Annotated in this window: 103 protein-coding genes, 3 tRNA genes and 3 pseudogenes (2 of these 109 running past the window's edge); 56 read left to right on the top strand and 53 right to left on the bottom strand. The window is 68.9% G+C overall.

Annotated elements, in window-relative coordinates; translation table 11 throughout:
* Positions 1-192 carry the end of a response regulator gene (locus AC3WSN_RS17610; protein ID WP_192708018.1) on the top strand. 201 nt of this gene lie to the left of the window's left edge, so 192 of the gene's 393 nt are visible here — the last part of the coding sequence; its start codon lies off the left edge, out of view; the stop codon is at positions 190-192.
* Between the two features lie 222 nt (positions 193-414).
* On the opposite strand, the gene rpsU is transcribed toward AC3WSN_RS17610, so the two are convergent.
* Entirely contained in the window at positions 415-750 is a 336-nt protein-coding gene (gene rpsU, locus AC3WSN_RS17605) for a 30S ribosomal protein S21 (RefSeq protein ID WP_192708019.1), read from the bottom strand.
* A gap of 222 nt (positions 751-972) precedes the next feature.
* Between rpsU and AC3WSN_RS17600 the strand changes: the two genes are divergently transcribed.
* Positions 973-2,019: a threonine aldolase family protein gene (locus tag AC3WSN_RS17600; protein ID WP_492539656.1), complete on the top strand. Its 1,047-nt coding sequence runs from the start codon at positions 973-975 to the stop codon at positions 2,017-2,019.
* A 260-nt stretch (positions 2,020-2,279) separates the two neighbouring features.
* On the opposite strand, the gene AC3WSN_RS17595 is transcribed toward AC3WSN_RS17600, so the two are convergent.
* Both AC3WSN_RS17595 and AC3WSN_RS17590 read right to left on the bottom strand, forming a co-directional pair.
* Positions 2,280-3,467, bottom strand: a complete 1,188-nt coding sequence (locus AC3WSN_RS17595; RefSeq protein WP_492539654.1) for a DUF1501 domain-containing protein — start codon at positions 3,465-3,467, stop codon at positions 2,280-2,282.
* On the bottom strand, positions 3,464-3,598 hold the full coding sequence (locus AC3WSN_RS17590) for a hypothetical protein (protein ID WP_492539653.1): 135 nt from the start codon (positions 3,596-3,598) through the stop codon (positions 3,464-3,466). Before AC3WSN_RS17590 ends, AC3WSN_RS17595 begins: the two co-directional genes overlap by 4 nt.
* Before the next feature lie 543 nt (positions 3,599-4,141).
* On the opposite strand from AC3WSN_RS17590, the gene AC3WSN_RS17585 reads away from it, so the two are divergent.
* Positions 4,142-5,755, top strand: coding sequence for a peptide chain release factor 3 (locus AC3WSN_RS17585; protein ID WP_492539652.1), 1,614 nt, complete (start codon positions 4,142-4,144; stop codon positions 5,753-5,755).
* Positions 5,756-5,889: 134 nt separating this feature from the next.
* Here the strand turns inward: AC3WSN_RS17585 and AC3WSN_RS17580 are convergent, their stop codons facing one another.
* On the bottom strand, positions 5,890-6,348 hold the full coding sequence (locus AC3WSN_RS17580) for a response regulator (RefSeq protein ID WP_192708024.1): 459 nt from the start codon (positions 6,346-6,348) through the stop codon (positions 5,890-5,892).
* Between the two features lie 8 nt (positions 6,349-6,356).
* Positions 6,357-6,824 (bottom strand): BLUF domain-containing protein, encoded by a 468-nt coding sequence (locus tag AC3WSN_RS17575; protein WP_192708025.1) that lies wholly within the window; start codon positions 6,822-6,824, stop codon positions 6,357-6,359.
* Between the two features lie 301 nt (positions 6,825-7,125).
* Here AC3WSN_RS17575 and AC3WSN_RS17570 point away from each other — a divergent pair, with 301 nt between their 5' ends.
* The 5 genes from AC3WSN_RS17570 (at position 7,126) to AC3WSN_RS17550 (ending at position 12,639) form a co-directional block, all read left to right on the top strand.
* Positions 7,126-8,409 carry a flagellar hook protein FlgE gene (locus AC3WSN_RS17570; protein ID WP_492539651.1) on the top strand — a complete coding sequence of 428 codons (1,284 nt, stop codon included), beginning with the start codon at positions 7,126-7,128 and terminating at the stop codon, positions 8,407-8,409.
* Positions 8,410-8,443: 34 nt separating this feature from the next.
* Positions 8,444-10,336 carry a flagellar hook-associated protein FlgK gene (gene flgK / locus AC3WSN_RS17565; protein ID WP_492539650.1) on the top strand — a complete coding sequence of 631 codons (1,893 nt, stop codon included), beginning with the start codon at positions 8,444-8,446 and terminating at the stop codon, positions 10,334-10,336.
* Between the two features lie 2 nt (positions 10,337-10,338).
* Entirely contained in the window at positions 10,339-11,865 is a 1,527-nt protein-coding gene (locus AC3WSN_RS17560; RefSeq protein WP_492539649.1) for a flagellin, read from the top strand.
* A gap of 191 nt (positions 11,866-12,056) precedes the next feature.
* Entirely contained in the window at positions 12,057-12,317 is a 261-nt protein-coding gene (locus AC3WSN_RS17555; RefSeq protein ID WP_492539648.1) for a hypothetical protein, read from the top strand.
* Position 12,318: 1 nt separating this feature from the next.
* Complete coding sequence (locus tag AC3WSN_RS17550; RefSeq protein ID WP_492539647.1) at positions 12,319-12,639, top strand: hypothetical protein; 321 nt, start codon at positions 12,319-12,321, stop codon at positions 12,637-12,639.
* An 8-nt stretch (positions 12,640-12,647) separates the two neighbouring features.
* On the opposite strand, the gene AC3WSN_RS17545 is transcribed toward AC3WSN_RS17550, so the two are convergent.
* The 3 genes from AC3WSN_RS17545 to AC3WSN_RS17535 are packed head-to-tail and all read right to left on the bottom strand — an operon-like array spanning position 12,648 to position 14,629.
* On the bottom strand, positions 12,648-13,121 hold the full coding sequence (locus AC3WSN_RS17545; RefSeq protein ID WP_192708031.1) for a hypothetical protein: 474 nt from the start codon (positions 13,119-13,121) through the stop codon (positions 12,648-12,650).
* Positions 13,108-13,467, bottom strand: coding sequence for a rod-binding protein (locus tag AC3WSN_RS17540; RefSeq protein WP_238196089.1), 360 nt, complete (start codon positions 13,465-13,467; stop codon positions 13,108-13,110). The genes AC3WSN_RS17545 and AC3WSN_RS17540 overlap by 14 nt, the downstream gene beginning before the upstream one ends.
* A 25-nt stretch (positions 13,468-13,492) precedes the next feature.
* On the bottom strand, positions 13,493-14,629 hold the full coding sequence (locus AC3WSN_RS17535; RefSeq protein ID WP_192708033.1) for a flagellar basal body P-ring protein FlgI: 1,137 nt from the start codon (positions 14,627-14,629) through the stop codon (positions 13,493-13,495).
* Positions 14,630-14,871: 242 nt separating this feature from the next.
* Here AC3WSN_RS17535 and AC3WSN_RS17530 point away from each other — a divergent pair, with 242 nt between their 5' ends.
* A complete protein-coding gene (locus AC3WSN_RS17530) occupies positions 14,872-15,300 on the top strand; it encodes a flagellar assembly protein FliX (RefSeq protein WP_192708034.1) in 429 nt (142 codons plus the stop codon).
* A 40-nt stretch (positions 15,301-15,340) separates the two neighbouring features.
* On the opposite strand, the gene AC3WSN_RS17525 is transcribed toward AC3WSN_RS17530, so the two are convergent.
* Positions 15,341-16,837: a helicase HerA domain-containing protein gene (locus AC3WSN_RS17525; RefSeq protein ID WP_192708035.1), complete on the bottom strand. Its 1,497-nt coding sequence runs from the start codon at positions 16,835-16,837 to the stop codon at positions 15,341-15,343.
* 155 nt (positions 16,838-16,992) lie between these two features.
* On the opposite strand from AC3WSN_RS17525, the gene AC3WSN_RS17520 reads away from it, so the two are divergent.
* From AC3WSN_RS17520 to AC3WSN_RS17490, 7 genes are all read left to right on the top strand, one after another.
* A complete protein-coding gene (locus tag AC3WSN_RS17520; protein WP_492539646.1) occupies positions 16,993-18,240 on the top strand; it encodes an Hsp70 family protein in 1,248 nt (415 codons plus the stop codon).
* A gap of 233 nt (positions 18,241-18,473) precedes the next feature.
* Entirely contained in the window at positions 18,474-18,884 is a 411-nt protein-coding gene (locus tag AC3WSN_RS17515) for a cupin domain-containing protein (RefSeq protein ID WP_492539645.1), read from the top strand.
* A gap of 194 nt (positions 18,885-19,078) precedes the next feature.
* Positions 19,079-20,452 carry an MBOAT family O-acyltransferase gene (locus AC3WSN_RS17510; protein WP_492539643.1) on the top strand — a complete coding sequence of 458 codons (1,374 nt, stop codon included), beginning with the start codon at positions 19,079-19,081 and terminating at the stop codon, positions 20,450-20,452.
* Positions 20,453-20,454: 2 nt separating this feature from the next.
* Positions 20,455-21,471 (top strand): hypothetical protein, encoded by a 1,017-nt coding sequence (locus AC3WSN_RS17505; RefSeq protein WP_492539641.1) that lies wholly within the window; start codon positions 20,455-20,457, stop codon positions 21,469-21,471.
* A 173-nt stretch (positions 21,472-21,644) separates the two neighbouring features.
* On the top strand, positions 21,645-22,064 hold the full coding sequence (dksA, locus tag AC3WSN_RS17500) for an RNA polymerase-binding protein DksA (protein ID WP_192708040.1): 420 nt from the start codon (positions 21,645-21,647) through the stop codon (positions 22,062-22,064).
* Positions 22,065-22,304: 240 nt separating this feature from the next.
* Positions 22,305-22,718 carry a hypothetical protein gene (locus AC3WSN_RS17495; RefSeq protein WP_192708041.1) on the top strand — a complete coding sequence of 138 codons (414 nt, stop codon included), beginning with the start codon at positions 22,305-22,307 and terminating at the stop codon, positions 22,716-22,718.
* A complete protein-coding gene (locus AC3WSN_RS17490) occupies positions 22,715-23,185 on the top strand; it encodes a hypothetical protein (RefSeq protein ID WP_492539639.1) in 471 nt (156 codons plus the stop codon). Before AC3WSN_RS17495 ends, AC3WSN_RS17490 begins: the two co-directional genes overlap by 4 nt.
* Before the next feature lie 3 nt (positions 23,186-23,188).
* Here AC3WSN_RS17490 and AC3WSN_RS17485 read toward each other — a convergent pair whose 3' ends face one another.
* Positions 23,189-24,466 (bottom strand): NAD(P)/FAD-dependent oxidoreductase, encoded by a 1,278-nt coding sequence (locus tag AC3WSN_RS17485; protein ID WP_492539637.1) that lies wholly within the window; start codon positions 24,464-24,466, stop codon positions 23,189-23,191.
* 134 nt (positions 24,467-24,600) lie between these two features.
* Between AC3WSN_RS17485 and gltX the strand changes: the two genes are divergently transcribed.
* The gene (gltX, locus tag AC3WSN_RS17480; RefSeq protein WP_492539635.1) at positions 24,601-25,941 is read left to right on the top strand and encodes a glutamate--tRNA ligase; all 1,341 of its coding nucleotides are present in this window, start codon (positions 24,601-24,603) and stop codon (positions 25,939-25,941) included.
* A 1-nt stretch (position 25,942) separates the two neighbouring features.
* Here gltX and AC3WSN_RS17475 read toward each other — a convergent pair whose 3' ends face one another.
* The 5 genes from AC3WSN_RS17475 to AC3WSN_RS17455 form a co-directional block, all read right to left on the bottom strand.
* Positions 25,943-27,229: a hemolysin family protein gene (locus tag AC3WSN_RS17475; RefSeq protein WP_492543147.1), complete on the bottom strand. Its 1,287-nt coding sequence runs from the start codon at positions 27,227-27,229 to the stop codon at positions 25,943-25,945.
* Between the two features lie 347 nt (positions 27,230-27,576).
* A complete protein-coding gene (locus tag AC3WSN_RS17470; RefSeq protein ID WP_492539633.1) occupies positions 27,577-28,356 on the bottom strand; it encodes a class I SAM-dependent methyltransferase in 780 nt (259 codons plus the stop codon).
* Between the two features lie 15 nt (positions 28,357-28,371).
* Positions 28,372-29,580, bottom strand: a complete 1,209-nt coding sequence (locus tag AC3WSN_RS17465) for an MFS transporter (protein WP_492539631.1) — start codon at positions 29,578-29,580, stop codon at positions 28,372-28,374.
* 91 nt (positions 29,581-29,671) lie between these two features.
* Positions 29,672-31,753 (bottom strand): OmpA family protein, encoded by a 2,082-nt coding sequence (locus AC3WSN_RS17460; protein ID WP_492539628.1) that lies wholly within the window; start codon positions 31,751-31,753, stop codon positions 29,672-29,674.
* 78 nt (positions 31,754-31,831) lie between these two features.
* Positions 31,832-32,893 (bottom strand): DUF2865 domain-containing protein, encoded by a 1,062-nt coding sequence (locus AC3WSN_RS17455; RefSeq protein WP_492539626.1) that lies wholly within the window; start codon positions 32,891-32,893, stop codon positions 31,832-31,834.
* A gap of 160 nt (positions 32,894-33,053) precedes the next feature.
* Here AC3WSN_RS17455 and AC3WSN_RS17450 point away from each other — a divergent pair, with 160 nt between their 5' ends.
* Positions 33,054-33,566, top strand: a complete 513-nt coding sequence (locus AC3WSN_RS17450; protein ID WP_192708048.1) for a CreA family protein — start codon at positions 33,054-33,056, stop codon at positions 33,564-33,566.
* A 46-nt stretch (positions 33,567-33,612) separates the two neighbouring features.
* Here AC3WSN_RS17450 and AC3WSN_RS17445 read toward each other — a convergent pair whose 3' ends face one another.
* The gene (locus AC3WSN_RS17445) at positions 33,613-33,960 is read right to left on the bottom strand and encodes a hypothetical protein (RefSeq protein WP_192708049.1); all 348 of its coding nucleotides are present in this window, start codon (positions 33,958-33,960) and stop codon (positions 33,613-33,615) included.
* 310 nt (positions 33,961-34,270) lie between these two features.
* On the opposite strand from AC3WSN_RS17445, the gene cysS reads away from it, so the two are divergent.
* The gene (cysS, locus tag AC3WSN_RS17440) at positions 34,271-35,668 is read left to right on the top strand and encodes a cysteine--tRNA ligase (RefSeq protein WP_492539624.1); all 1,398 of its coding nucleotides are present in this window, start codon (positions 34,271-34,273) and stop codon (positions 35,666-35,668) included.
* Positions 35,669-35,788: 120 nt separating this feature from the next.
* Entirely contained in the window at positions 35,789-36,550 is a 762-nt protein-coding gene (locus AC3WSN_RS17435; protein ID WP_492539622.1) for a trypsin-like serine protease, read from the top strand.
* Positions 36,551-36,799: 249 nt separating this feature from the next.
* Here AC3WSN_RS17435 and ctrA read toward each other — a convergent pair whose 3' ends face one another.
* Positions 36,800-37,501, bottom strand: a complete 702-nt coding sequence (gene ctrA / locus AC3WSN_RS17430) for a response regulator transcription factor CtrA (RefSeq protein ID WP_010683835.1) — start codon at positions 37,499-37,501, stop codon at positions 36,800-36,802.
* Between the two features lie 419 nt (positions 37,502-37,920).
* On the opposite strand from ctrA, the gene fliI reads away from it, so the two are divergent.
* Together fliI and fliJ are read left to right on the top strand one after the other, a co-directional pair.
* Entirely contained in the window at positions 37,921-39,273 is a 1,353-nt protein-coding gene (gene fliI, locus AC3WSN_RS17425) for a flagellar protein export ATPase FliI (protein WP_192708052.1), read from the top strand.
* A 61-nt stretch (positions 39,274-39,334) separates the two neighbouring features.
* Positions 39,335-39,742, top strand: a complete 408-nt coding sequence (gene fliJ / locus AC3WSN_RS17420; RefSeq protein WP_192708053.1) for a flagellar export protein FliJ — start codon at positions 39,335-39,337, stop codon at positions 39,740-39,742.
* Here the strand turns inward: fliJ and AC3WSN_RS17415 are convergent.
* On the bottom strand, positions 39,723-39,914 hold the full coding sequence (locus AC3WSN_RS17415) for a hypothetical protein (protein WP_492539618.1): 192 nt from the start codon (positions 39,912-39,914) through the stop codon (positions 39,723-39,725). The two genes, fliJ and AC3WSN_RS17415, sit on opposite strands and share 20 nt — an antisense overlap.
* Between AC3WSN_RS17415 and AC3WSN_RS17410 the strand changes: the two genes are divergently transcribed.
* The gene (locus tag AC3WSN_RS17410) at positions 39,892-40,959 is read left to right on the top strand and encodes a lysylphosphatidylglycerol synthase domain-containing protein (protein WP_192708054.1); all 1,068 of its coding nucleotides are present in this window, start codon (positions 39,892-39,894) and stop codon (positions 40,957-40,959) included. The genes AC3WSN_RS17415 and AC3WSN_RS17410 overlap by 23 nt on opposite strands.
* Positions 40,960-41,232: 273 nt before the next feature.
* On the opposite strand, the gene flhA is transcribed toward AC3WSN_RS17410, so the two are convergent.
* Positions 41,233-43,380: a flagellar biosynthesis protein FlhA gene (gene flhA, locus AC3WSN_RS17405; RefSeq protein ID WP_192708055.1), complete on the bottom strand. Its 2,148-nt coding sequence runs from the start codon at positions 43,378-43,380 to the stop codon at positions 41,233-41,235.
* Positions 43,381-43,611: 231 nt separating this feature from the next.
* Here flhA and AC3WSN_RS17400 point away from each other — a divergent pair, with 231 nt between their 5' ends.
* On the top strand, positions 43,612-44,214 hold the full coding sequence (locus AC3WSN_RS17400; RefSeq protein WP_492539616.1) for a hypothetical protein: 603 nt from the start codon (positions 43,612-43,614) through the stop codon (positions 44,212-44,214).
* Positions 44,215-44,242: 28 nt separating this feature from the next.
* Here the strand turns inward: AC3WSN_RS17400 and AC3WSN_RS17395 are convergent, their stop codons facing one another.
* On the bottom strand, positions 44,243-45,295 hold the full coding sequence (locus AC3WSN_RS17395; RefSeq protein WP_492539614.1) for a KpsE/RkpR family capsule polysaccharide export protein: 1,053 nt from the start codon (positions 45,293-45,295) through the stop codon (positions 44,243-44,245).
* Between the two features lie 73 nt (positions 45,296-45,368).
* Here AC3WSN_RS17395 and AC3WSN_RS17390 point away from each other — a divergent pair, with 73 nt between their 5' ends.
* Entirely contained in the window at positions 45,369-45,491 is a 123-nt protein-coding gene (locus AC3WSN_RS17390; protein ID WP_283214841.1) for a hypothetical protein, read from the top strand.
* A gap of 130 nt (positions 45,492-45,621) precedes the next feature.
* On the opposite strand, the gene AC3WSN_RS17385 is transcribed toward AC3WSN_RS17390, so the two are convergent.
* Entirely contained in the window at positions 45,622-46,275 is a 654-nt protein-coding gene (locus AC3WSN_RS17385) for an ABC transporter ATP-binding protein (protein ID WP_238196113.1), read from the bottom strand.
* A 295-nt stretch (positions 46,276-46,570) separates the two neighbouring features.
* Here AC3WSN_RS17385 and AC3WSN_RS17380 point away from each other — a divergent pair, with 295 nt between their 5' ends.
* Both AC3WSN_RS17380 and frc read left to right on the top strand, forming a co-directional pair.
* On the top strand, positions 46,571-47,044 hold the full coding sequence (locus tag AC3WSN_RS17380; RefSeq protein WP_492539611.1) for a PAS domain-containing protein: 474 nt from the start codon (positions 46,571-46,573) through the stop codon (positions 47,042-47,044).
* Between the two features lie 55 nt (positions 47,045-47,099).
* Positions 47,100-48,350, top strand: a complete 1,251-nt coding sequence (gene frc, locus AC3WSN_RS17375) for a formyl-CoA transferase (protein ID WP_192708059.1) — start codon at positions 47,100-47,102, stop codon at positions 48,348-48,350.
* A gap of 502 nt (positions 48,351-48,852) precedes the next feature.
* On the opposite strand, the gene AC3WSN_RS17370 is transcribed toward frc, so the two are convergent.
* The 7 genes from AC3WSN_RS17370 to AC3WSN_RS17340 all read right to left on the bottom strand — a co-directional run bounded on the left by AC3WSN_RS17370 (position 48,853) and on the right by AC3WSN_RS17340 (position 58,877).
* Positions 48,853-49,548 carry an alpha/beta hydrolase gene (locus AC3WSN_RS17370; protein ID WP_492539609.1) on the bottom strand — a complete coding sequence of 232 codons (696 nt, stop codon included), beginning with the start codon at positions 49,546-49,548 and terminating at the stop codon, positions 48,853-48,855.
* Between the two features lie 282 nt (positions 49,549-49,830).
* Positions 49,831-51,576 (bottom strand): oxalyl-CoA decarboxylase, encoded by a 1,746-nt coding sequence (oxc, locus tag AC3WSN_RS17365; protein WP_492539607.1) that lies wholly within the window; start codon positions 51,574-51,576, stop codon positions 49,831-49,833.
* Positions 51,577-51,832: 256 nt separating this feature from the next.
* Positions 51,833-53,119 (bottom strand): oxalate/formate MFS antiporter, encoded by a 1,287-nt coding sequence (oxlT, locus tag AC3WSN_RS17360; RefSeq protein ID WP_192708062.1) that lies wholly within the window; start codon positions 53,117-53,119, stop codon positions 51,833-51,835.
* Between the two features lie 303 nt (positions 53,120-53,422).
* Positions 53,423-55,225, bottom strand: a complete 1,803-nt coding sequence (locus AC3WSN_RS17355; protein WP_492539605.1) for a DEAD/DEAH box helicase family protein — start codon at positions 55,223-55,225, stop codon at positions 53,423-53,425.
* A 97-nt stretch (positions 55,226-55,322) separates the two neighbouring features.
* The gene (locus tag AC3WSN_RS17350) at positions 55,323-56,411 is read right to left on the bottom strand and encodes a branched-chain amino acid aminotransferase (RefSeq protein ID WP_492539603.1); all 1,089 of its coding nucleotides are present in this window, start codon (positions 56,409-56,411) and stop codon (positions 55,323-55,325) included.
* A 91-nt stretch (positions 56,412-56,502) separates the two neighbouring features.
* Positions 56,503-58,263, bottom strand: coding sequence for an ABC transporter ATP-binding protein (locus tag AC3WSN_RS17345; RefSeq protein WP_492539601.1), 1,761 nt, complete (start codon positions 58,261-58,263; stop codon positions 56,503-56,505).
* A gap of 92 nt (positions 58,264-58,355) precedes the next feature.
* The gene (locus AC3WSN_RS17340; protein ID WP_492539599.1) at positions 58,356-58,877 is read right to left on the bottom strand and encodes a Spy/CpxP family protein refolding chaperone; all 522 of its coding nucleotides are present in this window, start codon (positions 58,875-58,877) and stop codon (positions 58,356-58,358) included.
* Positions 58,878-59,028: 151 nt separating this feature from the next.
* Between AC3WSN_RS17340 and AC3WSN_RS17335 the strand changes: the two genes are divergently transcribed.
* From AC3WSN_RS17335 to AC3WSN_RS17315, 5 genes are all read left to right on the top strand, one after another.
* Entirely contained in the window at positions 59,029-59,991 is a 963-nt protein-coding gene (locus tag AC3WSN_RS17335) for a metal ABC transporter substrate-binding protein (protein ID WP_492539597.1), read from the top strand.
* 22 nt (positions 59,992-60,013) lie between these two features.
* Entirely contained in the window at positions 60,014-60,205 is a 192-nt protein-coding gene (locus AC3WSN_RS17330; RefSeq protein ID WP_492539595.1) for a hypothetical protein, read from the top strand.
* A gap of 225 nt (positions 60,206-60,430) precedes the next feature.
* A complete protein-coding gene (locus tag AC3WSN_RS17325) occupies positions 60,431-62,179 on the top strand; it encodes a heparinase II/III family protein (RefSeq protein WP_492539594.1) in 1,749 nt (582 codons plus the stop codon).
* A gap of 70 nt (positions 62,180-62,249) precedes the next feature.
* Entirely contained in the window at positions 62,250-63,848 is a 1,599-nt protein-coding gene (purH, locus tag AC3WSN_RS17320) for a bifunctional phosphoribosylaminoimidazolecarboxamide formyltransferase/IMP cyclohydrolase (protein WP_492539592.1), read from the top strand.
* A 337-nt stretch (positions 63,849-64,185) separates the two neighbouring features.
* Positions 64,186-64,416, top strand: a complete 231-nt coding sequence (locus tag AC3WSN_RS17315; protein WP_492539590.1) for a hypothetical protein — start codon at positions 64,186-64,188, stop codon at positions 64,414-64,416.
* Positions 64,417-64,988: 572 nt separating this feature from the next.
* On the opposite strand, the gene AC3WSN_RS17310 is transcribed toward AC3WSN_RS17315, so the two are convergent.
* The 5 genes from AC3WSN_RS17310 to AC3WSN_RS17290 form a co-directional block, all read right to left on the bottom strand.
* A complete protein-coding gene (locus tag AC3WSN_RS17310; RefSeq protein WP_492543145.1) occupies positions 64,989-66,623 on the bottom strand; it encodes an MFS transporter in 1,635 nt (544 codons plus the stop codon).
* A 294-nt stretch (positions 66,624-66,917) separates the two neighbouring features.
* Positions 66,918-68,600 (bottom strand): cation acetate symporter, encoded by a 1,683-nt coding sequence (locus AC3WSN_RS17305; RefSeq protein WP_492539588.1) that lies wholly within the window; start codon positions 68,598-68,600, stop codon positions 66,918-66,920.
* The gene (locus AC3WSN_RS17300) at positions 68,597-68,968 is read right to left on the bottom strand and encodes a DUF485 domain-containing protein (protein ID WP_192708071.1); all 372 of its coding nucleotides are present in this window, start codon (positions 68,966-68,968) and stop codon (positions 68,597-68,599) included. The genes AC3WSN_RS17305 and AC3WSN_RS17300 overlap by 4 nt, the downstream gene beginning before the upstream one ends.
* A 139-nt stretch (positions 68,969-69,107) precedes the next feature.
* Positions 69,108-71,054, bottom strand: a complete 1,947-nt coding sequence (acs, locus tag AC3WSN_RS17295) for an acetate--CoA ligase (RefSeq protein ID WP_492539586.1) — start codon at positions 71,052-71,054, stop codon at positions 69,108-69,110.
* Between the two features lie 283 nt (positions 71,055-71,337).
* The gene (locus AC3WSN_RS17290; RefSeq protein WP_492539584.1) at positions 71,338-73,836 is read right to left on the bottom strand and encodes a sensor histidine kinase; all 2,499 of its coding nucleotides are present in this window, start codon (positions 73,834-73,836) and stop codon (positions 71,338-71,340) included.
* 223 nt (positions 73,837-74,059) lie between these two features.
* Here AC3WSN_RS17290 and AC3WSN_RS17285 point away from each other — a divergent pair, with 223 nt between their 5' ends.
* Both AC3WSN_RS17285 and AC3WSN_RS17280 read left to right on the top strand, forming a co-directional pair.
* Complete coding sequence (locus tag AC3WSN_RS17285; RefSeq protein WP_192708073.1) at positions 74,060-74,548, top strand: phasin; 489 nt, start codon at positions 74,060-74,062, stop codon at positions 74,546-74,548.
* Between the two features lie 130 nt (positions 74,549-74,678).
* Positions 74,679-75,050 carry a hypothetical protein gene (locus AC3WSN_RS17280; protein ID WP_192708074.1) on the top strand — a complete coding sequence of 124 codons (372 nt, stop codon included), beginning with the start codon at positions 74,679-74,681 and terminating at the stop codon, positions 75,048-75,050.
* Positions 75,051-75,142: 92 nt separating this feature from the next.
* Here the strand turns inward: AC3WSN_RS17280 and AC3WSN_RS17275 are convergent, their stop codons facing one another.
* The 5 genes from AC3WSN_RS17275 to AC3WSN_RS17255 form a co-directional block, all read right to left on the bottom strand.
* Positions 75,143-75,790: a L,D-transpeptidase gene (locus AC3WSN_RS17275; protein WP_492539581.1), complete on the bottom strand. Its 648-nt coding sequence runs from the start codon at positions 75,788-75,790 to the stop codon at positions 75,143-75,145.
* Between the two features lie 130 nt (positions 75,791-75,920).
* Positions 75,921-76,739 carry a transglutaminase-like domain-containing protein gene (locus AC3WSN_RS17270; protein WP_492539579.1) on the bottom strand — a complete coding sequence of 273 codons (819 nt, stop codon included), beginning with the start codon at positions 76,737-76,739 and terminating at the stop codon, positions 75,921-75,923.
* Between the two features lie 67 nt (positions 76,740-76,806).
* Positions 76,807-77,736, bottom strand: coding sequence for a transglutaminase family protein (locus tag AC3WSN_RS17265; RefSeq protein WP_492539577.1), 930 nt, complete (start codon positions 77,734-77,736; stop codon positions 76,807-76,809).
* A gap of 223 nt (positions 77,737-77,959) precedes the next feature.
* Positions 77,960-78,502 carry a response regulator gene (locus AC3WSN_RS17260; protein ID WP_492543143.1) on the bottom strand — a complete coding sequence of 181 codons (543 nt, stop codon included), beginning with the start codon at positions 78,500-78,502 and terminating at the stop codon, positions 77,960-77,962.
* 177 nt (positions 78,503-78,679) lie between these two features.
* On the bottom strand, positions 78,680-79,846 hold the full coding sequence (locus tag AC3WSN_RS17255) for a transglycosylase SLT domain-containing protein (RefSeq protein WP_492539575.1): 1,167 nt from the start codon (positions 79,844-79,846) through the stop codon (positions 78,680-78,682).
* A 230-nt stretch (positions 79,847-80,076) separates the two neighbouring features.
* Between AC3WSN_RS17255 and alaS the strand changes: the two genes are divergently transcribed.
* On the top strand, positions 80,077-82,755 hold the full coding sequence (gene alaS / locus AC3WSN_RS17250) for an alanine--tRNA ligase (RefSeq protein ID WP_492539573.1): 2,679 nt from the start codon (positions 80,077-80,079) through the stop codon (positions 82,753-82,755).
* 84 nt (positions 82,756-82,839) lie between these two features.
* On the opposite strand, the gene AC3WSN_RS17245 is transcribed toward alaS, so the two are convergent.
* The 7 genes from AC3WSN_RS17245 to mdeB form a co-directional block, all read right to left on the bottom strand.
* Complete coding sequence (locus tag AC3WSN_RS17245; protein ID WP_492539571.1) at positions 82,840-83,109, bottom strand: hypothetical protein; 270 nt, start codon at positions 83,107-83,109, stop codon at positions 82,840-82,842.
* Positions 83,110-83,225: 116 nt separating this feature from the next.
* Positions 83,226-83,636 (bottom strand): DUF2147 domain-containing protein, encoded by a 411-nt coding sequence (locus tag AC3WSN_RS17240; RefSeq protein ID WP_192708081.1) that lies wholly within the window; start codon positions 83,634-83,636, stop codon positions 83,226-83,228.
* 33 nt (positions 83,637-83,669) lie between these two features.
* Complete coding sequence (locus AC3WSN_RS17235) at positions 83,670-84,419, bottom strand: hypothetical protein (RefSeq protein ID WP_492539565.1); 750 nt, start codon at positions 84,417-84,419, stop codon at positions 83,670-83,672.
* A gap of 187 nt (positions 84,420-84,606) precedes the next feature.
* Positions 84,607-85,542, bottom strand: coding sequence for an AraC family transcriptional regulator (locus tag AC3WSN_RS17230; RefSeq protein ID WP_192708083.1), 936 nt, complete (start codon positions 85,540-85,542; stop codon positions 84,607-84,609).
* A gap of 208 nt (positions 85,543-85,750) precedes the next feature.
* Positions 85,751-87,445: a dihydrolipoyl dehydrogenase gene (lpdA, locus tag AC3WSN_RS17225; protein WP_492539563.1), complete on the bottom strand. Its 1,695-nt coding sequence runs from the start codon at positions 87,443-87,445 to the stop codon at positions 85,751-85,753.
* Positions 87,446-87,453: 8 nt separating this feature from the next.
* The gene (locus AC3WSN_RS17220; RefSeq protein WP_492539561.1) at positions 87,454-88,830 is read right to left on the bottom strand and encodes a 2-oxo acid dehydrogenase subunit E2; all 1,377 of its coding nucleotides are present in this window, start codon (positions 88,828-88,830) and stop codon (positions 87,454-87,456) included.
* Between the two features lie 226 nt (positions 88,831-89,056).
* On the bottom strand, positions 89,057-91,732 hold the full coding sequence (gene mdeB, locus AC3WSN_RS17215; RefSeq protein ID WP_492539559.1) for an alpha-ketoglutarate dehydrogenase: 2,676 nt from the start codon (positions 91,730-91,732) through the stop codon (positions 89,057-89,059).
* A gap of 206 nt (positions 91,733-91,938) precedes the next feature.
* Here mdeB and AC3WSN_RS17210 point away from each other — a divergent pair, with 206 nt between their 5' ends.
* The gene (locus AC3WSN_RS17210; protein WP_492539557.1) at positions 91,939-92,427 is read left to right on the top strand and encodes an Lrp/AsnC family transcriptional regulator; all 489 of its coding nucleotides are present in this window, start codon (positions 91,939-91,941) and stop codon (positions 92,425-92,427) included.
* Between the two features lie 234 nt (positions 92,428-92,661).
* Here AC3WSN_RS17210 and AC3WSN_RS17205 read toward each other — a convergent pair.
* From AC3WSN_RS17205 to AC3WSN_RS17195, 3 genes are all read right to left on the bottom strand, one after another.
* Positions 92,662-92,737 (bottom strand) — tRNA-Ala (locus AC3WSN_RS17205).
* A 56-nt stretch (positions 92,738-92,793) separates the two neighbouring features.
* Positions 92,794-92,869 (bottom strand) — tRNA-Ala (locus AC3WSN_RS17200).
* A gap of 150 nt (positions 92,870-93,019) precedes the next feature.
* Positions 93,020-93,406 (bottom strand): TIGR02300 family protein, encoded by a 387-nt coding sequence (locus tag AC3WSN_RS17195; protein ID WP_192708088.1) that lies wholly within the window; start codon positions 93,404-93,406, stop codon positions 93,020-93,022.
* Between the two features lie 245 nt (positions 93,407-93,651).
* Between AC3WSN_RS17195 and aroA the strand changes: the two genes are divergently transcribed.
* From aroA to AC3WSN_RS17145, 10 genes are all read left to right on the top strand, one after another.
* Positions 93,652-95,001: a 3-phosphoshikimate 1-carboxyvinyltransferase gene (gene aroA / locus AC3WSN_RS17190; protein WP_492539555.1), complete on the top strand. Its 1,350-nt coding sequence runs from the start codon at positions 93,652-93,654 to the stop codon at positions 94,999-95,001.
* 5 nt (positions 95,002-95,006) lie between these two features.
* Positions 95,007-95,645, top strand: coding sequence for a (d)CMP kinase (gene cmk / locus AC3WSN_RS17185; RefSeq protein WP_492539553.1), 639 nt, complete (start codon positions 95,007-95,009; stop codon positions 95,643-95,645).
* Between the two features lie 95 nt (positions 95,646-95,740).
* Positions 95,741-95,816: transfer RNA gene (locus AC3WSN_RS17180), tRNA-Lys, on the top strand.
* 91 nt (positions 95,817-95,907) lie between these two features.
* A complete protein-coding gene (locus AC3WSN_RS17175) occupies positions 95,908-96,174 on the top strand; it encodes a hypothetical protein (RefSeq protein WP_492539551.1) in 267 nt (88 codons plus the stop codon).
* Positions 96,171-96,356: a hypothetical protein gene (locus tag AC3WSN_RS17170; protein ID WP_492539549.1), complete on the top strand. Its 186-nt coding sequence runs from the start codon at positions 96,171-96,173 to the stop codon at positions 96,354-96,356. Before AC3WSN_RS17175 ends, AC3WSN_RS17170 begins: the two co-directional genes overlap by 4 nt.
* Before the next feature lie 17 nt (positions 96,357-96,373).
* A complete protein-coding gene (locus tag AC3WSN_RS17165; RefSeq protein ID WP_492543346.1) occupies positions 96,374-96,583 on the top strand; it encodes a hypothetical protein in 210 nt (69 codons plus the stop codon).
* 10 nt (positions 96,584-96,593) lie between these two features.
* Complete coding sequence (locus tag AC3WSN_RS17160) at positions 96,594-96,983, top strand: hypothetical protein (RefSeq protein WP_373622772.1); 390 nt, start codon at positions 96,594-96,596, stop codon at positions 96,981-96,983.
* The gene (locus AC3WSN_RS17155; protein ID WP_492539547.1) at positions 96,976-97,113 is read left to right on the top strand and encodes a hypothetical protein; all 138 of its coding nucleotides are present in this window, start codon (positions 96,976-96,978) and stop codon (positions 97,111-97,113) included. Before AC3WSN_RS17160 ends, AC3WSN_RS17155 begins: the two co-directional genes overlap by 8 nt.
* A 95-nt stretch (positions 97,114-97,208) precedes the next feature.
* On the top strand, positions 97,209-97,424 hold the full coding sequence (locus tag AC3WSN_RS17150) for a hypothetical protein (protein ID WP_492539545.1): 216 nt from the start codon (positions 97,209-97,211) through the stop codon (positions 97,422-97,424).
* A gap of 745 nt (positions 97,425-98,169) precedes the next feature.
* On the top strand, positions 98,170-98,655 hold the full coding sequence (locus tag AC3WSN_RS17145) for a hypothetical protein (protein WP_492539543.1): 486 nt from the start codon (positions 98,170-98,172) through the stop codon (positions 98,653-98,655).
* 21 nt (positions 98,656-98,676) lie between these two features.
* Here the strand turns inward: AC3WSN_RS17145 and AC3WSN_RS17140 are convergent, their stop codons facing one another.
* Complete coding sequence (locus AC3WSN_RS17140) at positions 98,677-99,180, bottom strand: YciE/YciF ferroxidase family protein (RefSeq protein ID WP_492539541.1); 504 nt, start codon at positions 99,178-99,180, stop codon at positions 98,677-98,679.
* 694 nt (positions 99,181-99,874) lie between these two features.
* On the bottom strand, positions 99,875-100,270 hold the full coding sequence (locus AC3WSN_RS17135) for an exopolysaccharide production protein YjbE (protein ID WP_492539539.1): 396 nt from the start codon (positions 100,268-100,270) through the stop codon (positions 99,875-99,877).
* Positions 100,271-100,968: 698 nt separating this feature from the next.
* On the opposite strand from AC3WSN_RS17135, the gene AC3WSN_RS17130 reads away from it, so the two are divergent.
* Entirely contained in the window at positions 100,969-101,262 is a 294-nt protein-coding gene (locus AC3WSN_RS17130; RefSeq protein WP_492539537.1) for a hypothetical protein, read from the top strand.
* Between the two features lie 41 nt (positions 101,263-101,303).
* Positions 101,304-101,927, top strand: a complete 624-nt coding sequence (gene wrbA / locus AC3WSN_RS17125) for an NAD(P)H:quinone oxidoreductase (protein WP_492539536.1) — start codon at positions 101,304-101,306, stop codon at positions 101,925-101,927.
* Between the two features lie 541 nt (positions 101,928-102,468).
* Here wrbA and AC3WSN_RS17120 read toward each other — a convergent pair.
* Positions 102,469-102,752 (bottom strand): annotated as a pseudogene (locus AC3WSN_RS17120) (pyocin activator PrtN family protein).
* A 22-nt stretch (positions 102,753-102,774) separates the two neighbouring features.
* Here AC3WSN_RS17120 and AC3WSN_RS17115 point away from each other — a divergent pair.
* Positions 102,775-103,212, top strand: a pseudogene (locus AC3WSN_RS17115) (cytochrome c biogenesis CcdA family protein); the annotation flags it as partial.
* A 302-nt stretch (positions 103,213-103,514) separates the two neighbouring features.
* Here AC3WSN_RS17115 and AC3WSN_RS17110 read toward each other — a convergent pair.
* A complete protein-coding gene (locus AC3WSN_RS17110; RefSeq protein WP_492539534.1) occupies positions 103,515-104,426 on the bottom strand; it encodes a LysR family transcriptional regulator in 912 nt (303 codons plus the stop codon).
* Positions 104,427-104,551: 125 nt separating this feature from the next.
* On the opposite strand from AC3WSN_RS17110, the gene AC3WSN_RS17105 reads away from it, so the two are divergent.
* The gene (locus AC3WSN_RS17105; RefSeq protein ID WP_492539532.1) at positions 104,552-105,415 is read left to right on the top strand and encodes an NAD(P)H-binding protein; all 864 of its coding nucleotides are present in this window, start codon (positions 104,552-104,554) and stop codon (positions 105,413-105,415) included.
* Between the two features lie 127 nt (positions 105,416-105,542).
* Positions 105,543-106,316 (top strand): SDR family NAD(P)-dependent oxidoreductase, encoded by a 774-nt coding sequence (locus AC3WSN_RS17100; RefSeq protein ID WP_492539530.1) that lies wholly within the window; start codon positions 105,543-105,545, stop codon positions 106,314-106,316.
* A 284-nt stretch (positions 106,317-106,600) separates the two neighbouring features.
* On the opposite strand, the gene AC3WSN_RS17095 is transcribed toward AC3WSN_RS17100, so the two are convergent.
* A complete protein-coding gene (locus AC3WSN_RS17095) occupies positions 106,601-107,617 on the bottom strand; it encodes an ABC transporter substrate-binding protein (protein ID WP_492539528.1) in 1,017 nt (338 codons plus the stop codon).
* A 332-nt stretch (positions 107,618-107,949) separates the two neighbouring features.
* Between AC3WSN_RS17095 and AC3WSN_RS17090 the strand changes: the two are divergent.
* From AC3WSN_RS17090 to AC3WSN_RS17070, 5 genes and pseudogenes are all read left to right on the top strand, one after another.
* Positions 107,950-108,429, top strand: a pseudogene (locus tag AC3WSN_RS17090) (transposase); the annotation flags it as partial.
* Positions 108,430-108,723: 294 nt separating this feature from the next.
* Positions 108,724-110,214 carry a helix-turn-helix transcriptional regulator gene (locus AC3WSN_RS17085; RefSeq protein ID WP_492543141.1) on the top strand — a complete coding sequence of 497 codons (1,491 nt, stop codon included), beginning with the start codon at positions 108,724-108,726 and terminating at the stop codon, positions 110,212-110,214.
* A gap of 128 nt (positions 110,215-110,342) precedes the next feature.
* On the top strand, positions 110,343-110,522 hold the full coding sequence (locus AC3WSN_RS17080; RefSeq protein WP_243928206.1) for a hypothetical protein: 180 nt from the start codon (positions 110,343-110,345) through the stop codon (positions 110,520-110,522).
* A gap of 90 nt (positions 110,523-110,612) precedes the next feature.
* On the top strand, positions 110,613-110,873 hold the full coding sequence (locus tag AC3WSN_RS17075; protein ID WP_192710943.1) for a GlsB/YeaQ/YmgE family stress response membrane protein: 261 nt from the start codon (positions 110,613-110,615) through the stop codon (positions 110,871-110,873).
* A gap of 49 nt (positions 110,874-110,922) precedes the next feature.
* On the top strand, positions 110,923-111,878 hold the 5' portion of the coding sequence (locus AC3WSN_RS17070; protein ID WP_492539525.1) for a PhnA-like protein. Its footprint extends 31 nt past the window's final position; only the first 956 of its 987 coding nucleotides appear in the window; it begins with the start codon at positions 110,923-110,925; its stop codon lies off the right edge, out of view.

Genomic DNA, 111,878 nt, shown 5'->3' with positions numbered 1-111,878 from the left:
GGAGCCATGGACGGCATCTCCCTTGCCCAGGCGGTCGGCCGCCGCTGGCCGGACGTGCGCGTGGTCGTCACCTCCGGAGCGAGCCGGGACGCGCGCCTGCCCGATCAGGCGGTCTACATGCAGAAGCCGTGGCGGGCGCTCGACGTGCTGGTCCAGGCTGAACGGGCCACGATCGCCGCGAAGGCGGCGTGAGCTAGAGCCGCCGTTCCGAACCGTCATCGCGAGCACAGCGACGCAACTTAGGGCGGCGCGACATTCCTGAATGTCGTGCCGCTGGATTGCTTCGCTCCGTACGCAAAGACGGCAGGGTACCTCCGCGGCTTGATCGGCTTCGGAGTCCGTCTGACACCGCGCAAAGAAAAAAGCCCGGCTGCTCGCGCAGGCCGGGCTTTCTCGAAACCGTTGTACGGTCGCTCAGGCGACGGAAGCCGGGCTGACCGGGGTCTGACCCGAGGCGTTGCCACCCTGGCCCTGCGCGGCCGAGGGGGACGGGAAGCCGGGACGGCGGCCGCCGGCGGGGAAGCGCGGCTTCGGCTTCGGCGCGGCGATCAGGCCCTCGCGGATCGCGGTCTTGCGGGCCTGCTTGCGGGCGCGGCGGACGGCCTCGGCCTTCTCGCGCGCCTTGCGCACGGACGGCTTCTCATAAGCCTTGCGCTGCTTCATCTCGCGGAAGATGCCCTCACGCTGCATCTTCTTCTTGAGGACGCGGAGCGCTTGATCGACGTTGTTGTCGCGAACGAGTACCTGCAACGGACTTGATCCTCTGGACCTGGATTTTCGGGCTCACGCGGCCCGCCGCCGATCTGGAAACCGACAACGTCCCTCGCCCGGGATGAACCCGGGAGGGACGGGAACGTCGGTTTCCGAATCGGCGTGGAGCCCACGCCTTGACGGGGCTATTACACCAAGCGCGCACCAGTTCCAACCTGTCCGGGCGATCGATCTGTGCCGGAGCCGTGCTAGGTTGCGCGGATGAGACAGGACGACTCGCAGCAATTCGCCAGCGACAACTATTCCGGCATCTGTCCGGAAGCCTGGGCGGCCATGGAGGTGGCCAATCGCGGTCACGCGCCGGCCTACGGCGAGGATGCCTGGACGAAGCGCGCCGCGGATGCCTTCCGTGCACTGTTTGAGACGCCGTGCGAAGTGTTCTTCGCCTTCAACGGCACCGCTGCCAACGCCCTGGCGCTGGCCGCGCTGTGCCAGTCCTACCACAGCGTGATCTGCGCCGATTCGGCCCATGTCGAGACCGACGAGTGCGGCGCGCCGGAATTCTTCTCCAATGGTTCGAAGCTCCTGACCGTCCGGACGGAGGGCGGCAAGCTCACGCCGGATCTGATCCGGGACCTCGCCCAGAACCGCAGCGACATCCACTTCCCGCGGCCGCGGGTGGTGACGATCACCCAGCCGACCGAGACGGGGCAGGTCTACAGCCTCGCCGAGCTGCGGGCGCTGTCGGCGACCTGCCGCGAGCTGGGCCTCGCCCTGCACATGGACGGGTCGCGCTTCGCCAATGCCTGCGCGAGCCTGAACTGCAGCCCGGCCGACATGACGTGGCGGTCGGGCATCGATGTCCTGTGCTTCGGCGGGACCAAGAACGGCATGCATGCCGGCGAGGCGGTGGTGTTCTTCGACGCCAAGCTCGCCGAGGATTTCGGCTACCGTTGCAAGCAGGCCGGACAGCTGGCGTCGAAGATGCGCTTCCTCGCCGCACCCTGGGTCGGCATGCTGGAAAGCGGCGCGTGGCTGAAGAACGCTACCCACGGCAATGCCTGCGCCCGTCGCTTCGCCGAAGCCGTCGCTGGGCTGCCGGGGGTGCGCGCGCTGTTTCCCGTCGAGGCGAACGCGGTGTTTCTGACGATGCCCGTGGCCACCATGGATGGCCTGCGCGCTCGGGGCTGGCGGTTCTACACCTTCATCGGCGGCGGGGCGCGCTTCATGTTCGCCTGGGATGCCCAGACGGAGCGGGTCGACGAGCTGGTCGGTGACCTGCGCGCGCTGGCGGCCGCCGCGGCCTGACCGGGCGGACGATCTGGACGCGTGCGGTCCGAACCTCCGGCACGCGCCCCATCGCTCCGCCTCGCCGGTTCCATTCTCCACCTCATCCCGAGGTGCCGAAGCGTAGCGGAGGCCTCGAAGGAGACCTCCAGAAGGCGCTGTGATCCCTGGAAGCCTCCTTCGAGATCCGCTGAGGCGGGCAAGTCAGGATGAGAGGGATTGCTGGGAACGGCAGGTATCGCGCCGCCTATACCGCGTCGCGTCCTGACCGTGCGCCACCGCTACAGCAGCGCGAGATCCGCCGGATCCGCACTGGGGAAGATCTGCCGCAGGCTCGCCTGTTCGAGTCCGTAGAGCCGCCGGAACAGGCCGCCGAGCAGGCCGCGATAATCGGTGAGCACCGGATAGTCCCGGTTCTGGAACAGGTGCGCCTCGTCGGCCCGCACCTGCGGCCCCGCGATCCGGCCGCCGCGCACCCTGCCGCCGAGGATCCAGTAGACGCTCCCGTGGCCGTGGTCCGTGCCGCGGCTGCCGTTCTCCCGGAAGGTGCGCCCGAACTCCGACAGCACGACCACCACCGTGTCGGACCAGCCCGGCCCGATCTCCTCGACGAAGCCCGCAAGGCCGCGCCCCAGCTCGCCGAGCCGGTCGGCGAGGTAGCCGGTGCCCACGCCCTGGTTCACGTGCGTGTCCCAGCCGCCGACATCCACGAAGCCGAGGTTGAAGGTCTCGCGCATCAGGCGGCCGATCCGCCGGGCGGACAGCTCGAAGCCTTTGGGCGAGACCGCCCCGCGGTCGGCCTGCCCGGCATGGTCGGAGATCGTGTGGTAGACCGCGTCGCGCACGCGGAACCCCTCGGTCACGGCGGCGGCCAGCTTGGTGTCGCTGTACATCGCCGCGATGAGGCGCGCCTGCCGGTCGTCGATGCCGGGCTTGCCGACGCCGGTGATGGCGATGTTGGGCACCGTCTCGCCGCCCCGGAAGATGAGCGGCATCTGGTCCGTGAAGGCGATCGGCCGGACCCGGGTCAGCTCGGCGGCGAGCCGGGCCATGAAACCGGAATTGTAGTCGCGGGCGGCTCCGACCGTCTGGCCCATCTCGATCGTGTCCTGCGTCTCGAAATGGCTCCGGGTCAGATCGTCGGTCCCGGCGAACGGCACGAAGGCGGCCTGGCCCTTGGCGTAGAGCGGCAGGAGCGTCTCGCGCAGAGCCGGGTGCAGGCTCCAGTCGCCGTCGAGCACCAAAGCGGCCTTCGGGTCGGCGGCGTCCGGCCTGGGGATCGCGAGGGTCGGCCGCGACCGGTAGTAGAAGTCACTGCCGGTCGGAATCACCACGTTGGCGGCGTCGTAGGCGCCGCGCAGGAACACCACGAGGAGGCGCGCGTCGGCTTTCGGGGCGGCCCAGACGCGGCCGGCCACCGTGGACAGGCCGAGCGCCGCCGAGGTGCGGATCAGGTCGCGACGGTTCATCGCATGAACTCCGGCGAGGCGAGATAGAGGGTGTTCCAGTCCTGCGGCGAGACCGCCTGGGCGAGGGCCGCCCGCGTCGCCGTCGACAGGGTGCCGGACAAAGCCGCGAAGTAGAGCCCGTTCGCGAGCACCGGGAAGGCCGGCTCCTCGGCCTGATCGGGCAGCGACGGCTTGAACAGGCCGGCCGAGCCAGCGCCTGGGCTCGCTCGAACAGACTGCCCGGTGGTGTCAGCGCGTCGACCTGCGCCTGAGCGGCGGGCGGCAGGCGCGATTCGGCTGGCGGATGAAGCTGGGCATGCAGCCAGCGCGCCCGCCCTTCCGCGGTGAGCTGCGCGAAGGTCGAGGGCGTGGCGCCCCAGGTCAGGGCATCGAGGAAAGCGGCATCGGCCGCCGCGGCCCGCTGCGGCGCCGCGTCCGCGCGGGGACCGGGGCCCGCCGCGGCGAGCAGCAGGACGGTGACCAGACAGCAGCGTGTTGCGGCGCGCGACATCGGGGCCTCGCGAAGCGTGGATCGGCCGGGGAAGCGTGATGCCGCTCCCATGTACTGTGCCTGAAAGGCAGCTCCATTCTGCCCGCGTCTTTGCCAATATCGGGGCTTGCCGCTACACGATCCCGAGACCGCGCGAGTGCCGCGCCGCGCACCACCATATTCCGCCGATCAGAGCGTTCGCTCCATGCTGATGCAGACCAAGACCGAGGCGAGGCCGGCCGATCCGGTGTCGCGGCGGCGCACCTTCGCGATTATCTCCCACCCGGATGCGGGCAAGACCACGCTCACCGAAAAGCTGCTGCTGTTCGGGGGCGCGATCCAGCTCGCCGGCGAGGTCAAGGCCAAGCGCAACCGCGTCTCGACCCGCTCCGACTGGATGGGGATCGAGAAGGAGCGCGGCATCTCGGTCGTCACCTCGGTGATGACCTTCGAGTACGGCGACTGCGTCTTCAACCTGCTCGACACGCCCGGCCACGAGGACTTCTCGGAGGACACCTACCGGACGCTGACGGCGGTCGATTCGGCCGTGATGGTGATCGACGCCGCCAAGGGCATCGAGGCGCGCACGCGCAAGCTGTTTGAGGTCTGCCGCCTGCGCGACATCCCGATCGTCACCTTCATCAACAAGCTCGACCGCGAGGCCCGCGACCCGTTCGAGCTCTTGGACGAGATCGAGAAGACGCTGGCCCTCGACGTCGCCCCGGTCACCTGGCCGATCGGCACCGGCCGCAACTTCTCCGGGACCTACGAGCTCGGTGGCAATCGCGTCCGCCGCCTCGACGCGGCCGAGGATGCCGGGATGGTCGCAGTGTCCGGCCCGGACGATCCGCTGTTCGACGAGCTGCTCACCGAGAATGGCGCCGCCGACGCCTGGCGCGAGGAGGTGGAGCTCGCCGAGGGCGGGCTGAAGCCGTTCGACCTCGACGCGTTCCGCGAGGGCCACCTGACGCCGGTCTTCTTCGGCTCGGCCTTGCGGAATTTCGGCGTGCGCGACCTCATCGACGGCTTGGCCAAGGTGGCGCCGCCGCCGCGGGGCCAGGATGCCGACAAGCGCCTCGTCGAACCGACCGAGCCGCGGATGACCGGCTTCGTGTTCAAGATCCAGGCGAACATGGACCCGAACCATCGGGACCGGATCGCCTTCATGCGGGTCTGCTCGGGCAAGCTCAACCGGGGCATGAAGGCTCGGCTGGTGCGCACCGGCAAGCCGATCTCGCTATCGGCGCCGCAATTCTTCTTCGCCCAGGACCGGGCCATCGCCGACGAGGCCTATGCCGGCGACGTGGTCGGCATCCCGAACCACGGGACGCTGCGGATCGGCGACACGCTCACCGAAGGTGAGGACATCGTGTTCCGCGGCGTGCCGAGCTTCGCGCCGGAAATCCTGCGGCGGATCAAGCTGACCGACGCCATGAAGGCCAAGAAGCTGCGCGAGGCGCTCCAGCAGATGGGCGAGGAAGGCGTCGTCCAGGTGTTCGTGCCGCAGGACGGCAGCCAGGCGATCGTCGGCGTAGTCGGCGCGCTGCAGCTCGACGTGCTGAAGGAACGCCTCCAGGCCGAGTACGGCCTGCCGGTCGATTACGAGACTTCGCGCTTCTCGGTCTGCCGCTGGGTGTCGTCCGATTCGGAAGCCGAACTCGACAAGTTCATCGACACGCACGGCTCGGCCATGGCCAAGGACCTCGACGGAGCCCCGGTCTTCATGGCGACAACCGCGTTCTCGCTCCGGTACGAGGAGGAGCGCTACCCGGCCGTGCGCTTCACCGACGTCAAGGATTACCAGAAGCGGGCAGCCTGAGCTGTCCGAGATGCCGCTTGGGTGACGCCCACGCGTCTATGCGAGCGCAGCGAAGCAATCCGAGGGATCGCTTCCGTGCGGAATAGTCCCGGAGCCCTGGGTCGCTTCGCTGTGCTCGCGATGACGGCGTTGCCTCAGAACTTCCCGAGCATGGGAAACTCCACGCTCAGGCTCGACTCCGCGGCGATCGGCGCCTCGCGCTTGCGCGGCTTGCGGTTGAGCACCTGCTTCAGCTTGGTCTTCAGCACCGCCATGTCGAACGGCTTGAGGATGAAGGCATCCGCGCCCGCCTGGTGCGCCAGGTTGATGTCCTCGAAGTCGAAGGATGATTCGGTCAGCATGAACGGCGTGTTCATCAGCGCGTCGTCGGCGCGGATCTCGCGGAGCAGGCTGAGCCCGTCCATCGGCTCCATGTCGAGGTCGGAGATCACGAGCGCGTAGCGGCGCTGCCTGAGCCGCTCCAGCGCCTCCGGCGCGCTGGTGACGCCCTCGACATCGGGGAATCCGATGCGGGTCATCAGCATCACGATGAGGCGGAGAAGCTTCTCCTGGTCGTCGACGATGAGGATCGGGTGCGTCTCGCTGTCGGACATCGCTCGCCTCAGACGAAGAGATGATCGATGCCCTGACGGGACATCGTGTCGGATTGGAGCGCCAGGCACAGGCCGTGAATCGCCGAGGCCTTCGGCGTCCCGCGCTGAAGCATGGGCAGCAGGTTGGCCTTGGCGAACAGGGTTTCGTTGTTGGCGGTCCGCTGGGCGCTCTTGAACGAATGGACGAATTCACGCTTGGCGATCTCGCGCCATTCGCTGATCTGAACATCTCGATGGCGGCTGTCGGCGCTGACCCGGTCGAAGGTTTCGTGCACCGAGGAGCGTTCGCCCTCGATCACTTGGCAGGCGAAACTGCCCTCGATGACCAGGAAGCTCGTGATCACGGCGAACTCATTCTTTTTCTGAGCCGTGCGGCCGATCTCGCCGATCTGCTCGGACCGCTTCGCGGGGTCCGACGACAGGTTCAGGCGCGAGAAGTATATGATGTGGACGAGGCTCGTCCGTTTCGCCCGCATGACCCTGAGATCCGAAATCCGTAACCGTTCAGCACTTCCGGGCAGGTCGCTTTGCGCCCGATCCTGAGCCCGGGCGCATCCTCGCGCGCGCCGGATAACACCCCGTAAACGACCGGGCGGCGCTCGCCGGTGCCGGGACGGGCCCTGCCGGGCAAGATCTGCCGAGTCCAGGTCTCCAACCGGTCAAGCCTGCCGGGCGCTGGTGGCGGACGTCCTGATTCGTCAGTGGCTTAGCCCTGGCATGGCGGTTGCGGCTGCCCTGGCCTGCGGGCCGTCAGGGCGCGCAACGGGATTGCTTGCCATGGATCTATTCAGCGCCCTTCAGACCTCAGTCTCCGGATTGCAGGCGCAGTCCTATGCCATCAGCAACATCTCCGGGAACATCGCGAACTCGCAGACGACCGGCTACAAGCGCGTCGACACCAGCTTCATCGACATGATGGCGGAGACGACGCAGAAGCGGGAGGTCGCCGGCTCGGTTCTGGCGCAATCGCAGCTGACCAACACCATCGCCGGCAACGTCGTCGCGTCGAGCGTGCCGACCAACATGTCGATCAGCGGGAGCGGCTTCTTCACGGTGGTGCAGAAGACCGGGGACGCCAACGGGGCCGCGACCTTCAGCGGGACCAATGCCTATACGCGTCGCGGCGACTTCGCTCCGACCGCCGACGGTCACTTGATGAACGGTGCGGGCGGGTACCTCACCGGCAACAATCTGGACCCCGTGACCGGTCAGGTCACCAGCGCGGGTCCGATCGTCATCGGGAACCCCGTGCTGCCGGCCAAAGAGACGACACTCATCACCTACTCGGCCAACCTGCCGGCGACGCCGACGGTGAGCCCCTCGGCCGATCCGGCGGGCAGCATCGCCGGCCCATCGCTGACGGCTTATACATCGTCGGGTGCGCCCGTGACGATCAACACGCGCTGGGTTCAGACGACCGCCGGCAGCAACGGGTCTCCCTCGACCTGGAGCTTGCGGTACAACAGCAACGCCGCAGGTACGCCCAATTGGGTCGACTCGGGCACGCAGTTCACATTCGACGCGACGGGAAAATTGACCTCGCCGAGCCCGAGCGCGACCACGCCCAGCACGACCACTATCGACTTGAGCGGCAAGTCGATTGCCGGATACACTTTCAATAACCTCAAGCTGGATGTGACCGGCGGGCTGACGCAATATGCCGACGCCACCGGCGCGGCGACGACCAGCACGCTGAGCCAGAACGGCAATACCTCCGCCACGTTGACGAGTGTTGCGGTCGGCACCGACGGCAAAATCAACGGCACGTTCTCGAACGGGTCGGTGGTCGCGCTCGCCACCGCCGGGGTCGTGCAATTCGCCGATCCGGACGGTTTGAAGGCCGATTCGAACGGCAACTATCTTCAGACGGCCGATTCCGGTCCGCCGATAGCGGGCCTCAATGGCAGCACCATCACGGGAGCGAGCCTCGAGCAGTCCAACACGGATATTGCGACCGAATTCTCTAAGATGATCGTAACCCAGCAGGCCTACTCTGCGAACACGCGCGTCATGTCGACCGCCCAGACTATGATGTCGGACCTGCTCAACGTGATTCGATAATCTGTCTTCCGGAGGTCGCTGAGGAGGCTGTGAAGTGTCGCTGAACGCACTGTCCAACGCGACCGCCGGGCTCGCCGCAACTCAGGCGGCGATCAACGTCGTCTCGCAGAACGTCGCCAATGCGGGGACGGCCGGCTACGTCAAGCGGACGCTCACGTCCGTCGCCACCGGCACCAACAACCTGGGCGTCGCGACCGGTGCGGTCACCCGCAGCTTCGATGCGGCGGCCCTGAAGCAGCTTCGGCTGGAAAGTTCGGGCGCCGCCTACACGAGCACCAAATCCGGGATCATCTCCCAGCTCGATGCACTGTACGGGACGCCCGGCAGCTCCACGGCGCTCGACGGCACGCTGAACACGTTCACCGAGTCGCTCCAGGAACTCGCCGCCAATCCAACCTCGGCGGCTGCACGGACAACGGTGCTGAGCAACGCTTCGGCGCTCGCCAGCCAGATCAACGGAGCCGCCAATTCGGTGCAGAATCTGCGCACCGGGATCGAGGCGCAGCTCGGTGCCGATACGCAATCGGCCAGCTCGCTCCTGTCCAGCATCGCGGACCTGAACAAGAAGATCCAGAATACCACGGACAGCACGTCCCTGGCCGACCTCCAGGACCAGCGCGACCAGGCGATCAACAACCTGTCGAGCTACATGGATGTCAAAACGACCGCGCAAAGCGATGGGACCGTGACGGTCCTGACTCAGTCGGGGGCGACGCTGGTCGATCGCGGCAATGCCGCATCGCTGAGCTTCGATGGCCGCGGGACGCTGAGCGCGAACTCGTCCTATTCGTCCACGCCGCGCACGGTCGGCACGATCACCGCCACGCTGCCCGGTGGCGGCAAGATCGACCTTGGCGAGCCCGGCGTGCTGCGCTCGGGCAGTTTGGCGGCCCAGATCGAGCTGCGCGATCAGACGCTGCCGCAGGCGCAGCGCCAGCTCGACGATCTCGCCGCGGGGCTCGCGAGCTCGCTGACCAACACCGGCACGACCGGCACACTCGGCAGCAGCGGTGACACGCAAATCACCGTCTCGGCGATGCAGCCCGGCAACACGATCACATTTCCTGTCACTGACAGTACCGGTGCCGTTCGCAACGTGACCTTGGTGGCCTCGGCGAAGCCGGGCGGCACGATCGTTCCCGCTGGGCAGACGACAGACGCGAACGGCCTGACTCTGACGTTCGATGCCAGCGGCGACCCGACCACCTACGCGGCGAAGATACAGGCAGCCTTCACGGCGTTTAACGCCACAGGGGCCGCCTACAAGCTTCCGACTCTCGGTGTGACACCTGGGTCCTCGACCGCGACGAGCGCGACCCTGACGCTGACGGCGGGTGGGAAGGTCGCCGCCGCGGCGACAGCCAACATCACGGTTGCTTCCGCCACAGACCTGTACGCCGGAAATCCGTCACTCGCCCTGTTCGTCGACGGGACGAACAACTCGCTCTACACGGGATCCTTCGATAACGGCTCGCAGCTCACGGGCTTCGCGCAGCGCATCGCCGTCAACACGAAGCTGAGCGGCGACACGGCGGCGCTGACTGCGCCTTCCACGGCGACGGGCAGTGGGAATGCGGGCGCGTCCGGCACGCGCGCGCAGAAGCTGTTCGACCTGCTGACCTCAACGCCACAGACCTTCTCGTCGTCGAGCGGGATCGGCGGCGTCTCCGCACCCTACAGTGCCACCGTCGTCGGGTTCGCCCAGGACATCATCGCGTCGCAGGGCGCCGCGTCGGCGAATGCGACAGCGCTCGACGACACGCAGCAGACCGCGCTCTCCACAGCGCAAGGCCGGTTTGCGGCCGGAGCCGGGGTCAACATCGACCAGGAGATGTCGAACCTGATCGCGCTCCAAACCGCCTACGGCGCCAATGCCCGGGTGCTGACCGCGGCCCGCGACATGCTCAACCAACTGCTGCAGATCTGATCATGACGACGATCAAGCCCTTTGCGGCCGGTTCCTACCTCACGAACCGAACGGCCTCGCAGCTGACGACGCTGAAGAGCCAGCTCAGTGATCTGTCGACCCAGCTTTCGAGCGGGCTGACCGCGCAGACCTATGGCGGCCTGGGCTCCGGGCGGTCCACGGCCCTGAGCGCCCAGGCGACTCTCAGTGCGCTCACAGGCTACGCCGCCGGCATCACCGCCGCGCAGACCCGGACGAACGTCGCGGTGACGAGCCTAACGCAAGTGGCGACGTTGGGCATCGATGCGCGCAACACGTTGAACAACGGTCTGCAGAGCACGCCGGTGAACGCGACCGCGGCGAAGACCAACGCTTTGAACAACCTTCAGGCGGCCCTCGATACATTGAACCAGTCGGTGGCCGGCAACTACCTGTTCGGCGGCGAAAACAGCACGACGCAGCCGGTCCTCGACGCGGATACGATCCTGAACGGGAACGGGACTCAGATTGGCCTTAAGACATTCGTTACAAACCAAGTTGCGGCCGATCTCGGCACGGGAAAGAACGGCCAGCTCAAACAGACGATGCCGTCCGCGACCCAGATCGGGCTCCTCGATGATCCGAGTTCTCGGGCTGCAGTCGCGCCGCAGGGCTACGCTCTAGCCGGTGCTGCAACGGCGCCCGCGACCGCGACCGCCATTTCGGCAGTCTATACCGCCGGGTCGACCACGACGTCGGCCGGCGTCGCGATCAGCGTCACCGGGCAACCGGCCGTCGGCGACAGCCTGACGCTGACCCTGCAGCTGCCCGACGGCACGAAGACCGCGGTGACGTTGACGGCGGCGGCCAGCGGCACCACGCCCGCGTCCTCAAGCACGAGCTTCGCGATCGGCGCAGACCCGTCTGCGACGGCGCAGAATCTCAACGACGCCCTGACCAGCGCCCTCTCGGCGTCTGCCGGCAGCACGCTGGCGGCGTATTCCACTGCCCGCGCGGCGAACACCTTCTTCTCCGCGCCGAACCCGACAACCACCGCCGCGAACACCGTCGTCTGGTACCAGGGCGAGAATGGGCCGGCCGACCCGCTCAGCACCCAATCGGTCCAGGTCAGCGCGGGGAGCAGCGTTCAGATCGGTGTCCGCGCCAATCAGCCGGCGATCAGCAACGTGCTCGCGGGCCTCGCGACCGTGGCTCTCGGCATGCCGAGTTCGTCGGATCCGAACGCGGCCGCGATCTACAGCGCGATCAGCGGCAAGGCGCAGCCCCTTCTCTCGTCGGCCGATACCAGCCCCGGCACGTCCTCGACCGGGGCGCTCCCGAGCGTGCAGGACACGGTGACACAGCTCAGCCTGGCATCGACGCGCTTGTCGAACGCGGCGACGACCAACAAGGCCACCCAGAACACGCTTCAGAACACGCTCGACGGCATCGAGCAGGCGCCCACCGAGGAAGTCGTCGCCAAGCTGCTGGACGTGCAGAACCGACTTCAGGCGAGCTACCAGGTCACGGCTTCGCTCTCCAAGCTGTCGCTGGTCAATTACATCAGCTGAGGTCGGCCGCTCCCAGCTCGAATCGGCGCCGGCTGTCCGAGACCGCCTGGGCGCCGCGAGACGACGCGTATCCGCCTGTCGTGGACCGGGTCCGGATCGACCGCCCCGATCATAGTCTTGCCGTTTTCGCGTATTGAACCGCGGCGTGCGGACGCGCATCCGTGCCGTCGGTCCAACGAGGAGAGGTCCGCGTGTCGCTGTCCGAGCCCGTCGAACTCGTCCGCCGTCTCGGCTTTGCGCCGCGGATCGGCGCGATCTTCATGGCCGAGCAGGCCGTCGACACGTACCTCGCCGGCTACAGCCATCCCAATGACCGCACCATCGCGCTGGACATTCTCCTGCGCGATCTCGCGCGGCTGCGCGTCCAGGAGGCCGCCCTGGACCGGTTCATCGGCGAGGTCGAGACCTACATCGATCTGCTCCATCGGGATCTTGCCCGGCGGGCGGCCTGAGATGGCCAGGCTGGTTCTGCCGATAGCGGTCGCCGTGGCGCTGGTACTCGTGGGTCCGGCCCTGGCCGTCGATCTGCAGAAGGCGCCGGTCACGCCGGGACTGGTACCGTGTCCATCGAAAGGGCAGGGCTTCGTCCGCATGCCGGGCAGCGACAGCTGCGTCCGCATCTCCGGGCGCGTCACCGCCGGGATGGACATGCGCGCCGGGCACGGGGTCGCGGCAGCCCCGGTCGTCGCGGGCCGCCTCGCCATCGACAACCGGGCCGACACGGATCTCGGCGAGGTGCGGACCTACGTGCGGATCGGCAACGGTCGCCGCTGAGGCGGTGCCTAGAGGCTCCGCGACAGGACCAGCGGGCCGCTGCGCACGCCGCGGCCGTACGGCGAGGGCGCCGGAGCCTGGCGGCCGTAGCCCACCGGCATCTGCGCGCGCCCGATCTCCTCGGCGAGCGACTTGATCAGGCCCTCCGAGACGGTTTTGGCGCTGGCCAGGACCGCCTGGTTCGCCTCCACAGCCGCGGTGAAGCGGCGATGCGCCGACCGCAGCATCTCGACCCCCTCGGGGTGGAAGCGCTTCAGTGCGACGGCGTTCGCCTTGGCGGCTTCAAGCCCCTGCATGTAGGCGGCGGCGAGCGCCGCCTTCGGTTCGGCCGCCACGGTGCTCTCCCGCAGACGCCCGGCCCGGACATGGGCCGCCTCGTCGGCCAGAACGGTCTCCAGCGCGGCCATGTTGCCGAGCACGCCCGCGACGAGCGCCTCGGCGGTCACGCGATCCGCGACGCGCAGCGGTTCAGCCCTTTGCATTGCTCGCTCCCTCGCTCGCCGCACCCTGCAGCTTCAGGATCTCACGGAAGATCGAATCGGCGATGCCGACGCCGCCGCTCTTCACGATCTGTCCCGCGTATTCCTTGGTCAACATCGAGCGGTAGACGCCACCGCCGGTGCCGTTCTCGCCGAGAGGACCGTCGGTCCCTTCCGACTGGGTCAGCCGGTCGAGGCTGCTCTCGAGGAACATCGATTCGAATTCGGTCGCGGTCTTCCAGGCCTTGGCCTTGTTGGCGGTCTTGATGATGCCGTCGACCGCGCTGCCGGCCGCCGAGGTCCCGACGCCGGCGGCGGCCTTGGCCGCGAGAGTGGCTAGCTGCAGCATGGTTCGACCCTCCCGTTCCGTCTGATCACATCAGCTCGATATCGGCCTGCAGGGCGCCCGCCGTCTTGATCGCCTGGAGGATCGAGATCAGGTCCCGCGGGCCGACGCCCAGCGCGTTGAGGCCGTCCACCAGCTCGCGCAGGCTGACGCCTTCCTTGACGAGGGCGAGCTTGTTGCCGTCGCCGGTATCGACCTTCAGGCCGGTGCGCGGCACCACGACGGTGCGGCCGTTGGACAGGGGCGCCGGCTGGCTGACCTGCGGCTGCTCGGTAATGGTGACCGTGAGATTGCCCTGCGCGATGGCGACCGTGGAGACGCGCACGTCGCGGCCCATCACGATGATGCCGGAGCGCTCGTCGACGATGACCCGGGCCGTCTGATCGGGCTCGACCTTGAGCTGCTCCACCTCGGTGATCAGCCGGATCATGTTGCCGGTGTAGCGGGGCGGGATCTGGATCGTGACGGTCGCCGGATCCGTGGGCTCGGCGGTATCGGCGCCCATGAAGTCGTTGATCGCGGCGGCGATCCGCTTCGAGGTGGTGAAGTCGGGATTGCGCAGGGACAGGCGCAGCGAGCGGGCATCGTTCAGCTTGAACGCGATCTCGCGCTCGATATTGGCGCCGTTGGAGATCCGGCCGTTGGTCGGCACGCCCCGGGTGATCTTGGCGGCGTCGCCCTCCGCCGAGAAACCGGCGATCGCCACCGAGCCCTGGGCCAGGGCGTAGACCTCGCCGTCGGCGCCGAGCAGCGGGGTCACCAGGAGCGTGCCGCCCTGGAGGGACTTCGCGTCGCCCAGCGACGAGACCGTCACGTCGATGCGCGAGCCCTGCGCGGCGAAAGGCGGGAGATTGGCCGTCACCATCACGGCGGCGAGGTTCTGCGTGCGCATGGTCGCCCCGCGCGTGTTGACGCCGAGGCGCTCCAGCATCGCCTGGAGCGACTGCTTGGTGAACGGGATGTTGTTCAGCGTGTCGCCGGTGCCGTTGAGGCCGACCACGATCCCGTAGCCGACGAGCTGGTTCTGGCGTACGCCCTCGATGGAGGCGAGATCCTTGACCCGCGACAGGGCGAGCGCCGGGCCGGCCAGCGCGACGAGGAGCAGCGCACCGGTCAGGGCGCCGAGCAGGGACCGAAGGAGACTGAACGCGGGACTCGGGCGCATGCCGGCTAATCGAGGGTGAACGGACCTGCCGCCATCCTGCCAGGGCCGTGCCAAGCGGGCCGTATCGGCAAGCCCTTGAGGGACCTTGCTTTATCCAGAAGCGGCGCGTGTGGGTCGTCCTGCGGTACCGGCACGGAAGCTGCCGACCCGGCAGCTTCTGCCGGCCCGTTTACCCGCGCTTAACCCTGCGGGCCGACTTACTGGTCCTGCGCAGGGGCGCTTGGGGCAACGCGAACAGGATCATGCGCGTCGAGACTCGCCAGCCGATCCAGAGCGCGGGCGGCGTCGCGGCCCCCCGGCGGCCCGAGGGTGGAGGAGGCTTCAGCCTCGGCGCCGCGCCCGGTTCCGCCGCGAGCGCCAACGCGCCCGCGGCAGCGGCTACGCTGGCGGGGCTCGACGCGGTCCTGCTCCTCCAGGCCGAGAGCGAGACTCCGCAGGAGCGGCGCCGTCGCTCGGCCAAGCGCGGCCAGGACCTCCTCGACGGCCTCGACCGGCTGAAGGCCGCCATCCTCGGCGGCCGGGTTGCCACTCATGAACTCCGATCCATCGCGGGCCGGCTCAACGAGCGCGCGGGCCTCTCAGGCGATCCGCGCCTCGACGGGCTGATGGCCGAAATCGAACTCCGGGCAGCGGTGGAGCTTGCCAAGCTGGAAGTCGCTCGGGGCGCCTGACCGCGTTGCCGCTCGCGATGACGGACCGATTAGCCGCGCGCTACACCGCCCGGCGTTTCGGGCCGGTCGGCAGCATCTGCGGCTCACCCGGCCCCGTCTCCACGCCGAGATCCGGCACGGCGATGATCGGCGCGCCGCGCAGGTCCTTCCGCGTGATGATCGCGCCGCGCTCCTCCAGATAGGCGAGCATCCGCCGGGCGCGGCCGCCGGAGCTGGTGCCATAGGCCTCGGCCAGCATCGCGTCGGTCGGGCAAGGGGCACCCTCGATTGCCGCCCGGGCCACCACCAGGAACAGCCCGGCGAGATCGTCCGGCAGGCCCGCGGCGATCTCCTGCGCCCGCTCCCAGCCGGAATTGTCCGTCACCGCCCCTCCGGCCTCGGCCCGCGCCACCGCGAGCCGCCGCTTGAACTCGGGCAGCCCCATCGTGTCGCCGCGCAGGCGCCGGATGCGGCAGCGGACCGTAAAGTCCTGGTAGAGGGTGGCGGGCGTGCAGGCGGCCGCGTCGGCATCCGCCAGGACCGAGGCAAGCACCTCGGCCAGCGCCGCCTCGCGCGCCTCCGGATCCATCGGCTCCTCCTCCGGCTCCTCCACGGGCGCCGGCGGCCGGTAATTCGCGAGCTGCACCAGCACGTCCGGAGCCGGCGTCGGCCGCGGCTTCGGCCGGGGCACCAGCGGGACCGCGATCTCCGCCGGGCTTGCCGTGAGGATGAGCGCGCGGGCGTCCTCGGTCGGATCGGGGAGGGGAACCAGAACCGGCGAGGAGCTTCGGCTTACGGTCTGTGTCGGGCCGACCGCGATGGTGAGGGGTCGTCGCGACAGCGCCGGCCCGAGCGCCACGAAATGTCCGCGCGGCAGATCGCGGAACGTCTCGGCCTGACGGCGCTCGAGGCCCAGGAGGTCGGCGGCGCGGGCCATGTCGATGTCGAGAAAGGTCCGGCCCATCAGGAAGTTCGACGCCTCGGCCGCGACGTTCTTGGCGAGCTTGGCGAGCCGCTGGGTCGCGATGATCCCGGCCAGCCCGCGCTTGCGGCCGCGGCACATCAGGTTGGTCATGGCGCCGAGCGACAGGCGCCGCGCCTCGTCCGAGACCTCGCCGGCGGCCGCGGGCGCGAAGAGCTGCGCCTCGTCGACGGCCACCAACATCGGATACCAATGGTCGCGGTCGGCATCGAACAGGCCGCCCAGGAAAGCGGCGGCCGCCCGCATCTGCCCGTCGGCGTCCAGATTCTCCAGCGACAGCACCACCGAGACCCGATGGGTCCGCACCCGCGCGGCGATCCGCTGCAGGGCCACGTCGTCGCCGTCGGCCTCCACGACCACGTGCCCGTAGCGATCGGCGAGGCTCGCGAAATCGCCCTCCGGATCGATGATCGCCTGCTGCACGAGCCCGGCGCTCTGCTCCAGAAGGCGCCGCAGCAGGTGCGACTTGCCGGAGCCCGAATTGCCCTGGACCAGGAGCCGCGTGGCGAGCAGTTCGGTGAGGTCGAGGAGCGCGGGGCGCTCGCCGGTCAGGCCGAGATCGATGTCGGAACGCATGGCGCCTCATAGCATGCCGGCGACGGTTCCGGGTGGCCCGCCGGACAGCTGTCCACGCTTCCCGCCATACCTGCCACGCTCTGCCGGCCTGGACCCGGGCGCCCCGGCCCTGTAGGGCCACGCCCCTCCCTGCGAAAATCCGGACCCACGACACGATGGCGGCCTGCGGCCTCGATTTCGGCACGTCGAACACCACGCTCGGTCACACCGGTCCGGATGGACCGACCCTGCTGCCCCTTGAGGAGGCGCACCGGACGATACCGAGCGCGATCTTCTTCGAACTCGGCCGCGACCCGGTGATCGGCCGGGCCGCCACGGCGGCCTATGTCGAGGGCCGGTCGGGACGGCTGATGCGCGGGCTGAAATCGGTGCTCGGCACGCCGCTGATGGAAGAGGCGACGCCGGTCGGCCGGCAGCGCCTGCGCCTGCGCGACGTGATCGCCCGCTATCTCACGGCGGTGAAGGCCCGGGCCGAGGCGGCCTGCGGCGAGGTCCTCGACAGCGTGGTCCACGGACGGCCGGTCCATTTCGTCGACGGCGACCCGGAGGCCGACCGGCGCGCCGAGGACACGCTCCGCGAGATTGCCCGCGACGTCGGCTTCCGCGAGGTCTCGTTCCAGTACGAGCCGATCGCCGCGGCCCTCGATTACGAGCGGCAGGTTCGGTCCGAGGAGATCGCGCTGGTGGCCGATATCGGCGGCGGCACCTCGGACTTCTCGATCGTTCGCCTGTCGCCCGAGCGGCGGGGGCGCCCGGACAGGGCCGGCGACATCTTGGCCAATGACGGCGTGCGCATCGGCGGCACCGACTTCGACCGGCAGCTCAGCCTCGGAACGGTCATGCCGCTGCTCGGCCTCGGCAGCCCGATGCGCCGGGGCGATCTCGCCGTGCCGAACGCCTACTACCACGACCTCGCCACGTGGTCGGCGATCAACCGCCTCTACAATGCCAAGACGGCGCGCGAGATCGACGAGGTGATCCGCGACTGCGCGAGGCCCGACCTCGTCGGGCGGCTGCGCGAGGTGGTCGAGGGCGAGCGCGGGCATGCCCTCGCGGGCGTGGTCGAGGGCGCGAAGATCGCGGCCTCTGAGCGCGACGCGACGATGCTCGATCTCGATTTCGTGGAGCGCGGTCTGGCCGCGCCGGTCGATCGTGCGACCTTGTCGGCGCAGACCGGAGACCTCGCCGGCGCCGTGGCGGCGCGCATCGACCGATGCCTGTCCCAGGCCGAGCTGTCGCGGGAGCGGATCGACGCCCTGTTCCTCACCGGAGGCTCCACCGGTCTGCCGCACCTGCGCGCCGCGCTGACCGGCGCCCTGCCGGCCGCGCGCGTCGTCGAGGGCGACACGTTCGGTTCGGTGGGGCTCGGACTGACCATCGAGGCGGACCGACGCGGCGCGTGAGCCGCAGCGCCGGCTGATCCGGCGCCCGCAACGGGGCTCGATTTGCGATGATCACCTGCATTGTCAGGACGAACGATTGCTCTTACAACTGTACATTCAGTCGATAGACTGTCGAACGAGATGAAATCGGATTGGAGTGAATGCAGTCGAAGAGCATGCGAGGTTTATGATTGATGATCTGGCGACCTGACCGGGTCCAAGAGGTCCGTGTCGGGCACGAGGGGAGAAAGCGCATGTTGAGCAGGCGGATGTTCACCGGTTGTGCGCTCTGCGCAGCGATCGGCCTCGTGGCGGAAGACGTATCGGCACAGGCGCCGAGCGGAATAAAACGGACGATTACATCTCGTATCGATGGCCCGATGCAGGGTTACGAGACGCTTCAAGTCATCGTCGATGTCGAGCCGAACTTCCTCATCGATTGGCACACCCATCCCGGTACCGAGGCGGGCTACGTGCTGGAAGGCGTCGGCGAGTTGCGCGTCAAGGACGCGGGAACGCAGCAGATCAAGCCCGGCGCCTCCTGGGTGACCCCGGCGGAAACCCCGCACACGCTGAAGAACGGATCGCAGCCGAGCAAGCTGTTCGTCACCTTCACGGTGCAAAAGGGCAAGCCGCTGGCGACACCGGTCCCGGCGCCGACGTAAGCGCCCTGCCTCGGCAGCGATGCGCAGGATCGGCCGCGGCCGGCCTGATCACCGGTCGCGGCGAGGCGTCGGGCACGACCGCGTGCCGCGCGTCGGCCGGCGATTGACGGGCCGGCCCTGATCCCCGACAAGGCGGTCCCTTCCGCTCGGAGACAACGGCGGCCCATCCGGGCTCCTCCGCGCCGCCTCGCCCGATGCTGTTCAACTCCTTCGTTTTCCTCCTCGCCTTCCTGCCGGCCGCCCTGATCCTGCACGGGCTGGTGACGCGCGCCGCGCCCGCGTGGCGGCTGCCGCTCCTCGTCGGCCTGTCCTTCGTATTCTATGGCTGGTGGGATGTGCGCTTCGTGCCGCTGCTCGCCGGCTCGATCCTGGCGAATTGGTGCGTGGCCCGCGTCTATCGCCGGTATCCCGGCCGCTGGCTGATCCCGGCCGCCATCGCCGCCAACCTCGCGCTGCTCGGCGTCTTCAAGTACCTCGACTTCTTCGCCGATCTCGCCAACCTGATCCCCGGGCTCGGGGCGCCGCGGCTCGGCCTGGCCCTGCCGCTGGGCATCTCGTTCTTCACCTTCCACCACATCATGTACCTCGCCGACCTGCGGGCCGGTCGGGCGCCGGCCTTCGGGCTGGTGAAATACGCCCTCTACATCGCCTTCTTCCCGCAGGTTCTCGCCGGCCCGCTCGTGCGCTGGAGCGAGATCATGCACCAGTTCGACGAGCGGCCCTACGCGCGGCCTGACGCCGCCGAGCGCTTCGCCCGCGGCCTGATGCTGCTCACGGTGGGCCTGGCCAAGAAGGTGTTCCTCGGCGATCCGCTCGCCGAATACGTGAACCCGGTGTTCCAGGCGGCCGCCGCGGGAAAGGCGGTCACGGTCGTCGAGGCCTGGCAGGCGACGCTGGGCTTCACCTTCCAGATCTATTTCGACTTCTCCGGCTACACCGACATGGCGCTCGGCATCGCCCTGCTGTTCGGCCTCATCCTGCCGCAGAATTTCGACGTGCCGTACCGCGCCACCTCGCTGAGCGACTTCTGGCGGCGCTGGCACATGACGCTGTCGCGCTTCCTGCGCGACTACCTCTACATCCCGATGGGCGGGAACCGCCGCGGCCTGCCGCGCCAGGTCGGCGCGCTCGCCGCCACCATGACGCTGGGCGGGCTCTGGCACGGGGCCGGGCTGACCTTCCTGACCTGGGGCGCCCTGCACGGGCTCGGCCTCGGCGCCGGGGTGCTGACGCGCCGCGCGCGGATCGCGATCCCGGCGCCGCTCGGCTGGGCACTCACCAGCCTGTTCGTGGTGCTGACCTGGGTGCTGTTCCGGGCGACCAGCTTCGAGGCGGCGCTGGCGATCTTCAAGGGCCTGTTCGGGCTCGCGCCCAAGGGTTCGGGCTTCAAGTGGCGCACCATCGCGGTGGCGGCCCTCGTGGCGACGATCGGGCCGACGGCCTGGGCGGCCGTCCACCGCCTGCCGCCGCGGCGCCTTCTCGCCTTCGGCTTCGCACTCCTGTTCGTGCTCGTCCTGCTCAAGATCGGCGACGATGCGAACTACGAGTTCATCTACTTCCAGTTCTGAGCATGGCGGCCCCCCAGCTCACCACGGACCGGGCGTGGCGGCGTTTCGCCGGTACCCTGTTCCTGTCGATGGTCGCGCTGTTCGCGGCCTATCTCGGCCTCGCGGCCCTGGTCGATCCCTACGACACCGGGCGCTCGACCCTGCTGTCCCAGGGTGCCGTTCGCCCGCAGGGACCGCGCACCGCGTCGGCCGTCCGCGGCCGCGATCCGGCCTATTCCGGCGCCGTGATCGGCAACTCGCACATCCAGCTCATCGAGCCGGCGGCGCTGAGCCGGCTCACCGGCATCCCCTTCGTCCAGCTCTCGGTTCCGGCCACCGGCCCGTCGGAGCAGTTCGCGCTGCTCGGCTGGTACCTGCAGCACCATGCCCGGCCCGAGGCGCTCGTGCTCTCGGCCGACGCCTTCTGGTGCGCGGACGATCCTTCCTTTCCGAGCGAGCACGGATTTCCGTACTGGCTGCTGGGCGATTGGCCGGCCTACCTGCGTGGCCTCCTGCGCTTCACGGCCGCTCAAGAGACGGTCAACCGGGTCGGCTGGCTCCTGAACGGCCGCCATAAGACGGCGGCCGCCGACGGCTGGTGGGACTACGAGCACAATTATCTCAGCCAGGGGTTCGGCATCGATCCCGCGAAGAAGGCGGCGCTGGAGAGGCCGGTCGGGCCCGAACCCGAGCCGCATCACGGCGGCCCGTTCCCCATTGCCGAACGGCTGCGCGCCGAACTCGCGCGCATCCCCGCGCAGACCCCGGTCGTGCTGGTCTTCCCACCCGTCTACGCCCGCGCCGAGCCTGCGCCCGGCAGTCCGCGGGGCGCCGCGGAAGCGGCCTGCCGCGCGCAGGTGCGCACCGTCCTGGCAACCCACCGGCTGAGTGCGGTCGTGGATTGGCGTGACGGCCGGCCCGAGGCGGCGAATCCGGACCTGTTCTTCGACCAGACGCATTACAGGCTGCCCCTGGCACGCAGCCTGACGACAGAGATCGCCGCCGCGATCGTACGGTTGCGGACGCATATGACAGAGTAAAAGATCTGTACCGTGGCCGGTTTGCCGCACGCGGCGCTGCAGTGACAGTCGGATACAAGCCCTGCCTCACGGCGCGTTGTCGCGCTAGATCGCCTCGACTATACGGCACCTCACGTTATCGCCGCGCACCGGCCATCCCCTGGTGGGCGGTTAGAATCCAGCGAGGGTGACGCATGGCGAAGGTGACGCTGGAGGACGGCTACGTCCCGTCCGACGACGAGCCCTTCATGAACGACCGGCAGCGCGAATATTTTCGGCGCAAGCTGCTGAGCTGGAAGAGCGACATCCTGCGCGAGGCGCAGGATACCCTCGTGGCGCTGCAGAGCGAGAACGAGAACCATCCCGATCTCGCGGATCGCGCCTCGTCCGAGACGGACCGGGCGATCGAGCTGCGGGCGCGGGACCGCCAGCGCAAGCTCACCGGCAAGATCGATGCGGCGCTCGCCCGTATTGAGGATGGCTCCTACGGCTTCTGCGAGGAGACCGGCGAGCCGATCTCGCTGCGCCGGCTCGACGCGCGGCCGATCGCGACGCTCTCGCTCGAGGCTCAGGAGCGGCACGAGCGGCGCGAGCGGGTCTATCGCGACGACTGATCTCGGGTCGCCGCGCGCGGATTCCGGAGGCCCGTCACGTCGGCGCGGCCTTCTGAGAGGTCGCTCCAGGGCGGTCGATAGTGAGGTCCGTCCTGTTTTCGACGGCTGAGTCTTCGTCGCCAGCGCTCTCATCGATCGTGGGCCTGTCCCCGAGGCCACGTGCGTCGGCCGGGTCTGACGCAGTTGACGCGGAAATCCCTCGCGCCACTTCGTCGCCAGCCAGCGTGGCCGGAGAAGCGCATGAGATCCCCCCTGATCGCGATCGTCGCCAGTGCGGTCGCGGCGCTCGCGCTCGCCGGCTGCGAGGCGCCGAAGCCGGGACCGGCCGGGCCGCCCGGTCCGAAAGGCGATCAGGGGCCGCCGGGGCCTCAGGGGCCCGCGGGCCTGAACGGGGCGACGGGCGAGCGCGGCCCCGTGGGCGAGCGGGGCGCCGCCGGACCAGCGGGTCCGCCGGGCCCGGCCATGAACAGCCTGATCCGGCTCGACGTGGCCTGCCACCGGGATGAGGAATTGATCGGCGCCTATTGCCGGGGCATGGCGGTTGTCCCGTCCGTGACCGTGACGGACGGCGTGTCCACGGTCGGCTGCCTCGACATGACCGCGAAGGCTGCCAAGGATGCACAACCCGTCGCAGTCTGCATGAAGAAGCCATGAGAGCCCTCGCTCCCGCCCTCCTCGGCGCGCTCGTCTCCACCGCGGCCTGCGCGCAGCCGTTCGTTCCCTCCGAGCGCGCGGCCATCGACCTCGTGCGCGAACGGCGCACTGCCGGCTTCACGACGGTGGCCCGGACCCTGGCCTATGCCGAACGCGTGACCGGGGGCGCCTTCCGGTTCGGAGGCTACCGGGTCGATTACCGCCCGGATGCGCCATTCGCCCGCGTGCGGATCTGCTATCGCCTGGGCATCGATCCGCCCACCTGCGGCCTCGAATACCGCGTCGCCGTCAATCCACCCCATGCCGAGCCGTCCGACCGCTACAACGGCCTGACCCGCGACCTGGAGCACGGACCGCGCGCGTTCCTGCGGGCGCTCGCCCGGGAGGCCGACCTCCAGCGCCAGCCGGACGTCCTGCGCAAGGTTCAGGCGGCGCTGGACCCCTACAACCCCTACGATTGGCGCTGACGCTCAGAACAGGCGCGGCCAGCGCAGCAGCCGCTCGGGCGCGAAGGGGGCGACCGGAACGGCCGGAGTCCGGCTGGTGGCGAGATCGGCGACGACCTCGCCGGTGATCGGCCCGGTCGAGAGCCCGATATGGCCGTGGCCGAAGGCGAACAGCAGCCCCTCGTGCCGGGGCGCCCGGCCGATCACCGGCAGGCCGTCGGGCGTCGACGGGCGCGAGCCGAGCCACGGCTCGTTGTCGAGCGCGCCTCCGAGCCGCAGCGTCCCGGCAGCCTCCTGGGAGGCGGCCTCGATCTGCGTGTAGTCCGGCGCCGCGTCGCGGGCGTTGAGTTCCACCCCGGACAAGACTCGCACCCGATGGTCGCCCATCGGCGACAGGATGGAGCCGGCGCCCGTGTCGAGCACCGGCCGCGTCAGGGGCGGACTCTCGGGGTGCAGGGCGTAGTGGCGGTGATAGCCGCGCTCGGCCGCCACCGCGAATCGGTATCCGAGCGTCCCGGCGATCTTGCCCGACGCGGCGCCGGCCGCCAGCACGACCTGCCGAGCCCGCACCGTGCCGGCCTCGTGGGCGATTGCCCAGCCGCCCGCTTCCGGCGCAAGCCGGCCGACGCTGCCGCGCAGCCGTCGCCCGCCGAGGCCGGCGAACAGCGTCTCGCAGGCCTCGATGAGGCGGCCCGGTTCGCGGACGGAACCGGTCTCGGTGAGCAGCATGGCCCGCGCATAGGGCCGCACCAGGGCCGGCTCGAGATCGCGCACGCCTGCCGTATCCAGGATCTCGAAGGCGACGCCGTGCTCAGCCAGGATCTCGCGCTCCAGCGCGGCGGACGCGAACGCGGCCTCGGTGCGGTAGGCTTTCAGCCAGCCGGTGCGCTGGAGCCGGTCGGTGGTGCCGGCCCGGGCCGCCAGGCGCTCATGCGCCGGGTAGGCGGCGCTCGTCAGCGGCAGCAGCGCCGCCGCGGCCCGGCGCCAGCGCGAGGCCCGCGCGGCGGCCATGAAATGCGCGCCGTAGGCGACGACCTGCGGGAGATGCGCGTGGTTGAGACGCAGGCCCCGGTCGGCGTTGCGGAGATAGGCCGGGAGCTTGCCCCAGAAGGCGGGGCTCGCCATCGGCAGGATGGAGCCGCGGCTGACCACGCCGGCATTGCCGTAGGAAGTCCGGGCCCGGGCCTCGCCCGGATCGCACAGGACAACGTCGAGGCCGCGGTCCTTCAGCGCGATGGCGCTGGCCAGTCCGACCATCCCGCCGCCGACCACCACGATGTCGGCCGTCTCGTCCGTCGCCATGCCGCCACATCCTGCACCGCACCAAGCGGGGCGTTCTGACCGGTTTTCGCGGCTCTGGGTAGCGCGTCCGGGCAGGGAGGCGCTGTCACGTACGCAGGCACCATTTTGCTGCAAGATCGGCTACAGAGCGGATCATGACCCTCGTCCGCTTCGCGCCGTCGCCGACCGGCTACCTCCATATCGGCAATGCCCGGCCGGCCCTGCTCAACGCCCTGTTCGCCCGCAGGACGGGCGGCCGGTTCCTGCTGCGCCTCGACGACACCGACGCGGAGCGCTCCACCGCGGAGTTCGCCGCGGCGATCGAGGAGGATCTGGCCTGGCTCGGCATCGTGCCCGACCTGTTCGCCCGCCAGAGCGCGCGCACGGCTCAGCACGATGCCGCCGCCGATCGTCTGCGTGCGGCGGCCCGGCTCTATCCCTGTTACGAGACGCAGGAGGAGCTGGAGCGCCGCCGCAAGCGCCAGCTCGGGCGCGGCCAGCCGCCGATCTACGACCGGGCGGCGCTTCGGCTCACCGCCGAGGAGCGCGCTGCCCTGGAGGCCGAGGGCCGCCGGCCGCATTGGCGCTTCCTGCTGGAGGCCCGGACGGTGGCGTGGGACGACCTCGTCCGCGGCCCGGCCCATGTCGATTGCGCGTCGCTCTCCGACCCTGTCCTGATCCGGGCCGACGGCACCTACCTCTACACGCTCCCCTCGGTGGTGGACGACGCCGATCTCGGCATAACCCACGTGATCCGCGGCGAGGACCACGTCACCAATACCGGCGTTCAGGTGCAGATCTTCGAGGCTCTCGGCGCCGCCGTGCCGGTCTTCGGCCACCACAACCTGCTGACGACCGCGGACGGGGAGGGGCTGTCGAAGCGGCTCGGCCACCTGTCGCTGCGCGGCCTGCGCGAGGCCGGCTACGAGCCCGCCGCGGTGCGCTCGCTCGCCGTGCTCACCGGCTCGGCCGAATCGGTGCGGGCCGTGCCCGACCTCGACACGCTCGCCGGGCTGATCGATCTCGGCGAGATCTCGCGGGCGCCGGCCCGGTTCGATCCGTCGGAACTCGACGGCCTCAACGCCCGCCTCGTCCACGCCATGCCATATGCCGAGGTCGCCGACAGGCTGGCCGCTCTCGGGATCCCCTCCGACGGCGCCGAGGCGTTCTGGCTCGCGGTCCGGGCCAATCTCGACCGGGTTCCGGAGGCGGCCGCGTGGTGGCGGGTGACGACCGGGCCGCTGGAGCCGGTGATCACCGAGCCGGCGGTGATCGCGGCGGCCCGGGACAGCCTGCCGCCGGAGCCCTTCGGGCCTGAGACCTGGAAGGCCTGGACGGCCGAGATCAAGGCGCGCACCGGCGCCAAGGGTCGGGGCCTGTTCATGCCACTGCGCCTCGCGCTGACCGGGCTCGAGCACGGGCCGGACTTGTCGGGCCTGCTGCCGCTGATCGGGCGCGACCGCGCCGCGCGGCGGCTTGCCGGCGAGACCGCCTGAGCTACTCCGCCTCGACCTCTTCCAGCCGGGTCGCTAGCAGCTTGTCGACGCGGCGCCCGTCGAGATCCACCACCTCGAAGCGCCAGCCGGCGATCTCGCAGATCTCCCCGGTCTCCGGCAGGTGCTGGAGCGCCGCGATCACGAGGCCCGCCGCCGTCGCGTAGTCGCGGGACGGCGGCAGCCGCAGGCCGAGCTGGTCGGCCAGTTCGTCGGCCGGCATCGAGCCGGCGATCAGCCAGGAGCCGTCGGATCGGCGCACCGCATCCGGCTCGACATTCTCCGACCGGAATGCCCCCGCGATCGCGTCGAGGATGTCGGCGGGCGTCACGAGCCCATCGAAATGCCCGTACTCGTCGTGAACCAGCGCGATCGGCACGGGCGCCTTGCGCAGGGTCTCGAGGGCGTCGAGGGCATCGAGGGTGTCGGGCAGGACCGGGGCCGGGCGGACATGGGCGCGCGGATCGAGGGGCTCGCCGCGCGACACGGGGCCGAGCAGGTCGCGCACCTGCAGGATCCCGATCATCGCGTCGGGACCGCCATCGGCCACGGGCAGGCGAGCGTGGGGGCTCGCCAGGATCTGCGCCCGGACGCTGTCGGGGTTGTCGGCGAGGTCGATCCAGACCACGTCGGTGCGCGGGGTCATGACGCCGCGCACCAGCCGGTCGCCGAGGCGGAGCACGCCGGAGATCATCGCGCGCTCGTCGCCCTCGATGACGCCGGCCGTCTCCGCCTCTGCCACGAGGCTGCGGATCTCCTCCTCGGTCACCGCGCTGGCGCTCTCGGTCTCCTGGCCGATCAGGCGGAACACCGCCCGGGTCGAGGCATCGAGGAGCCAGACGGCCGGCAGGGCCGCTCGAGAGACCACCCGCATGCCGGGCGCCACCGCGCAGGCGATCCGCTCCGGGTTGCGCAGGGCGAGGTGCTTGGGCACCAGCTCGCCGATGATCACCGACAGGTAGGTGATCACGCCGATCACCAGCGTGTAGCCGAGCGTGTCGGCCCAGGCCTTCGGCAGGCCGAGATCGATCAGCGTCACCGCGAGCCGGTCGCCGAGCGCCGCGCCCGACACCACGCCCGACAGGATGCCGATCAGCGTGATGCCGATCTGCACGGTGGACAGGAAGCGGCCCGGCTCCTCGGCGAGCGCGAGCGCCGCCTTGGCGCCGGGGCGGCGGTCGGCCGCGAGGGCGCGTAGCCGGCTCTTGCGCGCCGAGACGACGGCCAGCTCCGAGAGGGAGAAGACGCCGTTCAGCGCGATCAGCAGGACGACGACGATAAGCTCGATCAGGCCGGATCATTGAGCCGCGTGCCCGGCGAGCGGGACCGGCTTCCTCTGGTGGCGCGGGCATCCAAGATGGGTGCAGGGTGTAGACGCTTCAACGGCCAAGCCTCATCCGGCCTACGCATCGATTGTGCCGTCGAGACCGATCCGGCGTGGCAAGTCCGTCATCGACTCCCCCGTCATTCCGGGGCGCCGCAGGCGAGCCCGGAATCCAGATGCACGTCAGTGCAGAACCGTGCGCGACGGTGGGTCTGGATCCCGGGCTCCGCTGCGCGGCCCCGGGATGACGGCGGATATCGGTGGGCCGGTTTCGGAACGCTTGAACGGCGATGAGGCCAAGGGTCGATCCCCGATTACGCAGCCTCGCCGTACGGGCGGGCCTCGATCAGCACGGAGTCGAGCAGGAAGCTGCCATCGGGCTCGATCGCGAAATGGGCCGCCACCTCCGCGGGGGCCGAGGCCTGCAGCGCCCGGATCGCCGCAACGTTGGCCGGCGGCCTGCGCATCCGGGCGATCCAGCTCGCGAACTCCATGCGCGGCCGGCTCGCCAAGGGCTGGCCGGGAGCGAAGCCTGCCGCCTCCAGCATCGCGCGCCATTCCGAGACCCGGTAGTCGCGCACATGCGAGGGATCGCGCAGGAGTTCCACCGCCTGCAGATGCGTGTCGAGGAGCGGCTCCTCGGGCGAGACGATATCGCAGACGATCAGCAGCCCGCCCGGCTTCAGCACCCGCCGCGCCTGCGCCAGGGCGGCTGGGACGTCGCGCCAGTGATGGGCGCTGTAGCGGGTCAGCACCGCGTCGAAGTTCGCCTCCGGAAAGGGCAGGGTCTCGGCGGCACCCTGCCGGGTCTCGATGCGCTCCAGGCCGCGCCGGGCCGCCTCGGCGGCCACCGCCGCCAGCATGGCGTCCGAGAGGTCGTAGGCGGTAACCGCGGCGCCGGCCGCGGCGGCCGCGAAGGCGACGTGACCGCCGCCGCAACCGAGATCGAGCACCCGCGCGCCCGGCATCCCGCGGACCAGCGCACCGATCCGGTCGAGATCGGCACCCGCGGCATGCACGGCACTGGTCACGTAGGCCGCGGCCTGGCTGCCGAACTGGTCGACGACGTGGCTGACATGGCTGCGCGCGCTCATGAGGTTACCTCCCGCTCAGGCCGCCAGCGGCGCGAGGCGCGACAGCCGCAGAGCGATGATCAGCGCCAGACCGTACAGGCCGCCGACGAACAGCACCACGCCGTTCCATCCGGAATGGGCGAAGAACCAGCCGCCCGCCGTGCCGAGCACCGACGAGCCCAGATAGTACAGGCAGAGATAGACCGAGGAGGCCTGCGCCCGGTCGCGCAGCGCGCGCCGGCCGACCCAGCTGCTGGCCACCGAGTGCGCGCCGAAGAAACCCACCGTCGCCACCACGACGCCCGCGATGATCAGCAGGATGTGGTCCGACAGGGTCATCAGGATGCCGGCCAGGCCGATCGCCGTGGCGACCCACAGGACGCGCCGCCGGCCGAAGCGGCTCGCGAGCTCCCCTGTCACCGGGCTGCTCACCATCCCGGCGACATAGACCGAGAAGATCAGCCCGATCACCGTCTGGCTCAGCGAGAACGGCGGATCGAGCAGGCGGAAACCGATGTAGTTGTAGATGCAGACGAAGCCGCCCATCAGCAGGAACGCCTCGGCAAACAGCCACGGCAGGCCGGCATCGCGGAAATGGTGGCCGAACGTGCCCGGGACGTCGCGCCACGCCAGGCGACGCGGCACGAACCGGCGCGACGGCGGCAGCCAGCGCCAGAACGCCAGGGCCGCCGCGAGCGCGAGCGCCCCAATCGTGGCGAGACCGATGCGCCAGTTCATGTGGTCGGCCATGACGCCGCTGATCAGGCGCCCCGACATGCCGCCGAGCGCATTCCCGCCGACGAGGAGGCCCATCGACAGGCCGATGGCCTGCACGTCCATCTCCTCGGCGAGATAGGCCATGGCGACGGCCGGGAGCCCGCTCGCCGTGAGGCCGGTGAGCGCGCGGAGCACGAGGAAGCCGTGCCAGCCCGGGACCAGCGCGGCCACGATCGTGAGCAGCGCCGATGCGAACAGGGAGGCGAGCATCACGCGCTTGCGGCCCCAGATCTCCGACAGCGGGCTGACCACGAGAAGCGCCACCGCGAGCAGCGCGCAGGGCAGCGACAGGGCGAGGCTGCTCTCGGCCGGCGAGACGCCGAAAACGTCGGCGTAGATCGGCAGGAGCGGCTGGACGGCGTAGAGCACCGCGAAGGTCGAGAACCCCGCGGCCGCGAGCGCCAGGGCCGTGCGGCGGAAGACCGGTGTGCCCGACCGGATCAGTCCCCCGTCCGCTTCGCTGTCCATCACCGTCCCGCGCCGCTGTCCTCAACCGGTGGTGAGATGCCACGGCCGAGCCGTCAATTGCCGCACAGGGCATGGCTGCGCGGCGACCGGCTTAGCGCGGCGGCGGAGGTGGCGCCGCCTGTCCCTGACCCTGCTGCAGCAACGGAGTGATCCGCTGAACCACGACGCGGCGGTTCTCCCGCGACGGGCCCTGCGTGTTCACCTTGAGGTACTGCTCGCCGTAGCCCTGGGTGGTCAGGTTCTCGGGCGGCACCCGGAATTGCTGCGTGAGCACGGTGGCCACCGATTGGGCGCGCCGGTCCGACAGGGACAGATTGTCGATGGCGGAGCCGACCGCGTCGGTGAAGCCCTCAATGAGGAAGACCTCCTGCGGGTTCGCCTGGATGGCGCGGTTCATTGCGGCGGCGATTGCCGACAGCTTGGCGGCTTGATCCGGCGTGACGGTGAACGACCCGGTGTCGAAGGTGATGGTGTTGATGTCGACCGCGCGCAGCCGGGCCCGGAGGTCTGGACTGTAGCGGATCTGGTCGAGGGTGTAGCGGCGGTCGACGGCGACGACCGGGGGCGCCGTCAGCGCCTCGTAGACCTCCGCCTCGTCGGCCTGCGCGTAATCCACGATGTAGCGCTCCCGCGGGATCCGGATGTCCGGCGGCGGCAGCACCACCACGTCCTCGTAGACCGGACGGAGCGGCCCGGCAGAGCTGTTGTCGATCAGCACGATCTCGCGGCCGTCGCGATAGCGGCGGTAGCGGCGCAGCAGCCGCCCGTCGTCGTCCGTCACGGTGATGATCTGCTCGCCGCCGGGCCGGTCGACGGTGCTGTAGAAGTCGGCGCCCCGCCGCTCGAACCGGTAGCCGCGCGGGTCGAGATCGCGGAATCGCTCGTTCTCGTCGTGGCGGATCAGGTAGCTGTCGCGATCCTGCACGATGATCCGGCCGGGCTCGCGGTAGTAGGTGCGGCCGTCCTCCCGGAACTCGCGGCGGTCGGTGCGGACCTGCTCGAAGTCGCGCACATTGTCGTTCTGGCGGAAGCCGCCGGGGACGTAGCCCGGCTGGCCCGGGCGGTTGAAGGCGCCGGGGCCGCCCGCCGGCGGCTGTCCCGGCTGCACGCCGCCGGGCGGCGGAGCCTGACCGGGGGTAGGCGCCTGACCCGGCGGCACGAACGGCCGCCCTGGGACACCGGGTGCCACGTTGGGCGGGAGCGGCCGCCCGGGCTCGGCGCCGGGGGCCCCGTTCGGCGGGACCTGCGGGCGCCCGTCGGGCTGCGCATTCTGCGGCTGGACCGGCCGGCCCGGAACCCCCGGCGCCATGTTGGGCGGCACGGGTCGTCCGGGCTCGGCACCGGAGCCGGCGCTCGGCTGCGGGCGGTTCTGAAACTGGCGGTTCTCGGGCTGTGTGTCCGGACGCTGGACCGGCCGGCCTTGACCGCCCGGCGCCGCGTCGGGCGCCTGTGGGCGGTCGCCGGGCGTGCCCGGTCCACCGGGGCGCTGGCCGGGCGGCCCGCGGTCCGGCGTGGTCCGGTCCGGAGCGGCATCGCGTTGCGCGGGACGGTTCGGCTGGGTGTCCGGACCGGGGCGATCCCGATCCGGTGCCGGGCGCTGCTGCGGCGGCGCCGGCGGCCGCTCGGGATTGGGGCGCGGCGGGGGGGCGGGGGTTTGATCCCGCTCCGGTGCCTGCTGCCGCTCGTATCCGGGCCGTCCCAGTGCCGGACGGTCCTGGGGATCCCCCCGGTCCTGGCGATCCGGCTGCCGATCCCGCCGGTCCTGTTGCCGCTCCTGCGGGCGGTCCGGCCGCTCCTGGGCCGGGGGACGCGCGGCCGGGGGCTCCGGGCGGCGCTCTTGCGCGCGCTCCCGCTGCGGCGGCTCAGCCTGCGGCTGGCGCTGGGCGGGCGGTTCGGGGCGGTCGCGGGGCGGCGGAGGCGGTGCGGCGCGCTCCGGCCGCGGCTCGGGCCGCTCGCGTGCGGCCGGCGGGCCCGGCTGCGGGCCGGGGCGCTCCTGCGGCGGACGCTCCGGGCGCGGGCCGCCATGCGGGGGCTCGCCGCCGCCGCGGGGGCCGCGCTCCTCCGGCCCGCCCTGTGCCAGGTGGATCCGGTCCGGCGACGCGCCGACGGGCTGCACGAGCGAGAGACCCGGCAGCACCGTGCCGGTGAGGAGGATCAGGCGGAGCAGGCGCATCGCGGTCCCAAGTCGGTTCAGGACGAGCCGAACCCGGGACGCGCCGTTTGGTTCCCCCGCGCATCGGCGGGGGCGGCCTCAGGGCGTGAGGCGCTGCGGCACCGCGACGACGTCCGGCGCGATGATGCGCACGGCAACGTGATCGGTCTTGGCCGCCTCGACCTTCGGCGCCTCGCCCTTCCCGGCCTCGTCCGGTGCCAGGCCGGCTTTCGTGTCGACTCCCGCGCGGCCGGCGGCGTCGGCGGCGAGCTCCGCCGCGGTCCGGTCGGCCCGGCCGACCAGGGTCAGGCGGACCTTCGGCCGGGACAGCGCCTCGGCCTGCATCGGCGTCACGAAGATGTCGCCCTTGTGCCGGACCAGCATGCTCTCGGCTTTGACCAGCGACTGCGCCCAGGTCTGGTTGGCGGGCTTGCAGGAGCAGTTCGGGACGAATTCCTTGCGGAACTTGAAGGCGTTGGCGAGGCTCGCGTAGGCGCGGCTGCCCTTCACCGAGGCGGCGTGCTTCAGGGCCTCGTCGCCGTACGGCATGGAATAGGCCTGCGCCTCGGTCCCGGGGCAGAGCGCCTGGCACATCTCGTCGGCACCGCCGCGCCCCTCGGGCAGGTTCTTCATCGGGAAGAAGCCGCCGTCGCAGGTCCGCACGCAGACCATCTGCGGACCGCCCTTGGCGTAGGATTCGCCCGTGCCGGCATAGGTCTCCCGCGCCGGGCAGGTGGAGGCCACGAGCCCCTGCAGCTCGCGCCGGCGGACGCCGCTGTCGTCGATCACCGCGCCGCCATAAGTGGCCTTCAGGGCACGGATGCGCTGCTCCACGGCCCCGCATTGCGGCGGCCGGGTATCGAAGAACAGGAACTTGCCGCCCTCGCAGTTGAGGCCGCGGAAATAGGCCTCGAGCCGGCCGATCTCGTCGTTGAGCGCGCGCGTCGTGCTGGCGCCGCTCTGGAGCGCGGCGAGCTCGGCCCGGTAGCGGCGGCACTGGGGCGACGGCAGCTGCGGCGCAGGCTTAACCTCGGCGGCGGGCGCCGCGGCTGGGCCTTCCTGCGCGCCGGCGGTCTGCAGAAGCGTGCTGGACAGTCCGAGGGCGAGGGCCGCGCTCAGGGTGAGGCGGCCGAGCGAACGGACGATCGGACGGTGAGGCATTGGCAGCATCGCGTTGATCGGGTGCGCGGCGCTCCGAAGAATTCTAGGCGTGCGCGCATCCGCGCTTCGGGGCCGAAGCGGAGCCATTCTATGCCCCCTCGCAAGACCACGACACCCCTCCTACATCCCGCCGGCAAGCTTGAGGGGGAATTGGCCGGCGATGTGGTTTCAGAGTCTCACCTATGTTGGCCTCGTGGCCCTCGGTCTGGCTGCGGCCGGACCCGCGGCGGCCCAGGAGCCGGACCGGATTTTCGACAAGTCGACCGTCTGGCGCCCGCTGACGCCCAACGACAAGCTGGTCGTCTACGGCGTCGATGATCCGGCGGTCGCTGGGGTGGCCTGCTGGTATACGCAGCCCGAGAAGGGCGGGATCAAGGGCACGCTGGGGCTTGCCGAGGACGTCTCGGACATCTCGCTGGCCTGCCGCCAGACCGGGCCGATCGCCTTCAAGGGCAAGCTCAACCAGGGCGAGGTGGTGTTCAGCGAGCGCCGCTCGCTGATCTTCAAGTCGATGCAGATCGTGCGCGGCTGCGACGTGAAGCGCAACGCGCTGATCTACATGGTCTACTCGGACAAGGTCATTCAGGGCTCGCCGAAGAACTCGACGTCGGCGGTGCCGCTGGCGCCCTGGGGCACGGAGCCGGCGCCGAAATGCGCGGACGCCGTGAAATAGGGCGCGCCCGGCGCTCGGGATCCTGGCGGGCTCAGCCCTGCCAGGCTCAGTCCTGGCAGGTGATGCGGATCGGGCGCTCGGACGGGGTCGGGACAGCCTGGCTGATGGCGCCGGTATATTCGTCGGCGGCGGCGACGCCGTAGGAATTGGCGGCAGCGTAGCCCTGGGCCTCGCACCACGCGTTGGCCACGACCTGGCCGCAGTCGCTGCCGGGCGTCGTCAGGCATTCGCCGACGCCGTAGCCGTCGCTCGACGGGATCAGGAAGGTCTTCTCGACATGGGCCGGCGCCTTCGCGGGCGTCTCGCCGTCCGTGCCGGCCAGCGCGACATGCGTCAGGCCCGCGCAGGCGAGTGCGGTGGCGAGGACGAAATAACCGGCGGCCGAGCGTGGCATGAAATGTCCCTAAGCACAGGATCTGTGGCGTGAGGATCGCTGTCCGAACGGTCCGACGGCGCGGTTAAGGAAGCCTTACCCGGGCGGCGCGAAGACCTTCTCGAATTCCTCACGCTTTTGGGTTAGCCCCATCGGGCGGGCCGCGCCGTCGCGGCAATGCAACAGGATGCTGGGCCGGGACCGGAGGCGGTGCCACGTTTCGGCCGTTCTTCGCCGCGCGGGGCCCGCAGGTTGTTGAAGGCAGGGCCGGTTTTCCGGCCACGGCGCCAAGCCGGACGTCGTCCGCGGCGCCGGGAGGGGGATGGGTTTCATGGCGCCGATGTTGCGGCTCTACAACACGCTGACCGGCGCCAAGGAGAGCTTCGCGCCGATCGATCCCGACCATGTCCGGATCTACGCCTGCGGCCCGACCGTCTACGATGCGGCCCATATCGGCAACGCCCGGCCGATCATCGTCTTCGACCTGCTGTTCCGGCTGCTGCGCCACCTCTACGGGCCGGCGCACGTCACCTACGCCCGCAACGTCACGGACGTCGACGACAAGATCAACGCCCGGGCCGCCGAGCGCGGCATCACCATCCGCGAACTCACCGACGGGACGCTGGCGCAGTTTCACACGGATGTGCGCGACCTCGGCGTGCTCATGCCCGACGACGTCAACGTCGCTGGCGAGCGCCCCCGCTTCGTCGAGCCCCGGGCCACCGACCACATCGTCGAGATGGTGGCGATGATCGACGCGCTGGTCCGGTCCGGCCACGCCTACGTGGCGGCGGACCATGTCCTGTTCGACGTGCCGTCGATGCCCGATTACGGCGGCCTGTCCAAGCGGCCGCTGGACGAGATGGAGGCCGGCGCCCGGGTCGAGGTCGCGCCCTACAAGCGGTCACCCCTCGACTTCGTGCTGTGGAAGCCCGCCAAGCCCGGCGAGCCGTCCTGGCCGTCGCCCGCCGGCATCGCGGCGCCCGGGCGCCCGGGCTGGCACATCGAGTGCTCGGCCATGTCGGCGAAGCACCTGGGCAGGACCTTCGACATCCACGCGGGCGGCATCGACCTGATCTTTCCCCACCACGAGAACGAGGTGGCGCAGTCCCGCTGCTGCTTCGGCACGCCGGTGATGGCCAATGTCTGGCTGCACAACGGCTTCCTCCAGGTGGAGGGCGAGAAGATGTCGAAGTCGCTCGGCAACTTCATCACCATCCGCGACGTGCTGAAGGACTGGCCGGGCGAGGTCGTACGGCTGACGATGCTCAAGACGCAGTACCGGCAGCCGATCGACTGGACCCTGCGCGGCCTGGAGGAGTCGAGCCGCGTGCTCGACCGCTGGTACAACGCCGCCGGCGACGCGGCCGTCGCGCGCGACGTCCCCGACGGGGTGGTCGAGGCGCTCTGCGACGATCTCAACACGCCGGCGGCGATCAACGAGCTGCACCGCCTGAGCGGCGGTCCCGAGGCGCAGCCCGGTGCCCTGCGGGCCGGCGCCAACCTGCTCGGCTTGCTGACGCGCACGCGCAGCGACCGCGAGCAGGCACAGGTCGCGGCCTCCGGGGTCGACGTCGGGGCGGTCGAGGCGCTGATCGCCGAGCGCCGTGCGGCCCGGGCCGCCAAGGACTGGGCCGCCTCCGACCGCGCGCGCGATGCGCTCGCCGCGATGGGCGTCGCCGTGAAGGACAACAAGGACGGCACGACCACCTGGACGGTGGCGCGCTGAGCACCGGATCGGTCTCGATGACGCGGACGTGACGGTCTCCGCGTCCTCGCGCCCGCTTGCGCCACGCTTCGCGGGGCGCATCTGTCACGGCGGGGGCCGTTCGCCGGGAGAGACCAGCACGTGAGCATCTTCGGGACCATCGGAGCACGTCGCGCCGGCGCCTTATCGGCCTTGGCGCTCGGTTTGGGGCTGGCCGGGCCGGCGCTGGCGATCGATGGCGGCGCGCCCGCGGGCCGCGATGCGCTGGCCCAAGCCACCGTCGCCATCGGCACGATCACCCGGCCCGAGGAGGCGCTGCAGCTCACCCGCTGCTCCGGCGTCCTGATCGCCCCCGACCTCGTGCTCACGGCGGCGCATTGCGTGAACGGCGATCCCCTCGGCGCGCTGGTGGTGTTCTTCCGCGGCACCGAGCCGGCGCGGCCGGTCTACGGTGCGCGCGTCGCGGCGCGCTACAGCCCGGATCCGGGCGAGATGCTGCCGAACGACGCGTCCGGCGTCAGCCTCTCGGATCTCTCCCTCGATCTCGCGGTGCTGCGCCTGTCCGAGCCGGTGAAAGGCCGGCGCCCCGTGCCCCTGGCCGCCGATCCGCGGCGGGTCCCGAAGAGCCTGCGGATCGCCGGGGCCGGGCTGTCCGGACGCATGGTCGGGCGGCTGCGCACCGCGACGCTGACGCCGGTGGCGGCCAGCAGCACCGGCCTGACGATCGCCCGGGCGAACGGCGCCCGGATCTGCTTCGGCGATTCCGGCGGTCCGGTCGTCGCGCAGGATCGCGGCGGCGCCTATGTCTGGGGCGTCGCCAGCGCGGTGATCAGCCGGGCGGCGCCCTGCGGCGCCTACGTGGTGATCGCCCCCGCGGCGCAGGTCTTTTCCAGCCAGCGGTGAAGCGTCGGCCGTTCCAAACGATCCCCTCATCCTGAGGTGCCGGAGCGCAGCGGAGGCCTCGAAGGAGACCTCCAGGGATCGCGCGGCTGGCTGGAGCCCTCCTTCGAGGCTTGCTGCGCTCGCACTTCAGGATGAGGGGATCTGTCGGGATACGCCGCATCGCGCGCTGACGGGCGCGCCCCCGGAAACGCGAAAACCCCGCGCGGCCGGGCCGCACGGGGTTTTTCAGAACCGGAACTGGAGGGCGGATCAGACCGCCATCCGCTCCTCGCCGTCCATCGGCTCGCGCAGCACGTAGCCGCGGCCCCAGACGGTCTCGATGTAGTTCTTGCCCTGGCTGGCATTCGCCAGCTTCTTGCGCAGCTTGCAGATGAACACGTCGATGATCTTCAGCTCGGGCTCGTCCATGCCGCCGTAGAGATGGTTGAGGAACATCTCCTTGGTGAGCGTCGTGCCCTTCCGCAGCGAGAGGAGTTCCAGCATCTGGTACTCCTTGCCCGTGAGGTGCACCCGGGCGCCGCCGACCTCGACGGTCTTCTGGTCGAGGTTCACGATCAGGTCGCCGGTGGTGATCACCGACTGGGCGTGGCCCTTCGAGCGGCGCACGATGGCGTGGATCCGCGCCACCAGCTCGTCCTTGTGGAACGGCTTGGTCAGGTAGTCGTCGGCACCGAAGCCGAGGCCCTTCACCTTGTCCTCGATGCCGGCCATGCCGGACAGGATCAGGATCGGGGTTTTCACCTTGGCCACGCGCAGCGAGCGCAGCACCTCGTAGCCCGACATATCGGGCAGGTTCAGATCGAGGAGGATGATGTCGTAATCGTAGAGCTTACCGAGATCGACACCCTCTTCCCCGAGGTCGGTGGTGTAGGTGTTGAAGTTCTCGGACTTGAGCATCAGCTCGATGCTCTGCGCGGTCGCGCTGTCGTCCTCGATCAAAAGTACCCGCATCGTCGGTCCCCAGCCCCGCCGGCCGCATCAGCGCGCAGACACGTCCCTATCGCTCGCCCGCCACCGGCCTGTGGACGGGCGCTCCGCCGCTCTTGACGTGGAACGCTATGGATTAATCGTTAACAAAACCTGATTCCCACCCGCAAGCGTCTTGTTCGCACTTCCGCGAGCTTGACAGGAGAAACTGCGTTTCTCCCCTCCTGCTCCGGTTCGTGATTCCAATCCGCTCGCGTCCAGGCCGCCTGCAACCTCCGGCGTAAGTACTTCTTCCGTAACGATTCGATCCCCGCTGTGGTCCTTCGGACACAGCGCACGGTTTCGTTGAACTCGGCTGTCGTCGAGCCCCGGATCGAGCCGCTACGAGCCCGTGAAGCGCAGTGTTAAGGAGGCCGGTAAACGAAGCGTTGAGAGCGAGGCCGATGACACAGGATTCGGCAAGATCCATTGCGTCCCTCGCCGCCGCGCGGGCGGCCCTGGAGCGCGTCGAGGTGCTCGAGACGTTCGGCCGTGTCGTGGCGATCCGCGGCCTGCTGGTGGAGGTCGCCGGCCCCGTGGCGGCGATGCGGCTGGGCGGACGGATCGACGTCGAGGGTGCGAACGGCCTCGGGCTGGTGCCGTGCGAGATCATCGGCTTCCAGGGGGACCGGGCGCTGGCCATGCCGTTCGGGTCCCTGGACGGCGTGCGGCGCGGCTGCCCGGCCTACGTGCGCGACGAATCAGCCGGCGCGATCCGTCCGTCCGCCGGCTGGCTGGGACGGGTGGTCGACGCTCTGGGTCGTCCGGTCGACGGGCTCGGGCCGCTGCCGCAGGGGCCGGATGTCTATTCGCTCCGGGCCGATCCGCCGCCCGCCCATGCCCGGACCCGGGTCGGCGGCCCGCTCGATCTCGGCGTCCGGTGCATCAACACCTTCCTGACCATGTGCGCCGGCCAGCGGATGGGTATCTTCGCGGGCTCGGGCGTCGGCAAGTCGGTGCTGCTCTCCATGCTGGCCCGGTACACGGCGGCCGACGTGGCGGTGATCGGGCTCGTGGGCGAGCGCGGCCGCGAGGTCCAGGAATTCCTGCAGGACGACCTCGGCGCCGCCGGGCTCGCCCGCTCCGTGGTCGTGGTGGCGACCTCGGACGAGCCGGCGCTCATGCGCCGCAACGCCGCCTACGTGACCCTGTCGGTCGCCGAGCATTTCCGCGACCAGGGCGCGAAGGTGCTGTGCATGATCGATTCGATCACGCGCTTCGCCATGGCCCAGCGCGACATCGGCCTCGCCGCCGGCGAGCCGCCGACCGCCAAGGGCTACACCCCGACCGTGTTCTCCGAGCTGCCGCGCCTGCTGGAGCGCGCGGGGCCGGGCGTGGGGCAGGGGACGATCTCGGCCCTGTTCACCGTGCTGGTGGAGGGCGACGACCACAACGAGCCGGTAGCCGACGCGGTGCGCGGCATTCTCGACGGTCACATCGTCATGGAGCGGGCCATCGCGGAGCGCGGGCGCTACCCGGCGATCAACGTGCTGCGCTCGGTCTCCCGGACCATGCCCCGCTCCTGCGATCCGGCCTACCTGCCGGTGGTCCGCCGGGCCCGGCGGGTGCTCTCGACCTACGCCGACATGGAGGAGCTGATCCGGCTGGGCGCCTACCGGGCGGGCTCGTCCCAGGAGGTCGACGAGGCCGTGGCGCTCATGCCCCAGCTTGAGGCTTTTCTGGGGCAGGGTAAGGAAGAAGCAACGTCCATCGGCGATGGTTACGCACGGCTCGGCCAGATTGTCGGCGGGGCCTAAGGGCACGGCCCGGGCATGATCCGAGGCGCGGGCTCAAGCGTTGCGTGGAGTGAGCGTCCTGATGAAATCGCGTGACACGCTGATACGCCTGCGCCGCTTCCAGGTCGACGAGAAGCGCCGGCGCGTGACCCAGATCGAGATGATGATGGCCGACTTCCAGCGCATGGCGGTGGAGCTCGCCCGCGAGGTCGCCGTCGAGGAGGCGCGCGCCGGCATCACCGACGTCGGTCACTTCGCCTACCCGACCTACGCCCGCGCGGCGGCCACCCGGCGGGAGAACATGCTCCAGTCGGCGCAGGCGCTGGAGGGCCAGCTCGCCGAGGCGAAGGCAGAGCTGGGCGAGGCCTTCGAGGAACTGAAGAAGGTCGAGATCCTGAACGACCGCGAGCGGACGGCCGAGCGGGCCGCCGAATCGGCCCGGGATCAGGCCGCGATGGACGGCATCGGCCTCAATCGCGCCCGGGGCTGACGCCGGGAGACCGGCCGCCCGGCTTGAGCGCCGCGCGGCACGAAACCGTCACGATCACCTGACAAGGGGGATCGGGGTGGTATTCAGGCCGCTTGCAGCGCGTCGCGTGCCGGCGCATCAGGGGGCTCTTCCCCGGGGCGTCGGTGTTCATGAAGAAGATCAGCGAGTTCATCTGGCCTTTGATCGGCCTCGCGGCCGTCGTCGTGTCGGGCTACTTCCTCTACCAGGAGCTGAAGACGACCTCGCTGTCCGCGATTTGGGCCGCAATCCTGGCGATCCCGCCGCACCGGATCCTGCTCGCGGCGTTCTCGACCCTGGTCGCCTACGGGGCGCTCGCCTGGTACGACCGCATCGCCCTGCTGCACCTGGGCATCCGCCACATCTCGTGGCTGTTCGTCTCGCTCTGCTCCTTCACCACCTACGCGCTCTCGCACAATATCGGCGCCTCGGTCTTCTCCGGCGCCCTCGTGCGCTATCGGGCCTACACCGCCAAAGGATTGACGGCCGCGCAGGTGGCCGTGCTGGTGGCCCTCTGCTCGTTCACCTTCTTTCTCGGCACGATCCTGCTCGGCGGCTTCACGCTGGTGGTCGATCCGCACCTGCTGACCCGCCTCGAAGGCCGGCTGCCGGGCTTCCTGACCGATCCCAAGACCGCGCTGATCGTCGGCATCGGCATGCTGGGCTTCGTCGGCCTCTACGTGGTCGGCTCGATCCTGCATCTGCGTCCGCTTCACATCCGCTCGTTCAAGCTCGAGTATCCCCGGCCGGCCATCATGGGCCGTCAGCTTCTGGCTGCGCCTCTGGAACTGCTGGGCGCCGCCGGCATCATCTACTTCGCCCTGCCGGAGGCGATGAACCCGGGCTTCATCCCGGTCCTGGCGATCTTCCTCGCCTCGTTCTCGGTCGCGCTGGCCTCGCACGCCCCGGGCGGCCTCGGCGTGTTCGAGATCGTGTTCATCACCGCGATGCACATCACCGACGAGGCCCAGAAGGACGCGATCATCGCGGCGGTGATCATCTTCCGGATCTTCTATTTCTGGATTCCCGCCCTCGTCTCGGTGGCGGTCGTGATCGCCTTCGAGCGGTCTCGGCTGGCCGCCGCGATCGGCTCGGCCGCCCACGAATCGAAGGCGTCCGCCGTGCCGGAGCCGCCGGTGATCGTGCCGGGTCTCAACGCGCACGAGCTGGAGCGGGAGCTCAAGCAGAAGGCGGTGTGAGGCGGCCGGCGCTGTCACTGAGCCTTTTGTAAGCTAAGCCGACTCGTTTTTCCGGGGCACCGTTGGCGAGCCCGGACCCGGAGGGGCACGCCGGGAGGCGGGCAATCCAGAGCCGCCGACGCTCCTGATCCTGATCGACCTGCGTGTCTGGATTCCGGGCTCCGCTGGGCGGCCCCGGAATGACGGGCAGGCATTCAGGGTCGGGGCTAACGTCTCAGGGCGTAGCCGCGAACCATCCGCGCTTCGATCACTCTAGGCCGTGATGCGGCGCGCTCAGATCGAGCTCACCGTCCGGAGCCGCGCCCGCGGATGGATCTCGGCTTGGCTCATCACCGGTGTCTCGCGTCGGAAGCGCTCGATGATCGAGCGCACGAACGGCCGGGTCTGGGCCGAGGTGACGAGCACCGGCATCTCGCCCTGGCGGGCCGCCGACTCGAAGCGGTCGCGCACGGCGTTGACGAACTCGCTGAGTTTCGACGGCTGCATCGCGAGGTAGCGCTCCTCGCGCTCGCCGACGATCGACTCCATGAAGGCCTGCTCCCAGGCCGGTGACAGCGTGATGATCGGCAGGGTGCCGTTCTGATCCTGATACTGCGCGCAGATCTGCCGTCCGAGACGGGCGCGGACATGCTCGACCACATCGCGCGGGTTCTTCACACCGCCCGCGACCTCCGCGACCGCCTCCACGATCGCCCCGAGGTCGCGGATCGAAACGCGCTCGGCCAGGAGGAACTGCAACACCCGCTGGATGCCGGTCGTGGAGATCTGCGAGGGCACGATCTCCTTGAGCAGCTCGGCGTGCTCCTTGGGCAGCTCGCGCAGCAGCTTCGAGACCTCGACGTGGTTGAGGAGTTCCGAGACGTGCGCCTTGATGACCTCGGTGAGGTGGGTCGAGACCACGGTGGCGGCGTCGACAACCGTGTAGCCCTTGAGCTGCGCCTGATCGCGAAGCGCCGCGTCGATCCAGGTCGCCGGCAGGCCGAAGGTCGGCTCCAGCATGTGCTGACCGGGCAGCTGGACCTGACCGCCCATCGGGTCCATCGCCATGAACTGGCCGGGGAAGATCCGGCCCGTCCCGGCCTCGATCTCCTTGACCCGGACCACGTAGCTGTTGGCGTCGAGCTGGACGTTGTCGAGGATGCGCACGGACGGCATCACGAAGCCGAGTTCCGCCGCGAGCTGCCGGCGCAGGGCCTTGATCTGGTCGGTGAGCCTGTCCTGACCCTCGCCGTTGACCAGCGCGAGGAGCGCGTAGCCCATCTCGAGCTTGAGGTCGTCGAGCTTCAGGAGGTCCGAGACCGTCTCTTCCTTGGCGGCGGCGGCGGCCGCCACCGCGGTCGCGTCCATCGGGACGCCCTGCGCGTCGAGGGGAGGGGCCTCCTTGGCATTCTTGTTGATGCGCCATGCGGCGTAGCCCGCGCCGCCGCCCAGCAGCAGGAATGGCAGCATCGGCATGCCCGGCAGCAGGGCGATCAGCAGCATGACGGCCGCCGACATGCCGAGCGCCTTCGGATAATGCGCGAGCTGCTTGCCGAGCGCCTTGTCGGCCGCACCCCGCACGCCGGCCTTCGAGACCAGCAGGCCCGCGGCCGTCGAGACGATCAGCGCCGGCACTTGGCTCGCCAGCCCGTCGCCGATGGTGAGCAGCGTGTAGCTCTTGGCCGCTTCGCCGAAGCTCAGGCCCTGCTGCGCCACGCCGATGATGATTCCGCCGACCACGTTGATGAAGGTGATCAGCAAGGCGGCCACCGCGTCGCCGCGCACGAACTTCGAGGCGCCGTCCATCGCGCCGAAGAAGGACGATTCCTCCTCGAGCGCCGCGCGCCGGGCCTTGGCGGCCTTCTCGTCGATCAGGCCCGCCGAGAGATCGGCATCGATCGCCATCTGCTTGCCCGGCATGGCGTCGAGGGTGAAGCGGGCCGCGACCTCGGCGATGCGGCCCGAACCCTTCGTGATGACCACGAAGTTCACGATGATCAGGATCGCGAACACGATGATCCCGATGACGAAATTGCCACCCATAACGAAATGGCCGAAGGCCTCGATCACGTGGCCGGCCGCCGCCGTGCCCTCGTGACCGTGGCCGAGGATCAGCCGGGTCGAGGCGAGGTTGAGTGCGAGCCGCAGCATCGTGGCGATGAGCAGCAGCGTCGGGAAGACGGTGAATTCGAGCGGGTTGTCGATCGACAGGCCGGTCATCATGATCAGCACGGACAGGATGATCGACACGGCCAGGAGCAGGTCGAGCAGGATCGCCGGCAGCGGGAAGATGAGGACCGCCAGGATGCCCATGACGCCGGTGGCGAACAGCAGGTCCGACCGTTTCGACAGCGCCTGGATGTCGCCGCGCGTCGGCAGCGTGAACTGTCCGAGCGCCGCGGCCGCTCCAATCCGTGCCGGCGCGCTCGCCGTCTCCGCCATCACTGCCATCCGTTGCCGTCCGCCGGGAAGGCACTCCACGCGCGCACTCGGCAAGATCTGCCGGGCAGAAGGTTAGCGGCGCGTTAAGAAAGGCCGAGTCGCCGGAGGGAACCGCGCCCGGCCCCGCCGCTTGACCGGTCGGCAGCCGCACCGTGCCGGGCCGGCACGCGCGTGCCGGTGCGCGTTGTCGCCATGCATGCGGGCACAGGCCCGAGGCTTCGGGAGACCGCTATGACCGTCCGCGTCCTGACCGCCCTGTTCGACGAGTACGAGGCCGCAGCGCGGGTGGTCGACGACCTCGAAGCGGCCGGCATCCCGCATGCCGATATCAGCATCATCGCGAATCGGCCCGGATCCGACGCGGCCGCCCCTGTGGCGGGCGGGTCCGCACGTCATCCCGCCGATGCCGCGGACGGCGCCGGCACCGGCGCGACGGTCGGCACGGTGCTGGGGGGCGGTGCGGGCCTGCTTGCCGGCCTCGGGCTCCTGGCGATCCCGGGTCTCGGCCCCGTGGTCGCCGCGGGCTGGCTGGTCGCGGCGGCGACCGGCGCCGGGGTCGGTGCCGCGGCCGGCGGGCTGATCGGGGGCCTCACCGGCGCGGGGCTCAGCGAAGGGGAGGCCGAGACCTACGCCGAGGGCGTCCGGCGCGGCGGCACGCTGGTGACGGTGCGGGCCGACGAGAGCCGGGCCGAGCGCGTGCTGACCTTGCTCGACCAGGGGGACTCGATCGATCTCGACGAGCGCGTGGAAGGCTGGCGGGCGCAAGGCTGGACCGGCGGAACGGTCGGACCGACGGCCGAGGGATCGCGCGCACCGGTCGGCACGGACCGCTGAGCGTCACGTTCGCCGCCGGAGCCCGGCCTCAGGCCATCATCTTGCGGGCGAACATCGCCGCACCGAACAGGATCCCCGAACCGAGGGTGATCAGGGAGATCATCAGCATCCGCCGCGGCTCGAGAGCGGATTCCGCTCTCACGGGCTGCACGATCGGGCTGAAGAACTCGATCTGCCGTGCCGCGATGATGCGGGCGCGCTCGGAGGCCATCAGCACCTGCTGGTAATACTTCTCGGCATTCTTGCGATCGTTCTCCAGCGCCTCGAAACGGATCAGTGCGTTGGAGAGGAGCTGTTTCTGCTCCGGATCCGAGCCGGCGGATTGCCGCTCGATCCGCGCGATGTTGTCGTCGAGATCCTTGATCTGCTGCTTGAAGTCCAAGATCCGCCGGGAGTCCGGGCCGAGATCGCGCTGGCCGATCGCAAGCTGGCTGGCCAGAGTGATGCGGGAGGCCCGCAGTTCCGCGATGATCTTGAGATTGACGTCGTTGGCCTTCTGCGCGTCGACGACTCCCTGGCGGTTCCGAAGGTCCCGCATCGCAAGGCGGATCCTGCTCATCTGCTCCCCGGCAAGCGCCAGCTCCCGCGTGCTTTCCGCGACCGCGTCCGCGCGCGCCTTGACGGTGAGATCATTCACCATCCGCTCGGCTTCCTTCATGACAGCCTGGGCGATGGCGAGGGACTGATCTCGATCGAAGGCCTCGACGGAGACCGACATGATCCCGGACGAGGGTTCGCTGGAGACGGTGACCCGGCGTCTCCAGTAGCGGAGAAATTTCTCAATCGGCTTTTCCGCGTCGAACCGCGAGAAATAGTCGATGCTGTCGCTGCTGAACCACGCGCGCAGCGGCAGCTGGGCTTCGAGCGTCTCCAACATCGGTCGGCTCAGGATGTATTCGCGCGTAATCAGCCGGTCCTGCGAGACCATCTGTCCTGCACCGTCGGAGCTGCTGGTGTCCGATCCGCCCGACCCCTTCTCGGACGCGCCGATCGCCTGCCGGATGGCAAAGCGCGCCTCGGTCACGTAGCGGTCCGAGGCAATCAGCCCGAAATAGACCGCCCCGACCAGCGTCGGCAGCACGAAGCAGAGCACGAACAGGATCGGGATCCAGGGATCGCTCTTGGCGCTGGTCTGGAAGGACCGGATCCCCTTCTTGCGGTCGACGAAGCGCGACATGCGCGCGATCTGCCGCAACGATTCGGTGATCGCCTGCTGGCGATCCGCGGTCGTCACCGGCTGCCCCTCGGCCTTCCGGATCTCCATGTTCATGGCTTGATTCCCGGCCTCCCCGGCCATGAAGGTCGACCCATCACCGGGCACCCGGTCCCACAGCGGCGCGCGCGTCCGAAACCCGTCGCACGCCGAGACGGCAAAAGCATGTCTTTACGGCCGAAACCCGGGACGCCTCAGGCGTTGAGGCGCCGGTAGACCTCGATGGCGTCGTCGACATCCTCGTAGACGATCGCGCGCCCATTGAGCAGCACGAGGCCCTGCGAGCACCATTGCCGAATCGTCTCCATGGAGTGCGAGACCATGATGATGTCGGCATGCTTGCGCCGCTGGGAGAAGACTTCGTCGCAGCGCTTTGAGAAGCGGGCATCGCCCACCGAGGTGATCTCGTCGATCAGATAGCAGTCGAATGGGATCGCCATGCTCATGCCGAAGGCGAGCCGCGCGCCCATGCCGGATGAGTAGGTGTAGATCGGGACGTCCAGATAGCTGCCGAGTTCCGAGAAATCCTCCACGAAGTCGAGAACACGTCGCGGATCCTCACCGTAGATCCGGGCCACGAAGGTGACGTTGTCGCGTCCGGTCATCCTGGGGTGGAAGCCGCCGGCGAAGCCGAGGGGCCAGGAGACCCGCACCCCACGGTGGATCTTCCCGCGCGTCGGGTCTTCCGTCCCCGCGATCAGCCGCATCGTGGTGGATTTGCCGGCGCCGTTAATGCCGAGGATGCCGTAGGAGATGCCCGGCTTCAGGCTGAAGGAGGCCTGTTCGAGGATGGTCCGCCGATGGCCGTCCGTGCGGTAGACTTTGCTGACTTTCTCGAAACGGATCACCGAAATGGTCTCCAGGTCGGCCGAGCCGCTGGCCGGCGCCTCGGGGCTTGCGGGTACCTGCGCGCCGAAAGCGGCAAATCTGAGAAGGCGATAGCACCCGTCCGGCACCGGGCGAGACACGCTGCGGCTCTCCCGGCGCGCTACACTTGGTCCGGCATGAAAGTGCAGTCTTCGGCTCCGCCGTTGACGTGTCGCGGCATATGGCATACCAAATACCAAGCGACGGGGCGCATCAACGGGATACGGCGCTGAGAAGTCGGAACTTTAGCTCCGGTGGTGAGGAGAAAGGCCGCGCATGACAGAGGCAGCGACCTGCACGGCCGCCGTATCCGATCGCGAGCCCGTCGGCCTCGCGGAGGCGATCGGCGACGCCGTGGTGGTCGCCGATCCCGAGGGTGCGATTACGGTCTGGAACCCCGCTGCCGAGCGGATCTTCGGATTCACCGCCGCGGAGGCGCTCGGAGAGACCCTCGACCTGATCACCCCCGAGCGGCACCGGCGCCGCCACTGGGATGGCTACGCGAAGACCATGCACACCGGCGTCACCCGGTACGGGGCACAGACCCTGCGGGTGCCGGCGATCCACAAGGACGGCCGCCAGCTCTCCATCGCCTTCACGGTGGGGATGGTGCGGGACGCCTCCAACCGAGTGACCGGGATCGTCGCGGTGATCCGCGACGAGACCGAGCGCTGGGCCGAGGAGAAGCGCCTGCGCCAGCGCGTGGCCGAACTCGAAGCCTCCTCGGATCCGTCGTACCGGGCACCTTGAGCCCGCCGAACGATCCGAAGGTCCCGATCACCAAACCGCACAGGGAGAACGCCCAATGAGCCAGCCGTTGGAAGGGATCAAGATCATCGACTTCACGCACGTCCAGGCCGGGCCGGCCTGCACGCAGCTGCTCGCGTGGTTCGGCGCCGACGTGATCAAGGTCGAGCGCCCCGGCGCCGGCGACGTGACCCGCACCCAGCTGCGCCACGTCGAGGACGCGGACGCGCTCTACTTCACGATGCTGAACTCGAACAAGCGCTCGCTGACCCTCGACACCAAGACCCAGGCCGGCAAGGAAGTCCTTGAGAAGCTGATCAAGGATTCCGACGTCATGGTCGAGAATTTCGGCCCCGGCGCGCTCGACCGGATGGGCTTCTCCTGGGCGCGCATCCAGGAGCTGAACCCCGGCATGATCCTCGCCTCGGTGAAGGGCTTCTCGGACGGTCACCACTACGAGGACCTTAAGGTTTACGAGAACGTCGCCCAGTGCGCGGGCGGTGCCGCCTCGACCACGGGCTTCTGGGACGGGCCGCCCACTGTCAGCGCCGCGGCGCTCGGTGACTCCAACACCGGCATGCACCTCGCGATCGGCATCCTCACGGCGCTCCACCAGAAGAACAAGACCGGCAAGGGCCAGAAGGTCGCCGTGTCGATGCAGGACTCGGTGATCAACCTCTGCCGGGTGAAGCTGCGCGACCAGCAGCGCCTCGACGCGCTGGGCTACCTCGAGGAGTACCCGCAATACCCCCACGGCGAGTTCTCCGACGTGGTGCCGCGCGGCGGCAATGCGGGCGGCGGCGGCCAGCCGGGCTGGGTGCTGAAGTGCAAGGGCTGGGAGACCGACCCGAACGCCTACATCTACTTCACGATCCAGGGCCACGCCTGGGCGCCGATCTGCAAGGCGCTCGGCAAGGAGGAGTGGATCACGGATCCGGGCTACAACACCCCGCGGGCCCGCCAGGACAAGATCTTCGATATCTTCAAGACGATCGAGGAGTGGCTCGCCGACAAGACCAAGTTCGAGGCGGTCGACATCCTGCGCACCTACGACATCCCCTGCGCGCCGGTGCTGTCGATGAAGGAGATCGCCGAGGACAAGTCGCTGCGCGAGAGCGGCACCGTCGTCGAGGTGGCGCATCCGAAGCTCGGCAAGTACCTGACCGTCGGTAGCCCGATCAAGTTCTCCGACCTGAAGGTCGAGGTGAAGGCCTCGCCGCTGCTCGGCGAGCACACCGACGAGGTCCTCGCGGACCTGGGCTACACGCCGGAGCAGATCCGGGCGATGCACGAGGCTCGCGCGGTCTGATCGACCGCCGTCTTCGCGATACCAAGACAGGACGGCGCCCAGCGGCGCCGTCCTTTTTCATGTCAGGACGCGAAACAGTTTCGCATGCAGGCCATCGATCGGTGGCGGTAGGGCAGGGTGCCGTGATCCGCCTTTGACATACGGCTGCGAGATCCAGCCCGACGTTGCGAGCGGAGCGAAGCAACCCAGGAGTGCCACGCTCGGCGATGTCGCGCTGCCCTGGATTGTTTCGCTTCGCTCGCAAAGACGAAGGGGCGGTGAATTTCCAAATTCGCCCGCTGAGTTCGCGATGGCGCAGAGAAGAACGCTCGTCCAACCCACTCCCCTCATCCTGAGGTGCGGCATGAGCCGCCTCGAAGGAGGGCTCCAGCCAGACGCGCGATCCCTGGAGCCTCCTTCGAGGCCTCCGCTGCGCTCCGGCACCTCAGGATGAGGGGAGGGATGGGTCACCGCGGCCCAGGACGCGGTCGTCTCCTGAGCTCCAACGCGATCGGGAACAGCTCTAAGCCGCTCTCGTCCCGCCTGAAACGAAGAACGCCACGGCCTGCGCCACGACAGGCGGCTGATGCGCGTGGGGGCCGTCATACTCGACATAGGTCACGTCGTAGCCGGCTTCCCGAAGCTTGGGTACGTGGACGCGCGCGCTCCGCGCGATCGGGATCTGCGCATCCTGCGTGCCGTGTGACAGGAAGATCCGCGGCGCGCCGACCTGCGAGTGCACCGACAGAAACCCGGCCGACGAGACGATGAGGTGGCTGGCGACGTCGCCGTTCGCGAGTCCGAGTGAGAGGGTGTAGCTGCCGCCATCCGAGTGGCCGGCGAAGCAGAGCCGCCCCGGATCGAGCAGGAAGCGGTCGGCCACTGCGTTGAGCGCCGCCGCGACCCGCTCCCGGTCCGGCCCGTGGCCGGCGATGACGATGTCCCAGGTCGGAAACAGAGATTGCGGAACAAGGAGCAGGAAGCGCTCGGCGCGGGCGTGCCCCTCCAGCATCGGCAGGATGCGCTCAGCGCTGCCGCCGCCGCCGTGGAACAGCACGACGAGCGGGCAGGGCCGGCGCGGATCGAGGCCCTCGGGGACCACCAGCACCGCATCGCGCTCGGCGAAGAGGCCGAGCGCGTGCCGCCCTGGGGGGAGAGGCTCGTTCGTGGGCAGCCGGTGCCGGAAATGCAGGCGGCCGGCAAGGTCTGGATCGATCATGGATGCACCGTCACCGAACGGATGACGGATCCGGCGCCGTCTTCGCGGGCGCAGCGCAGCAATCCAGTGGCTTCACGCGGATCGCGGCCGCGCTGCCCCGGGGCACTTCGCTTCGCTCGTGACGACGGTGCGGGTGAAGATCTCCGAGTGGCCAGGAGCTTCAGCGGAACGCCATCCCGCACGGACCCGCGATGCGCGTTCTCATCAAGGCAAGAGGCCGGGCTCGACACGCGAGCCCGGCCTTGATGGTCTCGGATCAGAGATCGCGCGAGAGTTGCGACCTCACTTCTTCTTCTTGATGCCGCTCTGCGGGTTGAGGCTGCCGATATTGCCGCTCTCGCTGCCGGCGGCCGGGTCGATCACGGCGTTGACCAGGGCCGGACGGCCCGAGTTCATCGCCTCGTTGACCGCGCGGGTCAGCTCGTCCGGCGTGGTGACGTGGTAGCCGACACCGCCGAAGGCCTCCATCATCTTGTCGTAGCGGGAATCCGGCACGAACACCGTGGTGGCCGGGTCGCGGCCGGTCGGATCCGTGTCGGTGCCGCGGTAGATGCCGTTGTTGTTGAACACCACGATGCAGACCGGCAGGCCGTACCGGCAGATCGTCTCGACTTCCATGCCGGAGAAGCCGAAGGCGCTGTCGCCCTCGACGCAGAGCACCGGCTTGCCGGTCTCGACGGCGGCCGCGACGGCGAAGCCCATGCCGATGCCCATGATGCCCCAGGTGCCGACATCCAGGCGCTTGCGCGGCTGGTACATGTCGATGATGCCCCGGGCGAGGTCGAGGGTGTTGGCGCCCTCGTTGACCAGGATCGCGTCGGGCCGCTCCTTGACGATGGTGCGCAGCGCCCCGAGCGCGGCGTGGAAGTTCATGGGCGAGGCGTTGCTCATGAGCTTCGGCGCCATCTTGGCGATGTTCGCCTCACGCTTGGTCTTGAGCGTCTCGATCCAATCGGACGGGGGCTGCTGCCAGCCCTGGCCCATGCCGTCGAGGAGCGCCTGCACGCAGGAGGCGATGTCGCCGACGACGGGCGCCACGATCTCGACGTTCGAGTCCATCTCGCGGGGCTCGATGTCGATCTGGATGAACTTGGTCGAGCCCGGCTCGCCCCAGCTCTTGCCCTTGCCGTGCGACAGCAGCCAGTTAAGCCGGGCGCCGACCAGCAGCACCACGTCCGAGTCCTTCAGCGCCGTCGAGCGGGCCGCGCCGGCCGAGAGCGGGTGGGTGTCGGGCAGGAGGCCCTTGGCCATGCTCATCGGCACGTACGGAATGCCGCTGGTCTCGACCAGCGAACGGATGGCGTCGTCGGCCTGCGCGTAGGCGGCGCCCTTGCCGAGCACGATCAGCGGCCGCTTGGCGGATTTCAGAACCTCGAGCGCGCGCGCGATCGCCTCGGGGGCGGGGTGCTGGGCGGGCGCCGGATCGATCACCTTGACCAGCGACTTCTGGCCGGCCTCGGCGTCCATCACCTGTGAGAACAGCTTGGCGGGCAGGTCGAGGTAGACGCCGCCCGGACGGCCCGAGCAGGCGGCGCGGATGGCGCGGGCGACGCCGATGCCGATGTCGGCCGCGTGCAGCACCCGGAAGGCCGCCTTGCACAGGGGCTTGGCGATGGCGAGCTGGTCCATCTCCTCGTAGTCGCCCTGCTGCAGGTCGACGATCTCGCGCTCGGAGGAGCCCGAGATCAGGATCATCGGGAAGCAGTTGGTGGTGGCGTTGGCGAGCGCCGTCAGGCCGTTGAGGAAGCCCGGGGCCGAGACGGTGAGGCAGATGCCCGGCTTCTGGGTCAGGAAGCCCGCGATCGCCGCGGCATTGCCGGCATGCTGCTCGTGGCGGAAGGAGATCACCCGCATCCCCTCGGCCTGAGCCATGCGGCCGAGATCGGTGATCGGGATGCCCGGGACGCCGTAGATCGTCTCGATGCCGTTGAGCTTGAGCGCGTCGATGACGAGGTGGAAGCCGTCGGTCAGCTCCGGCTCGGCGTCGACTTCGGGGTTGGTGTGGACGATCTTGGCGAGTGCGGTCATCACGATGTCTCCCGGAGGATCGGTGTCGATAGGGGCGGCTCTCGGCGCCAGCTGGCTGGAGGATCTCCCACCCTCCGCCCTCATCCTCAGGTGCCCGCAAGTGGCGGGCCTCGAAGGAGCTCTCGAAGGCCTCTGCGATCTCTGTAGGCCTCCATGAAGGCCTCCGTTTCGCGTCGTCACCTCAGGATGAGGGGGAGGGTGGGTGATCCGTGGCGTCTATGTGTCGGTTGATTGAAGTCGTGAGATCGAAGACCGTTCAGGCCGTCCGGACTGGTCGGGCGGCGAGCGCGGGGGCGTGCTCGGTCTCGGCGAGGTAGCGGGCCCGCATCGGGCGCAGCACGAACATGGCGAGCGCCGCCGCAGTCACGTTGAGGATGATGATCAGCGTGAACACCGCCGACCAGCCGTATGCCGCCGAGAGCAGGCTGGCGAACGGGACCAGGAAGGCTGCGGTGCCCTTGGCGGTGTAGAGCAGGCCGGCATTGCTGGCGGCGTATTTGGAGCCGAACGTGTCGCCGCAGGTCGCCGGGAACAGCGAGTAGATCTCACCGAACACCCCGAAATACACCGCAGTGGCCAGCACGAACACCATCGGGATGTGGCCGTAGGTCAGCAGCACGATCACCGCCAGCGCCGCCGTGGAGAAGGCGATGAACATCGTGTTCTCGCGGCCGATATGGTCGGAGACGAAGCCGAAGAACGGTCGCCCAAACCCGTCGAAGATGCGGTCGAGGGAGATCGCCAGCGTCAGCGCGGCCATCTGGAGGCCGAACAGGCTCACCGGGACATTCGCCACCTGGAAGTCGTGAGCGATCGGGGCGATCTGCGCCGCCGCCATCAGGCCGCCCGACGCCACCATCACGAACATCACGTACATGACCCAGAAGACCGGCGTGCGCACCGCCTCGCGGGGGCTGCGGTCGACCTTGGTCTGCGGCAGGCGCGTGCTCTTGCGCTGGACCGGCGTGTTGGTCGACGGCTTGCGCAGCAGGAAGGCGAGGGCCAGCACCACGGCACCCTGGCCGAGACCGAAATACAGGAAGGCGTCCTGGTAGCCGCTCGAAGCGATCATGCGGGCGATCGGTACCACCGTGATCGCCGCACCTGCGCCGAACCCGGCGGCCGTGGCACCGGCGGCGAGGCCGCGGCGATGCGGGAACCACTTGAGGGCGTTGCCCACGCAGGTGCCGTAAACCGAGCCCGCGCCGATGCCGGCGATTACGGCTCCGAGATACAGCATGGCGAGGCTGTCGGCGTAGGCGTTGATCGTCCAGGCCAGGGCGATCATCACGCCGCCGAAGGCGACCACGATCTTCGGACCGTAGCGGTCGACGAACCAGGCCTCGACCGGCACAAGCCAGGTCTCGGTGGCGACAAACAGCGTGAAGGCGAGCTGGATGGCCGCGCGGCCCCAGTGATAGCGCTGGTCGATCGGATCGACGAACAACGTCCAACCGTATTGAAGGTTGGCGATCATGGCCATGCAGATCACGCCGAAGGCGAGCTGCCACCATTTCGCCGATGGCGAATCCTGGCGTTCCATCCCTGAGCCTCTCTCTTGGGCGGCGCAGCCTCGCATTGGCGGCGTCTCTCGTACGCCGATGATCATGCACATCCGTTCCAGGTATGCAATATACCAGCGTGAGACGGACGGGATGAACTGTCAGGACGGCGATATTATTCCGTTTCACCCCCGGACGGAATCGGCCGGCACAGCGTCCCGACGGGCGATCTTCCCGCTTGCGGTGGTGGCCTCGCCCCCGTCTGTGCGGGCGGAGTGAAGCAACCCAGGTTGGCGCACCGGTTTCCGCCGTCCCGACACACCCGAGAGCGCCACCCAGCATCGCTATCGCTCCTCTGTGGCAGTACGAGGCCCCCAGGCACCGAGGGTCGGCGCGTCGGCCGGGTTCAGCGTCTCATCGAGGGCGGGAATCGGGGTCGGATCGTCGGGAAAGCCGATGAGCGCGCAGGCGGCCGCCCATTCCGACCCCTCCTTGACCGCCGCCAGGGCGCTTGGATCCAGCGCGGTGATCCGCCCGCGATCGAGGCGCAGGATTGCCCGTCCGGTCTCGGCCTGAACGAAGCGGACGACTGCCATCCGGCGCAGGCACTCGCGCAGGAAGGCGGTGTTGGCGGATGCCGAGAGGTCGGCGCCCTTGAACACTGCCTCGGGGCCGCGGGCGAAGATATCGACCTTCCGGAAGCGGTCGATGTCGACCAGCCCCTTCACGTCGAGGATGTTGAGGATCCCGTCCGCCCAGAACGCGATCGTGCGCGGGCGCTCGCCGAGCGGCACGCTGTTGTCGAGGAACTCGCAGACCACCTGCTTGTCCCGCGACAGCGCCCAGTTGAAGAACAGGCGCGGCATCCCGGTATAGGCTTCGACGTTGTGGGCCAGCAGGTCCTCCACCGCCTTGTAGCGGCCGAACAGCTCGCCGCGCTTCCAGGCCCGCTCGACGGTGTCGGCCGGAGGCGTGACCATGAACTGCATGTAGACCCGGTCGCCGAACCGCGTGAGCAGCTGGCCGCCACCATCCGAGCCCGCCTCGGCCTGGAAGCTGTCGAACCGGAATCGGTCGATCAGGAGGTTCGAGATCCGCCGCTCGGCTGCCTTGCGGGTGACGTAGCGGTCGAGCTTCATGTCGATGATCTCGACCTCGTAGCCCGTCAGAGTCCCAGCGTAGCGAGAGGCCGGGCCCAGGCTGTCGTAGTCGAGGAGGTACTTGCGCCACACGTCCGGGGTGATGACCGCGAAATCCGACCACGCCATGCCGAGGCGCTTGGCAAGCCCGAGCTGGTAGGGGCGGATCGTGCTCTTGCCGGAGGCCGAGGCACCCTTGACGTTCATCACCACCGGGTGGTCCTGCGGCACCAGACGGCGGTAGCCGCGCGCTTCCACCACCGCGCCGATCCAGGGTTCGATCAGTTCGCCGATGCGGCGGCTGCCGTAGCCGTTCGACACCAGCGTTCCCGCGATGGTCCGCAGCAGGGCCGCGTCGCGGATGACGGCGTTCTGGCGGGCGATGAGGCCCGAAACCACGGTGCGCAGGGCCTCGCAGGCGGCGATTTCCAGGCCGTCTCCGGCCTCGGCGGCGCGCCGCTGCCAAGTTTCGAGATGGCGCAGGGCCCGGGTCGGGAGATCCTCGCGCGGGGCCTCGATGGTCGGAGGGCGGCGCCCGAGGAGCCGGTCGAGCCAGCGCGGCTCCGGCGGAGGCGGGGCCGGCGGGTCGTTCAGAATAGCGGCGATCTCGCGGTCGAGCACCGCGTCGGCCTCGGAGCGGATCCCGGCAAGAACGGCCTCAACCTCGCCGAGGCGGGGCTCGATGCCCTCGCGCAGGATCGTGGCGACGATGGCCCGGAAGTTCACGCCGAGGTCGGCGTAGACCGCGCCCACCGGCACGGACAAGTCCGACATGACCCGGATGAGGACCTCGTGGACGACGAGGCGGCCGGCCCGGAACCGGGTGAGCTGCCGGGCAGGCAGCCCGCAGAGGTCACTCAGATCCAGGGCGTCGCGAAGCGGCGTCTCGACGTGCTCGGACCGGTAGACGGTGACCAGCGGCAGAAAGGCGGACGGCAGATCGGACCGGACGCCCGGGTTCCAGGGGCCGATGGCCGCTTCCGGGGCGGTGGCCGGCGCGTCGGTCATCCGCGCGTCTCCTTCCCGCCCCCGCAGAGGCGGGTGGGTGGGCGCGTGTCAGATCGGGAGGGCGAGCCGTGAAACCTCAACGTGCCCTCCGAAGACCCTAAAAGACCTTCTGGAACCAGCCATGGGCGTCATTGGTGTTGCCCCGCTGGATGTCCACCAGAAGGCTTCGCAGCCGCTGGGCCACCGGCCCGGCCTTGCCGTTCCCGATGGTGAAGCTCTCCTCCCGGCCCTTCACGGTGCCGATCGGCGTGATCACCGCCGCCGTGCCGCAGGCGAAGGCCTCGGTCAGGCGGCCCTCTCGCACGTCGGTGCGCCACGCGTCGATCGTGTAGGGCTCTTCCTTCACGGTCAGCCCGGCCTCCCGCGCCAGCGTGAGAACCGAATCGCGGGTGATCCCGTGCAGGATGCTGTCCGACAGCGGCGGCGTGACCAGCGTCCCGTCCTCGAACACGAAGAACACGTTCATGCCGCCGAGTTCCTCAATGTAGCGGCGCTCGACCGCGTCGAGGAACACGACCTGCTCGCAGCCCTGCGCGACCGCCTCTGATTGCGCCGCGAGGCTCGCCGCGTAATTGCCGCCGCACTTGGCCGCGCCGGTGCCGCCCGGTGCCGCTCGCGTGTAATGCTCCGAGACCCAGACCGAGACGGCGTTATTCGGGTCCTTGAAGTACGAGCCCACCGCCGACGCGATGGTGATGAACAGGTACTCGGAGGCCGGCCTGACGCCGAGGAACGCCTCCGTGGCGATCATGAACGGCCGGAGATAGAGGCTCCCGTCCGGCGTGTTGGGGATCCAGGCGCGATCGATCTCGACCAGCTTGTGCATCGCCTCGACGAACGCGTCCTCCGGAAACGGCGCGATCGCCAGGCGCTCGGCCGAGTGGCGGAAGCGGCGGGCGTTGGCGTCCGGCCTGAACAGGGCGGCGCCGCCGTCGGCGGTGCGATAGGCCTTGAGGCCCTCGAAGATTTCCTGCGCGTAGTGCAGCACCGCGGAGGCGGGATCGAGGGGGATCGCCTGGCGCGCCTGGATCCGGGCGTCGTGCCAGCCGCGACCGGCCTCGTAGCGCGCCACCACCATGTGGTCGGTGAACACCTTGCCGAAGCCGGGATTCGCCATCAGCGCGGCCCGCTCCTCGGCGGTCCGCGGGGTGGGATGACTTTGGATCTCGAACGTCAGGTCGCTCACGGTGTGGTCCTCATCGGCTGAGGCCCTTATGGCGCGCTCCGGCGCGCGAATCTACGGAGCCGGCGCATGACGGCGTCGCCGCACATGCGAGTCATTCCGCGGTCGCGGGCTCCGACAGCTGCAGCCGGTGCAGGCGCGCATAGGCGCCGCCGGCCGCGAGCAGGTCGTCGTGGCGTCCAGTTTCGATCACGCGGCCGGCGTCCATCACGGCGATCTGATCGGCGTCGCGCACGGTCGACAGGCGATGGGCGATCACCAGGGTGGTTCGGCCGCGCATCAGTCGGGTCAGCGCCTCCTGGACTAGGCGCTCCGATTCGGAATCGAGGGCCGAGGTCGCCTCGTCGAGGAGCAGGATCGGCGCGTCCTTGAGGAAGGCGCGGGCAAGGGCCACGCGCTGCCGTTCGCCGCCGGATAGCCGGCCGCCGCCGGGGCCGACGCGGAATTCGTAACCCTCCGGCAGGGCGGTGACGAAGCCGTGAGCCGCCGCGGCGCGGGCTGCCGCCTCGATCTCCGCGCCGGTCGCCCCCGGACGGCCGAAGCCGATATTGGCGGCGATCGTGTCGTCGAATAGGACGACCTCCTGCGAGACCACCGCCACCGCGGCGCGCAGGGACGCCAGGGTCACGGCACGGACGTCCTGGCCGTCGATGGTCACGGCGCCGCCGGTGACGTCGTAGAGGCGCGGGACGAGGTTGAGCAGCGAGGATTTCCCGGATCCGGAGCGCCCGACCAGCGCCGTCACCGAGCCGGCCGCGGCCACGAGGTCGATGCCTTCCAGCGCCGGCGCGTCCGGCCGGTAGCGGAAGCGGACCTCCGCGAAGCGGATTGCGCCGGCGGTCACCGTCAACGGCCGGGCACCCGGCGCCTCGCGGATGGCAGGCGCCTCGTCCATCACGTCGAAGTAGCGCCGCAGCGCGGCCGCCGCCTCCTGCAGGATGGCGTTGAGATTGCCCAGCGCCCGGGCCGGCTGCGCGGCCAGCAACAAGGCTGCGACGTAGCCGGTGAAGTCGCCGACCGTCTTCTCGCCAGCCAGGACGCGCTGCCCGACCAGCACCAGCACGCCCGCTACCGCGATGCCGCCGCCGATCTCGAGGAGCGGGTCGAGGCGACCGCGGGCATTGGCGGCCTTCATCTTGAGGCGGCGCACCTCGTCGAGCGCCGCTGCGGCGCGGCCCTTAAGGTAGGGTTCCATCGCGTAGGTTTTGGCGACGCGGGCGCCCTGCAGGCTCTCGGAGATCAGGCTGGCGGTGGCGCCCATCTGCTCCTGCGTCGAGGTCGAGACCCGCCGGAGCTTCTTGCCAATCCGGCCGATCGGCCCGGCCACGAACGGGACCGTGACGCCGGCCACCAATGTCAGCACCGGATCCATCCAGATCAGCGCCGCCACCAAGCCGATCAACATGGCGATGTCGCGGAGCAGCACGGTCGAGATGCGGGTCAGCGCCTCCTTGATGAAGGCGAAGTCTGTGGTGAAGCGCTGGGTCAGCGCCGCAGGGCTCTCGCGGCCGAGCTGTGCGAGATCCGAGTCGATCAGGTGCCCGTAGAGCGCCGCCTGCATGTCGGCCTCGACCCGGGTCACGACGCGGTTGGTCAGCACCGTCTGCCCGTAGAGCGCAAATCCGCGCGTGGCCGTGACCAGGATCACCACCAGCGGCCCGTAGGCGATCGCCGCGGCGTCCTTGCGGTCGAAGGCGTCGAACGCGGCCTTGATCAACGCCGGGTACAGCCCGGTCGAGGCGCCCACCAGCGCGATTAGCACCAGCACGACCGCGAGGGTGGCCCGGTGTGGGTACAGCCAGATGCGCCAGAGCCGGGCGAGGAGGGGGGCCGTGTCGCCGGGAAGGCGCGCCATGAAACCTACCGGGTCGGGTCAATGCCGCCGCCGGACAGGATGCGCGGCGGCAGCGGTTTGCCGCCGCCGCCGCCGCGGATCAAGGCTTTTGGTCAGCGGTCGTCGTCGCGCGGCCCGCGATCGTCGTCATGGCCGTGATGCCAGCCGCCGTAACGCGGTCCGCCCATGGGACGCGCGAGGATCATGGCGCGCCGCTTTTGATCCTGGTCCAGGCTGGCGTAGAGCGGCTGCGAGGCGTCGGCGAGTTTGCGCAGGGCGTCGCCGCGGGCAGTCGCGGAATCCGCCATCGCCCGAAGGGCCGCGGGGGCGTCGTCGCCGAATTTGGGCCGGTCGCGCATGGCCTCGCGGCGCTGCTGGCGCAATTTCGCCATGTCGCGGATCGCGGCTTCCACCGGTGGCCACAGCTTTTCCTGGTCGGGATTGAGCTTCAGGCCGGCATGCAGGGCCGCAATGCGGGCATCCGTGAAGGCCGCACGGTCCTCGGGGCTGAGCGCGCTCCACCGCCCGTGCCCGCGGAAACCCTCGGGGCCGTGGTCGCGCGCGACGGCCGCGCCGGCAAGCCCCAGCCCGAGGGCACCGGTGATCAGGATGGCCGCTCTCAAACGTCGGGACATGAACACCTCCGTCTTGACGCTCTTGGGGCCGTGCTGACCGGCGGTCGGCGGCAGCGCCCAACGCCGCGCATCGAGCGCCGGGCTTGTATCCCGCTTGTGTATGTAACAACGTTACATTACGTCCGGTGCCATGCGGTTGGCGGAGGCGGACATGGTGCGGCGGGCGACGGCAACGATCGGGATGGCGTGGCTCGCGGTTCTGGCCCTGTGTCTCGGCCTCGGCGGGCCGGCCGCGGCGGGATCCGGGGAGCGTCCGGTCCGTGCGGTCGCGAGCTTCTCGATCCTCGCCGATCTGGTGCGGGAGGTGGGCGGCGCGCACGTGACGGTGTCGCCGCTCGTCGGCCCCGACTCCGACGCGCACGGGTTCAGCCCCTCGCCGGGCGACGCACGCAAGGTCGCCGAGGCCGACATCGTCTTCGTCAACGGCCTGGGACTGGAGGGATGGCTCGACCGGCTGATCCGCGCCTCCGGCACCCGCGCACCGGTGGTGGTCGCCTCCACGGGGATCACGCCGATCGCCGCGCAGGACGAACATGCCCATGGGGACGGCCCAGGTGACCGCGACCACGGACACGGGGATCACGCCGTGGACCCGCATGCCTGGCAGGATGTCGCCAACGTACGGATCTACGTGGCGAATATTCGGGACGGGCTCGCCAAGGTCGATCCGGCCCATGCGGACGCCTATCGGGAGGCTGCGACCGCCTTCCTCGTCAAGCTCGACGTGCTGGAGCGGGACGTCCGGACGACGATCGCCCGCATCCCGCCGGAGCGGCGGCGCATCATCACGACCCACGACGCCTTCGGCTATTTTGCGGCGGCCTACGGCCTGCGCTTCATCGCACCGCAAGGTGTGTCCACCGACAGCGAGGCGAGCCCGCGGGATATCGCGGCGATCATCCGGCAGATCCGCAAGGAGCGCGTCCCTGCGGTCTTCCTCGAGAACATCAGCGATCCGCGCCAGATGGCGCAGATCGCCCGCGAGGGCGGTGCCCGGATCGGCGGCAAGGTCTATTCCGACGCGCTCTCGGCACCGGACGGCCCGGCCGCGACCTATCTCGACCTGATGCGATCGAACGTGCAGGCCTTCGACGCCGCGTTGATGCCGGGCTAGCGCCTCTGGCGATCAGGTGGGCGTGAGCTTCAATCTTCGTGCGGGCTTAAGTGCCACGCATGGGACGATTGCCGGCCGCATCGAGGTCTCGCGTCAGTCGATCGGACGCGTCATTCTGGGGCGCCGAAGGCAAGCCCGGACCCGAAGGGGCACGCCGGAGGCGGGCAATCCGGAAGTGCTGTCGCGCGATATCCTGGCGCATCGGCGGCTCTGAATCCCGGGCTCCGCTGCGCGGTCCCGGGATGACGGGTGAAGCTGCGGCCGCGCGGGTACATCTCGAGGCCTCGCCGTGGTTCGCCTTCACCGCGTCGGACATGACATAGCGTAAACCGGCGGTTAAGACGCCCCCACTAGCCTTACGAAACGGGTGCCAGCCGATCCTCGTCGACGAGGGCTCAAGGCCTTGGGGCCTTGTGAAAACGCGCAGCTCGGAGATCGCGTGGCTTGGGGGCCTGACCGCTGGCGTTTCTATCGGCTCGTCGCGCGCGAGGCCGCGCGCGCAGTCCGCGCGGCCAGCGCCAGCGTCACCGCTCCGCCCGACATCCTCGCCCGGATGCGAGTAACCGGGCTGGTGATCGCCCCCCAGGATCTGCGTACCTCCGACGCGACCTTCGCGGACGACATCTACGCCGGCCTGTTCGTCTTCGCGGGCCGCTCCCTGGCTGCGAGCGGCGGCTCACCCTTCGATTATGCCCCGCCCTCGCCGGAATGGGCCGACGAGCTCTACGGCTTCGGCTGGCTGCGGCACCTGCGCGCCGCCGACACCGCGCTCGCTCGGGCTAATGCCCGCGCCTTCGTGGCCGATTTCATCGCCGGACGGGGCGACGCGGCGCTCGCCCGGCAGACGCCGGTGGCGGCCCGGCGGCTGATCTCGTTCCTGTGCCAATCCCCGCTCGTTCTGGAGGGTGCCGACCACGGCTTCTACCAGAACTTCCTCAAGGCGATCGCCCGCAACGCGCAGCAGCTCGAGCGCGACATCCGGCGCGGCGTGCCGCCGCAATGGCGCCTCAACGCCGCAGTGGCGCTCTGCTATGCCGGCCTGTGCTGCGACGGCATCCAGCCGATCCTGCGCCGGGCGACCCGGATCCTGTCGCGGGAGCTCGACCGGCAGATCCTCACCGACGGCGGCCACCGCTCCCGCGACCCGCGCTTCGCCATGGAGCTGCTGCTCGACCTGCTGCCCCTGCGGCAGAGCTATCTCAGCCGCAGCGTCGAGCCGCCGCTCGCGTTGCTGCGCGCCGTCGACCGAATGCTGCCGCTCCTGCGGCTGCTGCGGCACCCGGACGCCTCGCTCAGCCATTTCAACGGCATGGGCGCGACCGATGCGGACCATCTCGCGACGCTTCTGGTCTACGACGGCGCGCTCGCCCGGCCGCTGATGCATGCGCCGAACTCCGGCTACGAGCGCCTGGAGGGTGGCCGGGTCGTCATCGTGGCCGATGTCGGCGCGAGCCCGCCGCTGCCCTATTCGGTCAATGCCGGGGCCGGCTGCCTCGCCTTCGAGATGTCGAGTGGCCCCCAACGGATCATCGTCAATTGCGGCCTGCCGGCGAGTGGGCCGGATCTGCGCCTCCTCGCCCGCTCGACGCCCGCGCACTCCACCGCCTCGGTCGGCGACGCGTCCTCGTGCCGGTTCCTCACCCGCACCGGCTGGTGGGGTGATCGCTGGCTGGCCGACTGGCTGATCCGGCGGCGTGGTCCCGTGGTGCTGGGCGGCCCGTCCGAGGTGGCGGCCGAGCGGGCCGAGGATGACGACAGCGTCACCCTCGCGGCCCGGCACGACGGTTACGGGCGAGATTTCGGAATCGTGCACGAGCGGCGCTGGCAGCTCTTCGCCGCGACCGCGCGCCTGGAGGGCCGGGACGCCTTCCTGCGCCAGGGCAAGGCCTCCAGCCGAGCGCGCCAGCGCGGCCAGAACGTCGCCATCCGCTTCCACCTGCATCCCGGCATAGCCGTGCGGGGCGTTCCGGAAGGCCTCGAACTCGCCTCGGCGCTCGGCGAGATCTGGACCTTCCGCGCGGAGAACGCCGAGATCGCCCTCGAGGAGAGCGTCTACTTCTCCGGACTGACCGGACCGCGCCGCACCGACCAGATCGTGCTCCACCTGCGGGTCGCCGAGGATGTCGAGGTGCGCTGGAGCTTCGAGCGCCTGGCCTCGGCGCCCCTCAGGGGCATCGCGCCATCTTGACAGGGCGGCTGGCCCGGCTGCCCGTTTCCATGCTACCGCGCGCCGAAATCTCGAACCCCGGCACGAAGCTATGGCGCACGATCAGGTGCGGGTCTCCCGCGCGCTCCTCTCGGTCTCCGACAAGACCGGCCTCGTCGACTTCGCCCGGGCGCTGCACGAGCGCGGCGTCGCATTGGTCTCGACAGGGGGCACCCACCGGGCGCTGCAGGAATCCGGCCTGCCGGTGACCGAGGTCGCCGACCTGACCGGTTTCCCCGAGATGATGGATGGCCGGGTGAAGACGCTTCATCCGGCGGTGCATGGCGGCCTGCTCGCCATCCGCGACAACCCCGAGCACCAAGCCGCGCTCGCCGCCCACGGGATCGGCGCGATCGACCTGCTGGTGGTGAACCTCTACCCGTTCGAGGCGACCATCGCGGCCGACAGGCCGGATGCCGACTGCATCGAGAACATCGATGTCGGCGGGCCGGCCATGATCCGCGCGGCGGCCAAGAACCACGCGGACGTTGCCGTCGTCACCGACGCCTCGGACTATTCGGCCGTTCTGGCCGCGCTCGAAGCCAACGACGGCGCCACCGGGGCGGAGCTGCGGCGCCGCCTGGCGCAGAAGGCGTTTGCCCGCACTGCCGCCTACGACGCGGCTATCGCCAACTGGATGGCGGGCCGCTTCGGTTCCGACGAGCCGGCCCTGTTCCGCGCCTTCGGCGGCACCCTCGCGCAAGGGCTGCGCTACGGGGAGAACCCGCACCAGAGCGCCGCCTTCTACCGGGCTCCCGGCAAGCCGCGCGCCGGCGTCGCCACGGCCCGCCAGCTCCAGGGCAAGGAACTGTCCTACAACAACTTCAACGACACGGATGCGGCCTACGAATGCGTCGCCGAGTTCGACCCGGCGCGTTCGGCCGCGGTGGCGATCATCAAGCACGCCAACCCGTGCGGCGTCGCTGAGGGCGCGAGCCTGGTGGAGGCCTATGAGCGGGCGCTGAGCTGCGACCCGACCTCGGCCTTCGGCGGTATCGTGGCGCTGAACCGGACGCTGGACGAAGAGGCGGCCCGCAGGATCGTCGAGATCTTCACCGAGGTGATCATCGCCCCGGATGCCACGCCCGAGGCGGCGGCGATCGTCGCGGCCAAGAAGAACCTGCGGCTCCTCCTGGCCGGCGGCCTGCCCGATCCCCGGGCCGCCGGCGAGACCGTGCGCTCCCTCTCCGGCGGCCTGCTGGTCCAGGGCCGCGACGCGGCCGTCGTGGACGACATGCCGCTCCAGGTCGTCACCCGGCGTGCGCCGACCGAGGCGGAACTCGCCGACCTCCGGTTCGCCTACCGAGTCGCCAAGCACGTGAAGTCGAACGCCATCGTGTACGCCAAGGCCGGCGCCACCGTGGGGATCGGCGCGGGTCAGATGTCGCGGGTCGATTCTTCGCGCATCGCCGCCTGGAAGGCCGCCGAGGGCGCCAAGCGCCTCAACCTGTCGGAGAGCCTCGCGGTCGGTTCGGTCGTGGCGTCGGATGCCTTCTTCCCATTCGCCGACGGTCTGCTGGCCGCGGCCGAGGCGGGTGCGACGGCGGTGATCCAGCCGGGCGGCTCGATGCGCGACTCGGACGTGATCGCGGCGGCCGACGAGGCCGGCCTCGCGATGGTCATGACGGGACATCGCCACTTCCGTCACTGAGGCGCGGTCCAGTCCGGCGGACCTCGCCTGGTCCTGGGCTGCCGTTAACGCTCTGTCGCGAATGCGCGCCCAGGACCGATTTTCCGGTCTCGAGCGCGCGTCGGCGCAACGCTCACAATAGTGTTTATGGACTGGCTTTCTGTAAAAATTCGGCGCTGCGACGTTTGACTATGCCAATCTAGCGTTTTTTGTAATCGAAAATTTTAAGAAATAGCCCACCAGAGGTAAAAACCGAACGCGACTTGATATCGTACCCCCGGATCGCCATGATGATTCAGAAGTGTTCGCGCTGATTGCGTCGCGCAATGTCTGAACGCGATCTGGTCTAGGTGGTCCGATGCTCGTCGCCGCGATGTTGTTCTTGGTCGGGTGGCTGATCGGCCGTCTGTTCGGCGTGGTTGTGTTGGTGACGACCTCGTGCGTCATCCTGTTCACGGCGATGACCATCTTCACGGCCGTCTACGGGATCGACCTTCTGCACGTACTGATCACGCTCGGCTATCTCACCGCGCACCAATCCGGATATCTGCTCGGCGCCTATTGGGGCGGCTACGAGGAACACAGCTGACGCCGACGGCCGCCATCACCACCACCAGACCCACCGGCCGGCCTGATTGTTCACGACAACCCAGATCGCTAATGTTACCAGGCACCAGCTAACTACAAGTAGAAGTGGTGGCCTCTTGCCCGATTCACGCACGGGTCTCGTTTTCAGGTCGGTCACGTCCGCTGGTTTCCGGTCTTTGGCTTCGGGCCAATCTATACGGGAATGTACGGATTATGGTTCCATCGGCCCGGCTATGACCGCGGATCCCCACCTGAATTAGAAATGTCTTTTCGCATATCGATTTTGTTTTCGATAATATCGAAAAACTGATAATATTTGCCCTGACGTCTCAATAGAGACAGATGCTCTGATGAGCAAGGGTATCTATAGTTTAAGTTAGTATTATATTGCTGTGTTTCCACGGCAGATGGCGCTACGGCTATATCGGTCGACCACTCCGAACGGCGTGGTCCAGCGCACGCGGCATGACAGCACAGCCGTCCGGATTGCTGGGCTAGGCGGGCTCCGGCAGGGCCGACATGACAACGCCCAGGCCGCGGGCGGCCTGGGCGTCGATCGGGCAGAGCCGTGGCTCAAGTATCGGCGAAGATGTCCCGGTCCTTGGTCTCGGGCACGAACAGCACGCCGATGACAACCGTCGCGACCGCGATGACGATCGGGTACCAGAGGCCGTAATAGATGTCGCCGGTCTGAGCCACCATGGCGAAGGCCGTCGCCGGCAGGAGGCCGCCAAACCAGCCGTTGCCGATGTGGTAGGGTAGCGACATCGAGGTGTAGCGGATCCGGGTCGGGAACAGCTCCACCAGCATGGCGGCGATCGGGCCGTAGACCATCGTGACGAAGAGCACGAGGATGAACAGCAGGCCGATCACCTGCGCGACCTGCGGCCGGAAGATGTCGAACGGGTTCGACATCTTGACGATCTCGGGGTCGCCGGCCTTCGGGTAACCGGCGGCCTGGAGCGCCGCGGTCGTGGCCTTGTTGGCTTCGACATTGCCGCCCTGCGGGTAGGAGATCTCGGTGTCGTTGACCCGGATCGTCGTGGGCTGTCCGGCGGCACCGGGCGCCGTCGCGTAGCGCACCGAGGACTTCGACAAAAAGTCACGGGCAAGGTCGCAGGGCGCGGTGAACACCCGGGTCCCGACCGGGTTGAACAGGGTTCCGCAGGCGGCCGGATCGGCCGTCACCGTGACCTTCACGCTCTCGATCGCCGCCTCGAGCTTCGGGTTGGCGGTCGAAGTGATGCCCTTGAAGATCGGGAAGAACGTCGCCGCCGCGATCGCGCAGCCCGCCAGGATGATGACCTTGCGGCCGATCTTGTCGGACAGCCAGCCGAACACCACGAAGAAGCCGGTGCCGAGGAGCAGCGACCACGCGATCAGCAGGTTCGCCGTGTAACCATCGACCTTGAGGATCGATTGCAGGAAGAACAGCGCGTAGAACTGGCCCGTGTACCAGACCACGCCCTGGCCCGCGACGAGACCGAACAGGGCGATGATGGCGAACTTCGCGTTCCGCCACTGACCGAAGGCCTCCGTGAGCGGCGCCTTCGATGTCTTGCCCTCCTCCTTCATCTTCTGGAAGGCCGGGGACTCGGAGAGCTGGAGGCGAATCCAGACCGAGATGCCGAGTAGAAGCACCGAGACCAGGAACGGAATGCGCCAGCCCCACTCGGCGAACGCGGCCTCGCCCGTGAAGGTCCGGGTCGCGAGGATGACGAGGAGGGACAGGAACAGACCCAGCGTCGCGGTCGTCTGGATCCAGCTCGTGTAGAAGCCGCGCCGGCCATTGGGCGCGTGCTCGGCCACGTAGGTGGCGGCGCCGCCATACTCGCCGCCGAGGGCGAGGCCCTGCGCGAGGCGCAGGACGATCAGGATGATCGGCGCCGCGATGCCGATGGTCGCCGCGTTGGGCAGGATGCCGACGATGAAGGTCGACAGGCCCATGATTAGGATCGTGATGAGGAAGGTGTATTTGCGTCCGACGAGATCACCGACGCGTCCGAAGACTAGGGCGCCGAATGGCCGGACGATGAAGCCGGCCGCGAAGGCCAGCAATGCGAAGATGTCGCGCGTCGCCGGCGGGTAGGCCGAGAAGAACTGCGCGCCGATGATCGCCGCAAGGGACCCGTAGAGATAGAAATCGTACCACTCGAACACGGTGCCGAGCGAGGATGCGAAGATCACCCGCTTCTCGGCCGACGTCATCGGCCTCGCGGCGTCTCCGGTCCGCGGGATCGCGGTTGCCACAGCCATGAAACAGGTCCTCCCAGACGCATACGGGCGCACCGGGACCCGGGCCGCCCCTTCACCGCCCGGTTTCGCGGGCGGCTCTGCGCACAGCGCAGATCACATATGCGTTATCGCAAGGGCGGGACAGGTCAACCGGTAAAGCGATCGTGAAGAACCCTATCAACACGGGCGCTTACGCGGGTGTGCCGGAAACGACGAAGGGCGCGGCTCACGCCGCGCCCTCCACCTGTTTGATGCTTCGACTCTGGGTCAGTGTGCGTGCGCGCCCGAAGCCCCGATACCGGTCTCGGAGCGCACATACTGCGCCTCGAACGCGGCCCGCTCGCGCTGGGCCCGGCGGGACTTGTCCATCAGCGACACGACCCAGATCGTCGCGAAGGCCAGCGGCATCGAGAACAGCGCCGGGTTGTCGTAGGGGAACAGCGGCGCCGGGTTGCCCAGCGTCGTCACCCACACGGCCTTCGACAGCACCACCATGATCACGGCGGCGAGCAGGCCGACGAGACCGCCGGCGAGCGCGCCCCAGGTCGTGGTGCCGCGCCACAGGATCGACATGGCCAGCACCGGGAAGTTGCAACTCGCCGCCACCGCGAAGGCGAGGCCGACCATGAAGGCGACGTTCTGGTTCTCGAACACGTAGCCGAGGTAGATCGCCACGATGCCGATCACCACCGCCGAGATCTTCGAGAGGTTGACCTCGTGCTTCTCGGTGGTGCGCCCGCGGGCGATCACCTGGGCGTAGAGGTCGTGGCTGATCGCCGAGGCGCCGGCCAGCGTCAGGCCCGCCACCACCGCCAGGATGGTCGCGAAGGCAACGGCCGAGATGAACCCGAGGAAGTAGGGGCCGCCGACCGCGTTGGCGAGGTTCACCGCCACCATGTTGGTGCCGCCGATCATGTCCTTCAGCTTGTCGAAGGTCCCGGCCGCGCCGAGCTTGAAGTAGCTCGGATCCGACATCAGCAGGGCGATGCCGCCGAAGCCGATGATGAAGGTGAGGATGTAGAAGTAGCCGATCAGGCCGGTGGCGTAGAACACCGACTTGCGCGCCGCCTGGGCGTCCGAGACCGTGAAGAACCGCATCAGGATGTGCGGAAGGCCGGCGGTGCCGAACATCAGGCCGACGCCGAGCGAGATCGCCTCGACCGGGTTCGACACGAGACCGCCCGGTGCCATGATGGCGTCGCCCTTCGGATGGACCTGCACGGCGCTGGCGAACAGCACCTCCGGGTTGAAGCCGTACTTCAGCAGCACCGCGCCGGCCATGAAGGTCGCGCCGCCCAGGAGCAGGCAGGCCTTGATCACCTGCACCCAGGTGGTCGCCTTCATGCCGCCGAAGGCGACGTAGACGATCATCAGGACGCCGACGATGATCACCGCGTACAGGTAGGGCAGTCCGAACAGGAGCTGGATCAGCTTCCCCGCACCGACCATCTGGGCGATCAGGTAGAAGGCCACCACCACCAGCGTGCCCACCGCCGAGATGATGCGGATCGAGGTCTGGTCGAGGCGGAAGCTCGCCACATCGGCGAAGGTGAACTTGCCGAGGTTGCGCAGGCGCTCGGCGATCAGGAACAGCACGATCGGCCAGCCGACCAGGAAGCCCGTGGAGTAGATCAGCCCGTCAAAGCCCGAGGTGTAGACGAGGCCCGAGATGCCGAGGAACGAGGCCGCCGACATGTAGTCGCCGGCGATCGCCAGCGAGTTCGTGCCGGCCGAGATGCCGCCGCCGGCCGCGTAGAAGTCGGCGGCCGATTTGGTGCCCTTGGCCGCCTTGTAGGTGATGCCGAGCGTCAGCAGCACGAAGAACAGGAACATCAGGATGGCCGGCCAGTTCGTGGCCGATTGCGCCACGGCGCCGAGATCCGGGCCGGCGGCGTAGGCGGCGCTCGCCGCGATCACGGCGAGCGTCAGGCCGAGGAAGAGACGGCTCATCGGGCGACGCTCCGCTTCAGGGCGTCGCTCAGCGCGTCGAACCGGGTGTTGGCCCTGGCCACGTAGACGCCCGTGAGCGCGAAGGCGAACAGGATCACGAACACGCCCGCGAACAGCCCGAGGGATGCGGTACCGCCGACCTTCACGGCGAGCAGCGACTTGTCGAAGGCGATCAGGCCGATGAAGCCGAAATAGACCACCAGCATCAGGCCGGTCAGGATCCAGGCGAACCGGGTGCGCTCGCCGACGAGCTGCTGGAATTCCGGGGTCCGGGCGATCCGCTCGACTTGCGGATCGACGTCGGTCCCGAGTGGTCGTGCTCCTGGGGGCGCCGTGCGCCCTCGCAGGTCGAGTGTCGTGCCGCTCATGGCTGTTCCTCCCGCGAGGGCGCTCTCTGGCCCTCCGGTGCATCGCGTTGATGGTTTGTGGTTCTTGTTGGAGGCGGGCGCCGGACCGGCATCCGCCTCGGTTTGAACCCGCTCCGCCGGTCCGGCGGCGCGGATGCGATCAGGCCCGGTTCTGCCGGTTCTCGATCAGGTCGTCGACCACGGCGGGCTCCGCCAGGGTCGAGGTGTCACCGAGCGAGCTGAAATCGTCCTCGGCGATCTTGCGCAGGATGCGGCGCATGATCTTACCCGACCGGGTCTTGGGCAGGCCCGGGGCGAACTGGATCAGGTCGGGGGAGGCGATCGGCCCAATATCCTTGCGGACCCAGGTCACGAGCTCCTTGCGCAGGGCGTCGTCACCCTCCTCGCCGTCGTTGAGGGTGACGTAGGCGTAGATGCCCTGGCCCTTCACGTTGTGCGGGTAGCCGACGACGGCCGCCTCGGCGACCTTCGGGTGGGCGACGAGCGAGGATTCGACCTCGGCGGTGCCCATGCGGTGGCCCGAGACGTTGATGACGTCGTCGACCCGGCCCGTGATCCAGTAATAGCCGTCAGCATCGCGCCGCGCGCCGTCGCCGGTGAAGTACTTGCCCGGATAGGTCGAGAAGTAGGTCTGCGCGAAGCGTTCGTGATCGCCGTAGACCGTGCGCATCTGGCCCGGCCAGGAATCCGCGATGCACAGGTTGCCTTCGCAGGCGCCCTGCAGGACCTTGCCCTCGGCGTCGACCATCTCGGGCGTCACGCCGAAGAACGGCCGGGTCGCCGAGCCGGGCTTGAGCGCGGTCGCTCCCGGCAGCGGGGTGATCAGGATGCCGCCGGTCTCGGTCTGCCACCACGTGTCGACGATCGAGCAGCGCTTGTCGCCGACCACGTTGTAGTACCACTCCCAGGCTTCCGGGTTGATCGGCTCGCCGACCGAGCCCAGCACGCGCAGCGACTGCCGCGAGGTCTTCTTCACCGGTCCCTCGCCGCCGCCCATCAGCGAGCGGATGGCGGTCGGAGCCGTGTAGAAGATGTTGACTTTATGCTTGTCGATTACCTCCCAGAACCGGGAGGTCGACGGATAGGTCGGGATCCCCTCGAACATCAGCGTCGTGGCGCCGTTCGCGAGGGGGCCATAGACGATGTAGCTGTGGCCGGTGACCCAGCCGACATCGGCCGTGCACCAGTACACGTCGCCTTCGCGGTAATCGAAGACGTATTCGTGCGTCATCGAAGCGTAGACCAGATAACCGCCCGTGGTGTGGACCACGCCCTTCGGCTGGCCGGTCGAGCCCGAGGTGTAGAGGATGAACAGCGGGTGCTCGGCCTCCACGGCCGTGGTTGGGCACTCGTCGGTCACCTGCTCGGCGGCCTCGTCATAGTAGACGTCCCGGCCCGCCTCCATGGCGACGCTGCCGCCGGTGCGCCGGACCACGACCACGTGGTCGACGAGGTCGGTGCCGATGCGCTTGATCGCCTCGTCGACATTGGCCTTGAGCGGCACCTTGCGGCCGCCGCGCAGGCCCTCGTCGGCCGTGATCACCAACTTCGAGCCGCAGCCCTGGATGCGCGAGGCGAGGGAATCCGGCGAGAAGCCGCCGAACACGATCGCGTGGATCGCGCCGAGCCGCGCGCAAGCGAGCATCGCGTAGGCGGCCTCCGGGATCATCGGCAGATAGAGCGTGACCCGGTCACCCTTGCCGACGCCGCGGTTGCGCAGGACGTTGGCCATCCGGCAGACCTGCGCGTGCAGCTCGCGATAGCTGATGTGCTTGGACTCGTCGGGATTGTCGCCTTCCCAGATGATCGCCGTCTGATCGCCGCGGCTCTCCAAGTGGCGGTCGATGCAGTTATAGGCGACGTTGGTCGTGCCGTCCTCGAACCACTTGATCGAGACTTTGCCCGGCTCGAAGCTGGTATTCTTGACGCGCGTGTACGGCGTCATCCAGTCGATGCGCTTGCCGTGCTCGCTCCAGAAGGTGTCCGGATCGGAAACCGACGCCTCATACATCTGCCGATACTTGGCATCGTCGACGTGAGCGCCCTCACGCCACGCAGCCTGCACCTCGATGACCCTGCCTTCCATGGCGTTCCATCCCTGTTTTGGTGCCCGATCGTATCGCGGTGAGTGCCGCGCAGCCAGGACTTCCAAAGTAACGTAGCCTACATTCTACGATGACGGTATCATCGTCTTTCCGCTCGCGCGGACGTCGGTTTTGCTGAATAAATTGGGCGCAATGTAAGGGGCTGATTGAAGCTTCGACGATGCCCTGTCAAGCCGAGTTGAAGGGTCGTGATGCGATCGGCCGCCGCGTGTTTTCCACGCCTGGCAACGGGCTCGGTGCGATGACCTCCCCCGGTGCCCGGCCTCAGCCATTCGCCGCCCGGCGGATCGGCATGATGATCTCCACCAGCGTGCCGTCCTCGGGCCGGGCCGACAGCTGAAGGCGACCGCCATTGGCCTCCACGAGGGCGCGGGGCAGGGCGAGCCCTTCCTCGACATCCCCTTCGGGATCCGCGGTCCTTGCCGACGCGGCGCCGGTGTCGCGGACCCGAAGGGCCACGGCTGTCCGCTCCGCGGCGCCGGTGGAGACGATGATCTGGCCTCCCGCGGTCGAGCGCCGGATGGCGTGCTCGATCACCAGGGAGGCCGCACGGCTGACGGAGCGCTCGTCGGCCTCCAGATCCTCCAGGTCGGAGGAGAAGCTCGTCCGCACGACGATGCGCCCGCGGGCGGCCTGGCCTTGGAGCCGCGCGACGCACCCGGCCGCGACGTCGTTGAGGTCGAGCGGACGCGGCTCGAGCTGCAGGGATCCGGCCTCGACGGCGGCGAGGTCGAGAAGCTTGCCGACCCGCTGCAGCATGGCCTCGCCGGACGCCTTGATCTCCGCGAGGCAGCCGCGATAGCGCGCGTCCCCGAGCGGACCGAACGGCTCCTTCAGCATCGCGTCGGCGAGATCAAGCATGCCGGTCAGGGGTTCGCGAAACGCTTGATCCAGGCGGGTCAGGGCGGCGCCCCGGTTTCCGCCGAGCGCGGCAGCCCGATCCTCCGCGACCGGCGGCGGAGCAGGCGGAGGGTGAGACGATGTAGCGGGCGCCGGTTCCAGGATTGCGACCCGACAGCCATCGTCCCGCATCGCTTTGATGTCGAGGGTCAGGGTCGCGCCGGCGAGGGAGACTGGACGCAACCCCTCGGACCCGCCGCGCAGAAGATCGGCAACGGCCAACACGCTGTCCCGGTCGAACAGGGCCACGAAGCTGCCTCCGACCACCTCGCGGGGATCGCAGCCGAGCATGGCGGCGGCCGCGCGGTTGACCGCGACGACGCGGCCCGCTCCGTCGAGCGTGACGATCCCCGACGTGAGTGCGTCGAGCGCCGCCTCGGCGCTCGCCGTGCGCTCCGCCTGCGCCGCGCGCGCCAGGCGCTCGGCCGCGAGCGCGCCCGCCACATCGGCTTCTTCGAGCGGCCGCACGATCAGGCAGGTCGCCGGCGCGCCGGCCCACGCGCAGGCGCCGCTCAGCGCCTCGACCGGCTGGGTGCCTCCCTCGGCCGTCGTGACCGCTGTCCGGCGTGCGGTTGGTTCCTCCGCCTGCGCGTAGCCCGGCAGCAGCGCGCCGAGACCGGTCGCAACCAGGGCTGCCAGATCGGTGTATCCCGTCAGCGCGAGGAACCTGCCGTTCGCCGCCAGGATCGTGTCGGCGCGATGGATGAGCGCCGGAAGGGGGAGGCCGGTGAGAATCTCGGTGCCGGGCACCGGCGCGGTCGCGGCGTCGCGCGGTTCCGCGAGGCCGGGCTGCGCTCCGGGAAATGGCATGACGGCGCCGCTTTCCGGCTTCCGAGCTTCCATATCGGGCTCCGCTTCATCGCCCGCGTAACGCGCGCCCAGCGCCCGGGCGATCTCCCGAAACGCGGCATGCTCGTCCGTCGACAGCGGAGCCGGCACGGGGGCCGGATCGGCGATGTCCGCAGTCTCGGGCTCAGAGGCTGGAGGCGCCGGAACCGGTGTGTTCGGCGCGACCTCGACCGGCCTCGCGATCTCCGCAGCTGTGTCCTGCGGGGCTGGGCTTGAGGCTTGCTGAGGAAAGGCTCGGATCAGGCCGAATCCGCCGAAGCCCGAGAACGCCGCATCGCCGCGCCCGAGCGGTGCGCCCGAGAGCTCGACCCGGACAGGGCCGCCGGCGGTCTCGAGGACGGCCGACTCGCCGCGGAAGGTGCGCCGCTCGTGCAGAGCCGTGAGCATCCCCTCGGCACCGGAGACGCGGCCGGCCGCGGCGAGCTCGTGCCACTTTTGGCCGACGAGGCCCGCCAGGACCTCAGGACCGTTGAGCGCGGTCAGCGTACCCGATTCATCCATCCGCCACAGGAAGCGGTCGTCCCGCGGGAGCGCTGGCTCGGGCGCCGCAGCGGCAGGCGGCCGTTGCGGCGCCGGTTCCGCCTCCGGCTGAGCCGAACGAATCCGAGGCACCGCAACCGGCGCTGTCGCGGCGACCAGGATCACGGAGTCGCTGGACCCGTGATCGTGGCGGGCCAGCCAGCAGAGCACGGGGGGCGCGATCCGGCGTGGATCGAGGCGCAGGCGGACGAGTCGCGGCGCGGTGTCCGTCGGCGCCGTTGCCACAATCTGCCGGATCAATCCTGCCACGCTGGCGCCGCCGAGGGTGTTCGCCAGGAGGAGGGCGTTCGGGGAGGCGTGCACGATCCGCCCGGCCCTTGCATCGATCACCAGATGAACCGGATCCCGCGCGCCAAGGGCCGCGGCCAGGTTCGGCATGCCCTGCCAGGCCGCGAAGGCGGCGGCGAGCTGAGGCTCGGCTGATCCGGCAGTCGGTATCAGTGTCGTCTCCAAAGCCCGCGACCTCGAACTCACACGCCCGTCCCTGTTCCCCGACCCCGTTTGCCCGAGAAACGCCCGCGATCGAAGCCCTATTGTAAACTCCTTCGCGCCGCGACGCTGGATTCTCGGCGCAACCGTCACACGTTTACGTCATGTCAACCTTAACGCCGGTGGCGCAGGTGGCATATGGTGGCGAATCGGATATTTTGCACTGCACAAAGCGCCATCCACATACGAAAACGAGAGGAGACGAAAGATGAGCAACCCTCCGAACTACGAAGTCCCGACCGAAATGCGTGATTTCGCTGAGAAGAGTGTCGAGCAGGCCCGCAAGGCATTCGACAGCTTCATCGGTGCTGCCCGCCGCACGGCCGACACGGTGCAGGGTTCGGCCGAGCTGGCGCGGAGCAATGCTCTCGACGCCTCGTCGCGCGGCTTCGAATACGCTGAGCAGAACGTGAACGCGGCGTTCGACCTCGCGCAGAAGCTGGTCCGGGCGAAGGACATGCAGGAGGCCATGCAGCATCAGGCCGAGTTCGTCCGCAGCCAGTTCGCCGCCATCCAGGCACAGGCCAAAGAGTTCAGCGGCCTCGCCCAGAGCGCGATGCAGCAGGGGGCCGAGCGCGCGAAGTCGGCCATGCAGCAGGGTGCCGACGAGGCGCGCAAGGCCATGGAGCAGGGCCAGGACGCCACCAAGCAGACCGCCCAGAACGCTCAGGACGCCGCCGACCGCGCGACGCACTGAGCATCCCGTCACCGAACGGGGCCGCGGCCCGCCCTCGACCCCGGGGGCGGGCCGTCTCGTTTTCGCCCGTATTGCCGCCGAGAGCCGCCGGGCGGACGCGATGGGTCCGCGTCGAGCGAAGGGTTCAGGCATGCGCCTTACTGTCTCCGGCCGATCCGGCCTGCGTGGTCCTGTCCGTTTGACGATCGCCGCGCTGGCGCTCGCGGCTGTCCTGCCCGGGCCGGGTGCCCGCGCCCAGTATGTCGAGGGCCCCGGCTACGGTGGGCCGCCCGCGGGCTACGAGGATCCGGGCTACGAGCGCGGCTACCGCCGGCCGCCCCGCCGGGCGGAGCGTGCGCCGGTCGGCTTCAACTGCGATGCCGTGCAGCAGGGGCTCACCGGGCCGAAGCCGTTCTCGTGTCCTCTGCCCGGCCCGCGCCCCCTCGGCGTGCGCTGCTTCTGCGACCTACCGATCGCCTCCTTCAGCCCGGCGCAGACCGCCGTCGGCCGGGTCGTGCCGTGATCTGAGCGCGAACGCAGGCGACCACGCCATCCGATCCGGACGACGCGGCCGCTGTACTTCATGCCGAGCTATACGGGCCCGGTCGGATCCGATCAGTTCAGCACGACGACTTTGGCGCCGACCTTCACACGCTCGTAGAGATCGGTCACGTCGTCGTTGGTCATCCGGATGCAGCCCGACGACACGGCCTGGCCGATCGTGTCCGGCTCGTTGGAGCCGTGGATGCGGTATTCGGTGTGGCCGATATACATCGCGCGGGCGCCGAGCGGGTTCTCGATGCCGCCGGCCATGTAGCGCGGCAGATCGGGACGACGGGCGATCATGGCCTTCGGCGGCGTCCACGACGGCCACTCGCGCTTGGCCGTGATGGTGTTGGTGCCGCTCCAGCTGAAGCCCGGCCGGCCGACGCCGACGCCGTAGCGGAGCGCCTGGCCATTGCCGAGCACGTAGTACAGGCGGCGCTCGGCGGTGGAGACCACGATCGTGCCCGGCGCATAAGGGGCGTTGAACGCCACGACCTCACGGGGGATCGGCTGGACCTGCGCCTGCGGTGCGGCCTGCACGCCCTGGCCGTATCCCGGCGCGTACGTGCCCTGGTAACCGTACTGTCCCTGGTCCGAGTAGTACTCATCGGCATTGTCGGTGCCGAAGGGATCGTACGACGTAGCGGCGAGTGCCGGAGTCGCGGCAAGAACAGCCACGCCGAGGAGCGCGCCGAGTGCGGTGAGCGAGGTCTTCATGGATGGCCTGCCTGTGCAATAACCTTTGCCATTACAAGCGTGAGCATAGCCAAGCAGTTCCACGCACGCGCCGACATTTTGATGGACGGCGGAATACGTATGGGGGCTGACCCGTGCGACGGGCGGCCGCTCAGGCGACCTCGTCGGTGTGGACGTCGAACCGCGCGAGATGGGCGAAGCCGAAATTCGTCGCGATCGCGCAATCGGTTGCGTCTCGTCCGCGGGCCATGACGATGCGGCCGATCCGCGGCCGATTGTGGCGCGCGTCGAACGTGTACCAGCGCGGGCCGTCCGGACCGTCGAGATAGACTTCGAACCACGCCGAGAAGTCCATCGGGGCGGGATCCTTCGGCACGCCGATATCGCCGAGATAGCCGGTGGCGTAGCGCGCCGGGATGTTCATGCAGCGGCAGAAAGCGATCGCGAGATGCGCGAAGTCCCGGCACACGCCCTCGCGTTGCATGAAGCCATCATGCGCCGTCCGTGTCGCGTCGGCGCGCTGATAGTCGAAGCGGATGCGCTCGTGCGTGTAATTGACGATCGCCTGAACCCGCCCCCAGCCTTCCGGCGCGGCGCTGAACAGAGACCACGCCGTCTGCGAGAGCTTGTCGGTATCGCAGTAGCGCGAGCCCAGCAGGTAGACCATCACGTCATCGGGCAGGTCCTGCACCGGGATCTGCCGGGCCTCGGGCACGACGAGGTCGGGCTCTCCGGTGTCCTGGACGGTGAAGTCCGCCGAGATGAGCAGCTGCCCCGGCGGCGCGACGATGCGGTGGCAGATGTTGTCGAACGAGTCCCGGTATTCGTGTGCGGTGAGCGGCGGATCGAAGGCGATCGCCTGTGGGCTCAGGAGATCGGCCAGCCTGCTGGGATGGATGCTCAGCATCAGGATCATCGGGGTCGGCTGAGACAGCGTGAAGCCAATGTCGAAACCTGTCCTGATCTTCATCTCGGCCATCTCGTCGTGTCGCCATTCGCGCGGGATCGCCACGCACGCTCGTACTGGGTCCGGGAGCTCAACGCGCCAGAGGCAGCGGCGAACCTTGAAATGTGCGTGTCGTCGCCGCGTCGACGGGCAGCTCGATCACGTCGACCTCGACCTGCATGCCGAGATCGTCGCTCGCCAGTCCGAAGAAGGAGCCGTGCAGGGGGACCGCCTGCGCCGGGTCGCGGGTGACGGCCACGCGGATCAGGTCGCGGTTGCCGACGATGCCGTTGGTCGGATCGAACTCGACCCATCCGGCGCCCGGCAGGTAGACCTGAAGCCACGCATGAGTGGAGCCGCCGCCGACGTGGCGGGCCCGGTCGTTGCGGGGATTGTAGAGGTAGCCGGACACGAACCGCGCGGCCATGCCGAGCGCCCGCACGCCCTCCATCATCAGAACTGCGAAATCACGGCATGAGCCGCGCTTGCTGCGCAGCGTGGTGAGCGGATCCTGCACGCCCTTCTCGGCGCGGGCGAGATAGGTGAAGTTCGCGCGCACGCTGCGCGTCATCGCAGCCAGCAACTCCTGCGTGGGGATCCGCCCGTCCGCCGGTAGGAAGCCGCGCGCCCAGGCGTCGATTTCGTGACGCACGTCCGGCCATTGCCGCTCGATGGAGCGGGACAGGTCCGGCATGTCCTCGGCGCCGTAGCCGAACGGGTAATGGGTCGCGTGCGGGGCGAGGGGGAAGATCGGCGCGTGCTCGGGCGTGTGTTCGAGGGTGATGCCGCAGGCGAAGGTGAGTGCCTCCGCGCGGGTGTCGAAGGCCGCCACCGCCACGCAATTCCCGAAGACATCGAACATCCAGCGGAGCGAGGACGGCTCGGGATCTATATCGAGGGTCGCCTCGATCAGCCGCTGGTCGTAGCTGTCGCGGGGCCGAAACATGATCCGGTGCTCGCCGAACGCGACCGGACGCCGATACCGGTAGACCGTTCGGTGGCGGACGGAGAGGATCGGCACCTTCGCAGACTCCGGGCTCGCACCGATGCGGACTTCCGCCATGCAAGGGCCGGGCCCAGTGCCCTCGCGCGGCCGTCGCTTGGCCGCGCCGATCGCGGTGAGGGCACGCGGCTGGCGCACGGTCCGCGCCCATACTCTGGGCCTCCAGATACCGCGCTAGCTTCTCGATCCCGGACCTACAGCGCGACGTCGCCGAGCAAGTTTCGGCTGTGCGCCTCGTCCGTCAGAGGACCGGCGGCGCCGGCTCCGCGGCCGCGCGCTCGGCCTCGACCAGCACGTCGAGCGCACGCCAGGGCTTGGCGATGAAGACCGCCTCGGATGGCAGCTCAGGACGTCCCAGGCCGTGTCCGGACGTGACCACCAGCCGGGCTCTCGGCCACAGGGTCGCCACCGCTCGGGCGAGTTGAAGTCCGTCCATCTCACCGGCCAGCCGGATATCGGCGAAGACCAGGGCGACGTCTCCGCCCCGCGCCTGAAGGACCGACAGGGCCGCCTCGGCGCTGTCGCAGCCCACCACCTCGAGTTCCGTCTCTTCGAGCAGGGTTTCTGCCAAGGCGCGAACCTCGGGATCGTCCTCCACGACCAGGGCGACACGCGGCACTTCGCTTGCCGGGGCCGTCGCCGGGCCCGTGGCCTCTTGCGCGGTAGTGGCATTCTCTGTCTGGCGGACGCGGCGCACCAGGGCGGCGAGGTGCTCCGGGATACCTTCGGAGACCAACTCGTCATAGAACGAGGCGAGTGTCTGCCCGATCTGATCGAGCGGGATACCCGGAGATAGCGTATCGGTGAGCGGTAGGGGCGCGCTCGTCTTTTGCTTTTTCAAGGACTTCCCCCGAAGTCATCCTTCGCGCCCGGCGGACATGCGGCGCACAGGGAGGAAAGTCGGCAATCCGCCGCTGGTTGCGCGCCGGCGCCCGAAACGGGCCGCGGCCTCACAGAGGCGTTACTGCGTCGCGGTCCCGGCCTCGGCATCGGCATAGGCCATGATGCCCGAGACAGCGCGGACGTTCTGGTAGCGCGATCCGCGGGTGCTCATCATCGCCTCGAACTTCTCGTGGACCTGAGCCACCGACAGGCTCAGCGGCTTGCGGTGACGGCCGCGCCCGACGAAGCGGCCGGCGGCGAAGAAGATCGAGCGGTTGGCGCGGGCCGGCCCCGGGAGCAGGGCGGCGGCGGCCGCGGCCGGCTTGTTCACGACGTTGGCGAGGAACTCGCTCGCGTCGTCCGGTCCCAGGAAGTGGGCAAGGTAGACCTCGCCGAGCGTGAGTTCGCGCCCGATGCGCAGGGCGATGCGGGCCGCGTCGCGCTTGAGCATCTCGCCGGCCATCAGGGCCGACAGATAGGGGTCGCGGCGCATTTCCAGCACCCGAACACGCTCGGCCGGATCGGTGATCACCGGCCGATCGTTGGCGTCCGACGCGATCAGCGCCGCCTCCTTCTCCAGCCCGTACTTGGCGCCGAAATCGCGCACCACGCCGAGCCAGGTGCGCTCGATGAACTGGTAGAGCCCAGTGGCCGAGGAGGTCTTGGCCTGGACCGCGGTGACGAAGCTCGACTCCTTGTCGGCCACCGCCATGAGCAGGACCGGGTCGGTCTGAACGGCCTGGGCGGCGCGCACGATCGTCTGCACAAGGTGGCGCCGGATCTTCATCGGCCCGAATTCAAGGATGTCGTTCGGGTCGCCGCCCGAGCTTTCCGAAAGCAGGAAGTCGTAGGAGACCCGGTCCACCGTGTTGGAGCCGATATCGGTGTCGAGATCGTGCACGGGCGCGAAGCTGGCTGCGGCGCGCAACGGAGTCTGCTCGAGCGTGTCGTTCAGGGCAACGGTGTGGATCCGCGGCCGCGGCATCGGCAACTCGGTCGCCGCCTCCGCGGTCGAGACCGCCGGGGAAAGGCCGACCTTGCCGAGGTCGACACCCGAACCGATCAGAGCCGCGCTGAGGCCGCCGGCGATCAGTGACACGGTCAACAGCGAGCGGAACAGCGCGGGGCGGCTGCCATGGGCGCGGCCCAGCATGGGCTGGGCGGCGATCACGTCGGCGCTGCCTACGCCGAAATGGCCCTGCTTGCCGGTGATGGTCCTCGGCGATCCGACCGTGCGGCCCTGCATCGTTATCCCGACTCTCCACACGCCGCGACGGCGCTACGGACTCACCATCGCTTGACAGATGTGGCGACAACACGGCCGTGCTTGTGGCCGAGTTGCGGCGTCCCAGGGCGAATTCACGGCAGGCCGCCCGTGACTCGCGCGGGATCCCTCCTTAAGAGGGCGCCATGCGGGCGCCGCGCGGAGGACGCGCGGCCGCCCTTTCCCTGTCTGTCCTGCCAGAGTCAGCCCCGATGAGCGGCGTCAACGAGATCCGGTCGACCTTCCTCGACTACTTCGCCAAGGCTGGGCACGAGGTGGTGTCCTCGTCCAGCCTCGTGCCGAAGAACGATCCGACGCTGATGTTCACGAACGCCGGTATGGTACAGTTCAAGAACGTCTTCACCGGGATGGAGAGGCGCGCCTACGATCGGGCGACGACCGCGCAGAAATGCGTGCGGGCCGGCGGCAAGCACAACGACCTCGACAATGTCGGCTACACCGCGCGCCACCACACGTTCTTCGAGATGCTCGGCAATTTCTCGTTCGGCGACTACTTCAAGGACCGGGCGATCGAGCTGGCCTGGACGCTGATCACCAAGGAGTTCGGCCTCAAGCCGGACAAGCTCCTCGTCACCGTCTACGCCGATGACGACGAGGCCGCCGGCCTGTGGAAGAAGATCGCCGGCTTCTCCGACGACAAGATCATCCGGATCGGGACCTCGGACAATTTCTGGCAGATGGGCGATACCGGCCCGTGCGGCCCCTGCTCGGAGATCTTCATCGACCAGGGCCCGGCGCTCCAGGGCGGCCCGCCCGGCTCTCCGGACGAGGACGGCGACCGCTTCCTCGAGTTCTGGAACCTCGTGTTCATGCAGTACGAGCAGCTGGAGCCGGGCGTTCGGAACCCGCTGCCGCGGCCGTCGATCGACACCGGCATGGGCCTGGAGCGCATGGCGGCGATCCTCCAGGGCGTGCACTCGAACTACGACACCGACCTGTTCCGAGCGCTCATCGACGCCGTCGCGCACGCCGTCTCGCGGGCGCCGGAGCCCGCAACGATGGCGTCCTACCGGGTGATCGCCGACCACCTGCGGGCGGCCTCCTTCCTGGTGGCCGACGGCGTGCTGCCGGGCAACGAGGGCCGCGGCTACGTCCTGCGCCGGATCATGCGCCGGGCCATGCGCCACGCCGAGATCCTCGGCGCCCGCGAGCCCACCATGTTCCGCCTCGTGCCGACGCTGGTGCGCGAGATGGGCCAGGCCTATCCGGAGCTGATGCGGGCCGAGAGCCTGATCGCCGAGACCCTGAAGCTGGAGGAGACCCGATTCCGCCGGACCCTGGAGCGCGGCCTGTCGATCCTCGATGCCGAGAGCCGCGACCTCAAGGATGGCGACAAGCTCTCCGGCGAGACCGCCTTCACCCTCTACGACACCTACGGCTTCCCCCTCGACCTGACGCAGGACGCCCTCAAGGCCCGCGGCATCGGCGTGGACACCGACGCCTTCGCTGCCGCGATGCAGCGCCAGAAGCAGGCGGCCCGCGAGGCCTGGAAGGGCTCGGGCGAGGCGGCCACAGAGACCGTCTGGTTCGGCCTGCGCGAGCGCGTCGGGGCCACCGAATTCCTGGGCTACGAGACCGAGACCGCTGAAGGCATCGTCACCGCGTTGCTGCGCGACGGCGACGAGGTGCGAAGCCTGGAGCCCGGCCAGACCGGCCTCGTCCTCGTGAACCAGACGCCGTTCTACGGCGAGTCGGGCGGCCAGGTCGGCGATACCGGTCTGATCCTGGCCCCGGGCGTCCGCGCGCGGGTCACCGACACCCAGAAGAAGCTCGGCGACGTGTTCGTCCACCACGTGACCGTGGAGGAGGGGAGCCTCAGCCTCGACCAGCCGGTGGAGCTGAAGGTCGACCATGCCCGTCGCAAGGCGATCCGGGCCAATCACTCGGCCACCCACCTGCTGCACGAGGCGCTGCGGCAGGTGCTCGGCGACCATGTCGCCCAGAAGGGCTCGCTGGTCAGCCCCGAGCGTCTGCGCTTCGACATCAGCCATCCGAAGCCGATCGAGGCGGAGGAACTCGCCCGGGTCGAGGACATCGCCAACGCGGTGCTGCTCCAGAACGCGCCGGTCGTGACCAAGCTGATGGCGGTGGACGACGCCATCGCGTCGGGCGCCCGCGCGCTGTTCGGCGAGAAGTACGGCGACGAGGTCCGGGTGGTCTCCATGGGCTTGCCGGTCGATGACGCGGCAGCCCAGGGGAAGCCGAAGAACTTCTCCGTCGAGCTCTGCGGCGGCACCCACGCCGCGCGCACCGGCGACATCGGGGCGATCACCGTCGTGGCGGAAAGCGCCGTGGGCGCCGGCGTTCGGCGGATCGAGGCGCTGACGGCGGACGCCGCGCGTCACCACCGCGCCGAGGAGGCCCGGACGCTCGCGGCGCTGGCCGGCATCCTCAAGGCCCCGGTCTCGGAGGCGCCCGATCGTCTCACCGCTCTGATGGAGGATCGGCGGCGCCTGGAGCGTGAGCTGGCCGAGACCCGGCGCAAGCTCGCCATGGGCGGCGAGGGCGGACCGGGCTCGGGCGCGCAGCAGACCGAGATCGGCGGCGTGGCGTTCCGCCGCTCGGTGGTCGCGGGGCTCGACATGCGCGATCTCAAGCCGATCGTCGACGAGGAGAAGAAGCGCCTGGGCTCCGGCATCGTTGCGGTGGTCGGCGTCGCCGCCGACGGCAAAGCGGGGCTGGTGGTCGGCGTCACCGACGACCTGACCGAACGCTACGACGCGGTCGGGCTGGTCCGGGCCGGCGCCGGCGCGCTCGGCGGCAAGGGCGGCGGCGGGCGGCGCGACATGGCGCAGGCCGGCGGCCCGAACGGGGCCGGGGCGGAGGCCGCCCTCGACGCCGTCGCGCAGGCTCTCATCGAAGCCGCCTGAGGTCTCTCAGCTTACGCGAAGGCCGCACCGTCGGCGGTGCGGCCTCGGATCAGGCGACGGATCGGCCTGATCCGGGAGGTGGGCTTACTTGTTGCCGCCACCCGCGCCACCCTGGGGCGCGACCCGCGACGGCTGGTTTGCATTCCCGGCGGCCGACGAGTTGTTGGAGATCGTGTCGGCCGGCTGGCCGGTCGGCGAGTACGTCACCGCCGCATTCCCGCCGGTGCTGTCGCTCTGCTGGCTGACCACGCCCGGTGCACTCGGCGCGGGCGCGACAGGCCGGTCGACCACCTGGGCGGCGGCGGGTACGAGGGTGGCCAAGGTCAGAAGGCTCGCGAGAAGTGTCCGGGTCATGACAATCCTTGTTGGTTGCAGACCCAGGCAACTTCGATCGCGCACTATCGATCCTGCGATGTTGCGACGCGGCACAAGAATATGCGCCACGCGAAGCCGCCGATACGCGCCGCGGCTTATTTGACGCGCGTCCAGGTTTGCCGCTTGCAGAACACGCTCATGACGCAGCCCGCTACCTCGAGAGTGTTGGGTCCGGTCAGCTTCAGCGATCCGGAATAGGTCTTCCCGTCGTTCGGGTTGTACAGTGAGCCCGAGAAGCCGGTGCCGTCGGGCTGGCGCGCATCCAGGATCTGCACCCCCACCACGCTACGATTCTGCAGGGCCGGATCGGGGTTCTTCACGTCGAGGCCCTTGCCGGGTGCGCTGACGATCGTCCCGCAGAAGCCGCCGCCGCACGGCGCGATGCGGACGCGGGAACTCCCGGTTTCAGTCAGCCAGATCCCGGACGGGTCGGCCGCCCAGGCCGGACCGCCGAGCGCGCCCATCGCCACCAGAGCCCAAACCCTACGACGCAGCCTCGAATGCATTCTGGTCCTCCCATCCCCTGTTCGGACGGGGTCTTACCGCGAAGCTCGGGGCAGTGCACCGCCCAGATAGGTTTCGACGACCTCGCAGAAGGGCTGACCGGCGCCTGTCGACAGCACGGCGTCGACCTCGAACAGCGGATCGTCGAGACCGGGATTTGCGTGCGGCACAGGCGCGCGAACTTCGACGGTGTGACGCACCGGGGCCAGCGGGCGGACGACCCGGCCGAACGGGGTGCGGGTGCCATCAAGCGTGGCGTTCATCTCCGGCGTGAGACGGGCGGGGACGTACCAGTTGTCCGCCTCAGACAGAACCCGATCCCCGCAGGCGAGGCGGACCCGGCGGTAGCGCACCGGCTCGTCCGGACCGATCGCCAGACGCGCACGCTGAGCCGCCGTCAGGGGCTTGTCGGCCCCGGGTACGCGCTCGGCGACCAGATGTGGATCTCCCGCAAGCTTGTAATCGGCGCACCAGCCCTCGAGTGCCAGCGTCGCACTGTGCGCGGCCAGAATCCGGCTTCTCAACGCGGCGATCAGTGCCTGGGAATTGTCGGTCGGCGCCAGGGCGACAGCGGACCCCGTCTGCGCCGTGCCGTCGAGCGCCCAGCTCGGGGACCCGGTCAACAGACCTGCACCCCATGCCGCCAGAACCAGGCGGATGGCCCATCGTCCGGACGCCGATCCGGACGGGCCTTGCTCGTAGGACGACAGCAAAGTGCCAGGCCGAGGCAGAAACAACGAGATCGGAGCGGCATGGCGAGAGAACTTTCCGGTAAGCCTCAGCATCTCGGGGCTTGTCCTCCCAGATGAACGCCCGATCGTTTTCGCATGCCGACCGTCGAGACCGGCAGGATCTACGAACCAGACCGGCCGCTGGCCGGCCCCGCGACGGGATATATACGATCGGCAGATCCGTCGAGTTACGCCGCTCCCGATCCCGCTGAATGAGCGAGCGGCAGCGATTTTGGTCGCTTCATGTTCCGCGGGCGAAGGCCCGGTAGTCGCGCGGGCTAAGACCGTAGGCCTGCCGAAACGCACGACTGAGGAGAGCGCTGCTCCCAAAGCCGTAGGCCTCGCCGATCTCGCCGATCGATCGCCGCTCGAGCGGATCGTCGAGCGCCGCGCGGACGGCGGCCAGCCGTTGCCGCGCGAGGTAGCGCGCCACCCCGCCTTCCGGCTCGAACAGGCGATAGAGGTGCGAGCGCGACAGGCCCAGTTCCCGCGCGACGGTGTCGATTCGGAGCGGCGTGCAGAGATTCCCACGCATGAGCCGCTTCGCTGCCCTGAGTCGGGCGGCATCGAGGGGCGCGGCGGCGCGTGCGGCTCCCTCCAGGCTCGGACGGGCGCAGGCCGCAACCATGTGGAGCGTGGCCTGGGCGATATGGGCGGCATCGATCGTGGCGATCGCGTCGCTGTGCGCGGCCAAGCTCCGCATATGGTCGGCGAGGAGACGCCCCGCACCGCCGTTCAGGATCAGCCCGTGCAACGCGTCCTCGTCCGGAAGCACGGCGGCGACGGACGAACGGGGAAACGCCAGGATCAGCGAATCCGTCTCCGGCACCCGGCTGCGGCGATAGGGCTGCGACAGGTCGTTGAGGCTGATCGCGCCCGCTGGGACTGCAACCTCGCCCCGGTCCGTCTCGACGTGAAACGGGTGCCGGCTCAGATGCAGCACGAAGCCGTCCTGGCCGTCGCGCCGAATCTGGGATCTGGTCCGGGCCGGCGCCTGCGGTGCCGCGTTCATGACGCGCAGCGCCATCGATCCGACCAGGGTGGTCTCGATCCTGCCGGCGAAGCCGTGCGGATCGGCGTCGAGGTCATGGGCGGAGAACAGGGCGCGCCAGGCCTCGAAACGGTCTCGCTCTGGCAGAGCGTCGGTCGTGAAGAGGGACCGGGGTACGAAGCTCACGGCAGTGCATCTGGTTGAGGTTCTGGATAACCTTAGCGTTACTCGCGTATCCGGTCCGTCCCATTCTCGGCACAGGTGCCGATCTTTTCCGGCCGGTTGGAGCGTCCCCTCAATGTGTGCTGGGCGGCCCCGCGCGTGGCCGGTAGCCGCCCGCCGCATCGGATACCGGCTCCACGGCGCGGGCCGGCATCGAGCACCGAACTGACCCTCAGCGCCGGACCACCGGCGGCAGATCGGTGCAGAGGCCGAGCCCCGCTTCCGCCGCGAGGCCGATCGTCTCGCCGAGGGTCGGGTGCGGATGGATCGTACGCCCGATATCTGTGGCGTCCGCCCCCATCTCGATCGCCAGGGCGACCTCGCCGATCATGTCGCCCGCGCTCGGTCCCACGATGGCGCCGCCGACGAGGCGCTTCGTCTCCCCATCGAACAGGAGCTTCGTCAGTCCGTAATCGGCGCCGTTGGCGATGGCCCGGCCGGAGGCGGCCCAGGGGAAACGCGCGACTTCCACGGACCGGCCGGCCGCCTTGGCCGCCGTCTCGGTGAGGCCGACCCAGGCAATTTCCGGGTCCGTATAGGCCACGGACGGGATGACCGCGGCGTCGAACCCGGCCTTGTGGCCGGCGGCCGCCTCAGCGGCGACGTGGCCCTGATGGACCGCCTTGTGGGCGAGCATCGGCTGGCCGACGCAGTCACCGATGGCCAGGATGTGCGGCACGTTCGTGCGCATCTGGGCGTCGACCGGCACGAAGCCGCCGTCCAGGGCCACGCCGGCCGCGTCGAGCCCCAAGGTCGCGCCGTTCGGGCGGCGTCCGGCCGCCTGGAGCACGAGGTCGTAGGTCTGGGCCTCTGCCTCGCCGGCGAGCGTGACGGCAATGCCGTCCGGTGTGGCGTTAGCGGCGGTGACCTCGGCCCCCGTGCAGATCCGGTCGAACCGATGGGCGTTGCGCTTCGTCCAGACCGTCACGAGATCGCGGTCGACGCCCTCCAGCAGGTTCGGCAGGCGCTCGACCACGTCGACGCGGGCGCCGAGGGCGCTGTAGACGGTCGCCATCTCCAGGCCGATGATGCCGCCGCCGATCACCAGCAGCCGGCGGGGCACGACCGGCAGGTCCAGCGCGCCCGTCGAATTGACCACGCGCGGGTCGTCCGGCAGCATCGGCAGCGCCACGGGCGACGAGCCTGCCGCCACGATGGCGGCGGCGAAGGTGACGTCGCGCGTGCCGCCGTCGTGCAGGGCCACCGAGACCGCGTTCGGTCCGGTAAAGCGCGCGCTGCCGCGCACCACCTCGACCTTCCGCTGCCGCGCCATCTGGGCGAGCCCGTCGGTAAGGCGGCGGACGGTGCCGGTCTTGAAGGTCCGGAGCTTCTCGAGGTCGACCGTCGGGGCGCCGAAGTGAATCCCGTGCGCGGCGAGCCGGACGGCCTCCTCGGTGACCGCTGCCACGTGCAGCAGCGCCTTGGAGGGGATGCAGCCGACGTTCAGGCAGACACCGCCCAGAGTCGCGTCGCGCTCCACCAGGATCACCCGCTGCCCGAGATCGGCAGCCCGGAAAGCGGCCGAATAGCCGCCGGGACCGCCGCCGATCACCAGGACATCACAGCCCGCGTCGGCGCTGGGGTTCTGCGGCGAGGCGGGACCTGGCGCCTCAGCCGCGCGCGTCGGTGCGACTGCGAGGCGCGCGACCAGGGTGCCGGCCGAGACCGTGTCGCCGAGGCCGACCAGCATCTCGATGAGGTGACCCTCCGCCGGGGAGGGGATGTCCAGCGTCGCCTTGTCGGATTCGACGATAAGGAGAGTCTGATCCTTGGCGACCGGATGCCCCGGAGCGACCGGGATCTCGATCACGGGGACGTCGGCGTAGTCACCGAGGTCGGGGACGCGGATGTCGAGCGTGTCGGGCATGGCGACGGTCACAGGAGGGCGCGGCGCAGGTCGGACAGGACCGACGCCACGTGGCCGAGGAAGCGGGCGGCGGCGACGCCGTCGACGACGCGGTGGTCCCAGGACAGGCTCAAGGGGAGGATCAGGCGCGGCTGGAAGGCCCGCCCGTCCCAGACCGCTTCGGTCCGCGAGCGCGCCGCCCCCAGGATCGCGACCTCGGGGGCGTTGATGATCGGGGTGAAGCCGTCGCCGCCGATGCCGCCGAGCGACGACACGGAAAAGCAGCCGCCCTGCATGTCGGAGCCCGCCAGTGTTCCGGCCCGGGCCTTCTCGGCCATCGCGGCCATCTCGGTGGCGATCTCGATCAGGCCCTTGCGATCGCAATCGCGCACCACCGGCACCATCAGGCCCTTCGGCGTGTCCACCGCGAAGCCGATATGGACGTAGTCTTTGAAGACGAGGTCGCTGCCCTCGAGCGACGTGTTGAAGCGCGGGTGGGCGCGCAAGGCCAGGGCTGCCGCCTTGATCAGGAAGGCCACCATGGTGACCCGGGCAGGCGGCGTCCGCGTCTCCTTGTTGAGGCCGACCCGGAATGCCTCGATCTCGGTGACGTCGGCCCGGTCGAAGTTGGTGACGTGGGGAATCGTCAGCCAGTTGCGGCTGAGATTGGCCCCCGACAGCGTCTGGATCCGCGACAGCGGCTCCCGCCGGACAGGGCCGTACTTGGCGAAGTCGACCTCCGGCCAGGGCGGAAGTCCGGCACCGATCCCCGATGCAGCGACGGGCGCCTGGGCCGGCGCGCCGAGGGCCGCCTTGACGTAGGCGTGCACGTCCTCGCGCAGGATCCGCCCCTTCGGCCCGGTGGCCGGCACGCCGTCGAGGCGCACGCCGAGCTCGCGCGCGAGCTGGCGGACGGACGGGCTGGCATGCACGTCGCCGCGGATCGCTTGGATCGGATCGGCCTGTGCCGGCTCCGGTGAGGCGCGACCGGCCGCCTCTCCCGTATGGGGGAGGGTTGGGGAGAAGGCTGCGCCCTCTCCGGATGGTACTTTGCCCTCACCCTGTCCGTCTCCCGCTCGGGAGAGGGAACCAGCGCCTTGCTCGGAACCCGTCGGCATCGTGGCCGCGGCAGGCGCTTCCACCGCAGGTGCGGCCCCACCGCCCTCGGCAGGCTCGACCGTCAGGATCGGAGTCCCTTTGGATACCTTCGACCCCACCGAGACCAGCAATTCGCGCACGATTCCGGCGACCGGGGAGGGGACCTCCATGGTCGCCTTATCGGATTCGATGCTGAGGATCAGGTCGTCCACGGCGAGGCGGTCGCCCGGCTTCACCAGAAGCTCGATGACCGGCACGTCCCGGTAGTCGCCAATGTCTGGGAGGGCGATCTGCAGCGCGGCGCTCATGCGGGCGGAGTTCCGTGATTGGGCCAGTGGATGGCGAAGCGGGTTCGCGTGGCGGAGGTCCTCTGCCGGACCCTTAGAATGCCGGCCCTGACGCGTCTTCGCCTCGGCAACCCGGACGTGACGGTCTGATAGCCAATCCCGTCATTCCGGGCTCTCGCCTGCGGCGAACCCCGGAATGACGATGTGTCGTGTTTGAGCGACGCCCGTGTCGGCACATGACCAAGGACTAGACCGTCCAGGGTGCGGGCGCGTCCGCATCGATCCCGTAGAGGCGGATCGCGTCCGCCACCGTGGTGCGCGGCACTGTGCCGGCCTCGGCCAGGGCGTGCAGGGCGGCGATGACCACGTGCTGCCGGTCGACCTCGAAGAACCGACGGAGCGCGTTGCGGGTGTCGCTGCGCCCGAACCCGTCGGTGCCGAGGGCGACGAAGCGCGCGCCGACATAGGAGGCGATCAGCTGCGGGTAGGCCCGGACGTAGTCGCTCGCCGCGACGATAGGCGCCGTGCCCGGCAGCAGCGCCGCCACGTGGCTGAGAGGCGCCTCGGCCTCCCTGTTGAGCATCGCCTGCCGCTCGGCCTCGCGGGCGTCGCGGGCCAGCTCGCTAAAGCTCGTCACGCTGAACACCTCGGCCGCGACGCCGAAATCCTGCGCGAGCATCGCCGCCGCCGCGATCACCTCCGGCAGGATCGCCCCGGAGCCCAGGAGCCGCACGGCCCCCACACCGGCCTCCGGCCCCGACAGGCGGTACATGCCCTTCAGGATGCCGGCCTCCGCCCCCTGCGGCATGGAGGGCTGGGCATAGTTCTCGTTCATCGCCGTGAGATAGTAGAAGGCGTCCTCGCCCTCCTCCATCATTGCCCGGGCGCCCCGGTCGACGATCACCGCCATCTCGTACGCGAAGGCCGGGTCGTAGGCCCGGCAGTTCGGGATCGCGGCCGCCTGCATGTGGCTCGACCCGTCCTGGTGCTGCAGGCCCTCGCCGCCGAGCGTCGTCCGGCCGGCCGTGGCGCCGATCAGGAAGCCGCGGGCCCGCTGGTCGGCCGCCGCCCAGATCAGGTCGCCGACCCGCTGGAAGCCGAACATCGAGTAGTAGATGTAGAACGGCAGCATCGACAGGCCGTGGACGCTGTAGGACGTGGCCGCCGCCGTCCAGGACGAGATCGCCCCGGCCTCGGTGATGCCTTCCTCCAGAAGCTGCCCGTCGCGGGCCTCGCGGTAGTAGAGCATCGAGCCGGCGTCTTCCGGCTCGTAGAGCTGCCCCTGCGGCGCGTAGATCCCGACCTGCCGGAACAGGTTGGCCATGCCGAAGGTCCGCGCCTCGTCGGCGACAATCGGCACGATGCGCGGCCCGAGATCCTTGTGCTTCAGGAGATTGCCGAACAGGCGCACCACCGCCGTCGTGGTCGACATCTCCTTGCCGCCGGCCTCGAGCGCGAAGCCCGCGTAGGTCGAGAGCGCCGGAACCGCGACGGTCGGCGCGGTGCGGCGGCGGGCCGGCAGGACGCCGCCGAGCATCTCGCGGCGCTCGCACAGGTAGCGCATCTCGGCGCCGTCCTCGGCCGGCTTGTAGAAGGCCAAGCCCTCCACCTGGGCATCCGTCAGCGGAAGGGCGAACCGGTCGCGGAAGGCGCGCAGCGCATCGACGTCGAGCTTCTTGGCCTGGTGGGCGGTCATGCGTGATTCACCCGCGCCGCCCATGCCGTAGCCCTTCTTGGTCTTGGCCAAGATCACCGTGGGCCGGCCCTTGGTCGCCTTGGCGGCCGCGAAGGCCGCGTAGAGCTTGCGGAAGTCATGGCCGCCGCGCTTCAGCCGGTCGACATCGGCGTCCGACATGTGGGCGACGAGCTCGCGCACCTCCGGGTCCTCGCCGAAGAAGTGCGCGAGGTTGTAGGCGCCGTCCTTGGCGCCCAGCGTCTGGTACTTGCCGTCGACCGTCTCGGCGAAGCGCCGCAGTAGGGCGTGGTTGGTGTCGCGGGCGAAGATCCCGTCCCACTCCGAGCCCCACAAAACCTTGATAACGTTCCAGCCGGCGCCACGGAACAGGCTCTCCAGCTCCTGGATGATCTGGCCGTTGCCGCGCACCGGGCCGTCCAGCCGCTGCAGGTTGCAGTTGATGACGAAGGTCAGGTTGTCGAGATTCTCGCGCGCCGCAAGCGCGAGGCCGCCGATCGACTCGGGCTCGTCCATCTCGCCGTCGCCGAACACGCCCCAGACATGCCGCCCGGTGGTGTCGGCGAGGCCGCGGTCGCCGAGATAGCGCATGAACCGCGCCTGGTAGACCGCGTGGATCGGCCCGATGCCCATGGAGCCGGTGGGGACCTGCCAGAAATCCGGCATCAGCCACGGATGCGGGTAGGAGCACAGGCCGTCACCGGCGATCTCCTGGCGGTAGTGCTTCAGCTGCTCCTCGGAGAGCCGGCCCTCGAGGAAGGCCCGGGCGTAGACGCCGGGCGCCGAATGCGGCTGGAAATAGACGAGGTCACCGTCGGCGCCTCCCTTGAAGAAGTGGTTGAACCCGACCTCGAACAGTTCCGCCGCCGAGGCGTAGCTCGCCACGTGGCCGCCGAGCTCGCCGTAGGCCATGTTGGCGCGCACCACCATGGCGAGCGCGTTCCAGCGCATGATCGACGTCAGGCGCTCCTCGATGTCGAGGTCGCCCGGGTAGCGCGGCTGCTTCTCCAGCGCGATCGTGTTCCGGTAGGGCGAGTAGGGCAGGGCCTCGTCGAGGATGCCGATTTCCTTCGAGCGCCGCTCCAGGCGGTCGAGGATGAAGCGGGCTCGGGCCGCGCCGTCTGTGCGGAAGACTGATTCCAGCGCGGCGAGCCAGTCCTGGGTCTCGGCCGGGTCGTGATCGACCTCGGCGGACCGCGCGATGGTGGCTTTCGGCGGTATGGCGTTCATCGGCGCGGCCTCCCTGGCTGACCCGATCATACGAGCTTCGCCGCGGGCGGACATGCCGAATATTTGCTCTGCCGACGTCATATCAGGATTGTTCGTTCCGAAATTAGAGGCTAAGTGGCAAATCATGCCACTTGGCGGGGGCTGACGCCCGCCCGCGGGCTTCAGACGGCGGACATTGCTGGCCACTGCGACCGGAGACCGATCTCATGCCCACGCGACCGGCTCCCCTCGACGCCGCGAGCCTGCGCATCCTCGAATGCCTGCAGCAGGACAGCGAGATCAGCATCGCGGACCTCGCCGAGCGCGTGGGCCTGTCGACCTCGCCGTGCTGGCGCCGCGTCAACGATCTGAAAGAGGCGGGGGTGATCCGCGGCTGCGTGGCGGTGGTCGACCCGCTGAGCTTGGGACTCGCCGTCAATGTGTTCGTCCACGTGTCGCTGGAGAAGCAGACCCAGGCGGCGCTCCAGGCCTTCGACGAGGCGGTGCGCAACCGCCCGGAGGTCGTGGAGTGCTATCTGATGAGCGGCGAGGCCGACTACATGCTGCGGGTGGTGGTGGAGGATCTGAGCCAGTACCAGAAGCTCGTCCTCGATCACCTCACGCGCATCCCCGGCGTGGCCAACATCCGCTCCAGCTTTGCCCTAGGACAGGTGAAGTACACGACGGCGCTGCCGCTGGGGCATCTGACCCGCTGAGCCGGGGCCATACAGCAATGGGTCCGGCTGGGAGCATGAACGGCCAAGACGGTGTCCGCCAGAAACTCTCGGGTGGTGTCCTCTCCGTCGTCCCGAGCAACGCGAAGTGCCCAGGGCCGCGCGATATCAGTCAACGCGCCGACTGGATTGCGTCGCTCCGCTCACTAGGACGGTGCTGTGGGAACCTGCTTTACGGCGCAGAAGGCCAGGATGGCCGCGTCGTGCTGGGAGAGATGGTGGAGCCTAACGGGATCGAACCGATGACCTCTTCCATGCCATGGAAGCGCTCTCCCAGCTGAGCTAAGGCCCCAATTGTTTTAACGGCGGTTCGCATCCCGGACAGGGACACGACACGCGAGAGTGGGATGGTGGAGCCTAACGGGATCGAACCGATGACCTCTTCCATGCCATGGAAGCGCTCTCCCAGCTGAGCTAAGGCCCCACTTTAACATCCACCGCGGTTTGGGTCCCGCGGGGTCTCGCCGTTCGACTTGCGTCCGGCGAGGCCGGTTCTATAGGCGGCTCGCACCGCGGACTCAACCCCTTTTTTCACGCTCGTGAGGGGGGTGCCAAAGGTGAGGCGGAGACCGCCTCAGCTCTCCTCGTCGTTCTCGATATCGCCGTCGATCAGGTCGGAGACATCGTCGTCGCCGGTGTCCTCCTCCTCGAGGAAGGTGTCGTCCTCGGTCGAGTCCCCGTCATCGGCCGTCTCGTCATCGGGCGTCGGATCCGCCTCGTCCTCGGCGGCCTCGACCTCATCGAGCGAGACCAGCTCCGGACCCTTGTCGTCCGTCTCGTCCTCGTCATCGTTGGTGTTCGAGGCGCGCGACAGCGCCGGGGGCGCCGCGCGGCTCGAGGTGGCGACCGCCTGATAGACCGCGCCGCATTTCGGGCAGACGGCGGGATCGCGGGCGAGGTCGTAGAACTTCGCGCCGCAGCTCATGCACTGGCGCTTCAAGCCAAGTTCCGGTCGGGCCACGGGGGGACACCTCGTCGTCTACTACTGTCTCGGGGGAGGGGCCCCGTTAGTCGCGGGCGCGATCCCTGTCAATCGAACCTGATCGCGCCGTTCCCAACAGGGTCGACCTCAAGGGGCACGCAGGATGACGCCGGGCAGTGCGCGTGTTAACCGCGCGGCGATTTCACGGTCCGATTGCAGCACCGCGGCCCTGCCGCGCGACGCGCCGGATCCTGGCCCACCTCGAGAGCCCGAACGGACCTCCCGTGTCGCACGATTCGCCTCCCCAGCCCCTCACCGCCGCGCCGGGTGCACCCCTGACAGGGCGTCTGCGGCCGCCGGGCGACAAATCGATCTCCCACCGGGCGATGATCCTCGGTCTCCTGAGTGAGGGCGAGACCCGGGTCGAGGGGCTTCTGGAGGGCGACGACGTCCTGCGCACGGCCGCCGCCGCGAAGGCGCTCGGCGCCGGAATCGAGCGCCTCGGCGAGGGGCGCTGGCGGGTGCGGGGCGTCGGGATCGGCGGCCTGAGCGACCCGACCGCGGTGCTGGATTTCGGCAATGCCGGCACCGGCTCGCGCCTGATGATGGGCGTGGTCGGCGGCCAGCCGGTCACCGCGACCTTCGACGGTGACGCCTCGCTGCGCTCGCGGCCGATGCGCCGCATCCTGGACCCGCTCGCCCGCATGGGCACCCAGATCCTCGACGAGGCGCCGGGCGGACGCGTGCCGCTGACGCTGCGCGGACCCAGGGAGGCGATCCCCATCACCTACGAGACCCCGGCGGCGTCCGCGCAGATCAAGTCCGCGGTGCTGCTCGCCGGCCTCAACGCGCCCGGCGTCACCACGGTGATCGAGTCGGCCGCGACCCGCGACCACACTGAGCGGATGCTGCGTCTGTTCGGCGCCGAAATCCGCGTCACGCCGCACGGCCCGGGCGGCCATGGCCGCACGGTCGCGCTCACCGGCCAGCCGACCCTGCGCGGCACCGACGTGAGAGTTCCGGCCGATCCGTCCTCGGCGGCGTTCCCGCTGGTCGCGGCGCTGATCGTCCCCGGCTCCGACGTGGTGATCGAGGGCGTGATGATGAACCCGCTGCGCATCGGCCTCATCACCACGCTGATGGAGATGGGCGCCCAGATCGAGCGCGTGGCCGAGCGCGAGGAGGGTGGCGAGACCGTGGCCGATCTCCGCGTCCGCGCGAGCCGGCTCAAGGGCGTCGACGTCCCGGCCGAGCGCGCGCCCGCGATGATCGACGAGTACCCGGTGCTGGCGGTGGCGGCGGCCTTCGCCGAAGGTCGCACGCGGATGAACGGCCTGCACGAGCTGCGGGTCAAGGAGTCGGACCGCCTCGCCGCCGTGGCGGCCGGGCTGGCGGCCAACGGTGTCCGCCATGCCGTCGAGGGCGACGACCTCGTGGTCGAGGGCGACGGCACCGCGGCCCCGGGGGGCGGTACGGTGGCGACCCATCTCGATCACCGCATCGCCATGGCCTTCCTGGTCATGGGCTTAGCCACGCGGAACCCGGTGACGGTCGATGACGGCGCGATGATCGCCACCAGCTTTCCGAGCTTCCTGCCTACCATGCAGGCCCTCGGCGGCCGGATCGGAGCGTGAACCGGATGGCGCTCATCATCGCGATCGACGGTCCGGCCGCCTCCGGCAAGGGCACGCTGGCGAAGCGGCTGGCCGACCATTACGGCCTGCCGCATCTCGACACCGGTTTGCTCTACCGCGCCGTCGCGCTGGCGCTGATCGATGCCGGCCTGTCCCTCGACGACCATGCGGCCGCGGCCCGGGCCGCCCAGGCGCTCGACGCCGGGATGCTCGACGACCCACGTCTGCGCGACCGGGCGATGGGCGAGGCGGCGTCGCGCGTCTCGGCCGTGCCGGAGGTCCGCGCCGGCCTGCTCGCCTGGCAGCGCCGCTTCGCCGCGGATCCTCAGGGCGCGGTCCTGGACGGGCGCGACATCGGCACGGTGGTTTGCCCGGACGCGGCCGTGAAGCTGTTCATCACCGCCTCCTCAGAGGAGCGGGCTCGCCGCCGGCACCGTGAGCTCGCCGGCCGCGGCGAGAGCGCGACCTTCGCGGCAATCCTGGCCGATATCGAGGCCCGCGACGCCCGCGACGCCTCCCGGAGCGCAGCTCCCCTGCGTATGGCCGATGACGCGGTCCGCCTCGACACCACGGAACTCGACGCCGACGCGGCCTTCGACGAGGCTCGCGGGATCGTGGAGCGTGCGCGCGGCGACGCGTCCTGAGCGTTGTTTACGGCCCTCGTGTTGACCCTCCGGTCCCGCTCACCTATTGCGAACGCGCCGTCCCTGACGGGTCGCCACAGGCGGGCCCAGGACGCGAGCGCGTAGCTCAGCTGGTAGAGCAACGGACTTTTAATCTGTAGGTCCTGGGTTCGAGTCCCAGCGCGCTCACCAAATTACCTAATATCGCCAGTATATTAGCTCGGATGGCATCTGTGGCCATTCAGGGTGTGTGTCCAAGTTTAGCGGGGCTGTGTCCAAACCCATGGCCAAAGAGATCCCCAGCGTCGGCGACTTGCGCCGAAAGTCGGAGGTTACGGACGACGAGATCGCGGCTGCCACGGACGCCTACTTGGAGGACGAGAACGCCAAGCCGTTCGCCTTCAAGTCGGGGCACACCATCGACGTGGCTAAGGCGATCGAGATGCACCCGCAGGCCAAGAAGCTGCTCGCCGACAAGGCCACCTCGCCCGGCTTACGCCGCACGATGGTGATGACCGCCGTGGTTATGGGCTTCTCGGTCCAGGAATGAGCGACCTTCGCGGACCGATCCTCGAAGCCGTTGAGGCGCTGAAGGCCAGCCGCCACGAGGTCGAGACCTGGGGCGGCGGCTTGTTCTGGCTGGTCGACGGGAGGAGCATGACGGACGGCGAGCTCCTGGCGCTGGCCATCCGGCTCGGGCTCATGAGCCCGACGACGACCAAGCTGCAGTAGGCCGGGAGCGATGCGCGATGCCCGATCCCGCGAACAGCAGCCTTGAGCCCGAGCGCTTCGACATGCGCCAGGACGATGAGGGCTGGACGGTCTACAACGTGCGCACGGACGAGCCTGCCCGGGTCAAAGGCGTGTCGCAGACCGGTCTCGACATCGCGGACGCCGACGACCTTGTAGACCTGCTGAATCGGTTGGCGCATCGGACAGGCGGGCGGTTCTCGCTCTGAGGGCCCGAGAATGAACGACGATCCCGAAGCCCCGCACGAGCGCGCCGCGATCCAGCACATGATGCGGCGCTTGCATGGATTCGCGGGCGGCCTCGGTCTGGACGAGAGAGTCACGCGGCGCATCGCCGAGGGGGTAGCCGCTGATATGCCCATTCGGACCGACGAAGAACGAGTCTTGGAGGCTCAGACTCGGCTGGCTGCGGCCTTGATGGCGTCGCGCATGAGCGACGCCGCCGACCCTGTTCTGGAGGCCGTCGAAGCGCTTCGAGCGGCTGGTATCACTGTCGAGCCCGTTGGGGAGGAGATGGACCGGTGGCGTATAGGCGACCTGCTGTTCAGCGATGCGGAACTGGTGAGGATCGCCATGAGCCGGGGGCTGATGGAGGATAAGGATGCCTGACGATGCGTCCAACCCCTTCGGCCTGACCCTCCCGCTGCGGATCGTGCAACTGGAGGAAGCCGTGAAGGTGATGGATTCGGGTGACGTGGTGGCGGCCTACATCTACGTGGCGGCCGGGCGGGAACGGTAGACCCAAACGAGGCGGGTGTCACCGGCCGAGGGCGTCGAGGCAGCGAAGGTGATCGCGCGGGCTCTGACCGAGGCCATCGAGCGCGGCTCTCCATCGTGACCGACGAGCAGAAGGGCTACCTGCAGGCGCTGTCCGACCTGCGCTCCTGGCACCGCTGGCAGATCGGGCAGAGCCTCGGCGACGTCCGGACCATGCAGGCCCACGAGGATGCCATCGCCCACCTCGACCTCCTGATCGCTACGAAGAAGCAGCACGCGGCCGAGGATGAGGCGGAACGGCGGGCGTGGCCGACGTCATTGAGCGCCCGCTAGTGATCGAAATCCGACGCTTGGTACCCACCGGCAGGGTCCGCTACGGGTGGGAAGCGGACCCTAACCCCTCTTCCTGAAGCGGACGTTCCGCCTCCGACCCAACCCGGTCGTTCGGAGCGCCGTTGGCGCTTCTTCAAAGCAGCCGTTCGTCAGCCCTCCAGCAACTTCGGCTCGGGGTCGAAAGCAGATGCCTCAGATGATGGCCGAGACCGCGGCGCTGGAACCGGGTGTAGTGGTCGCGTTGGGGCACCTCCTGGCAGATGACGGCCTGGCGACCCCTGTAGCGCTGAACTGATGCCAGCAGCCGCAGCATGACGACCAGCGGTAGGCCGGGCCGGCTTGCAGGCGGTCCCGGCCGAGAACCCGCAGATCATGTTGTGCGGGTGCGCCCACGGATGTTAGCGCGCCGGCGCAGTGGTGCTCCCACCAGCACCCACGCCAGGGCGCGCGGTGCCGGTGCCCGGTACCGCGGCGGCGCCAGCTGCCGGTGAGCGAATGCTTGTGCCAGTTGTCTCTTCGGTCGCCTTCTGGCCTTCACTCTCCACGCTGCCCGGGTTGTTCATGTTCCCGGTCGCGCTGCCGCCGCCGGCCGGTTGCTGAGCATAGGCCGTGCCGGTCAGAGCAACAGCGAGAGTGGTCGCGAGACCGTAAACCTTCATGCGCATAGGCGTTTCCTCAGTTAATCCCTGATTGGGCTCGTAAAATAACTCCGGCATTCACATATTCGTTCATTGGAGATTTCTTGATGGCGACTGCAAACATTGAAACTGCACCGTGGATTATCACAGCCGTAATCCGGCCGCCGGATCCGAATGCGCCTCCGATGAAGCGGCCACCTTCATCCCGCACGATCGCCAGATTGCACGAGAAAACAGAGGCCGAGGCGCGCAACGCTGCCGCTGCCTCGGCGTTGGCCCGGCAGCTACAGCCCGGGTTGCGAGCGCCGGCGGACCGTCTGTTTGCCGTGGATGCGGGTGCGCTGCTGTTACGCGGGCCCATGGGCGGCATCGGCAGCACGGAGCGAATGGTGCGCACATTGGAGCCGTTGGCTGCCGGTGGCAGGCACCTGCCGGCGGTGCTGGTGGGTGCGGGTGGCTGGCACGATGAAGAAGCTTTGCGCGAGGCCCTGGCCGGTCTGGGGCCAAAGCTGGCCGTGCTGGGGCTGCGGATCTGCCGCCGCAAGGCCGGCCTGCGGATGGCGAAGAGCAAGCCCGGTAGGGCGGCTTCATGAGCCGCCCCCCGATTAGAGCTGTCAGGCAGCCTTTTGGTTGATCTTGCTCTCGGCCATGGCGGTGAGCTTCTGGTCTGTGGCCTTCTCCTCGTCCAACGTCTGCTGCAGCACGCTGGCGCAATCGTCCCGGCCGAGCCGCTTCGCCCAGGCGATCAGGGTGCCGTAACGGGTGATCTCGTAGTGCTCGACCGCCTGTGCGGAAGCCAGCAGTGCGGCGTCCAGCACCTCCTTGTCGCCAATCTCGCCGGCTGTCTCGTTCGCCTCCTTAATGATGCCGTCGATGGCCGGACAATCAACCGCCTTCGGTTTGTGGCCGTGCATCCCGAACACCCGCTCCAGACGTTTGATCTGCTCTTCGGTCTCATGCAGATGCGCCTCAAAGCCTTGCTTGAGCTGAGAATCAGTAGCCTTGCTGATCATCTTCGGCAGGGCCTTCGTGATCTGCTGCTCGGCGTAGTAAATGTCTTGCAGCTGGTGTACGAATAAGTCGTCAAGGGTTTTGATATCTGAAGTAAATAATCCCATGGCTTCCTCCTAAAGATTGGTCGGTTAGTATTTCGCGGCGACAGTCGACAATCCTGCTCGCTCACGTTGGAAACGAATTGGGGACAAGCGATGTTCCTGTCCGGCTAAACCGCTGCGGGGCACAGGCGGCCAAATTGCCCATTGGAAAAAGAGCGGCGGCGACGGCGGGATTGGACCTGCTCGTTAAGGCAAGCCCGCTGCTCAACTGAATGAACCAACCGCTGGCAGATCACGGTCTGCTGTCGGGCGGCGCTTGGTAATCTGCACACGCGGCAGCCGCGCCATCGCCCCGGCATACCCGGGTGCAGCAGCTGCAGGCACGAGTGCAACGCGCGCGGCAGCGCGGTCTTTGATGGTGGACTTGGGGTACTCCGTACAGCACAGCCCAAAGCCATTGTGCGCTGCGACGCATATAGGGTGCGCCGCAATAAGCCGCTGCTGCACGCGACGATGTGCCGACACTGTTACTGCCAGCGACGAGGCAGCTGAACCTTCCGCACGGCGAGCTGTTCCCCCTCCGAGCCCACGGGCTCCGTTCTCCAGAACGTTTTCCGGGAGCCGGTCAATGTACCGGGTGGCTCATCCACCTGCCGCATTGGCCGGCTTTCTCGCGCTGGGAGAGCTGCGGGCATGAGAAAGCCCGCCTCAGCAGGGCTGGGCGGGCTTTCCAAGTCAGAGGCAGCAATAACAAAGATCAGCAGTCGTCGCCGCTCTTGCCCGTCGTCGGTGAAGCCGACGCGGCGTTGTTCATCGCTCCGACCGTTCCAGGCGAGGCTGGCTGCTGGCCGCCAGCGAGGTTCTTGGCCGCCGGATCGGTATCGTTCGACTTGGCGGGCGTGTTCGATGCCTGCTGGCCCGCGCTCTGGTTTGCGCCCACGTTGTTCATAGCGCCGACGGTACCGGGCGAAGCAGGCTGCTGCCCACCGGCCAAGTTTTGGCTCGACTTATCGACATCGGAGCTCTTCGGATTCGATGCCTGCTGGTCCGGCGACTTGGCCTTCGTTGCGCCGGTGTTGCACGGAGCTGCAACAGCCGAGCCTGCAGTGAAAGCAAAAAGCGCGATTGCGCCGGCTAAGCGTGAAACCTTCATCAGACGTTCCTCCAGGGTTTTTGCCGTATGTTAATTGCAGATCCACCTTAGGGTTCCAGCGCGGAGCCCTCAGATCTCGGATGTGCTGCTAGCGATTTTGCCAACCGTGAATCTAACCGTCCGATCTCGCGGTTAGGGCAGCCCACTGCCCCCCGACAGCCTTCTCCGATTCCGCTGGCCGCAGCGACTGCAGATTTCCGACCTTACCCTTAGGAGCCTGGGCCGGCCGCTCGCCGTCCATGCGAGCGCAGCGGCCGGGCTAGGCGCGTGCAGCGCGCACCGCAGGCCTGGTGGTGCGATTCTGTGGTGCAGTGGGCCTATACTCAGCCTGTGAGTGGCTTGAGGATGACGTCCGAAACTCCCTGGTAGCCGTGGGACCCGCAGTTCTGCCCCCACCCTCTTCGAAACCAGCGGGGTTCGCGCGGAGCAGCCGCAGACGCAGCCAGGCGGCCCACTCACGGGCGGCCACCCGTCAGCACGCCTGGCGCACCTGCCGGCAGCGGCACGGGCAATGGCGCCACTGGGAGCGGCGCGGCCCCAAGCGGCAAGTAAGCCGACTGCCCCGCGGACAAATACGCGGGGCAGTCGGCACGTGCTCGCAATCGAGCCCACGGCCATAGCGCCACAGGGCCGGACCTCTCATACCAACAGCCCGTTGCACCTACGCGCTCGCATCATCGAGCGAGCGAGGTTCATCGGTGGCAGAACAACTCTCCGGGCAAGACGGTCGCCAAGGCAAGCGCGGCAGGCCGGCGCTCTACGTCCTGATCGTCAGCGTGGGTTTGATGCTGGCAGCGCTGGCCGGGCTCATGATGTGGCAGGGTGCGAGTTCGCCGCCGGACTATGCGAGCCAGAGCCAAGGCGCTTCACGCAAGCAGATCACGGGAACTGAGAGCGGTCAGGGCAGCGCGACGTCGTCGTCCAACAGCACCGCTGTTCCGGGTGGCAACCCGTCTTATCCGCAGCCTGCGGCACGCAGCGCTAATCCGTAGGGCGCGCAATGGCTGACCGCACATCCGATCCGACACGCCTGTTGATCGTCTACTACTCGCGCAGTGGCAGCGTCGAAAAGCTTGCGACCGCCGCGGCCGAGGCTGCGCGAGAGGCCGGCGCCGATGTGCGCGTGCGCAGAGCGCGAGAGGTCGTCGATGCGGCAGCCATGGCCAAGGTCGATGGCTGGACCGAGAGTGCGGCTCGGCAGAACGCTCTGTACGAGGCGCCCACGCACGACGATGCTGAACAGGCGGACGCCATCCTGTTCGGCGCGCCGAGCTACTTCGGGGCGATGGCGACCGAGGTGAAGAACTTCCTCGACCAACTCGGCCCACAGTGGAAGCGGGGTGCTCTGGCCGGCAAAGTCGGGGGAGCCTTCGCGGCGGCATCCTGGCCGCACGGTGGCTCTGAGGTCGTCACGCTGTCGTTGTACGCTCCGATGTCTCATCTGGGCATGGTAATCCTGCCGACCGGCTACACCGACGAGGCGATGCTGGAGGCGGGCTCACCCTACGGTGCATCCACGATCGTCGGTAAGGAGAACCAGCCGCCACGGTCGGAGGACCTCGATGCCGCCCGACATCAAGGGCGGCGGATGGTGGCGATCGCCGGTGCGCTGATCGCGGCCGGAGAGATGCCGTGTCGCCGGCCGGATGCTACCTAGGCCAAGCCATCTTTGGCTGCCCTGTCCGGATCGTCAGGCTTGCGCTTAGCGTCCTCGACGAGATCCTCGCTCTCGGGCTCGCTACCGGTCGTTGGATCCGGAGTGTTGACACCCGGGATCGGAACAGTGGGCGGCTGGACGCTTTCGCCCGCAGGCTTGTCATGCTCGGACATGATGCTGATCGCTCTCCTATCGTCCTCGCAGGAAGAAGAACCAGATCAGGATCAAGACGGGGATCGGCACGCCTAAAAGCCACAGCAGGCTACCAGTCAGCATGGTGTTACCGCCTTGTACCGGTGGTGATGGCGTTCATTGCGCCAGAGTACGACAGCGACACGCCGGGCCTCGTAGCTTCGCCGCAGCGAAGTACCGAGGCCACCCTGCCCTTCCGGCGCGTACCCATAGGTCAGCACCCCATCCGGCCCGTAGATCCGGTGCACCTCCTCACGCCAAAGCCGATCCGCTGATGCGAGGGCGGCTTCCGTAAGAGCTAAACGGGTGGGGTCGGACAGGGTCATAGGAAACTCCGCACACATGTCAATCAACGCGGCGACCGAGGCGGAGGTCCACAGAGGTGACAGCATTCCTTGCGAGCGGCCTCCATCTGCCGGTCGAGGTAGGCTGCCAGATCCACCAAGGCGACGCTCTTGGCGCACTTCGGCCCGACATCCATCCGAACCAGCGGCAGCGCCAGCTCGCCGGCTGACACCTTCCGCACGAGGTTCGCAGGGGTCAGAGGTGCCGGAAGTAGTCATGGCACACGTCCTCGACCGGGATGACGGCCTTGGCGCCGTACTGCGCCATGAGGATGAAGGCGGTGTTCATGGCGTTCTCCGCGAGGGTTACCCGGATCGCCGTCGCCGCCGGCCCGGTGGGCAACTGGACCGAGAGCCGGTTCGGCGGCTTCTCGACCGCCGGGCTCGACGGCCAATTCGGGGTCGGGCTGCTGCTCGGGGCGGTGTGGTCTCCCTGCGTCGGCCCGACCCTCGGGGCGGCCTCGCTGCTGGCCTCGCAGGGGCGCGACCTCGTCACCGTCGCTCTGACGATGCTCCTGTTCGGCCTAGGTGCGGCTCTGCCGCTTCTCGTTTTCGGGACGCTGTTCCGCGAGATGCTGATGCGCTGGCGCGACCGGATGATGGGGCTCGGCAAGAGGCTGAAGGTCGCCCTGGGCGCCATCCTCGTGGCCACCGGCCTGATGATCGCCACGGAGTACGACAAGGCCGCTGAGACCGTCCTAGTCAACGCCTCGCAAGACTGGTTGACGAACCTGACTACCCGTCTCTGACGGGCTAGGTCGTCGGGAAGATGTCCGCTCGGATGCCCGTGTCGCGCAGAAGCAGATCGGCGGAAATCCACCCAACCCGGTCGCAGGCGACAGTCAGCCGAGTTGCCTGGAAGCGGACATTCCGAGGGTCTGAGAAGGGTCGAGACCCGTCTGAGCTCCCCACAACGGGGTTGAAGGGTTTTGCGCCGGTCCACTTACGAGCGGGATTTGGCAGAAGCGGACACTGCCGTCCCGCCCGCTCACGACCCTTCTCCGGACCCTCATGTGGTCCGCTTCCCGGATACGCGGCGTGCCTGGCCGCTTCAGCACCCATAGGGCCGCGCAATCGCCTCGCAGAAGTCGAGGAAGGCTTCGACCTTCGCTGGCGACAGCCGTCGCGACGGCCGCACCGCGTGGAGCGGGAAGGTCTCACCCGGCCAGTCTGGGAATAGCTCCACTAACGCGCCCGTCTTGAGCAGTCCTTCGACTCCGAGCGCGAGGACCTGCGCGACCCCCGCGCCCGAAACACAGGCAGCGATCATCGTATCGACGTCGGCGAAGGTCAGCGACCCCTTGGTCGCGACCGGCAGCGTCTCCCCGTCGCGCAGGAACTCCCAGGCAAATGGACGTCGCCGCTGGGGGTCCAGGAATTGGATGCAGTCGTGTCCGGCGAGCGCGGCCGGGGCCGATGGCCGCCCGTGCCGTTCGAGGTAGGCCGGCGCCGCCACGGTGAGGACGCGCGTGCGCAGGAGCAATCGTGAGGATAGGCTGGACGGCGGTTGCGGTCCGAAGCGGATAGCCACGTCTATACCCTCGGCGACGAGATCGCCCGCGTCGGGCTGCTGGACGACGATGGTCGTCAGGTCGGGGAAGCGCGCGACGAACTCGGGCAGCCGCGGTGCCAGCACATGGCGCGAGAAGATCGGATTGACGCTCGCCCGCAGCAAGCCGCGGACACTGCCGGCCGTTCCCGATGCAAGGTTCGCCGCGGCCTCGATCCCCTCCAAGTGCGGGGCGGCGAGCTCGTAGAGCCGCGCGCCCTCGCTTGTGAGGCTCAGCGAGCGCGTCGTCCGGTCGAGCAACCGCACCCCGATCCGCCGCTCCAGCCGCGCGACGGCCCGGCTCACGCCGGACGCCGAGAGGCCCAGCACATCCGCAGCGCGGATGAAGCTGCCACGCTCGACCACAGCCGCCAGCACGCTCATGCCGGCAAGGAGCCGTCCGTCCGAGGCCATGACGTGAATTCCGTGATTTTCAGCACGAATGAAGTGCGCGACACGCCACTAACGCACAGATGGCGTTCGGGCCACCTTGGCATCGCGGCGGCCGAGCACCGGTCGCCGAACAGGTGAGGTCAAGCATGTTCGTCGTCACGGGGAGCACCGGGAAGGTCGGTGGGGTCGTCACCGGGACGCTGTTGGATGCCGGGTTGCCGGTGCGGGCGGTCGTGCGCGACGCGGACAAGGGCGCGGCCTGGAAGGCACGCGGCTGCGCGGTCGCAGTCGTGCCCGACGCCACGGACGCCCAGGCGCTCGCAATCGCCTTCGCGGGCGCGGCGGGTGTCTTCCTGATGAACCCGCCGAACTACGATCCGGCGCCGGATCTCACGGACAGCCGCTGCGCCGCCGCGGCGGCCGCGCGGGCGGTCGCCGAGGCAGGGCCAGGCCGGGTCGTGCTACTCTCGACGGTCGGCGCCCAGGCCACAGCGTTCAACCTGCTGAACTGGGCGGGGTTCTTCGAGACGGCGCTCGCCGACACGGGCCTCCCCGTCGCGCTGCTGCGGGCGGCGTGGTTCATGGAGAACGCCGCCTGGGACCTACCTGCGGCGCGCGAGGGCCGCATCGCGAGCTACCTTCAGCCCCTCGACCGCGCCATCGAGATGGTGAGCACGTACGACGTCGGACGGACGGCCGCCGATCTCCTGCGCGAGGACTGGACCGGGACCCGCATCGTCGAGCTGTCGGGGCCCCGCAAGTACAGCCCGAACGACGAGGCTGCGGGCTTCGCCGCCGCGCTCGGGCGACCTGTCGAGGCGCTCGCGGTCGAGCGCGAGGGCTGGGAGGCACGTTTCCGCGCCGAGGGCATGCGGCATCCGGAAGCGCGCATCGCCATGCTCGACGGCTTCAACGAGGGCTGGATCGACTTCGCGCATGAGGGTGCCGAGCATCGCACCGGCACGGTCGCCTTCGAGACGGTGCTGCGCCACATCGTCGAGCGCGGTTGAACCTTTCGGTCTGACGCTCATGGCTTCGAGAACGACCTTCCAGACCCGGCGCGCGCTGATCGCGTCAGGCGCCGCCCCGTCCGCACCAGGGCCGATGGAACGGCCCGACGTCATCCGGAGAACACCGATGTCGTGCGTCCTCATCACCGGTTCGTCCGAGGGGCTCGGGCTCATGGCCGGCCGGCTCCTGGCCGAACAGGGGCACGAGGTCGTGCTCCACGCCCGCAACGCGGCACGCGCAGAGGACGCGCGCCGCGGATTGCCCGAGGCGAAAGCGGTCGTCGAAGGCGACGTTGCGACGCTCGCCGGCATGCGCGCGGTCGCGGACGGGGCTAACCGACTCGGCCACTTCGACGCCGTCATCCACAACGTCGGCATCGGCTATCGCGAGCCGAAGCGGATCGAGACGGCGGACGGTCTTCCGCACGTCTTCGCGATCAACGTGCTGGCGCCCTACGTGCTAACCGCGCTGATCGAGCGGCCGCGGCGCCTCGTCCACCTCTCCTCCGGCATGCACCACGGCGTGCGCCCGGCTCTGGACGACCTGACCTGGACCAAGCGGCCCTGGGCCGGCGCACAGGCCTACGCCGAGAGCAAGCTCTACGACACGGTGCTGGCCTTCGCGGTCACGCGGCGCTGGCCGGGCGTGCTGTCGAACGCGCTCGAACCGGGCTGGGTGCCGACGCGCGTGGGCGGTCCGGGCGCGCCCGACGACATGGACCAAGCTCACCGCACGCAGGCGTGGCTCGCGGCGAGTGACGACGCGGCGGCGCGGGTCACCGGCGGCTACTTCTACTACCTTCGCCAGCGCGAGCCGGACCCGGCCTCGCGCGACCGGACTGTGCAAGAGGCACTGCTCGCCGCCTGCGAGGAGCTCTCAGGCATCACCCTGCCGGCGTGAGTGGCGGCTTGAACCGGCCGACCCAGTCTCGGCTTCGAGGCTCGTAACGCGTAGAGCCGAAGGTCCGGTCCCAGGCGTCAAGGCAACTTCCGTTCACCACCCCGAGCCGAAGTTGCCGGACGGCCTACGAATGACTGCTTATGGGACGTGCCCACGGCGACCCGGGCGACTGGGTTGGGTCGAGAGCGGCATGGCCGCTCGAGGTTGATTTCCGCCGCCTGCAGCCCTCGATCGCGATTACCAAAGTTTGCTGAAAGCAGATACAAACATTAGTGAGGATGGTCTTACTCGATTATCTCGTTCGCCTGCGTTAGTAGGGCGGCAGGGATGGTCAGTCCGAGTGCATCGGCTGTCCTCATGTTCACTACGAGTTCAAGTCGCGCGGGTTCTTCTATAGGTATATCGGCTGGGCGTTGGCCCTTAAGGATCTTGTCGACGAAGGCTGCGGCCCGTCGAAACTGCGCCGGGAAGTTCGGGCCGTAGGACATCAGACATCCGTCTTGGACCATAATTCCGTTCGCCACCATCGTGGCGACGCGGTTGGAGAGACCGAGCTTGGCGACTTGCTGGCGCTCGTTGAAGAACAGGGGATCTTGCATGAGCATCACAGCCGGTATCCCACGCCGCCGAACGCTGGAGAATGCGCCATCAAGTTCTTCCGGTGCGTTGATTTGATCGACCTCAACATCGATGTTTAGCTTGGCTGCGGCAGACCGAGTCTGCGCTTCGACCGAGCGGCTGGTCGGCACGTCCTTAGCGTTCACAAACAAGCTGATGCGTGACAGACCCGGTACCGCGACTTTCAATTGGTCAAGACGCTTTGAACTGAGATCAATGGCGACAGTCGATAGCCCTGTGAGATTTCCGCCGGGGCGTGAAAGACTTTGCGCGAATTTGCGGCCGACCGGATCGGGCACGACCAGAAAGACAATCGGGGTGGTAGAGGTAACACTCTGGGCAGCCGCTGCCGCAGGTCCGGTCACCGCTATGATGACATCGACCGTTCGATCCAACAACAATCTCGCGTTGGCAGTGAACCGCTCGTATCTTTCTGCTGCATAAGTTTCGATTAGCTGGAAATCGCGGTTCTCGACGTAACCCAAATCCGAAAAGCCCTTCCTCAGTGGCGCGGCGTAGATCGCTTCGTCTTCAGGGGTCGCCGCGTGCCAGAGAACGCCAATCTTTCGAACGGTCCGCGTCTGAGACGACGCGTTTGTCGCAACTAGCGGCGCCATGCTGAGCAATGTCAGGATGGCCCAGCGCCTGCTCCCGTCGCGACTGTTCTCCCGCTCTTGGGACATGCACGTTCGATGCATCCGATCACCTCATCGGCACGGGGCAAAGGCAAGAAGTTATGCCAAGGTACGATGCAGTTTTGATGTTCGTGGGCATCCTCAATCTCGTCAAGTCGCCCACTGATGTGGGAATGCAGATTAAGCTCGTTGTTGCCTCACTTCCGACGAAGCGATTACCCCATGCCAACGACTCAAATGAGTTGAGGCCATAATGTTCAGTTTTGGCCGTGGCGTGGAAGCGTGCTTTCCGCTCTGAGATGAAGATGCCGGATTAACTTGACCGGCTGGCTTTGGACCGGGCTGATTGAGAGGATCGGCCAGGACCGGAGGACTCGGACATGGGGCGAGGTCAGAAGACGAGTGCGGAGCAGGTCGTGCTTAAGTTGCGCCAGATTGAGGTGCAGACGGCCCAGGGCAAGAGCTTGGCCCTGGCGTGCAAGGAGGCGGAGATCTCCGAGCATAGCTACTACCGCTGGCGCAAGGAGTACGACGGGCTCCAAGTCGATCAGGCGCGGAAGATGAAGGAGCTCGAGCGCGAGAACGCTCGGTTGCAGCGGCTCGTGTTGGACCTGTCTTTGGAAAAGTAGGTGCTGGCGGACGTCGCCTCGGGAAAACTTATAGCCCCCGAACGACGCCGGCAGGCGGTGGCTGGCATCCGGGAGAAGTAGGGCCTCTCGGAACGTCACGCCTGCCGGATCCTCGGCCAGCATCGGGGCACGCAGCGCTCTGTGCCGACCGTGCTGGCCGACGAGGATGGGCTGACCCACGCCATCGTCGCTCTGGCGTCCGAGTACACCGCCGACGACCACCGACGCCTGGCCCGGAAAGCCGACCGGGTCATTCGGAAGGGCGGATTCTTCCTATCGGACCTGGCGGATGCGGTCAGGCCGTTCGTCATGCCCGAGCCCGAAGTGGTCGAGAGCCGAGGGTCGGATCACAGGGGTGTCCAAGTCCGGAAACGCGTGTCAGGCCGAGGCGACGACCTTCCCGACGAAGGCAAGGATGTCGGCCGGCAATGTCCGGGGTACTGTCCGACCCATCGTTTGAGACGTTGGCACCCATGCGTGGTTGCGAGGCGGCCACTGATGCCCTTCGAACGAGCCGAGCCATCAATGACCCAGTTCGAGCAGCGGCAACTGGCACAGGTCGTCGCCGGCCTCGCCGAGGGCGTGATCCTGATCGAGCCGGATCACACCATCGCCTACGCCAACGACGCCGCCCTCGCGATGCATGGAGTCGCCGAGATCGGCGACCTCGGAGTCACTGTCGCCGAGTACCGGGCTAACTTCGTCCTGCGCTACCGCAACCACCGCGAGGTCGGCCCCCTGCAGCATCCGGTCGAGCGCATCCTGGCCGGCGAGGCGTTTCGCGACGCGGTGGTCGAGGTCCACAATGTCCGGGATCCCGCGAGGATATGGACGCATCGGATGCGGGGACTGGTGACGACGGACGATGCCGGTGCACCGACCGGCCTCGCGCTTCTGATGCAGGACGCCAGCGACCGTTACGAGGCCGAGGAGCGGTTCGAGTGCATGTTCCGGGCGAACCCGGCTCCGGCCGTAGTCTGCCGGCTCTCCGACCTGCGCTACGTCAAGGTCAACCAGGGTTTCGTCGAGCTCACCGGATACGTACGCGACCAGGTCATCGGCCGGACATTCACCGAGGTCGACCTTCTTGGCCAGGGCGAGCATCGCGCCTCCGCGGTCGAGCACCTCCATGCCGGCACGACCATCAGGCAGCGGGAGGCGTGCCTCTCGGTCCCGTCCGATGCCGAGAAATACGTCATCGTCGCCGGCCATCCCATCGAGATGCCGGGCGGCGAACGCTGCATGCTGTTCACGTTCGCCGACCTGGAGGACCGGCGGAAAGCCGAGGCCGAGCTCCGTCTCAGCGAGGAGCGCTTCGCCAAGGCGTTCGAGCTCAGCCCGATCCCGACGGTCCTCCTCAGCTCGGCCACCGACCTGCCGACCAGCGTCAACGACGCCTACGCCTCCACCTTCGGCGATGCCGAAAGCGCTTCCGCGATGCCCTGGGTGGAGGAGGCGGAGCGGACGCGCTTCAAACGAGAACTCCAGCGCTACGGCAGGGTGCGCGCCTTCGAGGGGCGCCTGCGCACGCGCGACGGCGACGTCCTCGACTGCCTCGTCTCCGCCGAGAAGGTCACCGTCGGCGGCGGCGAGGGCCTCCTCTGTGCCGTGCAGGACATCTCGTCCCGAAAGCGGACCGAGACCGAACTCATCTCGGCCATCGAATCCGTCATGGCCGACGCTTCGTGGTTCAGCCACGGCGTGATCGAGAAGCTCGCCCTTCTGCGCAACCCGCCCAGGCCCGGCAAGCCGCAGGCGGTGGCCGAAAAGCTCACGACCCGCGAGGGTGACATGCTGGAGGGCATTTGCCGCGGCGACACGGACGAGGAGATCTCCAAGGCGCTCGGCGTCTCGCTGAGCACCGTGCGCAACCACGTCGCCAGCCTGTACCGCAAGATCGGCGTCAACCGACGAAGCGTCGTGGTCGTCTGGGCCAGGGACCGCGGCATCGGCGAGAAAACATCTTTTCAGCATTACGGCAAAAATACAACGCGAAAACCAGGGCGAAAACACTAAGCGGCCTAAGCTGAAATACTTTTATGTAAATTGGCGGAACATCGTTTCGATAGAAGTATTCGGTAGGTGTAGCTCTGCTCGTTCCGGGCATCTCGACGACGGCTAAGCCGGACAGAGAGGTGCCGCGAATGGGCAAGGGCCGCAAGGTTCTGTCGAGCGATCACGCCCGTGCCCTGATCAAGCAGGCCATCGGCATGATCTTCGGGGACACCAAGGTCGAGGCGGAGGCCACGACCGAGATCGCTACGATTGAAGCGCGGCACACCACGGACAAGCCAACCCGACCCCGGCGCCCCGCGCGCACTTAGCCCCGGCCCCGTAGGCCATCGAGACCCATGCCCCAGCCCGCGCAGGCCCTGCGTCAGGCCCCTTCCGCACGCCGAAAACCGGAGCCCGTCATGTCCCTCCTCGCCTGGATCGTCCTCGGCCTGATCGCCGGCTTCATCGGCAGCAAGATCGTCAACAACACCGGCCAGGGCCTGCTCGTCGACATCCTGCTCGGCGTCGTCGGCGCGGTCGTCGGCGGGTTCCTGTTCAACCAGTTCGGCGAGCCCGGCGTGTCGGGGGTCAACCTCTACAGCCTGCTCGTCGCCATCGTCGGCGCCGTGATCGTGCTGTGGCTCTACCACATCGTCATGGGCCGCCGCCGGGTCGTCTGACCCACCGCGCCCGTCCAGCTTACCGACCTCACAACTCAGGAATACCACCATGGCCACCGTTACCGAGCCCACCCCCGTATCCCCCAGTCGTCCGATCACGGATCGCACCGTCGTCGACCGCGACCTGCCGCAGACCACCATGGTCACTCCGGCCGAGGACATGCGCACGATGATGCTGCATTCCGTCTCTTGGGGTGCGGTCCTCGCCGGAGCCACGGTCGCGCTGATCTCGCAGGTCATCCTGAATATGCTGGGGCTCGGCATCGGCCTCTCGACGGTCGATCCGATGGGCGACGGCAGCCCGGCGGCGAGTTCGCTCGGCATCGGTGCCGGCCTGTGGTTCGTCGTCTCCGGCGTGCTGGCGGCTGTAGGCGGCGGCTACTTCGCCGGACGCCTGTCCGGCAAGCCGTCGACCTCGACGGCGGGCTATCACGGCCTCCTCGCCTGGGCGGTCTCGACGCTCGTGGTGCTGTACATGCTGTCGTCGGCTGCCAGCGGCATCGTCAGCGGCGCCCTCGGCACCGCCTCCTCGGCCATCGGCGGGGTCGGCAACGCGATGGGCGGCTCCGCCTCGACCCTGGCGCAGGCGGCCGCCCCGTCGCTGACCAAGGTCACCGACCCGTTCTCGAACATCGAGTCCAATGTCCGCAACGGCGCCGGGTCCGATCCGGCCGCGCTGAAGGACACCGCGGTGACTGCCATGCGCGCCGCCGTCTCAGGTGACGGAGCACAGCAGGCCGCTGCCCAGGAGAAGGCCGCCGTGGCCCTTTCCAAGGCGCAGAACATCTCGGTCGAGCAGGCCCGGACCCAGGTCGCGCAGTACACCCAGCAGTTCAAGGAGACCGTCACCTCGGCCAAGGAGCAGTCCAAGCAGATTGCCGACGCCACCGCGCGCCGTGTCTCCCAGGGCGCGCTGTTAGGAGCCCTCGCGCTGATCTTCGGGGCGCTCGCATCCTTCTTCGCCGGCCGTGGTTCGGCCGTCGATCCGACCGTCACCCGCACCGC

The sequence above is a fragment of the Methylobacterium sp. FW102-HT35C08 genome, from assembly GCF_058790235.1.
The sequence above is the reverse complement of the archived record's forward strand: the minus strand, read 5'-3'. Positions and strand labels throughout refer to the sequence as shown.

What these genes read in the sequence shown, in the direction of transcription:
- AC3WSN_RS17100 (WP_492539530.1), top strand. Translation starts at nt 105,543, where the DNA reads ATGTCGTGCGTCCTCATCACCGGTTCGTCCGAGGGGCTCGGGCTCATG.
- cysS (WP_492539624.1), top strand. Translation starts at nt 34,271, where the DNA reads ATGGCGCCGATGTTGCGGCTCTACAACACGCTGACCGGCGCCAAGGAG.
- AC3WSN_RS17530 (WP_192708034.1), top strand. Translation starts at nt 14,872, where the DNA reads ATGCGCGTCGAGACTCGCCAGCCGATCCAGAGCGCGGGCGGCGTCGCG.
- AC3WSN_RS17275 (WP_492539581.1), bottom strand. Translation starts at nt 75,790, where the DNA reads ATGAAGACCTCGCTCACCGCACTCGGCGCGCTCCTCGGCGTGGCTGTT.
- AC3WSN_RS17470 (WP_492539633.1), bottom strand. Translation starts at nt 28,356, where the DNA reads ATGAGCGCGCGCAGCCATGTCAGCCACGTCGTCGACCAGTTCGGCAGC.
- AC3WSN_RS17110 (WP_492539534.1), bottom strand. Translation starts at nt 104,426, where the DNA reads ATGGCCTCGGACGGACGGCTCCTTGCCGGCATGAGCGTGCTGGCGGCT.
- AC3WSN_RS17085 (WP_492543141.1), top strand. Translation starts at nt 108,724, where the DNA reads ATGACCCAGTTCGAGCAGCGGCAACTGGCACAGGTCGTCGCCGGCCTC.
- AC3WSN_RS17445 (WP_192708049.1), bottom strand. Translation starts at nt 33,960, where the DNA reads ATGCCACGCTCGGCCGCCGGTTATTTCGTCCTCGCCACCGCACTCGCC.
- AC3WSN_RS17455 (WP_492539626.1), bottom strand. Translation starts at nt 32,893, where the DNA reads ATGCCTCACCGTCCGATCGTCCGTTCGCTCGGCCGCCTCACCCTGAGC.
- gltX (WP_492539635.1), top strand. Translation starts at nt 24,601, where the DNA reads ATGACCCTCGTCCGCTTCGCGCCGTCGCCGACCGGCTACCTCCATATC.
- AC3WSN_RS17095 (WP_492539528.1), bottom strand. Translation starts at nt 107,617, where the DNA reads ATGTCCCAAGAGCGGGAGAACAGTCGCGACGGGAGCAGGCGCTGGGCC.
- AC3WSN_RS17550 (WP_492539647.1), top strand. Translation starts at nt 12,319, where the DNA reads ATGGCCAGGCTGGTTCTGCCGATAGCGGTCGCCGTGGCGCTGGTACTC.
- AC3WSN_RS17235 (WP_492539565.1), bottom strand. Translation starts at nt 84,419, where the DNA reads ATGCTGAGGCTTACCGGAAAGTTCTCTCGCCATGCCGCTCCGATCTCG.
- AC3WSN_RS17080 (WP_243928206.1), top strand. Translation starts at nt 110,343, where the DNA reads ATGGGCAAGGGCCGCAAGGTTCTGTCGAGCGATCACGCCCGTGCCCTG.
- AC3WSN_RS17135 (WP_492539539.1), bottom strand. Translation starts at nt 100,270, where the DNA reads ATGAAGGTTTCACGCTTAGCCGGCGCAATCGCGCTTTTTGCTTTCACT.
- AC3WSN_RS17380 (WP_492539611.1), top strand. Translation starts at nt 46,571, where the DNA reads ATGACAGAGGCAGCGACCTGCACGGCCGCCGTATCCGATCGCGAGCCC.
- AC3WSN_RS17450 (WP_192708048.1), top strand. Translation starts at nt 33,054, where the DNA reads ATGTGGTTTCAGAGTCTCACCTATGTTGGCCTCGTGGCCCTCGGTCTG.
- oxc (WP_492539607.1), bottom strand. Translation starts at nt 51,576, where the DNA reads ATGACCGCACTCGCCAAGATCGTCCACACCAACCCCGAAGTCGACGCC.
- AC3WSN_RS17175 (WP_492539551.1), top strand. Translation starts at nt 95,908, where the DNA reads ATGGCCAAAGAGATCCCCAGCGTCGGCGACTTGCGCCGAAAGTCGGAG.
- AC3WSN_RS17545 (WP_192708031.1), bottom strand. Translation starts at nt 13,121, where the DNA reads ATGCAAAGGGCTGAACCGCTGCGCGTCGCGGATCGCGTGACCGCCGAG.
- AC3WSN_RS17145 (WP_492539543.1), top strand. Translation starts at nt 98,170, where the DNA reads ATGGCGACTGCAAACATTGAAACTGCACCGTGGATTATCACAGCCGTA.
- ctrA (WP_010683835.1), bottom strand. Translation starts at nt 37,501, where the DNA reads ATGCGGGTACTTTTGATCGAGGACGACAGCGCGACCGCGCAGAGCATC.
- AC3WSN_RS17300 (WP_192708071.1), bottom strand. Translation starts at nt 68,968, where the DNA reads ATGAGCGGCACGACACTCGACCTGCGAGGGCGCACGGCGCCCCCAGGA.
- AC3WSN_RS17595 (WP_492539654.1), bottom strand. Translation starts at nt 3,467, where the DNA reads ATGAACCGTCGCGACCTGATCCGCACCTCGGCGGCGCTCGGCCTGTCC.
- AC3WSN_RS17270 (WP_492539579.1), bottom strand. Translation starts at nt 76,739, where the DNA reads ATGAAGATCAGGACAGGTTTCGACATTGGCTTCACGCTGTCTCAGCCG.
- AC3WSN_RS17340 (WP_492539599.1), bottom strand. Translation starts at nt 58,877, where the DNA reads ATGTCCCGACGTTTGAGAGCGGCCATCCTGATCACCGGTGCCCTCGGG.
- AC3WSN_RS17585 (WP_492539652.1), top strand. Translation starts at nt 4,142, where the DNA reads ATGCTGATGCAGACCAAGACCGAGGCGAGGCCGGCCGATCCGGTGTCG.
- frc (WP_192708059.1), top strand. Translation starts at nt 47,100, where the DNA reads ATGAGCCAGCCGTTGGAAGGGATCAAGATCATCGACTTCACGCACGTC.
- cmk (WP_492539553.1), top strand. Translation starts at nt 95,007, where the DNA reads ATGGCGCTCATCATCGCGATCGACGGTCCGGCCGCCTCCGGCAAGGGC.
- AC3WSN_RS17155 (WP_492539547.1), top strand. Translation starts at nt 96,976, where the DNA reads ATGCCTGACGATGCGTCCAACCCCTTCGGCCTGACCCTCCCGCTGCGG.
- AC3WSN_RS17525 (WP_192708035.1), bottom strand. Translation starts at nt 16,837, where the DNA reads ATGCGTTCCGACATCGATCTCGGCCTGACCGGCGAGCGCCCCGCGCTC.
- AC3WSN_RS17485 (WP_492539637.1), bottom strand. Translation starts at nt 24,466, where the DNA reads ATGGCGACGGACGAGACGGCCGACATCGTGGTGGTCGGCGGCGGGATG.
- dksA (WP_192708040.1), top strand. Translation starts at nt 21,645, where the DNA reads ATGGCGAAGGTGACGCTGGAGGACGGCTACGTCCCGTCCGACGACGAG.
- AC3WSN_RS17505 (WP_492539641.1), top strand. Translation starts at nt 20,455, where the DNA reads ATGGCGGCCCCCCAGCTCACCACGGACCGGGCGTGGCGGCGTTTCGCC.
- flhA (WP_192708055.1), bottom strand. Translation starts at nt 43,380, where the DNA reads ATGGCGGAGACGGCGAGCGCGCCGGCACGGATTGGAGCGGCCGCGGCG.
- acs (WP_492539586.1), bottom strand. Translation starts at nt 71,054, where the DNA reads ATGGAAGGCAGGGTCATCGAGGTGCAGGCTGCGTGGCGTGAGGGCGCT.
- AC3WSN_RS17240 (WP_192708081.1), bottom strand. Translation starts at nt 83,636, where the DNA reads ATGCATTCGAGGCTGCGTCGTAGGGTTTGGGCTCTGGTGGCGATGGGC.
- AC3WSN_RS17305 (WP_492539588.1), bottom strand. Translation starts at nt 68,600, where the DNA reads ATGAGCCGTCTCTTCCTCGGCCTGACGCTCGCCGTGATCGCGGCGAGC.
- AC3WSN_RS17345 (WP_492539601.1), bottom strand. Translation starts at nt 58,263, where the DNA reads ATGGCGCGCCTTCCCGGCGACACGGCCCCCCTCCTCGCCCGGCTCTGG.
- AC3WSN_RS17460 (WP_492539628.1), bottom strand. Translation starts at nt 31,753, where the DNA reads ATGCGCCTGCTCCGCCTGATCCTCCTCACCGGCACGGTGCTGCCGGGT.
- AC3WSN_RS17495 (WP_192708041.1), top strand. Translation starts at nt 22,305, where the DNA reads ATGAGATCCCCCCTGATCGCGATCGTCGCCAGTGCGGTCGCGGCGCTC.
- AC3WSN_RS17105 (WP_492539532.1), top strand. Translation starts at nt 104,552, where the DNA reads ATGTTCGTCGTCACGGGGAGCACCGGGAAGGTCGGTGGGGTCGTCACC.
- AC3WSN_RS17490 (WP_492539639.1), top strand. Translation starts at nt 22,715, where the DNA reads ATGAGAGCCCTCGCTCCCGCCCTCCTCGGCGCGCTCGTCTCCACCGCG.
- fliJ (WP_192708053.1), top strand. Translation starts at nt 39,335, where the DNA reads ATGAAATCGCGTGACACGCTGATACGCCTGCGCCGCTTCCAGGTCGAC.
- AC3WSN_RS17280 (WP_192708074.1), top strand. Translation starts at nt 74,679, where the DNA reads ATGCGCCTTACTGTCTCCGGCCGATCCGGCCTGCGTGGTCCTGTCCGT.
- AC3WSN_RS17160 (WP_373622772.1), top strand. Translation starts at nt 96,594, where the DNA reads ATGAACGACGATCCCGAAGCCCCGCACGAGCGCGCCGCGATCCAGCAC.
- AC3WSN_RS17210 (WP_492539557.1), top strand. Translation starts at nt 91,939, where the DNA reads ATGCCCACGCGACCGGCTCCCCTCGACGCCGCGAGCCTGCGCATCCTC.
- AC3WSN_RS17310 (WP_492543145.1), bottom strand. Translation starts at nt 66,623, where the DNA reads ATGACGTCGGCCGAGAAGCGGGTGATCTTCGCATCCTCGCTCGGCACC.
- AC3WSN_RS17370 (WP_492539609.1), bottom strand. Translation starts at nt 49,548, where the DNA reads ATGATCGATCCAGACCTTGCCGGCCGCCTGCATTTCCGGCACCGGCTG.
- AC3WSN_RS17255 (WP_492539575.1), bottom strand. Translation starts at nt 79,846, where the DNA reads ATGCAGGGCCGCACGGTCGGATCGCCGAGGACCATCACCGGCAAGCAG.
- AC3WSN_RS17335 (WP_492539597.1), top strand. Translation starts at nt 59,029, where the DNA reads ATGGTGCGGCGGGCGACGGCAACGATCGGGATGGCGTGGCTCGCGGTT.
- lpdA (WP_492539563.1), bottom strand. Translation starts at nt 87,445, where the DNA reads ATGCCCGACACGCTCGACATCCGCGTCCCCGACCTCGGTGACTACGCC.
- fliI (WP_192708052.1), top strand. Translation starts at nt 37,921, where the DNA reads ATGACACAGGATTCGGCAAGATCCATTGCGTCCCTCGCCGCCGCGCGG.
- AC3WSN_RS17515 (WP_492539645.1), top strand. Translation starts at nt 18,474, where the DNA reads ATGTTGAGCAGGCGGATGTTCACCGGTTGTGCGCTCTGCGCAGCGATC.
- AC3WSN_RS17400 (WP_492539616.1), top strand. Translation starts at nt 43,612, where the DNA reads ATGACCGTCCGCGTCCTGACCGCCCTGTTCGACGAGTACGAGGCCGCA.
- AC3WSN_RS17580 (WP_192708024.1), bottom strand. Translation starts at nt 6,348, where the DNA reads ATGTCCGACAGCGAGACGCACCCGATCCTCATCGTCGACGACCAGGAG.
- AC3WSN_RS17220 (WP_492539561.1), bottom strand. Translation starts at nt 88,830, where the DNA reads ATGAGCGCCGCGCTGCAGATCGCCCTCCCAGACATTGGCGACTACCGG.
- mdeB (WP_492539559.1), bottom strand. Translation starts at nt 91,732, where the DNA reads ATGAACGCCATACCGCCGAAAGCCACCATCGCGCGGTCCGCCGAGGTC.
- AC3WSN_RS17245 (WP_492539571.1), bottom strand. Translation starts at nt 83,109, where the DNA reads ATGACCCGGACACTTCTCGCGAGCCTTCTGACCTTGGCCACCCTCGTA.
- AC3WSN_RS17535 (WP_192708033.1), bottom strand. Translation starts at nt 14,629, where the DNA reads ATGCGCCCGAGTCCCGCGTTCAGTCTCCTTCGGTCCCTGCTCGGCGCC.
- AC3WSN_RS17540 (WP_238196089.1), bottom strand. Translation starts at nt 13,467, where the DNA reads ATGCTGCAGCTAGCCACTCTCGCGGCCAAGGCCGCCGCCGGCGTCGGG.
- AC3WSN_RS17165 (WP_492543346.1), top strand. Translation starts at nt 96,374, where the DNA reads ATGCCCGATCCCGCGAACAGCAGCCTTGAGCCCGAGCGCTTCGACATG.
- AC3WSN_RS17355 (WP_492539605.1), bottom strand. Translation starts at nt 55,225, where the DNA reads ATGACCGACGCGCCGGCCACCGCCCCGGAAGCGGCCATCGGCCCCTGG.
- AC3WSN_RS17170 (WP_492539549.1), top strand. Translation starts at nt 96,171, where the DNA reads ATGAGCGACCTTCGCGGACCGATCCTCGAAGCCGTTGAGGCGCTGAAG.
- AC3WSN_RS17140 (WP_492539541.1), bottom strand. Translation starts at nt 99,180, where the DNA reads ATGGGATTATTTACTTCAGATATCAAAACCCTTGACGACTTATTCGTA.
- AC3WSN_RS17575 (WP_192708025.1), bottom strand. Translation starts at nt 6,824, where the DNA reads ATGCGGGCGAAACGGACGAGCCTCGTCCACATCATATACTTCTCGCGC.
- alaS (WP_492539573.1), top strand. Translation starts at nt 80,077, where the DNA reads ATGAGCGGCGTCAACGAGATCCGGTCGACCTTCCTCGACTACTTCGCC.
- AC3WSN_RS17415 (WP_492539618.1), bottom strand. Translation starts at nt 39,914, where the DNA reads ATGAACTCGCTGATCTTCTTCATGAACACCGACGCCCCGGGGAAGAGC.
- oxlT (WP_192708062.1), bottom strand. Translation starts at nt 53,119, where the DNA reads ATGGAACGCCAGGATTCGCCATCGGCGAAATGGTGGCAGCTCGCCTTC.
- AC3WSN_RS17465 (WP_492539631.1), bottom strand. Translation starts at nt 29,580, where the DNA reads ATGGACAGCGAAGCGGACGGGGGACTGATCCGGTCGGGCACACCGGTC.
- AC3WSN_RS17520 (WP_492539646.1), top strand. Translation starts at nt 16,993, where the DNA reads ATGGCGGCCTGCGGCCTCGATTTCGGCACGTCGAACACCACGCTCGGT.
- AC3WSN_RS17285 (WP_192708073.1), top strand. Translation starts at nt 74,060, where the DNA reads ATGAGCAACCCTCCGAACTACGAAGTCCCGACCGAAATGCGTGATTTC.
- AC3WSN_RS17570 (WP_492539651.1), top strand. Translation starts at nt 7,126, where the DNA reads ATGGATCTATTCAGCGCCCTTCAGACCTCAGTCTCCGGATTGCAGGCG.
- AC3WSN_RS17600 (WP_492539656.1), top strand. Translation starts at nt 973, where the DNA reads ATGAGACAGGACGACTCGCAGCAATTCGCCAGCGACAACTATTCCGGC.
- purH (WP_492539592.1), top strand. Translation starts at nt 62,250, where the DNA reads ATGGCGCACGATCAGGTGCGGGTCTCCCGCGCGCTCCTCTCGGTCTCC.
- AC3WSN_RS17510 (WP_492539643.1), top strand. Translation starts at nt 19,079, where the DNA reads ATGCTGTTCAACTCCTTCGTTTTCCTCCTCGCCTTCCTGCCGGCCGCC.
- AC3WSN_RS17075 (WP_192710943.1), top strand. Translation starts at nt 110,613, where the DNA reads ATGTCCCTCCTCGCCTGGATCGTCCTCGGCCTGATCGCCGGCTTCATC.
- AC3WSN_RS17315 (WP_492539590.1), top strand. Translation starts at nt 64,186, where the DNA reads ATGCTCGTCGCCGCGATGTTGTTCTTGGTCGGGTGGCTGATCGGCCGT.
- AC3WSN_RS17560 (WP_492539649.1), top strand. Translation starts at nt 10,339, where the DNA reads ATGACGACGATCAAGCCCTTTGCGGCCGGTTCCTACCTCACGAACCGA.
- AC3WSN_RS17410 (WP_192708054.1), top strand. Translation starts at nt 39,892, where the DNA reads ATGAAGAAGATCAGCGAGTTCATCTGGCCTTTGATCGGCCTCGCGGCC.